This is a genomic window from Novosphingobium sp. (genome assembly GCF_030699305.1).
Classification (GTDB): domain Bacteria; phylum Pseudomonadota; class Alphaproteobacteria; order Sphingomonadales; family Sphingomonadaceae; genus Novosphingobium.
Genome location: NZ_JAUYNB010000010.1, coordinates 219,892 through 330,589, shown reverse-complemented (window position 1 = coordinate 330,589; position 110,698 = coordinate 219,892). Strand labels below are relative to the sequence as shown.

The following is a 110,698-nucleotide window of genomic DNA, read 5'->3' as shown; positions in this document are numbered from 1 at the left end:
GCACGCGGGCCGGATGGCCAGACAGATGGATTCGCCCCGGACCCGGGGCAATCACCGGCGTTGGAACCCGCGGCTGGACCGCAGAATGGGCGCAGTGCGCCGCATGGACGGCAGGCCTTTGCCGCGATTGACCTGGGCACCAACAATTGCCGACTGCTGATCGCCCGCCCGGCGGGTGACCACTTCGTCGTGATCGACGCGTTCAGCCGCGTGGTGCGGCTGGGCGAAGGGCTGGCGCAGTCCGGACAGCTGAGCGACACCGCGATGGACCGGGCGCTGGGCGCGCTCCAGATCTGCGCAGACAAGCTGCGGCGGCGCGGGGTCCATCTGGCCCGCTCGGTCGCGACCGAGGCCTGCCGCCGCGCGGACAACGGCCCTGCCTTCATCGAGCGGGTGTATGAACAGACCGGGATCCGGCTGGACATCATCAGCGCCAAGGAAGAAGCCCGGCTGGCGGTGCTGGGCTGTCACCTGCTGCTGGAAGCCGGCGATGGTCCGGCGATGATCTTCGATATCGGCGGCGGATCGACCGAACTGGTCCTGGTCGAAAGCATGAACGGCCAGGTCCCGCGCATCCGCGACTGGCAAAGCGTGCCGTGGGGCGTCGTTTCGCTGACCGAAACCTGCGGCGCAGAGCCGCAAGACGACGCCGGGCGGACCGCGCGCTATGCCCGGATGCGCCAGCTGGTGCGCGACAGTCTGGCCCCCTTCGCCGAGCGGATTTCCGCCACCCTGCGCAACGATGCCCCGACCCAGCCGCTGCGCCTGCTGGGGACCAGCGGCACGGTGACGACGCTGGCCAGCCTGCACCTCGATTTGCCGCAGTATGACCGGCGCGCGGTCGACGGGCTGATCGTGCCCGCCGAATCGATGCGCGGGATCAGCTCCAGCCTGGCCGACATGACCCCGGACCAGCGCCGCGCCCTGCCCTGCATCGGGCGCGAGCGCAGCGATCTGGTGGTGGCGGGCTGTGCGATCTTGGAAACGATCATGGACCTGTGGCCCGCCGACCGGCTGGGCGTGGCCGACCGCGGCATCCGCGAGGGCATCCTGCGCTCGCTGATGTCCGCCGAAGGGGCGGGTGAGCGCACCCGCGCCGCGCTGCGCCGCATCAAGCGCGAGGGAATGCAATGAGCAGGTCAGGCGGCCCGGTCGAAAAGAAGCTCAAGAAGGCGAAAGGCCGGACTGCAAGCTCGACCCGCTGGCTGACGCGCCAGCTCAACGACCCTTACGTCAAGGCAGCGCGCGACGCCGGCTGGCGCAGCCGCGCGGCATTCAAGCTGATCGAACTGGACGAAAAGTTCGGCCTGATCCGGGGCGCAACCCGCGTGGTCGATCTGGGCATTGCGCCGGGTGGGTGGAGCCAGGTGGTGCGCAAGCAGAACCCGCGCGCCGCCGTGGTCGGGATCGACCTGCTGGAAACCGACCCGATCGAAGGCGTGACGATCTTCCAGATGGACTTCATGGCCGATGAAGCCCCCGCCGCGCTGATCGGCGCGCTGGACGGGGCGCCCGATCTGGTGGTGTCCGACATGGCGGCCAACACCGTGGGCCACAAGCAGACCGACCACTTGCGGACGATGGGCCTGGTCGAAACCGCCGCCGATTTTGCGATCCAGACGATGGCTCCCGGCGGGGCGTTCGTGGCGAAAGTGCTGGCGGGCGGGACCGACGCGGACCTGCTGACCCTGCTGAAGCGGCACTTCACGACCGTGAAGCACGCCAAACCGCCTTCCAGCCGCAAGGATTCGTCCGAATGGTACGTGATCGCCCAGGGCTTCAAGGGGCGGACCGACGCCCCTGAAAACACGTCCTAAGCCGGATCGCTGACCACCCGGCGATAGAGGTGCCAGGTCGCGTGGCCCAGCACCGGCAGGACAACCAGCAGCCCCAGAAACAGCGGCAGCATCGCCGCGAACAGGGTGACGGCAATCACCGATGCCCAGACCAGCATGGTCAGCGGGTTGGACCGGACCACGGCCAGGCTGACGATGATTGCGGTCATGAAATCAACCTCGCGGTGGACCAGCATCGGCAGGCTGACCACGGTCACCGCATAGAACGCCCAGGCCAGCGCCGCGCCGACAATCCCGCCGACCACCAGCATCATCATGCCGGAAGGCGTGCTGAACAGCGCCATCGATTCGGTGCCGATCCCCGAACTGGCCAGAAACACCGCAAAGATCCCGTGCGCGATCATCAGCCAGAACCCGAACGCGACGAACACGATCGCCCCCATGCTGACGATCTGCTCGTCCCCGCGCCCACGCAGCGCGCCCAGCACCGCGCCCCAGGTCACCGGCAGGCCCGCTTCGCGGCGGCGGCTGACTTCATAGAGGCCGACTGCGACGAACGGTGCAAGCAGCGGAAATCCGGCCGCTGCCGGGACCAGCCAGGCGACCTCGCCCCGGCTGAACAGTGCGAAATAGAGGAACAGCCCCGCCGCGACATAGACGCCCCCGAAGAACAACCCATAGCCGGGACAGGCCCGGAAATCCCTCCAGCCCGCCGCCAGCGCGGCGCGCAGGTCCGCCCATTCCAGGTTCTTCGCCACCGTAACCGGCGCGATTTGCGCTTGGTTGACCGCCCCCATGACACCCCCTCCTTCACCCGTTATCGGAGAAAGGTGCCTCAAGTCGGCGGCGGCGGCAAGCGCGGCGCGCCGCACAGCAAAAGGGCGGAGCCTTGCGGCCCCGCCCCTTGTCTGGTCCGGTCCGCCCGTGACGCTTACTTGGCAGCCTTGATGTAAGCGATCACGTCAGCGCGGTCCTGCGCGCTGCTGAGGCCCGCGAAGGTCATCTTGTTGCCAGCTGCGAACGCGCGCGGGTTGGTCAGCCATGCATCCATCGTGGCATCATCCCACACGCCGCCCTTGCCCGTCAGGGCATCGGAATAGGCAAACCCGGCTGCATGCGCGCCAACCTTCGAACCGGAAACGCCGTTCAGGTTCGGGCCAATGCCGTTCGCGCCGCCCGCGTTGACGGTGTGGCAGGCCATGCATTTCTTGAAGACCTGTTCGCCCTTCACGGCATCGCCCACGATGGCCGCAGCGACTTCCGCGCCAGCTTCGGCGCCTTCGGCAGCAGCCGGAACGGCGGGCAGCGGCAGGTTCGAGCCTTGTGCGTTGAGGTAAACCATCAGGTTCGCGCGTTCAGCCGGATCGCTGATCCCGGCGAAGCTCATCTTGGTGCCTTCGGCGAACTTCTTGGGGTTGGCCAGCCATTCGTTCATGTTGGCCCAGTCCCAGTTGCCGCCCTTCGCCTTCAGCGCGTCGGAATAGGCAAACCCGGCAGCGTGCGCGCCAACGGCGACGCCAAAGATCCCATACAGGTTCGGACCGATCCCGCTGGCACCGCCCTGATTGATGGTGTGGCAGGCCACGCACTTCTTGAAAGTGGCTTCACCCTTGGCCGCATCGGCGGTTGCCAGCAGCGCTTCGATCACCACGGCCGGTTCAGCGCCGCCTTCAGCTGCGACACCTTCGATCGCATAGCCCATCGCTTCGGGGCGATGTTCCTTGTCAGCCTGGAAATAGTGGCCGCTGATGCTGGCCAGGCCAAGCGCGACGACGCCTGAAAACAGCGTCCAGCCAGCAATGGTATTAAAACGATCAGCCATGGAACGTGCCCCGTGGGTAAAGCCCTGCAATTGCGCGTCGCTCTAGTAGCGAGGCCGGACAAGTGCAAGAGCCATTGCGGCCTGCCCGTTTGCAGCTTAGCCATTGCCCCCATGTTTTCACGATCCAACCCCGCCAGCCAGACCATCACCGCATGACCTGGGCATCGGAAATCGAAGAACTGCGCCGCCGCGAAACGCTGGCCGAGCAGATGGGCGGGGCCGAAAAGGTCGCCCGCCAGCACGCCCGCGGCAAGCTCGACGCGCGGGCGCGGATCGCCGGGCTGGTCGATGCGGGTTCCTTCCGAGAAATCGGCAAGATCGCGGGCAAAGGGCATTACGGACCGGACGGCGAGCTGCTGGACCTGTCGCCCAGCAACGTGATCTTCGGCCGCGCGAACATCGCAGGGCGCGCGGTGGTGGCCTCTGCCGATGATTTCACGGTGCGCGGCGGGGCAGCAGACGCGGCAATCCACCGCAAGTTCGTGCAGTGCGAACAGATGGCCCACACCCTGAAGATCCCGCTGATTCGGATGATCGACGGCACCGGCGGGGGCGGATCGGTCAAGACGCTGGAAGAGATCGGCGCGACCTATGTGCCCGCCACCCCCGGCTGGGGCGAGATCGTGAAGAACCTGGAGACCGTGCCGGTCGTCGCGCTGGCGCTGGGGCCGACGGCGGGGCTGGGCGCGGCGCGAGTCGTGGCCAGCCATTATTCGATCATGGTCAAGGGACTGTCCCAGCTGTTCGCCGCCGGTCCCGCCGTGGTCGAGGCAATCGGCGAGGCGAGCAGCAAGGAATCGCTGGGCGGCAGCGCGATCCACACCCGCAACGGCGTGGTGGATGAGGAAGTAGCCGACGAGTACGAAGCCTTTGCCCGCGCGCGCCAGTTCCTGTCCTATCTGCCGTCCCACGTCGGCCAGCTGGCCGCGCGCACCGCGTCCGCCGATCCGGTCGACCGCCGCGACGAATCGCTGCTGGGTATCGTCCCGCGTGAGGCAAAACAGGTCTATTCGATGCGCCGCGTGCTGGAGGCGGTGTGCGATACCGGCAGCGTGTTCGAAATGGGCCGGATGTGGGGCCGCGCCGCGATCACCGCGTTTGCCCGGCTGGATGGCTGGCCGGTGGCCGTGGTCGCCAGCGATCCGAGCTATCTGGGCGGATCGTGGGACGCGCGGACCAGCGAAAAGGTCGAACGGTTTATCAAGCTGGCCGACCAGTTCCGCCTGCCGGTGGTCCACCTGGTCGACAACCCCGGCTTCATGATCGGCTTCACGGCGGAGAACGCAGGCACGATTCGCTACGGCGTCAACGCGATGAACGCGATCTACAAGGCGACCGTGCCGCTGGCCTGCGTGGTCGTGCGCCGCGCCTATGGCATCGCGGGCAGCGCGATGAGCAATGCCGAGGCGTTCCAGTACCGGTTCGCCTGGCCATCGGGCGACTGGGGCAGCCTGCCGATCGAAGGCGGGATCGAGGTCGCCTATAAAAGCGAGATCGAAGCCGCCGATGATCCCGCCGCGCATCTGGAAGCGATTCGCGGGCGCCTGAACCTGGTGCGCAGCCCGTTCCGCACGGCGGAAAAGTTCGGGATCGAGGATATCATCGACCCGCGCGATACCCGGCCCTTGCTGTGCGAATTCGCCGGTCTGGCGTGGGCGGCCCTGGGGGCTTGAGTGGCGGGCTTGAGTTGCGGGCGAGCTAGGCTCCCAGATAGTCCGCCAGTACCGCCTGCTGGGCCGCATCCAGCCGCAGCCCGAGCTTGGTGCGCCGCCACAGGATATCATCGGCGCTGACCGCCCATTCGGACTGACGCAGATAGTCCACTTCGGCCCCTGTCAGCCCGCCGCCGAAATCGCGCCCCAGCGCCTGCCAGCCTTCCGCCCCGGCCAGCCAGCGTTCGGCGCGGGTGCCATAGGCACGGGCGATCCGGTCCACGCTGGCGGCGTCCAGAAACGGATAGCGCTTGGCCAGATCGGCCATCAGCGCCGGGAGGCCATCAATCGCAAAATCCCCGCCGGGCAGCGGCGCACGGGTGGTCCAGGCAGGGCCGCTGGCCGCCGGGAGCCGCTGTGCCAGCAGGTCCACCGCTTCTTCCGCCAGATGGCGATAGGTGGTGATCTTGCCGCCATAGACGCTGAGCAGCGGTGCGCCTTCATCCGCATCCGACAAGTCCAGCCGGTAGCCGCGCGTCGCGGCTTCCGGACGGCCCGAACCATCTTCGATCAGCGGGCGCACGCCGGAATAGGTCCAGACCACGTCCGCCGGGGTGATTCCCGCGCTGAAATAGCGGCTCGCCCCCTCGCAGAGATAGGCGATTTCCTCGTCACTGGCGCGAATCGGGGCGTCCGGGTCCTGATCGCGGTCGGTCGTGCCGATCAGCGTGAAATCGCGTTCATAGGGGATCGCGAAAAAGATCCGCCCGTCCGCGAGCTGAAAGAAATAGGCGTAAGGGTGGTCGAACAGCGCCCGCACCACGATGTGCGATCCGCGCACCAGCCGCATCCCGTAATCGGGCGTGGTGCCGATCAGCCCGTCGACTTTCAGCACCGACGGTCCCGCCGCGTTGACCAGCGCAGCGGCGCGGAACGGACCTGCGGGCGTGTCGATCAGCCAGCCGCTACCCTCGCGCCGCGCGGCGGTGACGGGGGTGCGGGTATGCACCTCTGCCCCGCGCTCCGCCGCGTCGAGCGCGTTGAGCACCACCAGCCGCGCGTCATCGACCCAGCCGTCGCTGTATTCGAACGCCGGGCCGAATTCGGCCTTCAGCGGCGCGCCCGCCGGGTGGCGTTTGAGGTCGATGCTGCGGGTTGCGGGCAGGCGCTTGCGCCCGCCGATGTGGTCATACAGGAACAATCCCAGCCGCAGCAGCCAGCGCGGGCGCAGGCCCTGCACGTGCGGCAGGACGAAGCGCAGCGGGTGGATGATATGCGGGGCGATGGCCCACAGCGCCTCGCGCTCGGTCAGGGATTCGCGCACGAGACCGAATTCGTAATGTTCCAGATAGCGCAGGCCGCCGTGGATCAGCTTGGTTGAGGCAGAGGACGTGCCCTGCGCCAGATCGCCCGCTTCCAGCAGCAGCACTTTCGCGCCGCGCCCGGCGGCATCGCGGGCAATCCCGGCGCCGTTCACGCCGCCGCCAATTACCGCCAGATCGAATTGCGTCACGCCCATATCCTCAACTCATGAGCCTTTCAGTGCATGCGTCTTTCAGTGCATGCGTCTTTCAGTGCATTCCGGGGTCCGGCAGCGGCCGCGCCACGCCCGGCGGCGTGATCCGGCGGAACAGCCGGCCCTTTTCGCTGAACAGCACCAGCGCCAGCGCGGTCAGCCCGAACCCGAACAGCGCATAGGCCAGCGGCCGCGCCGAATCATCGAACGCTGCGCCGACCAGCGCGCCCAGCACCGATGCGATCACCATCCGCAGGAACGATTGCAGCGAAGACGCCGCCCCGGCAATCCGGGCAAAGGGCTGGAGCGCGATCGACCCGAAATTCGCACCGATGAAGCCCATCAGGCACATGTTCGCGGTCATCAGGCCGACGAAGATCCAGATGCTTTCATGCTGGCTCTGCGCGTGCCAGATCTGCCCGGCGCCCACCAGGATGTAGAGCAGCAGCGCCGCATGCGACACGCGCCGCGCCCCGAACCGTTCGACAATCCGCGAATTGGAGAAGTTGGCCAGTGCCATCGCCCCGGCCATCGCTGCAAAGTACAGCGGGAATGCCTCCCCCGCGCCGTAATGTTCGGCGACCAGCTGCTGCGCGCTGTTGATATAGCCGAACAGGCCGCCCAGCAGCACCGACGTGCCCAGCACATAGCCGATCGCCGCGCGGTTGGTGGCCGATTCCCACATGTTCGCCGCGACCACGCGCGGTTCGATCCGCTGGCGGTATTCGGGCCTGAGGGTTTCCGGCAGGCGCAGGAACACCCAGATCCAGATCACCGCCGCCATCAGCGTCATGCCGCCAAAGATCCAGCGCCAGCTTGCCACCCACAGCACCGCCTGGCCGAAGCTGGGGGCCAGCATCGGCACGATCATGAACACGACCGAGATGGTCGACATCGCCCGAGCCATCCGGTCGCCGCCAAACCGGTCGCGGATGATCGCGCCGGGCAGGACCGACAGGCCCGCGCTGCCCACGGCCTGCAACGCGCGCGCCACCAGCAGCATCGTGAAATCGGTCACCAGCGCGCAGGCCAGCCCCATGATGATATAGATCGCCAGACTGCCGAACAGCACCCGCCGCCGTCCGAACCGGTCGGCCAGCGCGCCGGGGATCAGCGATCCGAACCCGGCCGAGATCAGGTACACGCCCACCACCAGCTGGCGCGCGTTGGGATCGGTCTGCCCCAGATCGCTGGCGATGATCCCCAGCGCGGGCAGCATCGAATCGATGCACATTGCCTGCAGCGCCATCAGCATCGCCATCATGGCTATGAATTCGCGTTCACCCAGGCGGGCGTTGGCGGATGGCGGGGCGAAGGACGGCATCTGTCCCCAATGGCCCGATGCGGCAGCGCTGGCCAGACTCTTTTCGTATGCGCCCCGGTCAGGCTATCGTGGGGCATGGCCGAACCGCCCCCCGATCATGAACCGGACGACGACATCGCCCCCAGCCTGCGCAAGGTGATCCACATCGACATGGACGCCTTTTTCGCAAGCGTGGAGCAGCGCGACGAGCCGGAGCTACGCGGCCTGCCAGTGGCCGTGGGCGGCGACGGCCCGCGCGGCGTGGTCGCAGCGGCAAGTTACGAGGCACGGCGGTATGGCGTGAAATCGGCGATGGCATCGGTCACCGCGCGGCGGCTCTGCCCGAAACTGGTGTTCCGCCGCCCCCGGTTCGATGTCTATTCCGCCGTATCGCGCCAGATTCGCGAGGTCTTTCTGGACTACACCCCCCATGTCGAGCCGCTCAGCCTGGACGAGGCCTATCTGGACGTGACCGAAGACCTCAAAGGGATCGGCAGCGCCACCCGCATCGCCCAGCTGATCCGGGCGCGGATCAGGGCCGAGACCGGGCTGACCGCCAGCGCAGGCGTGTCCTACAACAAGTTCCTGGCCAAGCTGGCGAGTGACCAGAACAAGCCCGATGGCCTCTGCGTGATCCGCCCCGGTGACGGCGCGCGGTTCGTCGCCGCGCTGCCGGTGCGGCGGTTCCACGGGATCGGCCCGCGCGGCGCGGAAAAGATGGCGCAGCTGGGGATCGAAACCGGCGCGGACCTGGCGGCGCAGGACATCGATTTCCTGCGCCGCCAGTTCGGCAGTCAAGCCGATTACCTCTACCGTGCCGCGCGCGGGATCGACTTGCGCCGGGTCAAGGCCAACCGTCCGCGCAAGTCGGTCGGCACCGAACGCACCTTTGAGCGCGACATTTCCGCTGGCTCGGCCCTGCGCGAAACGCTGGAACGGATCATCGCGCTGACGTGGGAACGGATCGAGCGTGCCCACGCGCAGGGCCGCACGGTCACGCTGAAGCTGAAGTTTACCGATTTCACCGGCCTGACCCGCGCCCGCTCCACCGCGCAGCCGGTCGCCAGCCGCGCCGAGTTTTCAGCCATCGCCCATGCCCTGCTGGATGAAGTCCTGCCACTGGCCCAGCCGATCCGGCTGATGGGCCTCATCCTGTCGCATCTGGATGGCGAGGAGGAGGCTACGCCCCCGGCGACCGGTCCTGACGCGCAGCTGTCGCTGTTATGACCCAGTCGGCCAAATAGCGATCGACGAGGTGCGACAGGTCTGGTGGCAGCGCATCGAGCGCGAAGAACGTCGCTTCGATCACTTCGCGGCCATCCCCCTGCACCGCGCCGCTGGCTGTGCCGGTGACCAGATGGACGCGGTTGGTCGTGCCGTGGAGCGGTTCCTCGACTTGTCCGAACAGGATCGGGTCGATCAGGGCGCAGCCGGTCTCTTCGGCCAGCTCGCGGATTCCCGCTGCCAGCGCGTCCTCGCCCCGGTCAACCCCGCCGCCGGGCAGCATCCAGCGCCCGCTGCCATAGGAATGGCGGATCAGCAGCACGCGCCCGTCGGTGTCGAAGGCCAGCACCCGGCAACCGATTAGGAGCGGCTTGCGCCATCGCCACCAGCGAATCCGCACCGCGTGGGCCAGGGTCAGGCCGGCACGGTGCAGGGGGGCGGGGATCAGGTGAAGCATGTCACCGGTTGATGCGCCGCCCCCAACAGGCGCGCAACCGGCAAATCGTGCTCGCCCCGGATCGCGCCGTCAAACACCGCACGCTTGTCCGCCCCGCGCATCACGAACAGCAGGGCATCGCTGTCCAGCAGCGCCGGGATCGTCAGGCTGAGCCGCGCGAACGGCGCTTCGGGCGGCAAGGGATCGGGCACCAGCCGCCGCAAGGCTTGGGGATCGTCCACTTGTGGATCGGTGTTCGGGAACAGCGAGGCGATGTGCCCGTCCCCGCCCATCCCCAGCCAGGTCAGCGCGAAATGCGGCAGCAGCGCCCCTTCGGCCAGCGCGACGACCCGCGCGCCCAGCGGTTCCAGCGCGGCGCGGATGCGGCCGACATTGCTGGCCGGGTGATCCTCGGCCACGATGCGGTCATCCCCCGGCCAGACCGCGATCCGCGACCAGTCGAGATCGCTGTCCGCCAATGCCGCCAGAATCGGAAACGGAGTGGAGCCGCCGGGAATCGTGATCGCGATTTCGCCGTCGCTCACGCCGAGCGCCTGTTGCAGCCGCTCTGCCAGCCAGGCCGCAATGTCGGCGTCGTCCGCGTTCTCGATGATCGTCACATTTGCCATGGAACGCGCATTAGCACCGCCCGCCCGCTGCCGGAACGGCGCTGCAATGGTATTCTTTGCCATCAATCCGGAAGGCCCCTCCCCGGTGCGGAGGGATGGGTGGGGGTTCAGCGCTTACTTCAACAACTGCCCCAGGAACCACACGCGCTGTTCAGCCTGATCGGTCCAGTCGTCAATCGCGCCATCCGTCGCGTTGTCGCCCGCCGCACCGGCCGCCGCCTTGGTTTCGCGAAGCGCCGCGATCAGGGTTTCGTTGTCGGCTTTCAGCTGCGCGATCATCGCGGCGGCAGACAGGTCCGCGTCGTCCTGATCCTTGATCCGGCTCTTGCCCGCGATCGAACCGATCGAGGTCAGCGTCGCCGCACCGTTCTTGCGGACGCGTTCGGCGATCAGGTCGGTCAGCGCGAAAATCTCCGCCGCCTGTTCGTCGAACAGCAGGTGCAGGTCACGGAACTGCGGGCCGCCGACGTGCCAGTGGAAGTTCTTGGTCTTGATATAGAGCGCGAAGCAATCCGCGAGTAGCGCGTTCAGGCTGTCGACCAATGCGGCCCTGGCGTTGTGATTTCCCATGATGATGCCCTTTCCTCCAGTGTTGGCCGCTTATATCGCCTCCGGATAAAACAATCAAAGCGATTAAAATGGAAAGTTTGATCGTTATGAGCGATTATAACCGCCCGGTCGCCCGCAGCGCCAGCACCACCGCCACCGCCAGCAGGACGCCGCCCAGCCCGCGCCGCAGCGCCGCCAGCTGGCGCTGCGCCAGCGCGCCCGCCGCACAATCCAGCCCACTGCGATTACGCCCGCGCCCCCGGCGGCTCCGCCCAGCGCAGCAGGGAGGATAGCGCCGGTCGCAACGGCAATCCCGAACAGCACGAAGCGCGCCGCATCGGTCAGTTGCTGCGCGAACAAGACCAGCGCGAACGCACCCAGCGAATCGGTCGGCTCTTTCGGAGCAGGGCTGGCCCGCGCGATCAGCATTTCCGCGCCCGCCAGCCCCAGCGCCAGCGCCGCCAGAAACAGCCGCGCATTGCCGTTCAGCATCGGAATGACCAGCGCCGCGCCGCCCGCCGCGATCCCGGCGGTCAGGCCCGCGCTGGCCATGCCGACCAGCAGCGCAGCTGGGCGCTGCCCGCGCCGGTCCGCCAGCGCCGCAACCAGCAACTGGTCGCGCGCACCGATCCCCGTGATCAGCAGGGCAATGAAGGCAAACAGAAATCCTGACACCGCGCCGTGCTGCCAAGGTGCAGGGGCGCAGGTCAAGCGAAACAGGTAGTTACCCCAGCAAGCTGCGCGATTCCGCGATGGCGGCGATCCCGCGCTGGCCGCCCTGCCGATCCAGCTGGACGACGATGTCGATCACCGATGCGGCATATTCCAGCGTTTCGGCGCGGGTCAGGCCGATCCCGGTCTGCATCGCCATCAGCGCGATCTGTTCCAGCGCGCCGCGCGGGGTGTTGGCGTGGACGGTCGAGAACGAGCCCGGATGCCCGGTGTTGATCGCGCGCAGGAAGCTGACCGTTTCGGTGCCCCGAAGTTCGCCCAGCACGATCCGGTCGGGCCGCAGCCGCAGCGCGGCTTGCAGCAGGTCATTGGCCGAAACCTTCGCCTCACCCAGTTCGCCCTTCACCGCAATCAGGCCGACGCCATTGGCACCGGGGAGGCGCAGTTCGGCGGTATCTTCCACCAGCACGACGCGTTCATGCTCCGGGATTTCGCGCAGCATCGCATTGAGGAACGTGGTCTTGCCCGTGGATGTGCCGCCCGCGATCAGGATCGTCCGGCGGCGGCGCACGGCATCGCGCAAATAGGCAATCGGCTCGGCCAGTGGATCGGGCGTGGGGGTTTCGGGCGCGGGCGTGATCGGGCCGCGATCATAGGCATCAAGCGGCAGATCCAGCAGGCGGTGGCGGCGGATCGCCATGGTCCAGTGCTGGCGCGTGGCTGGCGGGCCGCAGAGCTGGATGCGCGCGCCATCGGGCAGGGTCGCGGCGAGCAGCGGATGTTCGCGGTTGATCCCCTGATGGCTGACGCGCGCGACCTGTTCGGCCAGCCGCTGGAGCAGCTGGTCGGTGACCTCCGGCAGCGCGATCCGCTGCATCCCCGCTTGCTCGGCGTCTTCGACCCATAACTCGCCCGGCGCGTTGACCAGCAGTTCGGTCACCGTTTCGCGTTCCAGCCAGGGGCGGAACGGGGCGAGATAGGCATCGAGATAGACGCTGCGCGGCGGCGCGGGCGCGGCAACCGGCAGCACCAGCGGGGCGCTGCTCATTGTGTGCTGACCCGCGAAAAGTCGAGGTCACGGGCGGTGAACACCCGGATCGGCTGGCCCTGCCGCACGCGCACGGTCGGGCCGATCTGGCCGGATTGGCCGACCGCAGCAGCGGCAGCGGATTGCCCGCCCCCGGCGATAATCACCCCGGCGTTGCCGCCCAGCGCCGACAGCCCGCCGACCACCGACAGCAGCATGGCCGAACCGAACCGTTCGAAAAAGTGCGTGTTGACCTTGCCCGCCAGCCCGGTTTCCCCGGCGAAGCCGACGGCTGGCGAGGCAATGTTGACCGACACGCCATCGGGCCGGATCAGCCGCGTCCAGATGACATAGGCGCGCTTTTGACCCGCCTGCAGCCCGCTCTTGTATTGCCCGATCAGCCGCGAGGAGCGCGGGACCAGCACGCGGCTGCCATCGAACGAGCGGACATCGACCGACACGACCGCGCGGACATAGCCCGGCACGTCAGTATCAATCGCGGTTTCCAGCACGGCGGGAATCAGCGTGCCCTGCGTGACGGTGGTCTTGGGATCGAAACTGGCGGCGGCAGTCGCCGTCGTCCCGCCGACCCCGCCGATGCGGGTGGCGAAATCATCCGCGCCGGTACCGGTACCGCCAGCGGGCGCGCCAATCGGGGCGATCGGCGCACCCATCGCCATCGGCAGCGCGCTGGCATCGAACACGACTGTCGGCGATGCTGCCGGGTTGCTGGCGGGGGCCGTCATGACGGCGCCCTGCGGCGGAGCGGCGAGCACGGCCTGCTGCGGCGGCGCGGCCAGATTGGGGTTGCCCTGCGGGGTCATCGCCTCAGCCGGAACCGCCGGGGCGGCGTCAACCGGCGGCGCGGCGGCAGGGGCAGCGGCCTGCGCGGGCGGTTGCTGCTGGCCGGTGCGCGCAGCATCCATGCTCCACAGCGTCACCCCGCCCAGCACCGCGACCAGCGTTACCCCGGCCAGCATCCCCAGCCCTTCACCGCGCGGTTTGCGCTGGGTGACGGCGGGCAGGACGTTGCGGGTGGTGAGATCGATGATCTGCGCCCCCTGCCCTTCGCGCGGGTCATGGTTGTCCTGCGGGGCAATCCGTTCGGGAAGGCGGTTGGTGCGCATGGCTTACTGCTCCTTTGCCGGCACGGGCGCAGGCGCGGACGGCAGGGCGGCCAGCGCAGCCTGCTTGCGCGGCGGACCGGCGTTTTCAATGGTGGCAAAGTCCTTGCCCGAACGCAGCACGATCAGTCCCGGCACCCCGTCGATCACGATCACATCGCCGCGCACGGCGAAGTTTACCGGGCCTTCGGTACCCGCTTCGTCGCGGATCTGGATCGCGGGGATCGGCGTGCTGGCGGACCATTGCAGGTACGTCGCCATGCCATCGTCATAGACGCGGGCGGGCAGCAGCGCGGCCTTGCCCTTGCTGCGCCAGGCAAAGTTGAGCACCGCCGGATCGACCGGCACATCAGCGCCCTTGGCGGCGATCATTTGCGATTCCTCGGTTGTCAAAGCGGGGGCAGTAGCGGTCTGCACGGGCTTCGGCGCATCGGGATAGGTAAAGCGCAGCACGTAAAGCGGTGCGCCAGCGGCGCCTGCCACCAGATCGAAGAAATAGGTCCGCTGATCGGTCACCACCGTCATGTTGGTCTGGGCCTTGGCCGCCAGCGGCTTCACGAACAGCAGGTTCGCGCGCTTGTTGGGGGTGACCTGCCAGCTGTTCGAATCGCCGATCGCGACGTTCTCGATCCGCTCATCCTCGGCAAAGGCGATCGAGGCCTGGACGCCCATCTTGCCCTCGACCCGGACCACTTCGTCCGGATTGAACAGGCGCGTGGCGAGGCGGGCGTCTTTCGCCACGAGCGGCGTGGCCGTGGCCGCCAGCAAGGCAGCGGTCAGCAGCGGTATGCGGATCATCGAATCATCTCCCGAACGGGGTTGCTCGGCTGGGAACGAAACCGGCTGCCAATCCCGCGCGCGCGGCGATTGGACAGCGGTGGCAAAACTGCGCCGCCTGCGGGGGCGGCGATCTGGTTGACGACCGTACGGCTGGTGCGGCCATGGCCGGATGTGCTGGCCGGGGCGGCGGCGCCATCGGCGGTCATCACCGGAGCGGCAACCAGTGCCGGGCGGCGGGCCGAAGCGGACGATGAGGCCAGCGGCTGGGCCGGCGCGGCGGCAGCAGCGCCGGCCGATGCGGCAGCGGCCACGGCGGCATCGTTGCTTTCCGCCGGATCGGCCTTGGCCAGCCCGAACACCTGCCAGCCGGACACGACCGAACCGGCCACTTTCAGCACCATCGCCATCAACGCGACGTGAACCGCCGCGATCATGAACAGCGCCAGCGCGGCGCGGCCATCGACCCCGCCTTCGGCCGAGCGCAAGGCGGCAACAATCGGGATCAGCAATTCCATTACGATCCCGCCGCCGGTCACCACGAACAGCGGTGTCACGGCGGTCAGCACCACCCCGCGCAGCCATCCGGCGGTCAGGCCGCGCGTGCCGCCGAACAGCGCGAACACCACGAACACCGGGCCAACCGCCAGCAGCACCGCCAGCGCGATCCGCGCCGTCACCAGCACGCCGACCGTGCCGAGCAGCAGGAGCAGCGCGCCCAGCCACATCAGGTTGCCAGGGGTAAAGCTGCTGCCCGCCCCCTGCCCGCTGCTTTCGCCATTGGTCGCGCCGGGCTGGGCGACTTCGGCGATGGCGGCGAAAATCATGTCGATCCGGTCGGCGAAGATCTGTGTGGCAGAGCCTTTCGCTCCGGTCAGCACGCTGGCGATCTGGTCCGGCGCACCAATCGCCAGGTTCCAGACCACGCTTTGATAGGCGACCCAGCTGGTCGCGAAGGTCAGCACCAGCCCCAGTGTCATCATCCGCGGGGTCAGCGCGGAAATGCCGATCCGGCTGCGCCCGGTCAACAGCGAAACCGCGAAGAACGCGATATACAGCGTCAGCAGGATCGTCAGCGCCGGAACCAGCGCGCCGTCGCCGCCAAACAGCCGCCCGAATGCCGCCGCCGTGGTTTCGCTGGCGAGGCAATCGACCGCCCGCAGCGCCGGGGCAACCCCGGCGGCGGCGTTGGCGGACAGCTGTTCGCAGGCGCTCATTCGGCGGCCTCGGTCCACATTTCGGCCTGCGTTTCACCCGGCCACAGCTCCCCCGTCAGCGCCGGATACCATGCGGCTGGCGCATCGCCATATTCGGCGCGCAGAGTATCGAGCCGCCGCACCGTGCTTTCACGGCCCGACAACAGCGTGAGCACTTCAGGCATCCCCGACAGGTCCAGCCGCACAACGACCGAGGCGTCGGGCTGGCGGATCAGGAAGCAGCGGCTGTGCGCGGGCAGGGTGCGGATCAGGTCCAGCTCGTGCGCGGTCAGGCCAAAGCCTTCGCAGTAATCCTCTGCCCGGGCGCGGGCATTGGGCATGAAGATCATCGTCGCGGTCTGTTCGACCAGCGCGGTCGAAATCCGGCTGTCGAGCGCATCGCGCGCGCTTTGCGTGGCGAACCCGACCAGCGCGTTGCGCTTGCGCAGGGTCTTCAGCCAGTCGCGGATGCGCGCGGCGAAAACTTCGTCGTCGAGCGCCTTCCAGCCTTCATCGATCAGGATGATCGTCGGTTCGCCGTCCAGCCGTTCCTCGATCCGGTGGAACAGGTACATCATCACCGGAGTGCGCAGGCGCGGGGTTTCCAGCAGCGCGGTCATGTCAAAGCCCAGCGTGCGGGCCGACAGGTCCAGCCGGTCATCGGCGTTGTCGAACAGCCAGCCATGCTCACCGCTGCCGATCCACGCGTCCAGCCGGCTGGCGAGATCGCCCGGCTGCGGGCGGCGGGTGCCGGCCAGCAGTTCGCGGAAATGGCTGAGGCGGCGCAGCGCCGGATCGTTGGCATAGGCGGCATCGACCGCCGCGCTGATCGTTGCCAGTTCTTCCGGCCCGGACGCGCCCAGCAGCACCCCCAGCCAGTCACGCAGGAACGCGCGGTTGAGCGGCGAATCCGCCAGCGCGAGCGGATTGAACCCGCTGGGGCTGCCCGCCGCGATCCGGCTGTAGCGCCCGCCGATCCCGCGCACGAACACTTCGGCGCCGCGATCCTTGTCGAACAGGATGGTGCGGGGGGAAAATTTCTGCGCCTGTGCGGCGAGGAAGTTCATCACCACGGTCTTGCCCGAACCCGACGGGCCGATGATCGAGAAATTGCCGAGATCGCCGTTGTGGAAATTGAAGAAAAACGGCGTGGAACTGGTGGTCTGGAGCAGCGTCACCGCCTCGCCCCAGTGGTTCCCGCTGGCCTGCCCCAGCGCATGGCCGTGGAGCGAGCCGAAACAGGCCATGTTGGCGCTGGAAATCAGCGCGCGGCGGACCACCAGATCCTCATTGCCGGGGAACTGGCCCCAGAAGCACGGCTCAAGGTTCACGTCCTCGCGCACCGCGACGGCCCCGGCATCGGCCAGCGCGGCGGCGCAGGCGGCGGCGGTTTCGTCCAGCGTTTCCAGCCGGTCACTGCGGACCAGCACCGCCAGGTGATGATCGCCAAAGCCGACCGCACCGACGCCCAGCGCATCACGCGCGGCCTGCATCTCGCGGCGTTCAGCCATCGCTTCCTCGTCCGCCGAGCGCAGGCGGCGGATGGCCAGATCAATCCGTTCGCGCGCGACCTGCCGGTCAGCGGGGGCATAGCTTTCGGTCAGCACCAGTTCGCACGGCAGGCGCAGCAGCGCGTCGGTCAGGCCGGGGCCGGTGCTGTCGGGATAGTCCTTCAGGCTGATCATCGCGGCAAAGCTGGCATCGCCCGCGCCGCGCTGTTCCAGCGCATCGAGGCCGAAATTGATCCGCTTGTACGGCAGCATCCGCCCCAGATCGGTATCTTCTGCGGGCTTGCGCACCGGGCGCATTTCGCCGTTGGTCAGCGCGGAGAGCAGTTCCAGCACTTCGCTGCACCGCCCGCCCGCACCGTCATAATCGCCCAGCAACCGCGCGCCATAGCTGCCGAGTGAGGCCGCCATTGCGCCCGCAGCCGCCCGCAGTGAACGCAGGTCCGCCGGATCGGGTTCGACCCCGTCCGCGCCGCGCTGCTTGAACATCCGGCCGATCCGTTCCGGCCAGCCGGCCTTGCCGCGCGCGGGACGACGCACCAGCGTGACGAACTGGTCGTTCACGAACAGCGCCCCACCCGCCAGCTTGGCGCGCCAGCGCGCGTCGATATGCGCGGCGATGGGATCATCGAACTGCGCGTCGAGTTCCACATGGACCCGGCGGCGCACAACGTGATGATAGAGCACGAACCGCGCATCAAGCGCACTGCGCAGCAGCACTTCACGGGTGGCGGCATGGGCGTTCAGTTCATCGCTGTCCGCCGTTTCAAAGCTCAGCCCCGGCACCAGCAGCGACAGCATGACCGATCCGTCGCGCAGCAGCACGATGTTGTCGTCGATCAGCCGCAGATAGGGCAGCCGGTCGCCCACCAGAGCCTCCTTGCGGCCCCAGCTGGCGATGGATTCGGCCTTGCCGGAAAAGATACCCATTATCGCCCGTCCTTCATGGCGCGTAGGAATTGCAGCCCCAGCGCTGCCAGTTGCGCACGCGCGGGCAGCGGCTGACCTTGGTGATCCACAGATCGAACACGCGGGGTTCGCGCAGGCACGCCAGATAGCCGATCCCGTGGATCAGCGCGGCGGCGGGCAGCGCTAGAAAGCTTTTGGTGATCAGGAACAACTCGGTCGTGACCGCCGCGTTGATGATGAAGAAGCTGTAGGTCACGCCCGCGAACATCTGCGGCCGGGTCAGCGCCCGGTGGACCGGAAAGCGGGCGAGTTCCATCGCCGGTCAGCCCGCCATCGCGGCGGACTGGATGCCCGAAACGATTGCGCCTGCACCGAACAGGATAAACGTGCCGATGATCACGGTCGCGCCGAAGCGCCAGTTCATCCGCCCCGTCAGCATCATGAAGCCCACGGCGGCGACCGCCATCACCGCGACAGCAGTGGCGACATTGCCCAGCAGCGTGCCCTGCAACCAGCCAAGCGCGGCCACGATCGGGCCAGACCCGGCCGGGTTGGCGGTTTGGGCAAAGGCGGTTTGCGGCACAAGAGCAAGCAGGGCGGCGGAAAACAGGGTGCGCAGCGAACGCATGACAATCATCTCCGGACAGGTTGGGACAGGCGCGCCAGAATCGCAGCGACATATTCCCGGGTTTCACGAATGGCGGGGATTCCCCCGGCGGCCTGCACACGGCCCGGCCCGGCGTTATAGGCGGCCAGCGCCTTTTCCACGTCGCCGCCGAACGCATCGAGCTGCATCCGCAAATAGCGTGCGCCGCCTTCCAGGTTGGCATTGGGGTTGTGGGGATTGACGCCCAGATCGCGCGCCGTCCCCGGCATCAACTGGGCCAGCCCGCGCGCGCCGACGGGCGAAACCGCCTCGGTGCGCCAGCGGCTTTCCTGCCAGACCACCGCTTCCAGCAGGGCCGGGCTGATATCATACTTGGCGGCAAGTTCCGCCACGCGCCCGCGCCAGTCCTGCGGACCGGCAGCGGCATCGACTTCGGTGAGAGAAGCCTGCGCTGCGGCCGGGCCATCCATGGGCGCGGCAGATGCGGCATACGTAACGGGCGCAGGCACGCGGGGACCACCCGCAACCCAGCTATGCCCGTCACCGCCGATCTCCAGCACGTCGGCACGGACGGATGCCGGGGCAACAGCCCACGCAGCAACCATTCCGGCCAACAGTACTCGAATCGGCGAATTGTGCAGCATTACGCCCTCCTTGCGGGCGCAATGCGCTTTTTACATGACAGCTCTGTGACGAACTCTCGTCATGCCGACAAGAATGCGAACTGAATGGCCAACTATAGTGTCCGTGCGCGCGAGCGCGCGAAACGCCGGTTGCGGCTGATTGTCACCGAACTGCCAGCGTCTTGCCTTCTTGCAACATCCCCATCGCCATCCGTGCGGCGCGGCGGGAGTCCATCCAGCGGCCATCGGCCAGTTCCAGGTCATAGCGGTCCGGGCTGGCGATTGCGGCGGACAGGAACGCGCGGGCATCGGCCACTTCGCCCATCCGCGCGTGCGCCGCGCCCAGGTTGATCAGCGCGGCCGGATCGTTGGCATCGAGTTCACGATTCGCCTGAATCCGCTCAATCGCGGCTTGCGGCTGACCGGCGGCGAGTTCGCTGTAGCCAACGTCCACCCGGTCACCACCGCGCGCTTCGACCAGCACGGCGGGAGCAGCCGACTGGGCCGCGAGCAGGACTGCGAGGATAAGGGTTTGGGCCATGACATCTCTCCACTTTTTTACGTTGTTGAAGCGAAGGTATGGGCAACCCGGCAGCGGTGCAAAAAAAATCCGCAATTGTCATAAAAGCGCAATAAACCGGATTTCGGCAGTTCGGATCAGGCAACCGGCTGATTCGAATTGCAGAAGTGTGACGGCGTGTCACGTTTCCGTCGCACGTTTGATAGATTCTTCGTCAAGAAATCGCAAACAAACTGTCACCTCGGTTCCCTAGTTGGCGAGTCGCGACGGCACACTCGGTCGCGTCGCTCGAATTTACCCAAGGGGACCTATCGTGAAGAACATCCAAGGCTTGTTCCTGGTCGGCTGTAGCGCAGTGGCGCTCGCTGGTTGCGGTCCGAGCGACATCGCTTCGCCCGGCACTGGCGGCAACGTCATCATCACCCCGGCTCCCACGCCGACCCCCACGCCCACCCCGACGCCAACCGGCGGCACCGTGACGCCCGCGTCCGGCTGCCCGACCATCGCCGACCCGCAGGGCCTGACCGATGCCGGCACGATCACCGGCCCGACCGGAACCTGGCGCGTGTGCAGCCTGCCTGCGCGGGTCAACCGGTCGATCACCCTCACCAAGCTGCCGGGCCTGCTTTACCAGATGCCGGGCCGCGTCGATGTCGGCACCGATGGCGGGCCGACCGCTTCGGCCGCTGACAGCAACGTCACGCTGACCATCGAACCGGGCGTGATCATCTATGGCGGCACCGGCGTTTCGTGGCTGCACGTCAATCGCGGCAACAAGATCAGCGCTGTCGGCACTGCCGCTGCCCCGATCATCTTCACCAGCCGCGACAACGTGCTGGGCCTCAACACCGACAATTCGTCGGGCCAGTGGGGCGGTGTCGTGCTTTCGGGCCGTGCGCCGATCACCGACTGTTCCGCTTCGGGCGCGACGCCGGGCACCACCGCCTGCGAACGCCAGACCGAAGGCGCGACCGATCCGGCGGTCTATGGCGGCGCAACCGCCAACGACAATTCGGGCCGGATGAGCTATGTCCAGATCCGCTATTCGGGCTATGTCCTGTCGGGCAACTCCGAACTGCAATCGCTGACCCTGCAGGGCGTCGGTTCGGCCACGGTGCTGGATCACATCCAGAGCGTGAACAGCTCTGACGATGCGATCGAACTGTTCGGCGGCCGGGTCAACATGAAGCACCTGGTGCTGGTGGGCGCGGAAGACGATTACCTGGATACCGACACCGGCCTGAAGGGTAACTTCCAGTACGTCATCGGCGTACAGCGCCAGGGCATCGGCAACGGCATGATCGAAGCCGATTCGGACAACGCGCTGGACGGGCAGACCCCGCGCCAGAACGTGAATCTGGCCAACTTCACCTTCATCCACCGCAACAACACCGGCGATACCAGCGCCGCGATGCTGCTGCGCGGCGGCACCGACTATACCATGGTCAACGGCGTCGTTTCTTCCCCGAACTATCCGTGCCTGCGCGTCAGCCGGACCCAGACCGCTTCCGCCACGCAGGATGCGACCATCGACGAATTCGGCGCTCCGCGCTTCCGTTCGGTCGTGATGCAGTGCGGCGCGACCAAGTATGTCGGTTCGGGCCTCACCGTTGATCAGGTGGCGGCGCTGTTCGGCACCGGCAGCAACAACAACAACGACGGCTTCACGCCGACGCTGGCCAGCGTGTTCATCAACGGTGCGAACGAAAACGCGGTCACCGCGTTCGATGCCGCCACGCTGAACGGCGTGACCTTCAACGGGATCACGCTCACCCCGGCCGGGTTCTTCACCACCACCAACTACATCGGTGCGGTCAAGGACAGCGCCGACACCTGGTATCAGGGCTGGACCTGCAACTCGACCGCCGCCTCGTTCGGCAGCGGCAACACCGGCCTGTGCACCTCGCTGCCGACCAACTGATCGGCCGCCTGAAACCGTGACGGGGGGCGGCCGATACCCGGCTGCCCCCCTTTGCACACCTGATTTCATGACCCGTTTTCCTTGGGGGATAACACGATGAACACGCCGCGGCTTGCATCCCTGCTGCTGCTTTCGACCGCCCTGGCCACCCCTGCGCTGGCTCAGACGTCTGATCAGCCCGCGCCCCCGGTGGAAGAACCGTCACCGGCCACCGAAGCACCGGTGGAAGAAGAGCAGATCGATATCTCGCTGCCCGGCGAAATCGTGGTCACCGGCGCGCGCGATCGCAACATCACGCGCTCGGCCGATCAGGTCGTCTCGGTGCTGTCATCGGCTGAAATCGCCCGCACGGGTGAAGGCAACATTGCAGGCGCGCTGGGCCGCGTGACCGGCCTGAGCGTCGTCGGCAGCGGGTTCGTTTACGTGCGCGGTCTGGGCGATCGCTATTCGCTGGCGCTGCTCAACGGTTCGCCGCTCCCCAGCCCCGAACCGCTGCGCCGGGTCATTCCGCTGGATGTTTTCCCGACCAACGTGGTCGCATCGTCGCTGGTCCAGAAGAGCTATTCGGCCAACTTCCCCGGTGAATTCGGCGGCGGCGTGATCAACCTGACCACCACTGCGGTTCCGAAGGAAAGCTTCCTGACGATCAGCTCCGGGATCAGCGGTGATACCGAAACCACCGGCCACTTCGGCTACACCTATTTTGGCGCGAAAAGCGACTGGACCGGCTTTGACAACGGCAGCCGCGATACGCCGCCCGCGCTCAACGCGTTCTTCAACAGCGGCCTGGCGATCGATGATCCGACGATCAATCGCCAGGAAATCGCCGGTCAGCTGGTGCGGTTCAGCCGCGCCACGCTGCAAAAGACCGAGAACCTGCCGGTCAATTATTCGCTCTCGCTGAGCGGCGGCACCGCAGTCGAAATCGGCGATGATGCCACGCTGGGTCTGATTGCCACCGCCGGGTTCAGCAACAAGTGGACCACGCGCGACAGCATCCAGCAGCGCGCCTCTACGCAGGATCTGTCGGAACTGGAATCCGATGCCCGCCGGGTCGTGACCGACAACCGCATGGTTGCCAACGCCCTGCTCGGGGTGGGGCTGGAAATCGGACGCCACAAGCTGCGCCTGACCAACCTCTATATCCGCGACACCATCAAGCAGGGCCGCCTGACCGCCGGGACCGATATCCAGACCGGTTACTCGCGGATGAATCAGGATACCGCCTGGTTCGAACGCCAGTTGCTCGACAGCCAGTTCGTCGGCGAATTGCGGTTTGGCGACCTGAACGTCGACTTGCGCGGCACTTATGCCAATTCGCAGCGCGAAGCCCCGTATGAAACCTCGATCGGGTATGTCCGCACCAATTCCGCGAACGACATTTTCGGGCAGTATTACATCAACCGGCTGAACAACGGCCAGACCGGCAGCGCCGCTGTGTCGTTCTCCGATCTGAACGAGAATCTGTGGTATGGCGGGATCGACGTCAGCTATTTGCTGACCCCGCGGCTGACCGCCAGCGTCGGTTATGCGTTTACCGACACCCAGCGGACCTCCAGCCGCCGCGAATTCCAGTTCATCGCGCCGGGTGATTTCAACCTCAGCCAGGAAAGTGCGGGCGTGGCGATGCTGCGTCCCGACCTGCTGCTCGCGCCGGGGATCATCGACTTTTACAAGATCAACCTGGTCGAAACCACGCAGAGCGATCCGGCCTTCGCCGCCGGGCTGCGCATCCACGGCGCGTATGGCAAGGTGAATTACGAGCCGATCGACGGCCTGAGCATCGATCTGGGTGTGCGCTATGAAACCGCGCGCCAGTCGGTCAGCCCGTTGCAGAAGTTCATTGTGCCGTCGAACTCCGGTGCATCGACCCTGCTCAACAACGAGCACTGGCTGCCGTCGGCCACCGTGACGTGGGAATTTGCCCCGAAGATGCAGTTCCGCGTCAACGGATCGCAGACGATCGCCCGTCCGCAGTTCCGCGAGATGATGTTCCAGCAGTATTACGATCCGGAATCAGACCGGCTCTATCGCGGTAACCCACTGCTGAATGACAGCAAGCTGACCAACGCCGAAGCCCGGTTCGAATGGTATTTTGCCCCGGAACAGCGGTTCGCCGTGGCCGGTTTCTACAAGAAGATCGACAAGCCGATCGAGGCGTATACCAGCTTCACCGGCAACTCGCTGGAAACCAGCTATGCCAATGCGCCGCGCTCAACCTTGTATGGCGCGGAAATCGAAGTCACCAAGTATATCGACCTGTCGGAAATGGGCGGACTGCTGACCAGCCGCCGCCTCATTACCGTGGCCAATTATACGTACACCAAATCGAAAATCGGGGTGAATGCGACCGATACGGCGGCGGTTTTCCTGGGCCGTATTTCGGTTCAGCCGGCCACCAACTACTTCGTCGATGGCACGCCGATGACCGGCCAGTCGGACCACATCGCCAACCTGCAGGTCGGCTTTGAAGATACCGACCGGCTGTCACAGCAGACCTTCCTGCTGTCCTATGCCAGCACCCGCGTGGTCAGCCGCGGCGGCGGCGGGATGCCGGACATCGTTGAACGGCCCGGCATCCGGCTCGATTTCGTCGCGCGTCAGGGGATCAAGCTGGCCGGACAGGAAGTCGACCTGAAGTTCGAAGCCCGCAACATCACCGGCCGTCGCCATGAAGAGTTCCAGGAACTCGGCGGCAACCGGGTGGAAATCAACACCTACAACGTCGGGCGCAGCTTCTCGCTCTCGGCCTCATTGAAGTTCTGAAGATCCCTGCGCGGAGGGCGGCCTGGCCGTCCTCCGGCAACCACCTCCACGGCCCGTTCCCACAGTGGGAGCGGGCCATTTTTTGTGTGATTTATCCGAACCTGCCGTTTCGGAGAGTTCGATTTATCCGAACCTGCCGTTTCGGAGAGTTCAGGGGCCGGCCCGCTCCCGCAGTTCGCTCTTCCGCGAACTGCGGCTCAAGCCATCACGCCGGATCGAGCACGTAGCCGAGCGAGCGCACCGTGCGCAGTTCATGGGCGACCCCGTGCGTCACCAGCGCGCGGCGCAGGCGACCAACCCAGACATCGACCGTGCGTTCATCAATCGGCGAATCATGCTTGCCCAGCGCCTGGATCAGCTGCTGGCGGGTGAACACCCGTCCCGGATGCTCAACCAGAAAGCGCAGCAGCCGCAGTTCGTTGGGCATCAGCCGGATCGGCTGGCCCTGCCAGCGGGCCTGAAACGCGGTCAGCTCGATGGTCAGTTCGCCCAGGCTGATCGACTGCCGCCGGGACAGTTCACCGATGCTGCCCAGACTGGACAGCGCCCGGTCCAGCAACACCCGCCGGGTGGGGAAGCCGATCAGGTAATCGTCCGCACCAGCGCGCAACGCCCGGCGGCGCGCATCCAGATCGTCCTGATCCAGCACCATCGTGATCCGGGCCTTGGCCGTCAGCGGATCGCAGCGCAGCTGGCGGCACATTTCCAGCCCGGAAATCTTCGGCAGCACCCAGTCGACAAACACCCACACTGCGCCTTCCAGCAGGGGCAGGTCACTCGTCCGGCCGAACAGATGGAACGTCACCGACAGCTGGTCATGGGTATACGGGGCCAGCCCATCGTCCGGTTCGCGCGTCAGGATGATGTCGATATGCTGCATTGGCCCCAACCCTGTTGATCCGCGCGGCAGTTGCACCCCGGGACGAACCTGGAGCGTGAACCTGGCACGCCATCGGCCTGTGCCAATGCGATGTGTCGTGTGCATGACGGTTTCGTGTCAGCGCACGGATCAACCCGTGCTTGCGCCGCCGCCACAACGCCCCCAAGGAGTGCCGTGCGACCAGCCGGTTGTTGTTGCAGGAGTATCCCGATGCCCCCCTCGCCCGATCGGTCTGCCGCCGCCGCTGCCCCGCGTGCGGTGATCGACATCGGATCGAACACCGTCCGGCTGGTAATTTACGGCGGACCGCCGCGCGCGCCGGTGGTGTTGCACAATGAAAAGGTCACCGCCCGGCTGGGGCGGGGAATGGCGGAAACCGGCCGCATTTCGGACAAGGCCGCCGCGCAGGCGCTGGCCGCGCTGACCCGCTATGCCGCGCTGCTGCGGCTGCAAGGCATTACGGCTGTCGATGCCGTGGCGACGGCGGCGGTGCGCGATGCCAGCAATGGTCCCGAACTGATGGACCGCATCCGGGCGCTGGGACTGAAGCCGCGCCTGCTGAGCGGTCCGGAAGAAGCGCTCGCCAGCGCCAGCGGCGTGCAGGCGGCTTTCCCCGGCGCGCACGGGGTGGTGGCCGATCTGGGCGGAGGCAGTCTGGAGCTGATCCATATCAGCCCGGACGGGTGCGAACACGGCGCCAGCATGCCGCTTGGCACCTTGCGCCTGACCGCGCTGCGCGAAGCGGGCCCGGCAGCGTTCGGCGCGGCCGTACGGCGCGAACTGGCCACCGCCGGATGGGCTGGCAGCCAGGCGCAACCGCTTTATCTGGTCGGCGGATCATGGCGGGCGCTGGCGCGGATCGCGATGCAGCGCGCGCGCTGGCCGCTGGACGATCCGCACGGCCACGAACTGACCGCCGCCGCCGCTGCCGAACTGGCCAAATCGCTGAAACTGGGCAAACTGGTCAAGGGTCCGGCCGGAATCCCGACCGGGCGGCTGGCCGCGCTGCCCGATGCGGCGGCCCTGCTCGAAGTGCTGCTGGAGGAACTCGCGCCGACCCGGATCATCTTTTCGTCCTGGGGGCTGCGTGAAGGGGTGCTGTTGGGCGGGCTGAGCCGCGCGGAATTGCGTGAACACCCGCTGCTGGCCGGGGTCGCCGCGTTCGGCGAAGCGCGCGGCAGTCCGCCCGCGCTTGCGGCCAAAGTGGCGGAGTGGACCGCTGCTGCGTCCGGCCCGAACCCGGATGAGCCGCTGCGGCTGGCTGCAACCATGCTGGCGCTGGCCAGCTTTCGCGCGGAACCGAACCGCCGCGTGACCGAAGCGATGGACTGGGCCTTGCACAAACGCTGGATCGGCGCATCGGCCGGGGACCGTGCGGTGTTGGCCGCAACTGCGCTGGCCAATGCCGGAACCAGCGAATTGCCGCCGGTCCTGCAACAGCTGGCACCGCCGGAGTTGTTGCATCAGGCGGTGGGCTGGGGACTGGCGATCCGGCTGTGCCGCAAGTTCAGCCTGTGCGTGCCGCACGTGCTGGCTGGTTCCGCGCTGACCCGCTCAGCCCAGGGTTTGCACCTTTCCGTCCAGCCCGATCTGCGCCCATTGCTGACCGATGGCGTGGAAAAACACCGCCGCAATCTGGCGGCGTGGCTGGGGCTGCCATGCCCCTGACCGGGCACGCCCTGCCGCAAAGGGGGGTGACCTGCCCTGCGGCGAAGGGCTAAACGGTTCAGATGATCGGCCTTCCATCGCTCCACGGGTTCGCCTCGATCCTCCTCGCCGGTGCGATGTTCTATGGCTTTGCCAGCGGCAAGGCGCGGGTCGAGATCATTTCGCTGCTGACCATCGGCGTGATCGCGCTGGGGCTATACTTCTTTCCGCTCCCCGGCACCGCCCCGAATGACGGGCTGGCGCTGGCCTTCGGGGGGTTCGGGCACCACGCTCTGATCACGATCTGCGCGCTGATGATCCTGGGGCGCGGGCTGGTGGTGACCGGCGCGCTGGAGCCGGCGGCGCGCGCGCTCAACCGGGTCTGGCGGCTCAATCGGCAGCTCGGCCTGCTCGTGACGCTGATGCTGGCGCTGGCGCTCAGCATGATGATCAACGATACGCCGGTGCTGGTGCTGTTGCTGCCGATCCTGGCGCAGTTGGCCAACCAAGGCGGAATGCCCGCCTCCAAGACACTGATCCCGGTCAATTCCGCCATCCTGATCGGCGGGATGGCGACCACGATCGGCACGTCGACCAACCTGCTGGTCGTCTCCATCGCCACCGACATGGGCATGGCGCCGATCGGCGTGTTCCACTTCACCGGGATCGTGTTGACCGCAGCGCTGGTGGCGCTGCCCTATCTCTGGCTGGTCATGCCGCGCCTGCTGCCGGACAATTCGCGCGCCGCCAATCCCGACTTGCGCCACTATTGCGCAACTTTGCGGGTTGGCGAGGAAACCCCGGCGTTTGGCAAGACTGCCGATCAGTTCATCGCCATGCTGCCTGCCGGGGTTCAGATCGACGGACCTTTGCCCGACCGGATCGCACCCGGTACCCGGATCAACCTGTCAGGCCCGCAAGAGGCGCTGACCGAAGCCGCACGCAAGCTGGGGGCTACCCTGGCTCCGCCGTGGCTGCTGGCCCGGCTGCGGCAGGAAGCAGACGCGGCGCGGCAGGATCTGGCGCTGGTGGAAATGACCATCGCCCCCGATTCCCGGCTGATCGGCCTGACCCTGCAAAGCGCCGGACTGGAAGGCGTGGCGGTGCTGGGCATCCACCAGGCGCGCGGGTTTCTGCACCAGGCGCGCGCCCGGACCGCCGAAGCGCCCTTGCGCGAAGGTGACGTGCTGCTGGTCATCGCTGCCGCCGATACGGCGCAGGACTTTGCCGCGCGCGACGGGTTGCTGGTGCTGGAAGGTGGGCGGGAAATGCCGCGCAGTGGCAAGGCCGGGCTGGCGCTGGCGATCATGGCCGGATCGGTCGGCGTCGCCAGCATCGGCCTGATGCCCATCGCGATTTCGGCGCTGGCCGGCGCGGTGCTGATGTTCGTCACCGGCTGCGTCAAGTTCGAACGGGTCGGCCGCGCGCTGTCGGCCCAGGTCATCGTGCTGGTCGCCGCCAGCATCGCGCTGGGCAAGCTGGTGCTGGTGACCGGAGCGGCGGAGTGGCTGGGGCAATTGCTGGCCATTGGCTTGCAGTTCCTGCCCGCCGCCGGGGTGCTGGCCGCGATGATGCTGTTCGTCACCGTGCTGACCAACTTCGCCTCGAACGCCACCGCAGCGGCCGTCGGAACGCCGATTGCGTTCAGTCTGGCCCAGTCGCTTGGCCTGCCGGCCGAACCGCTGGTGCTGGCCGTGCTGTTCGGGTGCAATCTGTGCTATGCCACGCCGGTCGCTTACCAGACCAACATGATGATCATGTCCGAAGGGGACTATGTCTTCAGGGATTATGTCAGAACCGGTCTGCCGCTGGTGATCCTGATGGTGGTCACGCTATCGACCCTGCTGGTGCTGCGCTACGACCTGTAGCGTGCAGCGCGAGCGCCCCGCGCTGGTGCGGCCAAACTGGTGCGGCCAAACTGGTGCGGACGGTGGGACTCGAACCCACACGATCAAGGATCAAGGGATTTTAAGTCCCCTGCGTCTACCATTCCGCCACGTCCGCACGGTGCAGGGGTTCGCCTGTGGCAGATCGGCCAAGCCGTTGTCCAGCCGATTGGAATGGGTGAGCGCGATCCGATCAGCAACAGTGAGCACTGGCCGAGGACGGAGCGCCACGCCCGTCCCGCCAGGCCGTTTCAATCGGCGTTGAGCTTGGCGCGCATTTCCTTGCCCGGCTTGAAATAGGGCACTTTCTTGCCCGGCACTTCGACGCTGTCGCCGGTGCGGGGGTTGCGGCCCTTGCGCGCATCGCGTTCACGGGTGGAAAATGCACCGAACCCGCGCAGTTCCACGCGTCCGCCCCGGGCCAGCCGCTCGGCAATTTCATCGAAGAAGACGTTGGCCACCTTCTCGATCTCTTCCGCACGCAGCTCGGGATTTTCCCGCGCCAGCAGTTGCAGCAATTCCGATCTGATCATTCTCACGCCTTTCCGGAAGTTGCCGAAGCAAGCTATCCCTGTCTGGAAATAAGCGCGGCACAGCTTTCGACCCGGTACAAGCGGCACTGCACAATCCGGTAGTGCCAAAAGCGGTGCGGGGGTGCAACGGATAAAGTTAACCGGACTAAGCCAGAATTAACCTTCCGCCAGCAAATCGGCCGGAACGATGCCCAGCCGGTCCATGCGCTGCCGGACTGCGGGCCATTCCACCGCCAGGAATGCGTCACGCTCGGCCCGGCGCAGCTTGTCTGCCGCGCCGCGCGCCACGAACATGCCGACCCCGCGCTGCACTTCAACCAGCCCGTCGAGCTGGAACTGCTGATAGGCCTTCGCCACGGTCAGGGGATTGGCCCCCTGCTCCGCCGCGAATGCCCGCACCGACGGCAGCATTGCCCCTTCCGGATAGGATCCATCAATGATCCCTGCCGCGATCAGGTCACGAAGCTTGAGATAGACGGGCTTGCTGGCGTTCGGCATGCTGCATCAGTGACATAATACAGCGCATCACGCAAGCCGGAACCGCGCAAATCCGGCATTGCGACTGAATCATCCTGTTTCACAAATGCGCAATATTCTGCTTCTATCCGGCGCAAACCCCGCTAATCTCCCCCCACTTTGGCGCGCCTCCCGGCAGTGCGCGCCGCACCAATGCTGATGGGGGCTTTAATGAAAGACATGGCGCTGTGGAACGAGGGTGACTGGATCGCGGGCATCGCGGTCGTCGTCCTCGGCATATTCCTGGCAATCGGGGCAAAGATCTCCATCCAGAAAGAGCCGGAATTCGCGGGCCACCCCAAGGGCCTGTACATGCTGTTCTTCGCGGAAATGTGGGAACGCTTTTCCTATTACGGCATGCGCGCGCTGCTGATCTTCTACCTGACCAAGCACTGGCTGTTCAGCGATGGCAACGCCAACCTGATCTATGGCGCCTACACCAGCCTGGTCTATATCACCCCGGTGCTGGGCGGCTATCTGGCCGACCGGTATCTGGGGCAGCGCAAGGCGGTGCTGTTTGGCGGCCTGCTGCTGGCAATTGGCCACAGCCTGATGGCGGTTGAGGGGATGCACGGCGTCACCGATCCGCTGGTGAAGCAGGCTGATCCGGCCATCAACGTGTTCTGGGGCGCGCTGGCCTTCATCATCGTCGGCTCGGGCTTCCTCAAGGCCAATATTTCGGTGATGGTCGGCCAGCTCTACAAGCTGACCGACGTGCGCCGTGACGGTGCCTACACGGTGTTCTACATGGGCATTAACGTCGGCGCGGCGATCGGCACGATCCTGGTCGGCTATCTGGGCGAAACAATCGGCTGGGGTTACGGCTTCGGGCTGGCGGGCATCGGGATGCTGCTGGGTCTGGTCGTGTTCGTCCTCGGCAAGGGCGCGCTGAACGGCGCGGGTGAGGCTCCGGCCCCGCTGACCAAGTCGCGCGAAATGACGCTTTATGGCATCGGCATTGCCGCGGTCGCGGTGTGCTGGGCGCTGGTCCAGTACCAGTCGGTGATCCAGAACCTGCTGCTGGTTTCGGGCATCGCGCTGCTGGGCTACGTCCTTTATGAAACCTTCAAGCTGCCCAAGGAGCCGCGTGAGCGGATGTTCGCGGTGCTGTTCCTGATCAGCCTCAACCCGCTGTTCTGGGGCCTGTTCGAACAGGCCGGCGGGTCGATGAGCCTGTTCACGGATCGCTATGTCGATCGCGGTGCAACCCCGGCTTCGCTGTTCCAGTCGATCAACCCGATCTACATCATCCTGCTGGCGCCGCTGTTCGCCGCCCTGTGGCAGTGGCTCGGCAAGCGCGGGATGGAACCGTCGGCTCCGGCCAAGTTCGGTCTGGCACTGGCCCAGATGGGCCTCGCCAACCTGGTGCTGGTCTGGGGGGCGCAGGCGTTTGGGCTCGCCGCGATGACGCCGGTCCTGTTCGTGTTCCTCTATTACCTGCTGGCCACCACGGGTGAGCTGTGCCTGTCCCCGGTTGGCCTGTCGGCCATGAACCGGCTGGCGCCAAGCTACCTCGCCTCGCTGATCATGGGTGCGTGGTTCTACATGACCGCAGTGGGCAATTTCGTTGCGGGCAAGATCGGTGAAGCAACCGGCGGCCATGGCGGCGAAATGAGCAAGGAAAAGCTGCTGGAAATCTATACCATGTTCGGCTGGATTTCGATCGGGGCGGCCGTTGCGGTGCTGCTGGTTTCACCGATCGTGAAGCGCTGGATGCACCTGGATACGCTGGAAGACCGGCCCGAAACCAAGGCGGAGTAGACAACGATGAAGAAACTGCATCGCCCCCTGCTGGTCGCTGCCGCTTGCGCACTGGTGATGGGCGGCGCCGGGCCGGGTCTGGCCAAGGACGCCAAGGACAAGGACAAGGACAAGAAGGAGTCCAGCGCCGCCGTGAAAGCGGCGCGGGAGTTCAACAAGGATCCCTATCCCTCCAGCTACCGGGTCTATCCCGGCGCGGCGACCGCGCTGGTCGGCGCGACCGTGTTTGATGGCAAGGGGGGCCGGATCGAGCGCGGGACCGTGCTGTTCCGCGATGGCAAGGTGGTTGCGCTGGGCGGAGCCGACCTGCCTGTTCCCGAGGGCTATCAGCGGGTCGACGCGACCGGCAAGTTCGTGACGCCGGGGATCATCGATGCCCACAGCCACCTGGGCGATTACCCCAGCCCCGGGGTGGAGGCGCATTCCGATGGCAACGAAGCGACCGCGCCGACCACGCCCGAAGTCTGGGCCGAACACAGCGTCTGGCCGCAAGACCCCGGCTTTACCCGCGCCATGGCCAACGGCGGGGTCACCGCGCTGCACGTGCTGCCGGGCAGTGCCAACCTGATGGGCGGTCGCGGCGTAACGCTCAAGAACGTGCCCGCGCGCACGGTGCAGGGGATGAAGTTCCCGGCCGCACCCTACACGCTGAAAATGGCCTGCGGTGAAAACCCCAAGCGCGTTTATGGCAGCAAGGGCCGCGCCCCCTCCACCCGGATGGGCAACTTTGCCTATAACCGCGCCACCTGGCTGAAAGCGCAGGACTATCGCCGCAAGCGCGATGAAGGAAAACTGGAAAGCCGCGATCTGGCGATGGAAACGCTCGCCGGGGTGCTGGAAGGTGAAATCCTGATCCAGAACCACTGCTACCGCGCCGATGAAATGGCGCTGGTACTCGATATGGCGAAGGAGTTCGGCTACAAGGTCGCGACCTTCCATCACGCGGTCGAAGCTTACAAGATCGGCGACCTGCTTAAGGCCAGTGACACCTGCAGCGCGGTCTGGGCGGACTGGTGGGGCTTCAAGATGGAAGCCTATGACGCGATCCCCGAAAACGCCGGGCTGCTCTACAAGGCGGGGGCCTGCGTGGTGATCCATTCGGACGACGAAAACGGCATCCAGCGGCTCAATCAGGAAGCCGCCAAGGCGCAGGGCGATGCCCGCCGCGCCGGGGTGGACATTTCCGACGCCGAAGTGGTGCGCTGGCTGACGCTCAACCCGGCCAAGGCCGTGGGGATCGACCAGCTGACCGGCAGCCTCGACGCGGGCAAGGCGGCGGACGTGGTGCTGTGGAACGGCAATCCGCTGTCCAACTATTCGCGGCCCGAAAAGGTCTGGGTCGACGGCGCGCTGCTGTTCGATTCCGGCAATCCGAAGCACCGTCCGGTGACCGACTTCGAACTTGGCCAGCCCGGTGAAGGAGACGTGAAATGAGCGCGCGCAAGCTGTCCCTCGCGCTCGCCGCGCTGCTCACCTCGGTCGCCGCTCCCGCGCTGGCGCAGGATATTGCCATCACCAATGCCACCGTCGTGATCGGCGATGGGTCTGCCCCGATTGCCGGTGGAACCGTGGTCGTGCGCAGCGGCAAAGTCGTCGCCGCCGGAGCCGGCGTGGCCGTGCCCGCTGGTATTCGGACCATCGATGCGGGCGGGAAATGGGTTACGCCCGGCCTCGTCGTGGCGATAACCGATCTGGGGCTGGTCGATGTCGAGGCTGTCGATGAAAGCAACGACGGCAATTCGGGCAAGTCCCCGTTCAGCGCGGCGCTGGATATCGCCCCCGCAATCAACCCGGTGGCCCAGCCGATCGCAATCAGCCGCGCTGCCGGGGTAACCCGGGCGGCGGTTGCGCCGCTGGATACCGGCGCGATCTTTGGCGGACAGGGCGCGATCATCGATCTGGGGGCGGATAATCAGGCCGTGACCCAGCCGCGCGCGTTCCAGTACGTCGATCTGGGCGAAACCGGTGCGCGCCGCGCCGGGGGCAGCCGCGTGGCAGTGCATGCCGTGCTGCGCAATGCCCTGATCGAAGCGCGTGAGCTCGCGCGCCGGGGCGGCGGCACGGGTGCCGATCCGCGCCTGGCCGATACCGCACCGGAACGGCCGGGCGATGCCCTGCTCAACCGGTTCGATGCCGCTGCGCTGATCCCGGTCGTCGCGGGCCGTCAGCCGCTTTATGTCCGGGCTGAACGCGCCGCCGACATCCGGATCGCATTGGCGTTGAAGACCGATTTTCCCGCGCTCAAGCTGGTGATCGTCGGTGCGACCGAGGGCTGGATGGCCGCACGCGATCTGGCCGCATCGGGCGTGCCGGTGCTGGCCACGCCGCTCAACGACCTCCCCGCCTCGTTCGAACAGCTGGGGGCAACCCAGTCGAACGTCGGGCGGATGGCAGCGGCGGGGGTCAAGGTGGCGCTGGGCGCGTTCTTTGACCAGCCGCGCCATGCCCCGCAATATGCCGGGAACCTGGTCGGCCTGACCAAAGTGCCCGGCGCAACCGGGCTGTCATGGGACAAGGCCTTCGCCGCGATCAGTTCGGTTCCGGCCGAAATCATCGGGCAGGGTGACAAGTTCGGCAGCCTGAAGCCGGGCCGCGCCGGTGACGTCGTGATCTGGGACGGCGATCCGCTGGAAGCCGGGTCGGGCGTGACACAGGTGTTCATCGACGGGGTTGAACAACCGCTGAGCAACCGCCAGACGCGTCTGCGCGACCGCTATCAGACACCGACCGAGGGCGCCTTGCCCAAAGCCTACGACTGGTAAACACCACGAACCGAGGGAGGGTTCCGCCATGGACAACGCACTTGCCAACCTGATCGCCGCAGCGGTCGCTTTCGTCGGAACCCATTTTGCCTTGTCCCACCCCTTGCGCGGGGCTGTCGTGCGGGTGGTCGGCGACAAGGGTTTTCAGGCGGTCTATTCGCTGGTCGCGCTGGGCACTTTCGCATGGATGGCCATGGCGTTCCGGGCGGTTACGCCCGATGCCGGGCCGCTGTGGGACGGGCGCGGGAACGTGATCTGGGGCGCGGCCACCGCGCTGATGCTGGTCAGCTCCGTGCTGCTGGCCGGATCGTTCTTCGGCAACCCCGCCCTGCCCGATCCGCGCGCCGCGGCGCTGGCCACGAAGGCCCCGCACGGGGTGTTTCACGTGACCCGCCACCCGATGATGTGGGCCATCGCGCTGTGGAGCGGCGCCCATCTCCTTGTGTCGCCGACCCCGCGCGTGATCGTGCTGACGTTGGCAGTGGGCGTGCTGGCACTGGTCGGATCGCACATGCAGGACCGCAAGAAGGAAGCGGCAATGGGCGAGGCCTGGCAAGGCTGGGAAGCCCGCACCAGCTTCTGGCCGCGCCTGGGTGGGCTGGCGAAGGCGGGCGCGGTGCCGTGGATCGGCGGCATAGTGCTGTGGTTGCTGGGCAGCTGGGCCCACGTATGGCTGGCTTATATCCCGGCGGGCCTGTGGCGCTGGATTGGTTGAGCACACTTCGCTGCACCGTGATATCAGGACAAGTGCCACCCCCGCACGATCCGGATGCACCGCGCAATGGACCCTGGAACAAGTTGGCGCTTATCCCCTTCGCCACCGTAAAGTCTAAACCGTCATGCTGAACTTGTTTCAGCATCCATTTCTCGGCCCGCACGGTTCGTGCAGGAGGTGAGATGGACCCTGAAACAAGTTCAGGGTGACGAATTTCGATAATTCAGCGGAGCGCTAGAAGCGGCTCATCAGGTCCTGGCGGCGACAATCGAACAGCGCGCCTCAAACGGGGCTTCAGGAGCGACCGCGTCGCTGGTCAAGCCCGCGCTTCCTCAATCCCCGCCGAGTTGTGGCGCAGCGCCTTCAGCACGCATTCGACGATCTGCGGCGCATTCAGCCCAGCGGCGTCGTACTGCTTGTCGGGCGAATCGTGGTCCTGGAACACATCGGGCAGGCGCAGCGTGCGGATTTTCAGGCCCGCGTCGGTCAGCCCTTCGTCGCTGGCCATGGTCAGCACGTGCGCGCCAAGTCCGCCGATCGAGCCTTCCTCCACCGTCACGACGACGTCATGGGTCGCCATCAGGCGGCGGATCAGGTCGTGGTCGAGCGGCTTGGCAAAGCGCAAGTCGGCCACCGTGGTCGACAGCCCCTTGGCCTCCAGCGCGTCAGCCGCTTTCAGCGCTTCGGCCAGCCGCGTGCCGAGCGAGAGCAGTGCCACCTTGGTGCCGTCACGCACGATCCGGCCCTTGCCGATTTCCAGCCGCTGCGGGACGTCCGGCATCGGCACGCCCACGCCGTTGCCGCGCGGATAGCGGAAGGCAATCGGGCCGCTGTCATGGAGCGCGGCGGTGTAGGTCATGTGGACCAGCTCCGCCTCGTCCGCCGCGGCCATCACCACCAGATTGGGCAGGGTGGCGAGATAGGTGATGTCGAAGCTGCCCGCATGGGTCGCGCCGTCTGCGCCGACCAGCCCGGCCCGGTCAATCGCAAAGCGGACCGGCAGGTTCTGGATCGCCACGTCATGCACCACCTGATCGAACGCGCGTTGCAGGAAGGTCGAATAGATCGCGCAGAACGGTCGCATCCCCTGCGCCGCCAGACCGGCGGCGAACGTCACCGCGTGCTGTTCGGCAATGCCGACGTCGAAGGTACGATCCGGGTGCGCTTTCGCAAACTTGTCCACCCCGGTGCCCGAAGGCATCGCGGCGGTGATCGCGCAGATCGTGGGATCGGTGTCCGCCAGCATCGCCAGCGTTTCGCCGAACACGTTCTGATAGGCCGGAGCGCCGGGCACCGCCTTGACCTGCTGGCCGGTGACGACATCGAACTTCTGCACGCCGTGATACTTGTCCGCCGCCTGTTCGGCCGGGACATAGCCCTTGCCCTTTTGCGTCACGACATGGATCAGGCACGGCCCTTCGGCGGCATCGCGGACGTTTTCCAAAACGGGGATCAGCTGATCAAGGTTATGCCCATCAATCGGCCCGACGTAATAGAACCCCAGTTCCTCGAACAGGGTGCCGCCCATCGCCATGCCGCGCGCGAATTCGTCGGTCTTCTTGGCCGCACGGTGCAGCGGTTCGGGCAGCTTGCGCGACAGGCGCTTGGCCAATTCACGCAGTTCCAGAAAGGGCCGTGACGACACCAAGCGGGCCAGATAGGCCGATAGACCACCCACCGGCGGCGCAATCGACATGTCGTTATCGTTCAGGATCACGACCAGCCGGTTGCCGGCGGTCTGCGCGTTGTTCATCGCCTCATAGGCCATGCCCGCGCTCATCGCGCCGTCGCCGATCACGGCGATGCCCTTGCCCGGCGTGCCCGCCAGCTTGTTGGCAATGGCAAAGCCCAACGCGGCCGAGATCGAGGTGGACGAGTGCGCTGTGCCGAACGGATCGTATTCGCTCTCGCTGCGCTTGGTAAAGCCTGACAGGCCCCCGCCCTGCCGCAAGGTGCGGATCCGGTCACGCCGCCCGGTGATGATCTTGTGCGGATAGGCCTGATGGCCGACGTCCCACACCAACCGGTCCGCAGGCGTGTTGAACACGTAATGGAGCGCCACGGTCAATTCCACGACCCCCAGCCCCGAACCAAGATGCCCGCCCGTCTGCCCGACGGCGGAAATCATTTCGGTACGCAATTCGTCCGCCAGTTGGCGGAGCTGGCCAGAGGCAAGCTTGCGCAGGTTTTCCGGGGTGTCGACAATGTCGAGCAGCGGCGTTGCCGGGTTTGAACTCATCTCGGTGCCTTACACGCATGTCATGGTGGTGTCGATTGATACGAAAGATGGTAAGCCCCGGTTACTTCAACAATCCCCGGATCAACTTGCCATGTCCCTGCCACCCGCCGCGCAACCCGTTGTCTTCGTGCTGACTGCCGACCGGGCGAAGTCCAGACCGTTCTATGCCGACGTTCTGGGCCTGCGCCTGATGGGTGAAGATGGCCATGCCGTGACGTTCGACCTTGGCAACCGCACCCCGCTGCGCCTGACCGACGTGGCGGGCCATGTCGGATCGGGACACACGGTGGTCGGCTGGCACGTCGCCGACATCCGCAGCGCGGTGCAGGCGCTGGCCGACAAGGGCGTGACGTTCCGAATCTATGACGGGTTCGGGCAGGACGCCGACGGGGTATGGAGCTCCCCCGACGGCGGCGCACACGTGGCCTGGTTTGCCGATCCCGACGGCAACCTGCTCAGCCTGACGCAAGTCGGCTAGCGCAGCAGGCCGCCCAGCGCCGTGCCGATGCTGCCCGCCGCCGCACTGTCGCTGTCACGACCGCTGGCCTGAACTGGCCGCGACCGCTCCAGCCGTGCTCAGAACCGCGTCACACCGCCCAGCGGAACAACTACCCCGGCGCGTTCGACTTTCGCCGTGACCACCGGACCGCCCGCGACAATGGCGGCCAGATCGGCGGTCGTAGCCACGGCCTTGCCGTTCACTTCGATCAGCTTGTCCCCCGCTCGCAAATCCAGCTTGGCCGCCGCCAGTCCCGGCTCGACCGCGGCGACCTCAAGATAGGCCGGACGACCCTCGGCAGCAGGGATTTCGCGCACTCCCAGCCCCAACCGTTCCGGCGCGGCGGCAGGAGGCTTCGGCGCAGCAGGCGGCGGCGGTGCCCGCAATTCGATCACAGCGCCATCGCGCAGGACTTTGGCAGAGGTGATGGGGCCGGCTTTGACGACAGCTATCAGCGCATCCCCATTTGCTATGGCAGCACCGTTCAGTTCGAACAGGATGTCGCCGGGCCGGATGTCCATCCGCGCCGCCAGCGTGGTTTCCATTACCGCCCGGACAAACACCCCCGCCGGTGCCGTCACGCCCGGCACGAGCGGATCGGCACTGGTGAGCTCGCGGAAATTGACCCCCAGAAACTTGGGATTCTTGGCCAGCCAATGCGTCATCCGGACATTCTTCGCGGTGAGGCGCAGCGGGATCAGTTGCTTGTCCCGCCAGACCTCCAGATCGAAAGAAAACTCCAGATTGCTGTCATAGGCCGGACCGATGACTTCGCTGAACGACTGTCCCGACGTCCGGGGCTTCCCGTTGATCGTTACCCAAATGTCACCGGGGCGTATCCCGGCCCGCTCAGCCGGACTACCTCTGGTGACCTTGACGAGGTGGAGGCCCGTGCCTTTGTACTTTGCCTTCTTGAACGCCTTTGCGTCGTTCCAGACCCCCCACAGTCCGACTTCGTCGAAGTTTAGCATGAAAGCCGGGTTGGCTTGCTCGATCAACGTCACTGCGGCGTCAGCAAATTGGCGGGCCAGTCCTTCGTCGGTGGTCCGCAAAGTTACGTTCTTGCCGTCTTCGCGGGAAGTGAAATGGACCCCCCAATGCTTCTCCCGGTGGGGAAGATACATCAGGTACACGCCGGTTACGTCCTTGAACGGGACGTAGGCCTGTTGCTGTGTTGTTACGGGAACTTGCGACGTCACGGTCGAGCCGCCGTAATAAGGAACATACCGATTGCCGATCCATGATCCGCCATAAGACGGCACGTACTGGCTGTTCGACTGGATCGTCGTCTGGCTGCCATGGACCGCCAGCCCTTCCCGCGTCACGACCAGCTGGTCGATGTTCATCCCGCCATAGAGGATGAAGAACTTCTGAAGGCTGATGATCGTGCTGGCCGCCCGACTCGCATCGGCGAGCGGCTTGGGCTCGTACCAGTGATACTCGTAAGCCCACAGGTCTTCGGCCTGCGCCGCCGGTACAGCTATCCACAGCGCCGCAAGGGCCGCCAGCATAAGCCGCAGCAGTCCCAGCGGACGCACCGCCAACGCGCGAGGTACATCGCTCACAGACCATACTCCCTTCCCAACACGAAAAAGGTTCGCACTTAACGCTAAGGCCTGCATTGTCCTGAATCAACCGCCCCGGCGGCGCGGCTCAGCGCAGCAGGCCGCCCAGCAAGCCGCGCGCGAAGCGGCCCAGCAGTTGCCCGCCCAGCGCCGTGCCGATGCTGCCCGCCGCCGCGCTGGCGGCAGAGGCGATCGGTGAGCCGCTGGTCTTCTTGCCGCTGATCTTGCGCGCCATCATGGTACCAGCCGATGCCGCAGCGGCACCAAACGCGGCCTTGCCGGCCTTTTCCCACAGGCTGGGTGACTGACGCGGCTGGGCGCGCTGGGTTTCCTCGCCCTGTTGGTCGACCACTTGCGCAGCGGAGGCGGCATCGGCGGACTTTTGCGCCAGCACTTCGGCGGCGGATTCGCGGTCCACGGCGGCATCATACTTGCCGTCGAACGGGCTGATCGACTGGATGATCGCGCGCTCCTTGGGCGTCACCGGCCCAAGCCGCGAACGCGGCGGGGCGATCAGCGTGCGCTGGACCACGCCGGGTGCGCCTTCCTCGTCCAGGGTGGACACCAGCGCTTCGCCGACGCGCAACTCGGTAATCACCGCCTCGACATCAAGGTCAGGGTTGATCCGGAACGTTTCCGCTGCGGCGCGGATCGCCTTCTGATCGCGCGGGGTGAAGGCGCGCAGCGCGTGCTGCACCCGGTTGCCGAGCTGGCCCGCGATCTTTTCCGGGATGTCGATCGGGTTCTGGGTGACGAAGAACACGCCCACGCCCTTGGATCGGATCAGGCGCACCACTTGTTCCACCTTGTCGAACAGCGCCTTGGGCGCGTCGTCGAACAGCAGGTGCGCTTCGTCGAAGAAGAACACCAGCCTGGGCTTTTCGACATCGCCGACTTCGGGCAGCGCCTCGAACAGTTCGGACAGCAGCCACAGCAGGAACGTGGCGTACAGCTTGGGGCTCTGCATCAGCGTGTCGGCGGCCAGCACGTTGATCACGCCCTTTCCGGTTTCATCGCAGCGGATGAAATCGTTGATTTCGAACGCCGGTTCGCCAAAGAAATTGGCCGCACCCTGGCTTTCGAAGGCGAGCAGCTGGCGCTGGATCGTGCCGACGCTGGCCCTGGAGATGTTGCCGTATTGCGTGGCCAGTTCGCTCGCGCGTTCGGCGCAGGCGATCAGCACCTGTTGCAGGTCTTCCAGATCGAGCAGCAGCAGGCCGTTGTCATCCGCCCACTTGAACGCGATCGTCAGCACGCCTTCCTGCGTCTCGTTCAGCCCCAGCAGCCGCGCCAGCAGCAGCGGCCCCATTTCGGAGATCGTGGTGCGGATCGGGTGACCCAGTTTGCCGTAGAGATCCCAGAACACCGCCGGGTTGTCCTGATAGGTGTAATCGGTGATGCCCAGTTCCGCCGCGCGCGATTCCAGCTTGGCCGCGTGCTTGAAATCCTTGCTGCCGGCCATCGTGATCCCGGCCAGGTCGCCCTTTACATCGGCCATGAACACCGGCACCCCGGCTTTCGAAAACTGTTCGGCAATGCCCTGCAAAGTCACGGTCTTGCCGGTCCCGGTGGCCCCCGCAATCAGCCCGTGACGGTTGGCCCGGCTGAGCAGCAGGTGCTGCCGCTGGCCATTGGCGGCAAGGCCAAGGTAGATTTCTGTCATGTGCAACTCCCAGCGACTCTGCTCCCAGCGAATAAACGCCGCCAAGCACTTGTGCGAGTGGCTTTTTGCATGGCGGGCAAACCCTCGCTAGAAGCGCGCTCAGATGGCTGAACCGTTCATCCTGTTAGACGACGCCCGCCCCAGCGGCGCGAGCGACGCCCGGCTCTATCGCGCCCCCCGCGAGATCGTGGTCGCGCGGCGCGTGGAAGATGTCGCTCCGGCGCTGGAGCGGATCGAGGAACTGCGCGCGCAAGGCTTCGAACTGGCCGGATACATGGCCTATGAAGCCGGCCTTGCGCTGGAGCCGCGCCTGACCGCGCTGGCCGCCGCGCGCACCGGGGCGACCGGGCCGCTGCTGTGGTTTGGCGCGTTCGACCGCTTTGAAACCATCCCCGCTGATGAAGTGCCCGGCTGGCTGGCAGCCCGCGCCAAGCCCGGCATCGCCCAGATCGGCCCGGTCGAACCGCAGTTGTCGCCCGGCGGCTATGCCCGGATGTTCGGCGCGATCCAGGACGCGATTTCGGCGGGCGATATCTATCAGGCTAACCTGACCTTCCCGCTGGCGGGATCGTTCCGGGGCGATCCGCTGGCGCTCTACGCCGCGATCCGGCCTGCGGCAGGCGCGGGTTACGGCGGGATCGTGTGCGATGGCGCGCACTGGCTGCTCAGCCTCTCGCCCGAACTGTTCTTCGCCGCGCGCGACGGCAACGCGATGGTCAAGCCGATGAAAGGCACCCGCCCGCGCGGGCGCAACCCGGCCGAGGATGCGCGGCTGGCCGACGAACTGTCGTCCTCGGTCAAGGACCGCGCCGAAAACCTGATGATCGTCGATCTGATGCGCAACGACCTCTCCCGCGTGGCCGAGGCGGGGAGCGTCAAGGTTGACCGGCCGTTCGCGGTCGAAAGCTATCCCACGGTCCACCAGATGGTCACCACCGTGCGCGCGCGGTTGCAGCCGGGGCGCGGCGCGGCGGACATGCTGCGCGCGTTGTTTCCATGCGGATCGATTACCGGCGCGCCGAAAATCCGGGCGATGGAGCTGATCAACGCGGTGGAACGCGATGCGCGCGGCCCCTATTGCGGCGCGATCGGTCGGATCGATGCGGCTGGCGATGCCGCGTTCAATGTGGCAATCCGCACTCTGCGGCTGACGCCGGGCGAAAACGGGCGCGGCAAGGCGGTGCTGGGGGTTGGCTCGGCCATTGTCGCGGATAGTGAGGCACTGCCCGAATGGCGCGAGTGTCTGGTCAAAGGGGGTTTCGTGCGTCTCTACGCCGCCGGGTGCGATCTGATCGAGACGATGCACTTCTCACCGGAAGACGGCATCCCGCTGCTGGAACTGCATCTGGAACGGATCAAGGCCAGCGCCGATGAACTGGGCTTCGCGTTCGATCGCCATGCAGTGCGCAACGCGATCCAGGCGCTGTGTTTCGAAGCCGACGGCCCCGCGAAAGTGCGCCTTCTGGCCGCGCGCAGCGGCGCCTACACGCTGGAACTGGATGAACTGCCCGCACCGTTCACCGGTCCGGCAGTCTGCGCGGTGATGCGCCTGCCGATCGACACCGGCGACTGGCGGCTGCGCCACAAGAGCAGCGACCGGGGGTTCTACGACGCCGGCCTGAACGCCGCGCGGGCAGCGGGCGCAGACGAAGCGCTGTTTCTGCGCGACGACGGCCTGCTGACCGAAGGCTGCTTCACCAACCTGTTCGTGGAACGCGGCGGCCAGCTGCTGACCCCGCCCGCCGGGCTGGGCCTGCTGCCGGGCGTGCTGCGCCGTTCGCTGATCGAGGCGGGCCGCGCAGTGGAAGCAGACCTGACGCTGGACGATCTGGGGCAAGGGTTCCTGATCGGCAATGCCTTGCGCGGATTGATGCCGGCGGCGGTGCTGCCATGATTTCCGCTGCCCTGATTTCCGACGCCCTGGCCCGCGTGGCTGCATCGCGCACCACCGCCATGACCGACCGCGCAATGGAACTGCGTGCGGCGGGCCATGACATCATCTCTCTGTCGGTGGGCGAGCCGGACTTTGCCACGCCGCCCCACGTGATCGCCGCCGCCAAGGCCGCGCTGGATGCGGGTGACACCAAATACACCGCCGTCCCCGGCACCCAGCGCCTGCGCGAAGCCGCCGCGCTGCACTTCCAGCGCGATTTGGGGCTGACCGTGCCGCCCGCCCAAGTGATCGTCAGCGCCGGAGGCAAGCAGGCGATCTTTCACGCGCTGCTCGCCACGCTGAACCCGGGCGATGAAGTGCTGATCCCCGCGCCGTGGTGGGTCAGCTATCCCGAAATCGTGCGGTTCGCCGGGGCCGAAGTGGTGGCCATGCCGACCGATGCCGCCGGGGGCTTTCGCATCACCGCCGCCGAGCTGGACGCCGCGATCACGCCGAAAACGCGCTGGCTGCTGCTCAACAGCCCCGGCAATCCGACCGGCGCGACGTATCCGGCCGAGGAGCTGCGCGCGCTGGGCGACGTGCTGCGCCGCCATCCCCATGTGCTGGTGATGAGCGACGATATCTACGCCCCGCTGCGCTACACCCCCGGCAGCCACGCCACGCTGGCAGTGGAATGCCCGGATCTGGCCGAGCGGGTGCTGACCGTTTCGGGCGTATCCAAAAGCCACGCGATGACTGGTTTCCGCATCGGCGTGTCCGCTGGGCCGCTCTGGCTGATTTCCGCGATGGCGCGGCTGCAATCGCATTCGTCGGGCAATGCGGCCTCGATCAGCCAGGCCGCCGCCGTGGCCGCGTTCGAAGGCCCGCAGGACTTTCTGCTCGACTGGCGCGACAAGTTCCGCGTCCGCCGCGACATGTGCGTCGCCGCGCTCAATGCCATTCCCGGCCTGTACACACCCGTGCCAGACGGTGCGTTCTATTGCATGGTCGATGCCGCGCCGCTGATGGCCCGGTTCGGCGATGACGAGGCCTTGTGCCTGCATTTGCTGGACCACGGGGTGGCCGTGGTTGCCGCCTCCGCCTTTGGCGGCAGTGCGGGTTTCCGGATCAGTTTTGCCGCGGACGACGCGCGGCTTGAAGAAGCGCTGCGGCGCATAGCCAAGGCCCTACCCTGATATGCAATTCACCATCCTGTTCGAAGACGCCGAAGCGCTGGTCATCGACAAACCCGGCGGCTTGCCGCTGGACCGGCCGCGCGCGGGCGGCCCCTGCATCGAAGACCACGCGGAGCAATTGCGGCTGGGCTTCCAGCGCTCCCCCGCGCCGGTTCACCGGCTGGACCGGGATACCTCCGGCTGCCTGCTGATGGCCCGCAACCCCAAGGCGCTGAAACGGTTCTCCGCCGCGTTTGAGGAAAAGCAGGTCGAAAAGCGCTACCTCGGCGTGGTCGCCGGGGAAGTCGCGGGCGACGAAGGGACGATCGAACTCGCGCTCAAGAAGATCAGCTCTGCCGCCGATGGCTGGCGGATGATCCCGGCCAAGGCGGGCAAGCCTGCTGTTACCCACTGGCGCAAGCTGGCGGTGCAGGGCGGGCTGACGCTGGTGGAGTTTCGCCCCGAAACGGGCCGCACCCACCAGATCCGCGTCCATGCCGCATCGGGCCTCGGCCTGCCGCTGCTGGGCGATCCGATCTATGGCGCCGGAACTGCGCCGGGGGCGAAGCGCACGATGCTCCACGCCGCCGGGCTGGTGCTGCACCGCGCGGGCAAGGCCCCGATCCGCGCCGCCGCGCCGCTGCCCGCCGATTTCGCCGCGCTGGGTTTTGCCGATGAAGCCCCGGCAGAGCCAATGGATGGTTCTGCCGAAGCCTGAAATCGGCTAGTATCAGGCCATGGTGCTGATCCCCATCACCCGCCACATCGCCATCGACAGCGACGAGCTGGTCGAAAGCTATGCCCGCGCGTCGGGGCCGGGCGGGCAGCACGTCAACACCACCGACAGCGCGGTGATGCTGCGGTTCGATGTCGCGAATTCGCCCAATCTGCCCGAAGCGGTCAAGCTGCGGCTGGCCGAGCTGGCCGGATCGCGGCTGACCCGCGACGGGGTGCTGATCCTGCGCAGCGAAGGCGCGCGCTCGCAGCTGGTCAACCGGCAGGATGTGCGCGAGCGGCTGATCGCACTGATTCGCGAGGCCACCATTGTCCCCAAGAAACGCCGCCCGACCAAGCCCACCAAGGCATCCCAGCAGCGCCGGGTTGAAGGCAAGGTCAAGCGCGCCACGATCAAGGCCGGGCGCGGACCGGTGAAATTCGACTGATTTCAGGGTTTGGTTGCGGGCGGAGTGCTGGGCGCGGCGGCGGGGGCCACGGGCAGGCGCTGCCCCTCCAGCATTTCGGCGGCTTCATCCAGTGCCTTCGCCTCACCCACGCTGACCCCGCCGGGGCCGGGGGCGTTGTCCTGCTTGCCGCAAGCGGACAGGCAGAGCAGGGCGATCAGGATCGGGATGGCGCGCATGGGCGGCATCATACCAGCCCCACGGCAAAACAACAGCGGGCGGCGTTCCCATGCCGGAAACGCCGCCCGTGATTGGGTCCGGAAAGGATCGTTACGGCAGCGGCGCTTCGACCGGAGCAACAGCCGGTTCCATCGCCGCACCGGCATCGACTGTGGCCGAAGGATCGGCCACCGGGGTTGCATCAGGATCGACCATCGCTTCCTCGGCCGGCATTTCGACGTTGTCGGCCTGCGCTTCATCCGATGCGCTGTCGGAGCTGCCGCAAGCCGAAAGGGCCAGCGCTGCTACCGCCGAAAAAGCAACAATCGTGAATTTCTTCATGGACTTAACCTTACCCGTTCTGGAACCAGACTTGGCGGATTTCCGCCGCGTTGCGCGCAATTCTAGCGGAGCGGAAACCCCCTGCCAACCGCCTTTCGCGCCGGTTATCAGGCAATCCGCAACCTGCGCCTTGAGTTCATATAAAGATTTCTTTATATGATGCGGCCATGAAGATCGATCCGACCCTGCGCGCACTGGCGGACCCCACCCGGCTGCGGATCATGCGGCTGCTGGCGCACATGGAACTGGCGGTCGGCGAATTGGCACAAGTCCTGGGGCAAAGCCAGCCGCGCGTATCGCGCCATGTCCGCATTCTGTGCGATGCGGGGCTGGCCGAACGCCGCAAGGAAGGCAGCTGGGTATTCCTGCGCAGCGCGATCGGTGAAACCCGCGCTCCGCCGCTGGGCGCTGCTGCCGCAAAGCTGCTGGCCGTGGCTGAGCGCGACGACGCCGCGTTTGCCGCACGCTGCGGCGAGGACCGCCGCCACCTCGCCGCGATTCGCGCCGCGCGTGAGGAAAGCGCCGAAACCTACTTCGCCCGCCATGCCGCCGAATGGGATACGCTGCGGGTGCTGCACACCCCGGATGGCCCGGTCGAAGCCGCGCTGGCCGATGCGCTGGGCAGTGCCGCGTTGGGGGCATTGCTGGATGTCGGCACCGGGACGGGCCGCATGGCCGAACTGTTTGCGCCGCGCGCCGCCCATATCACCGCGCTCGACAAGAGCCCGGAAATGCTGCGCATCGCCCGCGCCCGGTTGCAGAACCTGCCCGCTGAGCAAGTGGAACTGGTGCAGGGCGATTTCACCGCACTGCCGTTCGATCCGGCCAGCTTCGATACGCTCCTGTTCCATCAGGTGCTGCACTATGCCCAGGCCCCCGAACAAGTGCTGGCCGAAGCCGCGCGCGTCACCCGCGCGGGCGGGCGGGTCGCGGTGGTCGATTTCGCCGCGCATGACCGCGAAGACTTGCGCACCCAGCACGCCCACGCCCGCCTGGGCTTTTCCGACGAACAGATGCTGGCGCTGCTGTCCAACGCCGGGTTCGCCGCCGCACCGCCGGTCGCGCTGCCGGGCAAGCCGCTGACCGTCAAGATCTGGACCGCCATCCGGTCTGCCTCCCCCATTCCCGCGCCCAAATTCGCAGCCACAGAGGAATCCCGTCCATGAGCCCCGCCACCACCCTGCGCGGGGTTGAAGACCGTCCGCTGTTCGTCACCATCCCCGGCGACTTCCGGGTTTCGTTCGAGTTCTTTCCGCCGAAGACGGAAAAGATGGAGCAGCAGTTGTGGGACGCGGTTGTCGAACTCGCGCCGCTTGCGCCCAGCTTTGTCTCGGTCACCTATGGCGCGGGCGGTTCCACCCGCGAACGCACCCATGCCACCGTTGCCCGGATCGCGACTGAAACCGATCTGCCCGCCGCCGCGCACCTGACCTGCGTCGCCGCCAGCAAGGACGAGATCGCCGAAGTCGCCGACCGCTACTGGGAAGCGGGCGTGCGCCACGTTGTGGCCCTGCGCGGCGATCCGCCGCCCGAAACCGGCGGCCGGTTCGTGCCGCATCCGAACGGCTACGCCAGCGCCGCCGATCTGGTGGCCGGGCTGAAAGCGCGCCATCCCTTCGAAATCTCGGTTGCCGCCTATCCCGAAGTGCATCCCGAAGCGCTGAGCGCCGAGGCCGACCTCGACAACCTCAAGCGCAAGCTCGATGCCGGGGCAGACCGGGCGATCACCCAGTTCTTCTATTCGACCGACGCCTATTTCCGGTTCATCGACAAGGTCCTGGCCGCCGGGATCACCGCGCCGATCCTGCCGGGGATCATGCCGGTCACCAATTTCGCCGCGATCCGCCGGATGAGCGGGAACACCGAAATTCCGGGCTGGATGGTGAACCTGTTCGGCGGACTCGATGCCTTGCCGGGGCCGCGCGCGCACATCGCCGCCGCAGTCGCCGCCGACTTGTGCCGCCGCCTCTATCAGGGCGGGGTGCGCGACTTCCACTTCTACACCCTCAACCGCGCCGACCAGACGTATGCGATCTGCCACCTGCTCGGCCTGCGACCCAAGGACCATGCTGCATGACCCCGCGCGAATCCCTGCTGGCCCAGGCGGCCCAGCGCATCCTGATCACCGACGGCGCCTTCGGCACCGAAATCCAGAACTGGAAGCTGACCGAGGCGGACTATGCCGGGTCGCTGGGGCTGGCCAAGGACCAGAAGGGCAACAACGACATTCTGGCGCTGACCAAGCCGGAAGTGCCCGAATCGATCCACCGCGCCTATTTCACCGCCGGGGCGGACATCGCGGAAACCAACACGTTTTCCGCCAACCGGATCAGCCAGGCCGATTACGCCGCCGAACATCTGGTGCGTGAGATCAATCTGGAATCGGCCCGGATGGCCCGCCGCGTCGCGGATGAATTCGCCGCGCAGGATGGCCGCCCGCGCTTTGTGGCCGGCGCGATCGGGCCGACCAACAAGACCCTGTCGCTCTCCCCCGACGTCAACGATCCCGGCTTTCGCGAGATCGACTGGGATTTCCTGGTCGACGTCTATCAGGAACAGGCCGCCGCGCTGGTTGAAGGCGGGGCGGATTTCATTCTGGTCGAAACCGTATTTGACACCCTGAACTGCAAGGCCGCGATCATGGCGGTCAAGCGGCTGGAGCGCGACCTCGCCCGCGAAGTGCCCCTGATGCTGTCGATGACGCTGACCGACCTGTCGGGCCGCAACCTGTCGGGTCACACGGTCGAGGCGTTCTGGTGCGCGGTGCGCCATGCCAGGCCGGTGACCGTGGGCCTGAACTGCTCGTTCGGCGCCACCCAGCTGCGCCCGCACGTGCGCGCACTGGCACAGCTCGCCGACACGCTGATCATGGTCTATCCCAACGCGGGCCTGCCCAACGAACTGGGCGAGTATGACGAAATGCCCGACACCACCGCCGCGCTGGTGCGCGAGTGGGCCGAGGCCGGTCAGGTCAACGTGCTGGGCGGCTGCTGCGGCTCTACCCCCGCGCATATCGCGGCGATTGCCAAGGCGTCGGCCACCCTGCCCCCGCGCGCCCTGCCCACGCCGGAACGCGTGACCCGGCTGGCCGGGCTCGAACCGTTCGTGATGGCTGCCTGAGCCACTCCCCCTCTACGCTCGACACGAACGGAAGTCTTGAAGTGACCGAAGCAAACCAATCCCCCGCCCGCCCGACCGGATCGTCGTTCGTCAATGTCGGCGAACGCACCAACGTGACCGGCTCTGCCGCGTTCAAGAAGCTGATTCTGGCGGGGGACTACGCCAGGGCGGTCGAAGTCGCGCGCCAGCAGGTCGAAAACGGGGCGCAGATCATCGATGTGAACATGGACGAAGGGCTGCTCGACGCGGTCCATGCCATGACCACGTTCCTGAAGCTGATCGCCGCCGAACCCGACATCGCCCGCGTGCCGGTGATGATCGACAGTTCGAAGTGGGAAGTGATTGAAGCGGGCCTGAAGTGCGTGTCGGGCAAGCCGATCGTCAATTCGATCTCGATGAAAGAGGGCGAAGACGCCTTTCTGCATCATGCCCGCCTGTGCATGGAATACGGCGCGGCCGTGGTCGTCATGGCCTTTGACGAAAAGGGCCAGGCCGACACAAAGGCCCGCAAGGTCGAAATCTGCGAGCGCGCCTATAACCTGCTGCTCGGCATCGGCTTTCCGCCCGAAGACGTGATTTTCGATCCCAACGTCTTCGCCGTGGCGACGGGGATCGAGGAGCATGATCGCTACGCCCTCGATTTCATCGAGGCGATGCGCGAGATCAAGGCGCGCTGCCCGCATGTGCACATTTCGGGCGGCTTATCGAACCTGTCGTTCAGCTTCCGCGGCAACGAAATCGTGCGCCGCGCGATGCATTCGGTGTTCCTCTATCACGCCATCCCCGCTGGCATGGACATGGCGATCGTCAACGCCGGGCAGCTGGACATCTATGACCAGATCGACCCGGTACTGCGCGAGGCGTGCGAGGACGTCGTGCTGTGCCGCCGCCCCTCGGTCGAGGGTGAGCAAACCTCCACCGAACGCCTGATCGATCTGGCCGAAAGCTACAAGGGCCAGGACAAGGTCGCCGAAAAGGCCGCTGAGGAATGGCGCGGCTGGGACGTCGTGCGGCGGCTGGAACATGCACTGGTCAAGGGCATCGACGCCCATATCGTCGCGGATACCGAAGAAGCCCGGCTGATCCACGCGCGCCCGATCGAAGTGATCGAAGGCCCGCTGATGGCGGGGATGAACACGGTTGGCGACCTGTTCGGCGCGGGCAAGATGTTCCTGCCCCAAGTCGTCAAATCCGCTCGCGTGATGAAAAAGGCGGTTGCCCACCTGATCCCCTATATCGAAGCGGCCAAGGAAGCGGGCGCACGGCCCAAAGGCAAGATCGTGATGGCGACCGTAAAGGGCGACGTCCACGATATCGGCAAGAACATCGTCGGCGTCGTGCTGCAATGCAACGGCTATGAAGTGATCGATCTGGGCGTGATGGTGCCGTGGTCGACCATTCTGGAAACCGCGAAAAAGGAAGACGCCGACATCATCGGGCTGTCGGGTCTGATCACCCCCAGCCTGGATGAAATGGTCACCGTGGCCGAGGAAATGCAGCGCGCCGAGTTCTCGATCCCGCTGCTGATCGGTGGGGCGACCACCAGCAAGGTCCACACCGCGCTGCGGATCGAACCGGCCTATGACGGCCCCGTGATCCACGTGCTCGACGCCAGCCGCGCGGTCGGCGTGGCCAGCCAGCTGCTCTCCGATACCCAGCGCGATCCGTTCGTGATCGCGACCGCGAAGGAATACCAGCACATCCGCGATGTCCGTTCGGGCAAGGACCCGTCGGTCCTGCTCAGCCTGACAGACGCGCGCGCCAACAGCTTCAAGCCGGACCTGTCGGAAAAGGCCCCCCCGCCCGAACAACCCGGCATCCACGTCTTCCCCGAATGGGATCTGGCCGATCTGGTCGAGTGCTTTGACTGGACCCCGTTCTTCCGCGCGTGGGAACTGGCCGGCACTTATCCCGCGATCCTGTCGGACCACGTGGTCGGCGAAAGCGCGCAGTCGCTCTACAAGGATGCGCAGGCGATGCTGGACCGGATCGTCAGTGAAAAATGGCTGACCGCGCGCGGCGTGGTCGGCTTCTGGCCTTGCGCCCGCGACATGGAAAACGGGGGCGACGATGTGGACCTGTATCTGGCCGAGGAGGAACGCCACGTCCGCCTGCCGTTCCTGCGTCAGCAAATCCGCAAGAGCAAGACCCGCGCCAACTTCTGTCTGGCCGACTTCATCGACCCCGATGGTGACTGGATTGGCGGGTTCGCAGTGGGCATCCATGGGATCGAACCGCATCTGGAGCGCTTCCGCGCCGAGCATGACGATTACAACGACATCCTGCTGAAAGCGCTGGCCGATCGCTTTGCCGAAGCCTTTGCCGAACGCCTGCACAGCCATGTCCGCACCACGCTGTGGGCCTATGCCCCCGGCGAGCAGCTGACCAACGAAGCGCTGATCCGCGAACAGTATCACGGCATCCGCCCGGCGCCCGGCTATCCGGCCTGCCCGGACCACAGCCTGAAGCCGATCCTGTTCGAGTTGCTGAACGCCACCGAGAACGCCGGAATCGTGCTGACCGAAAGCCAGGCGATGCTGCCGACGGCAGCGGTATCGGGGTTCTATTTCGCGCATCCCGAAAGCCAGTATTTCGGCGTGGCCCGGATCGGCCGCGATCAGGTGGAAGACTATGCCCCGCGCCGGGGCCTGCCGCTGAACGAAGTGGAACGCTGGCTGCGGCCCAATCTGGACTGATTGTCTTTCCCCGCAATCGTCATGCTGAACTTGTTTCAGCATCCAACGTGCCGCTGGCGCAGTTTGTGGCGGGCAAAGCCCTGCCGCGCCGTTTGCGCTGGTCCTGCCACCGCAGTTGCGGCGGAGGACTGGATGCTGAAACAAGTTCAGCATGACGGTTAAGGGGCGACGGCGGCGGCGGGGCGTTTGCGGTGGCGGCAGCGGGGCGGCGCGCGCCGTGTCTCGACTTCGCTCGACACGAACGGAACGGGTTGGATATGGTGCGGGGATGCGCTCCCTTGCCATCCTGCTCGCCCTGATCGCCGCGCCGGTCGCAGCGACGCCGCCCGCCACGGTCGCGGTCGCGTTCGACCGCACCTCGATACAAACCGTGCTGGCGGAAGGCCTTGCCGACAAGGACCCGGCCCGCGCCGTTACCGCCGATGATCCGGTGCGGATCGCCAGCGTGTCGAAGCTGGTAACCGCGCTCGGCGTGCTGAGGATGGTCGATGCCGGGCGGCTCGACCTGGACCGCGATGTGTCGGACTACCTCGGCTGGCGTTTGCGCAATCCGCATTTTCCGGACGCGCCGATCACGCTGCGGCACTTGCTGTCGCATCAGGCCAGCCTGTCTGACGGGGGCGAGCTGTACATCATCCCGCTGGGCGTCACCCTGCGCGAACGGCTGGCCGATCCGCGCATGTGGGACGCCGCGCACCCGCCGGGCAGCGGCTGGTTCGCTTATGCCAACATCAACTTTCCCGTAGCCGCCAGCGTGATGGAACGCGTGAGCGGCGAGCGGTTCGACCGGCTGATGCACCGGCTGGTGCTGCGCCCGCTGCGGCTGGACGCGTGCTTCAACTGGGGGGATGGCTGCTCCGCACAAGCCGTCAGCCGCGCCGCCGTGCTCTATCGCGCCAGTGGCGAAGTGGCGCGCGATGACCTGCACGGTCAGCGCCCCGCCTGTCCGGTGGTGGTGCAGGGTGGCCAGCCCTGCGACCTTGCCCGCTATGTCCCCGGCTGGAACGGCGCGCTGTTCAGCCCGCAAGGCGGCCTGCGCATTGCGATGCGCGGCCTCGCCCGGATCGGCCAGATGCTGGCGCGCGAGGGCCGGGGGTTCCTGTCCCCCGCCAGCTTTGCCGCGCTGACCGGGCCGCAGTGGAGCGCCGCGACCGGCACGGGCGGGATCGGCGAATATGGCGAGAGCACCGGCTTTTTCTGCGGCTATGGGCTGGGCCTGCACCGGATCGGCGCCGCCGGCCCCGGCTGCCGCGACGACCTGTTTGGCGATGGGGTGCAGCGGATCGGCCATTCGGGCGAGGCTTATGGCTTGCGGTCCGGCCTGTGGGTCGATCCGAAAACTGGCACGGGGCTCGCCTTCTTCACCACGCAAGTGCCCGACGACGAACCGCGCGGGCGCAGCGCCTTCACGGCACGCGAAGAAGCGGTTGTGGAGAGAACGCGGCGCTGACCTTTGCGCTTTGCCGCGCCGGGCGCTAGGCGAGCGACGTGACGCAACCCCTCGTTCTTGACCAGCTCCACGCCACTTTCGGCTTTTCCGCCTTTCGCGGGGTGCAGGATCAGGTGGTCAGCCGCGTGCTGGACGGGCAATCGACGCTGGCGGTGATGCCGACCGGCGCGGGCAAGTCGCTGACCTATCAGCTGCCCGCCGTGATGCTGCCGGGCACCTGCGTCGTCATTTCCCCGCTGATCGCGCTGATGCATGATCAGCTGCGCTCGGCGCTGGCCAACGGCATCCGCGCCGCCACGCTGACCAGCGTCGATACCGACCGCGAGGCGACCATCGACCGGTTTCGCGCGGGCGAGCTGGACTTGCTCTACATCGCGCCCGAACGCGCCAGTCAGGGCCATTTCCGGGAACTGCTCAGCGCCGCCGAAAGAAATGGGGCCCCGATCTGCCTGTTCGCGATCGACGAGGCGCACTGCGTGTCCGAATGGGGCCACGATTTCCGCCCGGACTACCGCGCGCTGCGGCCCCTGATGGACGCGTTTCCGAACGTTCCGCGCCTCGCGCTGACCGCCACCGCCGATGCCCAGACCCGCGCCGACGTGCTGGCGCAGCTGGGCATTCCCGCCGACGGGTTGATCGTCGCCGGGTTCGACCGGCCCAACATCCGCTATGCGATCCGCCACCGTGACAACCCGGTGCGCCAGCTGACCACGCTGATGGCAGAGCAGTCCGGCCCCGGCATCGTCTATGCCCCAACCCGCAAGAAAGTGGAGGAGCTGGCCGAAAAGCTGGCCGCCGCCACCGGCCGCCCGGTCCGGCCCTATCACGCCGGGCTGCCGCCCGAAGTGCGTGCGGCCAACCAGGCGGCGTTTGTGGCCTCGGAAGACATGGTGATGGTCGCCACGGTTGCGTTCGGCATGGGAATCGACAAGCCGGACGTGCGGTTCGTCGCCCATGCGGGCATCCCCAAATCGATCGAGGGTTATTACCAGGAAACCGGCCGCGCGGGCCGCGATGGCGACGACTCGGTCGCGGTGATGCTGTGGGGCGCGGACGATTTCGCGCGCGCGCGCCAGCGGCTGGATGAAGTGGACGAGGCCCGCCGCGCCGGGGAACGCACCCGGCTGGATGCGTTGGCCGCGCTGGTCGAAACCGGCAGCTGCCGCCGCGCGGTGCTGCTGCGCCATTTTGGCGAGTATCCGTCCGAAACCTGCGGCAATTGCGACAACTGCCTGGATGCCCCCGGCATCCGCGATGTGACCGAGCTTGCGCGCAAGGTCCTGTCTGCCGTGTACCGCACGGGGCAAAGTTATGGCTTTGGCCATATCCAGAAAGTGCTGCTGGGCCAGCATGACGACCGCGTGGTGCAGCGCGGGCATGACCAGCTGAGCGTGTTCGGGATCGTCAGCGCGGAAGAGGCGCCGCTGCTGCAGGCGCTGGTGCGGGCCTTGCAGGCACGGGGCAGCCTGCTGCCGACTGAACATGGCGGGCTGGCGCTGGGCGACGATGCCCGCGTCATCCTGAAAGGCGAAGTGCCGGTCATGCTGGCCATCGCCCCCAAACAGGAACGCGCCCGCAAGGACCGGCGCGGCGGCAGCGCCGGACGGCGGGGGACGGCAGGCGCGGCGAACCCGGTTGGCGATCCGCTGTTCGATGCCCTGCGCGCGCTGCGCCGCGATCTGGCGCAGGAAGCGGGCGTGCCGCCCTATGTCATCTTCCATGACGCGACCTTGCGGGAAATGGCAGAAACCCGTCCCGCCACGCTCGCCGCGCTAGGTGAAATCGGCGGGGTCGGCACCCGCAAGCTGGAAGCGTTCGGCGATGCGTTCCTGGCGGTGATCCGCCAGCATTAACTCGCTGTTGCAAGTCAATTGCAACAAATCGCTTGACCGACCCGGCAATCTGCCGTCAGGGGGCGATCTCGAACCACGGAGCTTACGATGCCCGCATTCGAGACCCTGCTTTCCCCCGTCATCCTGTTTTTCATCCTCGGCGTTCTGGCGGCGGCGGCGCGGTCGGACTTGTCCGTGCCGGAGCCGCTGGCGAAAAGCCTCTCGCTCTACCTCATGGCCGCGATTGGCCTGAAGGGCGGCATCCAGGTTGCCCAGGCTGGCTTCTCGCCGCAACTGCTGCAAGTCTCCGCTGTCGGCATCGCGCTCAGCTTTGGCCTGCCCTTGATCGCGTTTGCGCTGCTGCGCGCGCTGGCCGGGCTCGACCGGCTGAACGCCGGAGCGGTCGCCGCGCACTACGGCTCGGTCTCGATCGTCACGTTCGTGACGACCGCCGATGTGCTGACCCGCAACGGCATGGCCCCGGCAGGCTACATGGTCGCAGTGATGGCGCTGATGGAAACCCCTGCCATCGTTACCGGGCTGCTGCTGGCGCGCGGCAGCGGGCTGGTTGCCCCCGGCCAGCGCAGCAAGCTGGTGCGCGAGGTGTTCCTGAACGGATCGGTCGTGCTGCTGCTGGGCGCGTTTACCATCGGGCTTGTGCTGGGGCCGGACCGCTACCAGCCGATTGCCCCGGTCTTTACCGCTGGCTTCACCGGTCTGCTGTGCCTGTTCCTGCTCGACATGGGACTGGTCGCGATGCGCCGCCTGCGCGAAAGCCGCGCGCTGACCTGGCGGCTCGCCGCGCTGGGCATCGTCCTGCCGCTGGTCAACGGAGCCATAGGTTTGTCGCTGGCGATGCTGCTGGGGCTGGATGCCGGAACCGGCGCGGCACTGGTCATGCTGGCGGCCAGCGCATCCTATATCGCGGTGCCCGCTGCCGTCCGACTGGCGATGCCCGATGCCGATCCAGGCATCTACCTGTCGATGTCGCTGGCTGTCAGCTTTCCCTTCAACATCCTGATCGGTATCCCGCTGATAACCCAGCTGGCCCCGCTCGTGCTTGGATAGGACCAACCGATGATTGCAACCTACACTCGCAAGCGCATCGACATTCTGGTCGACGCCCCATTGTGCGAATGGGTCGTGGAGCAGGCCGCCGCGGCGGGCATTCTCCATCATTCGGTCCTGCCGGTGCAGTCCGGATTGGGGCGCGGCGGGCCGTGGCGCGATGACGATGGCTATGCCAGCGTGGCCAAACGGATGTTCGTGGCGCTGACCAATGCCGACCGGGTCGATGCCCTGCTGGACCGGCTGGCCCCCGACATCGAGCGCTGCGGGCTGGTGATCGCGATCCAGGACGTGCAGGTCGTGCGCGGCGAGCGGTTCTAGGCCCGCCCGCCGCGCGATAGTTCAAGCTCAGGCCGCCGGGGCTTCCGCGCCGCGCGTCTTCCACAGCGAATAGCCCACACCGGCAGCGATCAGGCCAAAGGTCACGCCCAAGCTGGCGACCGGCGGAAACTTGTGCCCATCCAGCAGGAAGTCCGAGACGAAGATCTTCGACCCGATGAACACCAGCACCGCGGCCAGCGCATACTTCAGGTAATGGAAGCGGTGGATCATCGCCGACAGCGCGAAATACAGCGCGCGCAGGCCCAGGATCGCCATGATGTTGCTGGTATAGACAATAAACGTATCGGTCGTGATCGCGAAGATCGCCGGCACACTGTCCACCGCGAACACCAGGTCGGCCAGGTTGATCACCACCAGCGCCAGGAACAGCGGGGTTGCCGCACGCACCATCTTGCCGGTCTTTTCATCCTGCACCTTCACGAAAAAGTGCTGGCCGTGATGCGTCTTGGTCACCCGCATGTGACTGGAAATCCAGCGGATCGCAGGGTTCTTCGACAGGTCCGGCTCATGATCGCTGGCCCACATCATCCGGATCCCGGTGTAGACCAGGAACGCGGCGAAGATATACAGCACCCAGTACGCTTCGGCCACCAGCGCCGCCCCGGCCGCGATCATGGCGCCGCGCAGCACGATGACCGCAATGATGCCCCACAGCAGCGCGCGGTACTGATACATCCGCGGAATCGCGAAGAACGTGAAAATCAGACTGATCACGAAGACGTTGTCGATCGACAGCGCCTTTTCGATGAAGAACCCGGTGTAATACTTCATCCCCAGATCGGCGCCCTTGGCATACCAGACCCAGATTCCGAACAGCATCGCCACACTGATATAGAACGCCGACAGCTTCAGCGATTCCGCGATGCCCATCTCGCGGTCTTCCTTGTGCAGGATGCCAAGATCGAACGCGGTCAGCGCCAGCACCAGCGCGCCGAACGCCAGCCAGAACCAGACCGGCGTCCCCAGCCAGTCCATGAACAGAAATTCCATCTTGAATTGCCCCTGGAACAGGAAAACCCGGCGCGGGCCGGAAAGGCAGCCGCGCCGGGGATGAAGTGAACGGCTTAGCGTGCCAGCTGGCGCCGCTGCATCAGCCAGTTGATCCGGTCCTTGATCGCCAGCTTGAGCTTTTTCAGTCGCAGCACTTCGAACGGATCGGCCGCCCGCCGCGATTGGACGCGGCGCAGCAGATCATCCAGCTTCTGGTGACGCTCAAGCAAACGGTAAACGTGATCGGACATGATAACGGTCCCTTTCGTAACGTGTTGACGTACGATCGGATGCACCGAGCCACAGACGGGTAGAGGGATGGGAACTGAACCCGGACCCATGGCATCGGTACATCCGATGCGGTCCGACATCACGCTGCGCACGGCCTGGAGGGGGTAGGCCACACGCGGCGCCAGAGGGGCCCGGTTCCGCCTGATTTTTATATGATCGATTCGCTCGCATTTCAAGACCCATTTGACACATGGCCGCCATTTGATATTAATGTGATATCAAATTAAGGGGGTTCTTATGTCTGATTCTCATCCCGCCATGACCACCAGCCGCGAAAAAGGCGTGTGGAGCACCAGCGGCTATCTGATGTTCATCGTGTTCCTGGCGCTGCTGGCGCTGACCATCATCCGCGTGGTGTGGGTCGCGTCCGGCCCGAACCTGAGCGAAGGGGAAGTCTGGGCATTCCTGATCCCGACTTTCCTGTCGGTGCTGGCGCTGATCGTGATTTCCGCCGGGTTCTACATGATCCAGCCCAACCAGGCCGCCGCGATCACGCTGTTCGGCGCCTATCAGGGGACCGACCGCAGCCACGGACTGCGCTGGGTCTGGCCGTGGATGGGCAAGACCAAGATCTCGGTCCGGGCCAACAACGTCGTATCCGAAAAGCTCAAGGTCAACGATTTGCGCGGCAACCCGATCGAGATTGCCACCAATGTGGTCTGGCGCGTGGCCGATTCCGCGCAGGCGCTCTATGACGTCGACGATTACAAGGCCTTCGTCGAAGTCCAGATCGAAGCGGCCGTGCGCGCGATCGGTTCGCGTTATCCCTATGATGACATCGAGCACAGCGAAACCACGCTGCGGGGCAGCCACGACGAAGTGAACGCGGAACTGCGCGCCGAACTGAACCGCCGGATGGTGGTGGCCGGGCTGACCGTGGACGATTGCGGGCTGACCCACCTGGCCTATGCCCCCGAAATCGCCGGGGCGATGCTGCGCCGCCAGCAGGCCGAAGCCGTGATCAGCGCGCGCAAGAAGCTGGTCGAAGGCGCGGTAACGATGGTAGAAATGGCGCTGCACCAGCTGTCCGAAAAGGGCGTCGTCCACCTCGATGACGAACGCAAGGCAGCGATGGTGTCCAACCTGATGGTCGTGCTGTGCGGGGAACGCGATACCCAGCCAGTGGTCAACGCCGGATCGCTTTACTAAGCGCCGCCCATGTCCGGACCGATCAAGAAATCCTTCCCCCTGCGGCTCGATCCGGCGCTCTATGCGGCGCTGGAGCGGGTTGCCGCGGGCGATTTCCGATCGGTCAACGCCCAAGTCGAAGTCCTGCTGCGCGAGGCGCTGGCCCGGCGCGGCATCAAGCTCGCCGCCGCCGATCCGCCGCGCCGGGGCCGCCCGCCAAAGGAGCACACCGATGACTGAACGCACGCCCTGGTTTTCCGCCAAGACCCACGGTTATGGCGCGGGCTGGCCGATTGCATGGCAGGGCTGGGCCTTGATCGCGGCCTATCTGGCCGTGCTGGGGGTGGCAGGCTGGCTCGACCAACTGGGGTTCGGCTCGACCCGGATCGCCGCCTTTGCGCTGTTCGTCAGCGCGACCGCGACCTTCCTGTCGATCGCCGCGCAGCGCACGCGGGGCGGCTGGAAATGGCGCTGGGGCAAGCGGGGTTAGGCCCCAGAACCGGCCTTTGCGCGATTTTAACCCGCGCCTGCCATATGGGCAGGCATGAAAAACCCCTCGATCCTCCCGCTCGCCGCCGCCGCGCTTGGTGTGCTGATCCTGCCAATGGGCATCGCCGCTGCCCAGCCGGGCGCGCCTTATGTTGTCGTTGAGAGCGGACAGGGCTTTGCCCGCCTGCAGGACGCGGTCAATGCCATCGGCGACGGGATGGGGACGATCCAGGTTGGCGATGGTCGGCACACCGATTGCGCCGTGCAGGGCGCGGGCGACATATCCTATGTCGCGGCGACGCCGGGGCAGGCCGTGTTCGACAACGTGGCGTGCGAAGGCAAGGCCGCGCTGGTACTGCGCGGGCGCAGTGCCAAGATCACCGGGCTGGTCTTCAGCAATATCCGCGTGCCTGATTTCAACGGGTCCGGCATCCGGCTGGAAAAGGGCAACCTGACCGTCAGCCAGAGCTGGTTTCGCGACAGCCAGCAGGGCATCCTGGCCGGGGTCGATACCGCATCGAGCATCACCATCGACAAGTCCACTTTCACCCGCCTTGGCACGTGCGACGGGCCGGGCGGCTGCGCGCATTCGGTCTACATCGGTGACTATGGATCGCTGTCGGTCACCCGCAGCCGGTTCGAGGCGGGACGCGGCGGGCATTACCTGAAAAGCCGCAGCCGCCGGGTTGCCGTGCTCAATTCCAGCTTCGACGACACCGCCGGGCGCGGCACGAATTACATGATCGACCTGCCGGGCGGATCATCGGGCCGGATCGCCAACAACTGGTTCGTGCAGGGTCCGAACAAGGAAAACCATTCGGCCTTCATCACCGTCGCGCCAGAGGGCAAGCAGTACAGCTCGGCCGGGCTGGTGATCGACGGGAATGACGCGCGGTTTGCGCCGGGGGTGAACTGGGAAAGCACGTTCGTCGCCAACTGGACCGACGATGCGGTGCAGATTGGCGCCAACAAGCTGGGCGCCGGGATCAAGCGGACCGACCGCCGCTGATCGCGGACTTGACCGCGCCGCCCGTGAACAGGCGGACGCGGTCAATTCATGTGATTCAGGGCTTGGCCTGCGGGGCCGCAGCGGCTGCGTTTTCAGGCAGACCGCCCAGCTGGGTCACCATCTTGGTATAGGCATCGAGATAGGCCAGCACGATGATCTGGCCAATCGCGGTATCCTGATACCCGCCAGCGCCAGCCGCGCCGAACGTGCCGCCGCTGAACAGGCCGCCGCCCGCCCCCCAGCTGAGGTCGGACTTGCGATAATAGCCTTCGACCAGGGCTTCTTCCTCGGTCGTGCGGGCGTTGACGACGGACAGCGTCACGTTGGCTTCGCCCTTCTTGATGCTGATTCCGCCAGCGATCGCGCCCGCCGCACGGCCAAACAGCCCGCCGCCGATCCCGCCGAGCAGGCCGCCGACGGCATTGCCGCCTGAATTGCGGTTGGCCGAGACGATATCGGGTTCAAGGAAATAGTCCGCCGCCTTGACCTGACCCTTGCCGAGGTTCGATCCGGACTGCAGCTCGCCATTGTCGGCCATCGCCCGCTCCATCGCGCGGCTACCCATCGAGCGGCCGCGGTTGACCAGCGTGAAGCAGCCGGACTTCTGCACGAACACTTTCAGGATCGCCTCAGGGCTGCCCAGATTGAATTCGCGCCACCACTGGTTGTCGGGTTCGACGATCGCGATCGCGCCCAGCTTGCGGGTGCAAACTGGAATTTCGCGAGTGCCGTTGGCCTGGGCTTGCCGCCCGGAGGAACCCTTTTCCTTCGCAGCGAAAGCGGGGGAACCGGTGGCGAGCAGCGCCAGCGCAATGGCGCTGGCAATGGTTTTGCGCATGAAAATCTCCATCATCCCTGCGGACGGTGCCCGGTTGGGCTTACCCCCCCTGTGGTCCTGGGCGCGACCCAGCCGATGAATTATAAGCACGATTTCCCGGCTTGGCTTGCACATTCGCGCCAGCCCGGAACAGCAAAGAGTCAGACCGGCAGGTTGTCGATCAGCCGGGTGGAACCGATCCGTGCCGCCACAAACAGCCGTCCGGCCTCCGCTCCCGGACCAGCCTGCAAGGCGATGCTATCCGCGCCGCGCACTTCGGCATAATCGACCGTGTGAAACCCGCCCGCCAGCAATTCGCCGCGCAGCGCGGCCAGCGCCGCGGCATAGTCCGCGCCGCCCCGCATCGCCGCGATGGCCGCCTGCATCGCGCGCGGCAGGCACGCGGCCTGCGCGCGCTGGGCAGGGTCGAGATAGGCGTTGCGCGAACTCATCGCCAGACCATCCGCCTCGCGCACGGTGGGCACGCCGATGATTCCATCGACATGCGGCGCGGTCAGGTCCAGATCGCGCGCCATCCGCCGGATCACGGCCAGCTGCTGCCAGTCCTTTTCGCCGAACAGCGCGCAGTCCGGGCGGACCTGGTTGAACAGCTTGCACACCACGGTCGCCACACCGTCGAAATGCCCCGGCCGCGCCGCACCGCACAGTCCGGCGCTGACGCCATCGACCGAAATGTTGGTGGCATAGCCAGCCGGATACATCGCCTCTGCCGTCGGCGCCCACAACAGACTGACGCCTTCGGCTTGCAGCAGCGCAGAATCGCGCGCCAGCTGGCGGGGATAGGCGTCCAGATCCTCGTTCGGGCCGAACTGGCGGGGGTTCACGAAGATCGAAACGGCCACGTGCGCGGCGTGCTTGCGGGCTTCGCGCACCAGCGTCAGATGCCCGTCGTGCAGCGCACCCATCGTCGGCACCAGCGCCAGCGGACCATCGACCTTGAGGGCATCGACCGCACTGCGCAGTGGAACAAGCTGGCTGATCGTTTGCACGCACGATTCCCCTTGGATAAAGCAGGTCTGAACAGCGCCCTTGCCGCAGGCAGGCGTTCGCAGCAACCTTTGAAAAGCCGGGAAACCCACGTGTCAAACGCCCCCTCCGCGTCCAGTGCCAATGCGCCGCATCGAATCGTGTTCGCCAATGAAAAGGGCGGGACGGGCAAATCGACCACCGCGGTCCATGTCGCCATCGCGCTGGCCTATCAGGGGGCGCGCGTCGCGGCGATCGACCTCGATCCGCGCCAGCGCACGCTGCACCGCTATCTCGAAAACCGCGCCGAGACCGAGCGGCGGCGTGAGATCACCCTGCCCAATGCGCAGTTCGCCGTATTCACCGGCACCACGGTCGAGGAGCTGGACGCGCTGACCGCGCAACTTGGCGCAGAGGCCGATTTCCTGATCTTCGACACCCCCGGCCGCGACGACGAATTCGCCCGCCACGTGGCGACCGGCGCGGACACGCTGGTGACGCCGCTGAATGACAGCTTCGTCGATTTCGACCTGATCGGGCAGGTCGATGCCGAAACGTTCAAGGTCCGCCGCCTGTCGTTCTATGCCGAGCTGATCTGGGAAGCGCGCAAGAAGCGGGCGATGGCGACGATCAAGGACAAGAAGCGCGAGATGGACTGGGTGGTGGTGCGCAACCGCACCCAGCATACCGAAGCGCGCAACATGCGCCGCCTGGACAATGCGCTGACCGAACTGTCCAAGCGCGTTGGTTTCCGCGTCGCCAATGGCCTGTCCGAACGCGTGATCTTTCGCGAATTGTTCCCCTCTGGCCTGACCCTGCTCGACAAGGGCCATCTGGGCGAACTGGGGACCAGCCATCTGGTCGCCCGCCAGGAGCTGCGCGCGCTGCTGCAAGGGCTGAACCTGCCGATGCCACGCACCCCCCAGCCGGAACTGGTGCTGGCGGGCGCGCCGGCCTCAGCGGCCTGACCCGGCATGGGCCGGATTATCCTGATCGCGGTGCTGGCCTGCCTCGCTTGCCGGATTTTTACCGGCAAATGGCCCTGGCAGTTGTGGCGCGCATCGGAACGCGGCCAGAAGGAAGCGCAGGCCCGCGCGCTGCTGGGGGTGGAACGGTCTGCCGCGCGTGAGGCGATCATCGATGCTCACCGGCGGCTGATCACCCGCGTTCACCCGGATCGCGGCGGCACCAGCGAACAGGTCCACGCCGCCAACGCCGCGCGTGACGTGTTGCTCGACCGGATCGACCGGCAGGCCCTTGATTGACCATGGCGCACCGGTTCCACCGCTCGATCCTGCGTGAATACGACGTGCGCGGCGTGGTGGGGGAAACGCTGGGGCCGGACGACGCCCACGCCATCGGACGCAGCTTTGCCACGATGGTACGGCGCACGGGCGGCCGCGCAGTGGCGGTTGGCCGCGATGGGCGCATCAGTTCGCCCGAACTGGAAGCAGCCCTGGTCGCCGGACTGACCGCCAGCGGCGCGGACGTCGTGCAGATCGGGCTGGGACCAACCCCGATGCTGTATTACGCCGAAGCCACGTTACCAGCTGTGCAGGGCGGCATTCAGGTAACCGGCAGCCATAATCCCGCCGATCACAATGGCTTCAAGATAGTACATGAAGGCCTTCCGGTGTTCGGAGACGAGCTTCAGCAGCTTGGCCGAATGGCCGCTGCGGGCGACTGGCAGGAAGGAATGGGCCGCGTTGAGCAGCGCGATGTCCTCGGCGCTTATGTCGACCGGCTGGCTGCCGGACTCGCCGGGATCGACCACGCTGCGCTGGCTACGCTTCGGATCGGCTGGGATGCGGGTAATGGGGCCGCCGGTCCCGCGATTGAATGTTTGACGCGGAAACTGCCCGGCGAACATCATCTGCTTTTCACCCAGGTGGACGGGACGTTCCCGAACCACCATCCGGACCCCACGGTAGAGCGCAATCTGGACGATCTGCGCGCGCTGGTCGCGGCCAAGTCACTCCATTTTGGCGTGGCTTTCGATGGTGACGGCGATCGGATCGGGGCGGTCGACAGCACCGGCCGGGTAATCTGGGGGGACCAGTTGCTGATGATCTATGCCGAAGACCTCCTGCAACGCCTGCCAGGGTCCACGATTGTCGCGGATGTGAAGGCTTCCGGTGTCTTATTCGACCGGATCGCAACATTGGGAGGCCGGCCGCATATGTGGAAAACCGGACACAGCCTGATTAAATCCGAAATGAAACGGATTGCTGCCCCTCTGGGCGGGGAGATGACCGGCCATGTCTGTTTTGCCGATGATTTTTACGGGTTTGACGATGCGCTTTACGCCGCCGTCCGGCTGATCGCCGCATCGGTCCGGCTGGGACGGTCCGTTACGCAGCTGCGCGATGCGATCCCCGCCGTCGTCAACACGCCCGAATTGCGATTCAAAGTCGACGATCTGCGCAAGTTCCCCGTGGTGGATGAAGTCCGCGAACGGCTGGAGCGTGCAGGCGCAGACGTCAACCCGATCGACGGGGTCCGGGTGACCACGCCCGATGGCTGGTGGCTGCTGCGCGCATCGAACACGCAGGATGTGCTGGTGGTCCGCGCCGAAAGCGGCGACGCGGCCGGGCTGGGACGGCTGCTGGCCGAAGTGGATGCGCAGCTGGCGCTGTCCGGCGTGTCCCGCGGGCCGCAAATCGATCATTAGAGCAGCAGCGGCAGCGTCCCCAGCGCGGCAATGCAGCTCGCCGCCAGCACCGCAGCCCCCGGCCACGCCCGGTGCCACCCGGCCATGCCCAGTGCGGCCCCGGCCTTGAACAGGGTGTTGAGCAGGATTGGCGGCATCAGCACCAGCGCGGCGGTGTGCGGCGCAAGCGCCCCGACCGGCAGGTGCCCCATGGTGATGATCGCCGAATCGACGTCGACCATCCCGGACAGTGCCAGAACAGTCGCCAGACCGGCATTGCCATAGCGTTCCAGCACCCAGTGCGAGACCGCGCTGAGCACCATGACCAGCACCATCAGCACCAGCGCGGGCTTGATCGCGAACGGGTTGCGCAAGCTGGGGGCGACATTGCCGCTGCCCGCGCCATCCTGGCGTCGGCGGATCAGCACGGCTGTGCCGATCAGGCTGACCACCATGCCCGGCACCGCCCACAGCATCAGCATTGGCAGGGCAAATCCGGCCAGCGCGCCGGTCAATACGATCACCCGCGCGAACATCACGGCGGATGCCAGCGCAACCCCGGCGTTGAGCACGGCGGCGTCACCATCGCCGCTGCGCAAGCGCCCCGCCAGCGCTGCGGTCACGGCAGTTGAGGACACCATTGACCCGGCCGCCGCCGTCGCCAGTGTCGCCTGCGATGCGCCCAGCCGTTTGGCCGCAACATATCCCGCCAGCGAAAATCCGCAGACCAGCACCACCACCAGCCACAATTCCCGCGGTCGCCAGGCGTCATAAGGTCCGAACGGCGTGTTGGGCAGCAGCGGCAAAATCACCAGCGCGATCAGCGCGAACCGGGCGATTGCCAGCATCTCGCCCTCGTCGAGGGCCGCCACCCAATCGTGCAGCTGGTGGCGCATCGCCAGAACCAGCACCATCACCCCGGTCGCGGCGCTGGCCAGGGCAAAGTTGCCGCTGCCCGCCACGAATCCGAATGCCATGGTCAAAAGGCCAACCATGCTGGCTGTCCCGCTGACCGACGGCCCGCGCTGGGTGCTGCGCCAGTATCCAATCACCACGAGTGCCGCCGTGGCCGCCAGCAACACCGTGGCCAGCCCCTCTGCGCGTGCCTGCAACGTGCCGGCGATGCCGCCTGCCAGCCCGATCAGGCCGAACGTGCGAATCCCGGCAAAGCGCTTGCCGTCCTGCGAGGCGCGCAAGGCCCAGCCCCGCTGGATGCCGACCAGCAAGCCAAGCGCCAACGCCAGACCGAGCGCTGCCGGGGCTGGGTCATCAAGCAGGGTGGCAATCTCCATCCAATGCTGATGGCAGGCGCAGCCCTGTGATGGAAGGGCGTTTACGGCATTGCCGACCAGCCCGCCGCACGGCGGTTGCGCGATTGGCACGGCCCCGGCAGGGTGGACTTGCCATCTTCGCACTCGGAAGCCTTGTCCACTGCATGTCCGCGACCGCACCTCCTGCCCTGCTGGCCGACTGGTTTGCGGCGCGTGGCTGGCGCGTGCGGCGGCACCAGCTGGACATGCTGGCTGCCGCAGACGCCCTGCGCCACGCCCTGCTGGTGGCCGATACCGGCGCGGGCAAGACGCTCGCCGGGTTTCTGCCGACGCTGGCGGCGTTCTGCCCCGAACGGCTGGACGGTGCGCCGCCGCCTGATGGCCTGCACACGCTGTATGTTTCGCCATTGAAAGCGCTCGCACACGATGTGCAGCGCAACCTGATGACGCCGATTGCCGAACTGTGCCTGCCGATCCGGGTTGAAACCCGCAGCGGCGATACCCCGTCCGATCGCAAGGCCCGCCAGCGCGCCAATCCGCCGCATATCCTGCTGACCACGCCCGAATCGCTGTCCTTGCTGCTGAGCTATCCCGAAAGCGCAGTGATGTTCGGCAGCCTGAAGCGGGTGGTGATCGACGAGGTGCATGCCTTTGCCACCGGCAAGCGCGGCGATCTGCTCGCGCTCGCGCTGGCACGGCTGCAAACGCTGGCACCGGCGATGCGCCGGACCGCACTGTCAGCGACCGTGGCCGATCCCGATGCCTTCCGCGGCTGGCTGGCCCCCGGCGGCGATGCGGACGACGTGACCCTGGTCGAAGGGGAGCCGGGCGCGCCGCCGGAACTGGCGATACTGCTGCCGGACGATGCCCGCGTGCCGTGGGGCGGTCACGCCGCTGCATGGGCGGTGCCGCAGTTGTATCAGGCGATTCGCGACAACCGGACCACGCTGGTGTTCTGCAACACCCGGTTCCTGGCCGAACTGATCTTCAAACTGCTCTGGGACGTGAACGACGATCACCTGCCGATCGGAATTCACCACGGCTCCCTTTCCAAAGAGGCGCGGCGCAAGGTCGAAACCGCGATGGCGGAAGGGCGGCTGCGCGCGCTGGTGGCAACGGCCAGTCTCGATCTGGGGGTGGACTGGGGCGATGTCGATCTGGTGGTGCAGATGGGCGCGCCGAAAGGGTCATCCCGGCTGCTCCAGCGGATCGGGCGCGCCAATCACCGGCTCGACTGCCCCAGCCGGGCGCTGCTTGCTCCCGGCAACCGGTTCGAGTTTCTGGAGGCGATGGCCGCGCAGGATGCGGTTGAAGCGGGGCAGCGCGACGGCGAGGGATTTCGCCCCGGCGGGCTGGATGTGCTCGCGCAGCATGTCATGGCAACGGCCTGCGCCGGACCATTTGACGGCGCAGCCCTGCTGGCCGAAGTGCAGTCGGCATCGGCCTATCGCTGGATCGACGCGGCGCGGTGGGAGCGGGTGCTGAACTTTGTCGCGACCGGCGGCTATGCGCTGAAAGCCTATGACCGGTTTCAGCGGATCGTTTGCGGGCGGGACGGGTTGTGGCGGCTGACCCACCCGGATCATGCTGCACGCTATCGGCTGAACGCGGGTATCATCCTCGACAGCGAGATGCTGGACGTGCGGTTCCGCAACGGTCGCGCGCTAGGGCGGGTGGAGGAAGGCTTTGCGGCCAGCCTCTCACCGGGATCGACCTTCCGGTTTGCGGGACTGGACCTTGAAGTAGAGGCCATGCGCGAGACCGAACTGGTGGTTCGCGCGGCCCGGAAAACGGGGCAGATACCCAGCTACATGGGTGCGCGCATGCCGCTGACGACGCATCTTGCCGACCGGGTTCAGGCGATGCTCGCCGACCGGCCCGGTTGGGCGCGGTTTCCCGACGATGTGCGCGAATGGCTGGAAGTGCAGGACTGGCGTTCGCAGCTGCCCGAGCCCGGAAAATTGCTGGTTGAAAGCTTTCCGGACAGGGACCGGCACTACACGGTGTTCTACACCTTCGAAGGCTGGCCGGCCCATCAGTCGCTGGCGATGCTGGTGACCCGGCGGATGGAAGATCGCGGACTGGGTCCGCTGGGGTTCGTCGCCAACGATTACGGCTTTGCGGTCTGGAGCACGCGGCCGATCAGCGATCCCGGCGCGCTGCTGTCCCCCGATATCCTGACGGCTGAATTCGTCGATTGGGTGCAGGACAGCTACTTGCTGCGCCGCGCCTTCCGCGAAGTCGCGGTGATTGCCGGACTGGTGGAACGGTATCATCCGGGCAAGCGCAAGAGCGGGCGGCAAGTGACCTTCTCGACCGACCTGATCTACGATGTGCTGCGCAAATATGAGCCGGACCACGTGTTGATCGAGGCAGCCTGGGCGGACGCGCGCGAACGCATGACCGATGTCGGGCGATTGAGCGGGGTGCTGAACCGCGCTGCATCCCAGCTTTGCCACGTCGTGCTGGACCGGGTGAGCCCGCTGGCCGTTCCGCTGCTGGTGATGATCGGCCGCGAAAGCCTGCCCCAGGGCAGCGCGGATGAGGATTTGCTGATCGAAGCCGAAGGCCTGGCGGCGCGAGCCATGTCGCTTGAAGATGACGGGCCTGGGCAGGCGGTCGATCACTGGCCGGATGGCGACTGATCCGCAATCAGCACAAAAAAGGGGGCGGATCGCTCCGCCCCCGATTTATCGGTCGATCAAGCCGCTCGCGGCTTAATTGCCTTCCGGCGCATTTTCCGGCTTGCTGAATTCCGAGAACTGTTCGTTCCCGACGAAGCCGAATGCCGTCACGCCCGAACCCTTGATGATGTTCAGCACGTTGGCCGATGTTTCATACGGGGCCTGGGGGTCAGGCTGGAACTGCAGTTCCGGCTCCGGCTTGATCGCCAGAGTGGCCTGCAACAATGTCACCAGCTGACCGGTGTTGATTGCAGCACCGTTCCAAAGGATTTCACTGTTCGGCATGATCACGAGCTTGTTCTTCTGGCGTTCGATCGGAACGTCCGGAGTGACAGGCTGCGGCGAGGGCAGATCGATATTGATCGCGTGGGTCGCCACGGGGATGGTGATGATGAACATGATGAGCAGAACGAGCATGACGTCGATAAGCGGCGTCGTGTTCATTTCCATCATCGGTTCGCCATCATCGCTGCCGGCTGACATTGACATGGTTTTGCTCCTAAATTCTGGTCAGGCCGGGCTTAGCCGTTCGGATCAACCGGGGTCGAAATGAACCCGACGGTCGGATAGCCGGAGATCTGCACGTTATAGATCGCACCAGCCACGCAGCGCCACGGGGCGCTGACGTCACCACGAATGTGCACTTCCGGAATCAGTTCCGGATTGTCGCGCAGCGCTTCGGGACCGCCAGCACGCTTCACGATGCTGTCGAGCCGCTTGAAGGCCTGATCACGTAGCTCGTTCGAATCGACCGCCGTGATGTTGTTGAAATAGATCCGGCAATCACCGCCCAGATACGCCCCTTCGAAGCCCGGATCACCGGCGCTGCGACCGGCAGCATCGGTGGTGCTCACGGTCAGGAGCAGGTTTTCGACCTTGTCCTTGGACTCCGCCGAGACGATGACGGGGATCTTCAGCTTCTGGATCGTCTGGATCGCGACCGGAACCGCGATGAGGAAGATGATCAGAAGCACCAGCATCACGTCCACAAGGGGCGTGGTGTTGATGTCCGACATCGGCTTCTCATCGCCGCCGGCGCCGCCTACTGACATCGCCATGTGTTACATCCTATTCTAACGTTTCCCCCGCCCGCAGATCGATCGGCTGATCGGTTGCCGCGGGCCGGTTGGAACCGCCGCCGGGTGGGGCCAACCCCACACCGGCGCCGGGTTGGCGACTTCAGGCCTTGGCAGCCGGAGCAGCAGGCTTCGCAGCCGCGGCCGGAGCAGCGGTTACGGCCGGCTTGACCGCACCCTTCGAGTTGATGTTCGCGAGCACGTCGGTCGAGAAGCCCGAAAGCAGTTCGGCGATGCGCTTGTTGCGAGCCTGGAGGTAGTTGTAGGCAAGCACGGCCGGAACGGCGACGAGCAGACCCAGCGCGGTCATGATCAGTGCTTCACCGACCGGGCCAGCGACCTTATCGATCGAAGCCGAACCGGCGATGCCGATGGCGATCAGCGCGCGGTAGATGCCGACCACGGTGCCGAACAGACCGATGAACGGCGAGGTTGCACCAACGGTGGCAAGGAACGGCAGGCCGGTGGCCAGACGCGAGTTGATGTTCGCTTCCGAACGGGCGAGCGAGCCGTGCAGCCAGTCATGGGCTTCCAGGGCATCGGTCATCTTGCCGTGGGCTTCTTCAGCGGCCAGACCATCGTCGACCACCTGGCGCCAGGCGCTGTTCTTGTCGAGCTTGGCCGCACCCGTCTTCAGATCGGGAGCCTTCCAGAAGGCGGCTTTCAGTTCGTTGTACTGCTTCAGCACCTTGGACTGTTCAATCCACTTGGTGAACAGGATGAAGAACGAACCGAACGACATCACGCCCAGAATGATGACGGTGGCGTATGCGATGAAACCGCCCTGTTCCAGGGCTTCGGCGAAGCCGAACTTGTTCTGCGGAGCAGCCGCGTCTGCAGCAGCGGCCAGAAGGTCAACGATAAACATGCGATAGTCCTCTCAGAGAAGAATGGTGTCTGGAAAAACCCGGCTCAGCCAGCCGAGCGGTCAATGTGAATCAATCTTTCGGGATCACCCAGCGGACGCGGTTCGAGTAGCTGCCCGAAGTCGGGTTGCCATCGCCGTCGGTTGCGGGATTGAACCGCGCGCGACGCGTCACGTTCGAGCAGGTGGCAGCGTCAAGATCGTCGCTCCCGCTGGAACCGGTGATATCGCAGCTGGTAACACGGCCATCGGCCCCGACCGTTACGCGGAAGCTGGTAGTGCCTTCGCGTTCTTCACGCAGCGCGCGAGTCGGGTAATCGTTGGTCGTCGCCCAGTTTGCCGGATTGCCCCTGGGCGAAGCCGACTTGGGCTGCACCCGCGGCGGCGGCGGAGCCACCGGAGCAGGCGGAGCCAGCACCGGCACGATAACAGGCGGCGGCGGCGGAGCCGTCACCACAGTCGTGATCGGCGGCGGAGCCACACTCACATTGATCTTCGGCGGCGGAGCCACGATCGGGGGAGGCGCTGCCTGCTGTTTAGGCGGTGGCGGCGGCTCTTCCTTCTTCGGCTCTTCCTTCTTAATGTCGACGGTCGTTACCTTTTTCACCACTTGGCGAATGCCTTCATAGGCAAGCCCCGTCACCAGCGCATAGCCGACGACGACGTGGATCAAGGCAACGATGACAAATGCGGTAACCTTGTTACCGCTCATCTCCTGGTCAGCGTAAGCCATTCAGACGGATCACTCCTAACAGTCCCCCCGGGCCAAGACCCGGACCTAACGCCCGAACCCACTGACGGATTCGGCCGCTCAAAACTTAACTACCACCCTGCGGATCAATCCGGGAAACCACATCGACGCCCGACGCCGACTTGGCCAGATCGCGGGCATTTTTTGTTTATAAGCCCGGTTTTCCGTGTGCTTTAACCGCGAGGCGGCAAGCGCGCAACGCTTTATCCATTAACGGCCGATTCAAGTGTGTTAATGTCTCATTTCATACAAAGACCCCCGGGAATCCGTTTCCTAGTGGGGTAATCGCCCCGTCACGTACTGGAACTTGACCGAAGATGCCCACGCTTACCAGCACTTTTGCCCAGATTCTCGCACTTGCTTCGGCTGCGGCGGCAATTGCCCCCGCCGTGGCCGATTCGCGGCCAGCGATACCAGTGCTGCCCGCACCGACTTACGCCGATCTGGCGGACCTTGCCGACGGCGCTCCGCTGGTCATCCGGGTCCAGCCGCGCAAACTGGCCGCAGTCGAACCGGAACGCGCACGCGGCGTGCGCGCCGGGTGGGGCCGGTTCTATGTCGAAGGCCGGGTCGAGGCTCTGGTCAGCGGGCGCGGCCTGATGGGTGAGCAGGTGCGCTATCTGGTCGACCTGCCGCTGGACGCCAAGGGCAAGCCCCCGGCGATCCGGAAGAAAAGCGTGGTGATCTTTGCCCGGACGGTCGCCGGGCGGCCCGGTGAACTGCAACTGGTCGCGCCGGACGGGCAATTGCTGTGGGACACCGCGCTGGATGCCCGGCTGCGCAGCGTGCTGGGCGAATTGCTGTCGCCGGGCGCACCGCAGCGGATAACCGGGGTGCGCGAAGCGATCCACGTTACCGGCACACTGGCCGGGGAAGGCGAGACGCAGGTGTTCCTGTCGACTGCCAGCGGCGACCCCGCCGCCGCCACGATTGCGCGCACGCCGGGCCAGCCCGCGCGGATCAGCGTGTCGTTTTCCGAACTGGTCGGCACGGACGGCGGCACACCGCCGCGCGATTCGCTGGCGTGGTACCGGCTGGCGTGCTTCCTGGCCCCCGGCCTGCCGGCGGGAGCCAGCATTTCCGGCGGCGCGGCCGACCGCGCTGCCGCCAGCGCCGATTACCGCGCCTTGCTTGAACGGCTTGGCCCCTGCCCGCGCACGCGGAAATAATCAGCCCGCGTACGCGGAAATAGCAGCTGCCCAGGCACAACTGGCTTTCCAAGCGCGCCGGGGCTTGGCATGGGCGCGCCAACACCGGACCAGTATTGCGCCGGACCAGTATCTAAGGGGGCATCATGGCCGAACCGCTTCGTATCGCACTTGCAGGACTGGGCACGGTCGGGGCCGGGGTCATCCGCCTGGTGGAGGCCAACGCCGCGCTGATCGCGCGCCGCGCGGGCCGTCCGTTGCAGATTACCGCAGTCAGCGCGCGCGATCGCAACAAGGATCGCGGCGTCGACCTCTCACCTTATGCCTGGGTCGATGACATGGTCATCCTGGGCGAGCGCGACGATGTCGACGTCGTGGTCGAACTGGTCGGCGGGTCTGACGGCCCGGCACTGGCGCTGGCGCGCACCACGTTCGAGGCAGGCAAATCGCTGGTCACCGCAAACAAGGCGATGATCGCGCACCACGGGCTGGAACTGGCCGCCAAGGCCGAAGCTGCCAAAGTCGGGCTGAAGTTCGAAGCGGCGGTCGCGGGCGGTATCCCGGTGATCAAGGGTCTGCGCGAAGGGGCCGCGGCGAACGAGATCGAGCGGGTTTACGGCATTCTCAACGGCACCTGCAATTTCATCCTGTCCACCATGGAGGATACCGGCCGCGATTTCGCCGATGTCCTGGCCGAAGCGCAGGCCAAGGGCTTTGCCGAGGCAGACCCTGCGTTTGACATCGAGGGGACCGACGCCGCCCACAAGCTGTCGATCCTGGCGGCAATCTCGTTCGGGGCGCAGGTCGATTTCGCGTCGGTCGAAACCGCCGGAATCACCCGGCTGCGCGCGGCGGATATCGCCCAGGCCGACGCGCTGGGCTTTGTCATCCGGCTGATCGGGATGGCCGACACCGAGGCACACGGCAGCACTCACCACCTGTTCCAGCGCGTTCAGCCGCACCTGGTGCCGTTTGATCATCCGCTGGCGCATGTCGATGGCGCAACCAACGCCGTGGTCGCCGAAGGCAACTTCTCTGGCCGCCTGCTGTTCCAGGGTGCCGGTGCGGGCGATGGCCCCACCGCCAGTGCGGTAGTGGCCGATCTGATCGATCTGGCGCGCGGCGAAATCGGGGCGCCGTTCTCGGTCCCCGTCGCGGAGCTGGAGGCAATGCCGCGCGCGGAAACCGGCCACCGGCTGGGCCGGTCCTACTTGCGCTTCATGGTTGCCGACCGGCCCGGCGTGCTGGCCGAAATCACCGCCGCGCTGCGTGACGCGGGCGTTTCGATCGAGAGCCTGATCCAGAAGGGCCGGGCGGGCGATGCCGGGGCAGTGATGGTGTCGATGGTCACCCACGAAGGCCCCGAGCGCGCCGTGGCCGAGGCGATTCGCCTGCTCGACGGGTCCGAAAGCCTGACCGAGCCGCCGCTGGTGCTGCACTTGCTGGGCGATTGATCCGCCGTCAGGGTGCCGGAATCTCGCCCTTGGCGATGCGGTCGGCGTCTGATCCTTCAGGGGCCTGTGGCAACTGGCTGACGTCCACGACGTAGACTGGCGGCGGTGCCCAGCCGCCGACCACACAGCCCGGCTGGCCCCGGCACGAGCCGCGATCGAGTTGCGGTGCGCGCATCACGTCGGCGTCGCGGGCGTGGCGCGCCTCCCGCGAATTGGGATCGGATTCAGCGGTTGATGGCACGCGCAAGTCTTCTCCGCGATCAACGCAGACCACGATCTCTCCATCGGCCGAACGGCGGCACCGGTCGCGCGGATCGCGCACGCCATACGCGGCGCGGGCCGAATCGAGCATTTCCGCTACTCGCTGATCGACGCTGTCCGGCTGGACTGGCTCAGCCGGCGACTGGGCGCGCGACTCGGCCGGGATCAGTGCCGCCCATACCGCGATCATCACCAGACCCTGATTGCGCACTGTTCACCCCACCAAAAGTAATGGCAGTCACAAGCGCACCGGGCGGTTAATCGCCGCTGAACCGCGCTGCGTAACGGCGGCCCACTCGACAAGCCCGCGTCCGCTGTTTAAGCGCTGTCGCGACTTACGTTTTCAACGGAACCACACCACATGAGCAAGACTTCTGCCACGCCGCCCAGCGATGTCCTCGACCGCGTCCTCGTTATGGAAATGGTCCGGGTAACCGAAGCGGCGGCGATTGCGGCATCGGCACTGGTTGGCCGGGGCGATGAAAAGGCGGCTGACGCTGCGGCAGTCGAAGCGATGCGCAAGGCATTTGACGGGCTCCCCATCGACGGCACCGTGGTGATCGGCGAAGGTGAGCGCGACGAAGCGCCGATGCTGTATATCGGGGAAAAGGTTGGCGGTGCGCAGGGCACCGGGCCGAAGATCGACATTGCGCTCGATCCGCTGGAAGGCACCACGATCACGGCCAAGGCCGGCCCGAACGCGCTGGCCGTGCTGGCCTGCGCCGAAGAAGGCAACCTGCTCAACGCGCCGGACGTCTATATGGACAAGCTGGCGGTTGGCCCCGGCTATCCCGACGGGATCATCGATCTCAACAAGTCGCCGACCGAGAACGTCAGGGCCGTGGCTGCGGCCAAGGGTGTGGAGCCGCACGAAATCATCGTCTGCGTGCTCGATCGCCCGCGCCATGCCGACCTGATCGCGGAACTGCGCAGCCTGGGCTGCGGCGTGGTGCTGATCGGCGACGGCGACGTGGCGGGCGTGATCGCGGTGACCAACGAGGACACCACGATCGACCTTTACATGGGTTCGGGCGGAGCGCCGGAAGGCGTGCTGGCCGCAGCCGCGCTGCGCTGCGTCGGCGGCCAGTTCAACGGCCGCCTGCTGTTCCGCAACGACGACGAACGCCAGCGCGCCTACAAGTGGGGCATCACCGATCTCAACAAGATCTACACCCGCGACGAACTGGCCAAGGGCGATTGCATCTTTGCCGCCACCGGGGTGACCGACGGCTCGCTGCTGGACGGGGTGCGGCACCGCAAGGACGGCACCATGACCACGCACACCGTGGTGATGCGCGCCAGCTCCGGCACGGTCCGCTGGGTCAAGGGTGAGCACCGCAAGTCGCGCTGATCCCCAAAAAGTCTGCGCCGCGATATTGCATTCGCGCCCTGCTTCACTAGAGCCGGGCGCGGGTGCTTTGGCGTGTAGAGGGACAGCGCAATGAAGATCATGGCCGGCAACAGCAATCTGCCTTTGGCCCGGGCGGTCGCCGCCTATCTGGAATTGCCGCTGACCGACGCCAGCGTCCGCCGCTTTGCCGACGATGAAGTGTTCGTCGAAATCCACGAGAACGTGCGCGGCGAAGACGTGTTCGTCGTCCAGTCGACCAGCTTTCCGACCAATGACAACCTGATGGAACTGCTGATCTGCATCGATGCGCTGCGCCGTGCATCAGCCAAGCGGATCACGGCGGTCGTCCCCTATTTCGGCTATGCCCGGCAGGACCGCAAACCCGGCCCGCGCACGCCGATTTCGGCCAAGCTGGTGGCCAACCTGATTACCACGGCCGGGGCCGACCGCGTGCTGGCGGTCGATCTGCACGCCGGGCAGATCCAGGGCTTTTTCGACATTCCGACCGACAACCTGTTCGCCGCACCGGTGATGGCGGCCGATGTGCAGGCCCGGTATGGCGGAGAGGCGCTGATGGTCGTCTCGCCCGACGTTGGGGGCGTGGTCCGCGCCCGGTCGCTGGCCAAGCGGCTGGACAATGCCCCGCTGGCGATCGTTGACAAACGCCGCGACAAGCCCGGTCAGTCCGAAGTGATGAACATCATCGGTGACGTGCAGGGCCGCGCCTGCATCCTGATCGACGATATCATCGATTCGGGCGGCACGCTGTGCAACGCGGCGCAGGCACTGATGGAAGCGGGCGCGGCCAGCGTCACCGCCTATCTCAGCCACGGCGTCCTGTCGGGCAGCGCGGTTGAGCGGGTGAGCAAGTCGGCGCTGAAGGAACTGGTGATCACCGACACCATCCAGCCGACCGAAGCGACCCAGAACTCCGACCGCATCCGGGTGCTCTCAGTCGCGCCGCTGATCGGTGAGGCAATCCGCCGGATCGCCGACGAAAGCTCGGTTTCGAGCCTGTTCGACTGATGAACCTGACCGCTGACATCGCGCTCGCCCATCGCCTGGCCGATGCTGCGCGGGCCGCGATCCGGCCCCATTTCCGCAGCGGGCTGGCGGCGGAGCGCAAGGGCGATGCGACCCCGGTGACACTGGCAGATCGCGCCGCCGAAGAGGCGATGCGGGCGATTCTGGTGGCCGAAGCCCCGGATGATGCGATCCATGGCGAGGAGTTCGGGGCCACCAATGGCACTTCGGGCCGAACCTGGGTGCTTGACCCGATTGATGGCACTGCCGCCTTTCTGGCTGGCCGGCCGCTGTTCGGCACGCTGATTGCGCTGGTGGTCGAAGGCTGGCCGGTGCTGGGCGTGCTCGATCAGGTGATCCTGGATGAACGCTGGCTGGGGGTGACGGGCAAGCCGACCACGCTGAACGGCCAGCCGGTCCGGACCCGGCCCTGCGCCGCGCTGGCCGACGCCACCCTGGCGACCACCGGGCCGCACTATTTCGACAGCCATGACGGCGAACACTTCATGGGACTGGCCGCGACGACCGACCACAAGCGGATGGTGATGGGCGGCGATTGCTACAACTACGCGATGCTCGCGTCAGGCCATCTGGACCTGGTGTGCGAGGCGAACCTCAAGCTGCACGACTATGCCGCGCTGGTCCCGATCGTCGAAGGCGCGGGCGGCACGATGTGCGACTGGAACGGCGATCCGCTTCACGCCGCCAGCGATGGCCGCGTGCTGGCGCTGGGCGATCCGGCCCGACTGGAAGACGTGATCGAAGCGCTCGCCTGCCAGCATTGAACCCGATAGCCCTTCCCCGGTGGGGAAGGGTTGGGATGGGGGTTTCCCGCCCTCGCAAGGTTAGGCCCCCACCCCCAGCCCCTCCGCGCTGGAGAGGGGTGACCACCGTGCATTGCGAGGCAAGGCCTGTTCTTACGCCAGCGCCGCCTTCACGAAGTCGGCCGCGCGCTCGCCGATCATGATCGAGGGCGCGTTGGTGTTGCCAGAGATCAACCGCGGCATGATCGAGGCATCGGCCAACCACAGCCCGTCCAGCCCGCGCGCCTTCAGCGTCGGATCGACCACGCTGTCCTCATCCCCGCCCATCCGGCAGGTGCCGACCGGGTGATAAACCGTGTCGGCGCGGCTGCGGATCAGGTGATCGAGCGCGGCATCATCGTTCAGGTCGATCGGATAGCGGTCCTTCGGCGCGTAATCGCTGACCGGCGGCGCATCGACGATGCGGTGCATCAGCCGCACGCCCCGGCGCAGCGTGGCGATATCGCGCGGATCGTCGAGGAAGTTGGGATCGATCGCGGGCGCTGCCGCCGGATCGCTGGAGGCCAGCCGCACGGTCCCCCGGCTTTCCGGGCGCAGCACGCAGGCGTGGCAGGAAAAGCCGTGACCATGGACCGAAGTCCGCCCGTGGTCTTCCAGCATCGCGGGCACGAAATGGAACTGGATATCGGGCGCGGGCAGATCGGGCGAGGAACGCCAGAAGCCGCCGGCTTCGGCAAAGGGCGTGGTCATCATGCCGGTGCGGTTGACGCGGTGCTGGACAATCGCCTTGAGCATCTTCCACGCGCCCGTCAGGCTGTCACCGATGAAGTCGGTCGACTGGGTTTGCCAGCTCGACACATAGTCGATGTGGTCCTGCAAGTCAGACCCGACCGCATCGCGGTGAACCGATACGGGGATGCCGTGTTCGGTCAGGTGCCGGGCCGGGCCGATGCCGGACAGCATCAGGATCTGCGGGCTGCCGAACGCCCCGGCGGACAGGACCACCCCGCCGCGCGCGCGCAGCACTTCGGACCGTCCGTCAAACCGCACCGCCACGCCCGTGACGCGGCCCTGCTCGATCACCAGTCGCTCGACCAGCGCTCCGGTGCGGATCGCCAGGTTGGGCCGCGGCGAGAGATAGGCCCGCGCCGCCGTCCAGCGTTCGCCGCCTTTCTGCGTCACCTGATAGACCCCGAAGCCATCCTGCCGCGCGCCATTGAAATCATCGTTGCGCGGCAATTGCAGCGCGCTGGCGCTGGCGACAAACGCGTTGCTGCCGGGGTTGGACCAGTGCTGGTCCGATACCGAAAGCGGCCCGTCCCCGCCGTGGAACTCGCTCGCCCCGCGCTCGTTGCCTTCCGACCGCCGGAACCAGGGCAGGACATCGGCGTGGCTCCACCCGGTGCAGCCCAGTTCGGCCCACTGATCGTAATCGAAGGCATTGCCCCGGACATAGAGCATGGCGTTGACCGCGCTCGATCCGCCCAGCCCCTTGCCGCGCGGCTGATAGCCGGGGCGGCCGTTCAGCCCGGCCTGCGGGACGGTTTCAAACCGCCAGTTCGAATTCTTCGGCAGCCAGGGCATGAAGCCCGGCGTCTTGACCCGGATGTTGTCGTTGGTGCCGCCCGCTTCGAGCAGGCAGATCCGCCGCCGGCCATCCTCGGCCAGCCGTCCGGCCACCGCGCTGCCTGCACTGCCACCGCCGATCACGATGACGTCGAATTCTTCCATGGCCCACTCCGGTGTTGTATTTCCGCGCAGGTTTAATCGGTCGCTTAAATTCACGCAATCGAATTTGGGCAAACGACTTTGCGGGCGACAGTTATTCGGCTGGCGTCAGTCCCTGGCGGTCCTGCCAGCGGGCGCGGATCGTGTCGGAGGTGTCGCGGCTGCCGTCATGGGTCCAGCCGGGCACGCGGACCAGATAGGACAGCTTGTGCCGCCAGGGCGCGCGCCAGACGTCCTTCGCCATCCCGATCCATTCGTGGAACACCGCCCACAGCACGTTGAAGCTGCCCAGTTGCCGGACGATTCCATACTGGATGCGCTGATCGTCCCGCTCTGGCTGGAACGTGGCGAACATCCGGTCCCAGACGATGAACACCCCGGCATAGTTGCGGTCAAGGTAGACCGGGTTGATCGCGTGGTGAACGCGGTGGTGGCTGGGGGTGTTCATCACCGCTTCGAACCAGCGCGGCAGGCGGTTGATCGCCTCGGTATGAATCCAGAACTGGTAGACCAGGTTCACCGCCCCGCACGCAGCGATCATCAGCGGATCAAAGCCGATGAATGCGGGCCAGATCCGGAACACGAACGACAGCGCGACAAACCCGGTCCAGGTCTGGCGCAGCGCGGTCGACAGGTTGTAGTGCTGGCTGGAATGGTGGTTGACGTGCGCCGCCCAGAACCACCGCACCCGGTGCCCGGTGCGATGCGCCCAGTAATAATTGAAATCATCGAGCACGAAGCAGGCGATCCACGCCCACCAGGCCCAGCTGATCGTCACCAGCCGGTGTTCGAACAGCCAGACCGCGGCAACGGCCACCACCCCGGCGGTCAAGGCCCCCGCCGCCGTGCTGCCGACCCCCAGCGCCAGCGAGGTCAGCGTATCGCGCGGTTCATATTTCTGCGGCGCGTTCCGGCGCGCCCAGACCATTTCCAGCAGGATCAGCAGGATGAAAAGCGGAATGGCGTATTCGACCGGACCCAGTTCAGGCATGGTTGTTCCCCAGTCTGCGCAAGCTGGCAGCCCAGACCTGCGCCTGATCGCCCAGATCCAGCGTGACCTGGCCAAAGGTCTTCTCACCGGTCCCGATGGTCAGGAAGTTGCGGTCCAGCCGGGCAAAGGCGTGACTGTCCAGCAGCCGCACGGCAAACTGCGCGCCGTGCCGCCGCAGCAACATCACCCGGCCTTGCGAATCGCGCAGCAGCGCCCCGATCCCGGCCCGGTCCAGCGTCAGGTCGACCGGATCAAACCCGCAGACGGCAGTCGCAGCCAGCTCGCGCGCCTCCGCCTCACCGCGCAGCCGCACGTCGTCACCCAGTTTGAGATAGAGCGCCAGGCCGCTGACCAGCAGTATCAGCCCGACCGAAACGACCAGTTGGATCGCGATGAACGGCATCTGCGTTCAGCTCTTCGGGCTGGCCAGCATATCCATGACCGCGCGCACCGGGGCAACATCGTAGCCCGCGCTGGCGGCAGCGGCAGTCAGCGCATCCGGGCTTTCGCCCCGGCTTGCCTCTGCCAGCGCCCACAGCAAAGTGGACCGCGTGCCCGACCGGCAATAGGCCAGCACCGGCGCATCGGTCGACGCGAGCGCGGCGGCCATGGCGGTCACTTGCGGCTGGGAAAACCCGGCGTGGGTGACCGGAATTGCGACATAGGCGATCCCGGCAGCAGCAGCAGCGGCCGCGATCTCGGCCCCGCTGATCTGATCGTCGCTCTCGCCTTCGGGGCGATTGTTGATGATCAGGCCAATGCCCTGCGCCCTGGCCTCAGCCACTTCGGCAAGGCCGATCTGCGGACTGGCGAAAATGCGCGGCGAAAGCTGGCGGAACATGACAGGTGCTTCCCTCGGCTGGGCTGGATGGCACACGCGCCTCCAGCGCTTGCAGGACTCTCTGCCAAGCCGGACCGGGACTGGCAAGCCAGCAGCGCCCGGCACGGTGCAAGTTCCGCGCCCGAAAGGTAAATCGCCGTCCGGAATGCTCCAACCGGACTGGCAGAAATGTCACACCTGCCCGCCTCAACCCTACGGAATCGGCCCTTTGCAGGAATCCGTTCGCCAACTTGCACAATATCGGATAATAGACGTGGTGCAGCGGAGTTTGCCTTTCGGCATTTCGCCCTGTCGTCCGGCGCGAATCGTCCGCGCCGCCGGACTGCGCGAATTGCGGCGAAGCGAAGGTTTGTTCGGGTTTATGGGTTTTGATAGAGGGCGTCGTGGCCGGGGGCGCGACAAGCGGGATGGTTTCGGTGAAGAAACTTTCGATCCCTTTGCCGGTGGCGGCGATCGTTTTGCTGGCGGTGGTGACCGCTTTGCTGGCGGCGGCGATCGCTTTGGCGGCGGCGGGAATCGCGGCGGCTTCGGCGGTGGTGATCGTGGCGGCTTCGGTGGCGGTGATCGCGGCGGCTTCGGTGGCGGCGGTGCGCCGCGCGGCGGTGGTGGCGGCTTCGGCGGCCCGCGCGGTGGTGCTGGCGGCGGCGGCGGTGGCGGAATGCCCGCCCAGGTTGTTGGCGAAGGCACCGGCACGGTAAAGTTTTTCAACGCAGGCAAGGGCTTCGGCTTCATCCAGAAGGATGGCGGCGGTGAGGACGTGTTCGTCCACATCAGCGCGGTTGAGCGTGCCGGCCTGGAAGGGCTGGCCGAAGGTCAGCAGCTGGAGTTTACTCTGGTCGATCGCGGCGGCAAGGTTTCAGCCAGCGACCTCAAGGTCGTCGGCGAAGTGATCGCAGTGGCCCAGCGTGAAGCCCCGCCGCAGCGCGAGCTGACCGGCGAACGGTCAACCGGAACGGTCAAGTTCTTCAACGCGATGAAGGGCTTCGGCTTTATCACGCGCGATGATGGTCAGGCCGATGCCTTCGTGCACATCAGCGCGGTGGAACGTTCGGGCATGGCTGGCCTGAACGAAGGCGACCGGCTGGAGTTTGACATCGAGGTCGATCGACGAGGCAAGTACTCGGCGGTCAACCTGGTGCCGCGTCAGGATTGACCAGTCGGCTTGGGCGCAGTCGGATTTGACCGCACCCACGCAACAAATTCGAGAACACGGCAATGGCGGTCCCCTCCTTCAACGGCAGGGGGGCCGCCATTTGTCTTTTCCGATTTGAATGCCGGAAACCCCGGCCCCGCATTTCCCCTGCATTTCATCGTTACGAAAAGGACCTGTGCGATGTCGATTACCCCGTTGATGCCAGTCTATCCCCGCTGCGGCTTTCGTCCGGTGCGCGGTGAGCACTGCCACCTGATCGGGGAGGATGGCCGCCGATGCCTGGATTTCGCCAGCGGCATCGCCGTGAACCTGCTGGGCCATTCGCACGAGGGCCTGATCGGCGCGATCCAGCGGCAGGCGGCAACGCTGATGCACGTGTCGAACCTGTACGGCAGCCCGCAGGGTGAACACCTGGCCCAGCGGCTGGTCGATCTGACCTTTGCCGATACCGTGTTCTTCACCAATTCCGGTGCCGAAGCAGTGGAATGTGCGATCAAGACCACCCGCGCCTATCACGCGCATGTCGGCAACGACCACAAATTCGAGATCATCACTTTCAAGAACGCCTTTCACGGGCGGACCATGGCCACGATCAGCGCATCCAATCAGGACAAGATGCACAAGGGCTTCCTGCCGCTGCTGGAAGGTTTCAAGTACGTGGACTTTGACGATCTGGAAGGTGCCAGGGCAGCGATCGGACCCCACACCGCCGGGTTCCTGGTCGAGCCGATCCAGGGCGAAGGCGGGATTCGACCCGCGTCGGACGAATTCATGCAAGGGTTGCGCGCGCAGGCCGATGAGCATGACCTGATCCTGGCGCTGGATGAAGTGCAATGCGGCGTCGGCCGGGCCGGGACGCTTTATGCCTATGAGCAGTACGGTATCACCCCCGACGTGGTCGCCACGGCCAAGGGCATCGGCGGCGGCTTTCCGTTTGGCGCGTGCCTTGCCACGGAAACGGCCGCGCGCGGCATGGTGATCGGCACCCACGGATCAACCTACGGCGGCAACCCGCTGGCCATGGCGGCGGGTGAGGCCGTGCTGGACGCGGTCGCCAACGAAGCGTTCATGGCCGATGTCCGCGCCAAGGGCGAACGCCTGCGCGGGCGGATCGAACAGTTCATCGGCAATTATCCCGACATGTTCGAACTGGTGCGCGGGCGCGGGCTGATGATCGGCGTCAAGATGAAGTTCGAAACCCGCAATTTCGTGGCGCATTTGCGCGACAATCACGATCTGCTGACAGTCTCGGCGGGCGACAATACCGTGCGTGTCATTCCGCCGCTGGTAATCGACGATTCGCACATCGATGAATTCATGGAAAAACTGTCCGCCGGTGCGGCCAGCTTTCAGCCACCGGAGAGCGCATGATGGTCCGGCATTTTCTAGAACTGACCGACGCGGGCGGCGATGCAATTGCCGCCATGCTCAATGATGCGATGCTGCGCAAAGCGGCGCGGGCCGGCTCGCCCAAGGGGCAGGTCGATGCCGATGCGCCCTTGGCGGGCCGCGTGCTGGCGATGATCTTCGAGAAGAATTCCACCCGCACGCGCGTGTCCTTCGACATGGCGATGCGGCAGCTGGGCGGCAGTGCGCTGATCCTGGAAGCCGGAACGACCCAGCTGGGGCGCGGCGAGACGGTTGCCGATACCGCCCGCGTGCTCAGCCGGATGGTCGATGCAATCATGATCCGGACCGACGATCATGCCAAGATCGAGGAACTGGCGCATTATGCAACGGTCCCGGTCATCAACGGGCTGACCGACCGGTCGCACCCGTGCCAGATCATGGCTGACCTGCTGACCGTGATCGAACACGACAAGGCGCTGCCGGGGCTGGAATTGGCCTGGTTGGGCGACGGCAACAATGTCCTCAACTCGATTGTCGAGGCGGCGGGCCTGATGCGCTTCAACGTCCGGATCGGCGTGCCGGAGGGGTACGATTCCGACCCCGCCTATATCGCGGCGGCACAGGCGCTCGGCGCGCGCATCACCGTGACCCGCAACCCGCGCGAAGCGGTCGCGGGGGCGGACGTGGTCGTGACCGATACCTGGGTGTCGATGGGGCAGAGCGGGGCCGAGGCCCGCATCGCGGCGATGACCCCCTATCAGGTCAACGAGGAGCTGATGGCGGCGGCGAAGGCCGATGCGCTGTTCCTGCACTGCCTGCCCGCGCATCGCGGCGAGGAGGCGACCGACGGCGTGATCGACGGGCCGCATTCGGTCGTGTGGGATGAGGCTGAAAACCGCATTCACGCCCAGAAGAGCGTGCTGCGCTGGGCGTTCGGCCAGCTATGAGCGCGCCTGCCCACACTACTGCGGGCGAGACCGGCTTTGACCGGGTGCTCAGCTTCACCATCGCGGAGCGCAATGCGCGCGGCCGGGTGGTGCGGCTGGGGCCGGTGCTGGAAACCATCCTGTCGGCGCATGACTATCCCCCTGCGATCAAGCACCTGCTGGCCGAGGCGCTGGTGCTGACCGCGCTGCTGGGCAGCCTGCTCAAGGATGACGATGGCCAGCTGACCATGCAGGCGCAGACCGAAAGCGGAATCGTGGACCTGCTGGTTTGCGATTACCGCGCCGGTGAAGTGCGCGGCTATGTCCGCCACGATGCCGAGCGGTTGGCAGCGCTGGGCAATAACCCTTCGCTTCATGCGCTGTTCGGACAAGGGTATCTGGCGATCACCTTCGATCTGGCCGCCAGCGGACAACGCTATCAGGGGATCGTACCGCTGGAGGGTGATTCGCTGTCCCGCGCGGTGGAAAGCTATTTTGCGCAGTCCGAACAAGTGCCCACGCTCGCCCGGGTGGCAATTCGTGCGGACGGACAGGGCTGCATCGCTGGCGGCCTGCTGGTCCAGCATCTGGCTGAGGGCGAGGAAGGGCGTGAACGGCTGCACGTGCGGCTCGACCATCCGGAATGGGAACATGTTGCCGCGCTGGCCGGAAGCATTCGCCACAAGGAGCTGGTAAATCCTGACCTGTCGCTGGAACTGCTGGTCTGGCGGCTGTTTCACGAAGAATCGGAAGTGCGGGTTCTGGCCGGACCGCAACTGTCACGCGGGTGCCGGTGCAGCGAGGCGCACTTTGCCGACGTCATCGGGCGCTTTCCTGAGGACGAACGGGCAGGCATGCGCAATGAGGCCGGGCTGGTTGTGGTGGACTGCGCATTCTGTTCGCGACTGTTCGAAATCACCGCCTGATTTCACCATTCATCGATAAAAATACACGCTTGGTCGCACCGCGTCGGCATGGTACAAGTGCCCGCAACGAAATCCGGGTTTGTCGCGCCCAATTGGCTTGAGACCGAGGACAAAGATGGTGGGGAAGAACACTCTGCGCCTCGCAGGCGCAGGCATTGCGGCCATGCTGGCTTGCTCCGCTCCGGCATCCGGTGAGCGCGCCAGCCTGACCATGCTGGACCAGCTTGATGCGGGCCGGTGGGAACTGCGCTTGCGCGATTCCGGCATCCCGGCCGAGCGTATGTGCATCAGCAACGGACGCCGGTTCATCCAGTTGCGCCATCCGGAGGTAACGTGCGAGCGGCTGGTCGTGGAAGACGGGCCGAGCGAGGTGACCGTCCAGTATACCTGCCGTGGGCAGGGTTATGGCCGAACCAGCATCCGCCGCGAAACCAACCGCCTGCTCCAGATCCAGAGTCAGGGCATCCGCGATGGCCTGCCGTTTGAATTCAGTGCGGAAGCGCGCCGGGTTGGGAACTGTTCCGGCTAAGCGGTGTTGCCAGCGTGTCGGGCACAGGCTAGCCCGGTGCGATGCTTTCCAATCCGGATGAACCCAGTCGAAGTGCCGTTGTGCTGTTGTCGGGTGGCCTCGACTCCATGGTAACAGCCGGAATTGCTCGTGAACAAGGCTTCGCAATCAACGCCCTGACCATTGATTACAATCAGCGGCATCGGCGCGAGATCGACGCGGCCAGGCTGATCGCGGGCGTTCTGGGTGCGACGCGCCACGTGGTGCTGCCGCTGGATCTGCGGCAGTTTGGCGGCTCTGCGCTGACCGATGATATCGCCGTGCCCAAGGATGGCGTCGGCACAGACATTCCTGTCACTTATGTTCCGGCGCGCAATCTGGTGTTCCTGTCGCTGACGCTGGCCTGGGCCGAAGCAATCGGCGCGCGGGACATTTTCATCGGGGTCAATGCGCTCGACTATTCCGGATATCCGGATTGCCGGCCTGAGTTTATCGAGGGCTTTGCCCGGCTGGCAGAACTTGCCACCAAGGCCGGTGCCGAAGGTCAGGGTTTCAACATTCACGCACCGCTGCAATTCCTCGGCAAGGCGGAAATCGCCGTCGAGGCACACCGGCTTGGGTTCGATCCGGCGATCAGCTGGTCTTGTTACGATCCGCAGCCGGATGGTGCCGCGTGCGGGCTGTGCGATAGTTGCCGCTTGCGGCGTGACGGTTTTGCCAAGGCCGGGCTGGTCGATACGACCCGCTACGCGATCTGACTTCTGGGAGAATGACAATGGCCGACGCGCAGCCAAATCAGGCAGACGCACCCACGGGCGGAGTAGCGGCCGACACCGCGCCGGCGCAGGCCAAGGCTCAGCCATACAGCTGGTATGTGCTGAGCGTGCTCGTGATCGTCTATATCCTGAACTTCATCGACCGGCAGATCCTCAGCATTCTGGCGGTCGACGTCAAGGCCGACCTGGGGCTGACCGATAGCGACATGGGCTTTCTCGGCGGGGCCGCGTTTGCGGTTTTCTATGCCTTGTTCGGCATTCCGCTGGGGCGGCTGGCGGACAACTGGAGCCGTGTCAAACTGCTCAGCATCGGGCTGGCGTTGTGGTCGGTGATGACCGCGCTGTCGGGCTTTGCCCGGAACCAGCTCAGCCTGTCGCTGGCGCGGATGGGGGTTGGGATCGGCGAGGCCACTGCCAGCCCGACCGCCTACTCCCTGATTTCCGATTATTTCCCGAAACGCCAGCGCGCGACCGCGCTCGCGATCTATTCGTCCGGGCTGTATATCGGTGGGGGCATATCCCTGCTGATCGGGGCGAAAATCGTGCAGGGCTGGAATCAGGCCTATCCAGCCGGTGGCCCGCTGGGGCTGGTGGGCTGGCAGGCGGCATTTCTGGCGGTCGGGATTCCGGGCATTGCTGTTGCCATATGGGTCGCCACCCTGCGCGAGCCAAAGCGCGGCGCAATGGACGGAGTGGAGGGCAAGGGCTCGCCCACTCCGTTCGGGGATCTCCTGGCCGACCTTTCGGCGATCGTGCCGCCGTTTACGTTAATCGGTGCCTTTCGGCGTGGCCCGGCTGCACTGGCGATCAACCTGGGTGCGGCCGCGCTGGTGTTCGCGTTTGCGTCGGCCATGATCAAGCTGACCGGCAACCTGCCGCAATGGTCGGCGGTGGGCCTGGGATATTACGCGGTGTTCTCATGGGCATCGACGCTGCGCGCGCGTGATCCGGCGACATATAGACTGATCTGGGGAACCCCGGCGTTCCTTACGACCACGCTGGGCTATGGTCTGGTGTCGCTGGCCGCTTACGCGCTGGGATTCTGGTCGGCACCTTACGCCGAAACAGTGCTCAAGCTGCCGAAGCAGGAACTGGCCTTCTGGCTGGGCGCCAACGGCGCAATCAGCGGCTTTCTGGGCGTGATCATTGGCGGCCGAATCGCCGATGCCTTGCGCGCGCGGATCCCGGCTGGCCGAATCCTGGTGATCATGTTTGGCGTGATTTCACCGATCGTGCCGATCTGGATCGGCTACACCACGTCCGATGCCACCCTGTTCTATGCAATGAACTTCCTGGCAAGCATGGGCGCGGCCACCGCACTGGGTGCAGCGGCGGCAACCACGCAGGATCTGGTCCTGCCGCGGATGCGCGGGACGGCCACCGCGGCGTTCTTCCTGGGCACGACACTGGTTGGCTTGTCATTCGGCCCTTACATGGTCGGGCAGATCTCTGACCTTGCCGGAACGATTGTGGATGGCCGTCCGGTTGGTGACCTGCGCACCGGCATCCTGGCGCTGATCGGGGTTGCCCCGATTGCAATCGCCTTGCTGCTGCACGCCTATCGTACGGTGCCAGCGGCTGAGGCCACCCTGGTCGCGCGAGGCGGCGAAGGCGGCTGAACTGCGGCGCGGGGCCTTATCCGCGCTTCAGCACACCGCAAACGATCCGCGCACCGCTGTTGCCGGTGGGGTCCGTCTTGTAGTCATCCGCCGCAGCGTGGATGATGATGGCGGTCCCATCGGCATCGAACAGCGCGCTTTCGAGCTGTGTCCGGCTGCCCCCCAGCGGGACGACCAGACTTGCCGCGCCGCTGCTGGCCGCAACGATGTTGGGCAAATCACCCAGGTGGCTGCCTGCCGGATTGGCGGTGCCATGCTGATGGCCGCCGGGGTTGAGATGCCCGCCTGCGCTGGTGAAACCGGGCGGTGTGCAATCGCCAACGGCATGAAGGTGAATGCCATGCGGACCGGGGGAGATGCCCGCAGCGACGACATTCAGCGTCAGAGTGCCGCCCAGGCTGGTGACCACAGCGGTGCCAACCGATGCCCCATCGGCATTCTGCAAGGTTGCCGCTGCGACCCGCACTGACGCGGGCGGGGCGGAGGTGGCGCATCCGGACAGGATGGCGGCGACAAGAACAAGCGTTGCGGCTCGTGACTTCATGGTGGTTTCCCTTTGGACGTTCACGCGGTGCAAAGAAAAAGGGGACCGGATCGCTCCGGCCCCCCAAATCTTTTCAGCGTCTTGCGGCTGCTTAGAAGCCCGAACCCGGACCGTAGGTGATTTCCACCCGACGGTTCTGGAGTTCACGCACACCGTCAGCAGTCGGAACGCGCGGATTGTTTTCGCCGAAGCCTTGGCTCGAGATCGCGCCATCGCCGATGCCGCGCGAGTTCAGGTACGAGCGCACCGAAGCGTTACGACGCTCCGACAGGCCCTGGTTATAGGTGGCTGCGCCCGAACGGTCGGCATAACCAGCCAGCATGATCGGAACGTTGGCGCAGCTGGCGTAAGCCGTAACAGCGCTGTCGAGGATCGATGCGGCTTCCGGCGTGATGTCCGACTTATCCCAGTCGAAGAACACGATGTACGGACCCTTGTTGCAGACCACTGCCGGCGGCGGAGGCGGCGGGGGCGGCGGGGGCGGCGGCGGGGGCGGCGGAGGCGGCGGAGCCATCTCTTCCGGAGCGCCGCCGAAGTTGTAACCCAGCGTCAGCATCAGCGAGTGCGAACGGAAACGGGTGCGAACATCGCGGCCCGCAGCGTTGACCATGTCGTTGCCGAACTGGTTGTAGAAGCGATACTTCAGACCGACGTCAACGTTGCTGCTGACCGGCGCGCGAACACCCGCCAGAGCCTGCCAGGCAAGGCCCGTGTCCGAATCAACCACGTTGAGCGCAGCGTTCGGGGTAATCAGCGCGTTCTTGACACGACCAACGCCGACACCGCCGCCGACAAAGCCCTGCAGGCCATCGTCGTCACCGAAATCGAGCAGGCCGTTCAGCATGAAGCTGAGAGCGTCGGCACCGCCGCCGATCTGCGCATTGCTGTAGCTGACCGTCGGGCTGCGATAGCCTTCTTCTTCAACGCGGCGATAGCTGGCTTCGGCTTCGAGGCGGAACGCACCGAAGTCGTACCCGACGATGCCGCCGAAGTCGTAACCGGGCTTCAGTTCCAACGTGCCGACGTTGTTCTGGCCCGTCATGTTCTGGATATCTTCGACGATCGTGCCGCCGAGATCTGCTTCGACGTACCACGAATTCTCACGAGCCAGGGCCGGCGTCGCGAGGGCCGAGGTGGCAAGTGCCATCCCTATGACCATTTTCCGCATTATGATTTCCCCTTGATAGTAGGATTGAGCCACCGAGTTGCGGTTGTCTAACCCCTTAGAATTGCCCGCGCAAGCGTTCAAAGATCGTATCTGTTGCAATTATGTCGCGATTCTGCGCCTGCCTTCGTCGAAAAGCAGCCCGGCAGGCTGCTCTGCGGACACGTCCAGGGCCGGTGCAGCGGGTCAACCTGACGATCATTCAGCTCGCGGGCAGGATGCCAGAAGCGGTCAGACAGTCAATCACCGCCACCAGCGCGGCCCGTGCTTCGACGTCGACGGTCGTCCCGCCGGTTGGCGCAGCGGGCCGGTCCGGAGCCGACCAGTCGCCAGCAAAGCGCTGTTCCTGTCCGGTCGACCGGTTCAGCACGCGCATGCCGTCGCGCGGCGTGAAGAACAGCCAGTTTCCGCCCGCCAGCGCCGCAATCTCGCCAGCATGGCCGGACCACGTGCCTGTAGATTCGCTGCCGATCAGCCAGCAATCGCCCTCGGCAGCGGCAACCGGCGGGCTGCTTGCGGTGCCCTCAATCGTCATGTGCAGCAGCGCGTCGATTCGGGCGAACGCCTCGTTCACGAAGCCTTCCTTCTGCGCCTGTCCGGCGAACAGATAGGGCAGATCATGCCGCTGCGTGCGGCTGTCAAACAATGGTTCGCTCATCAGCGGTCCTTCCAGATTCGAATTGGCAGTGAAATGTCATGGCAAACTGGCCTGCAGCGGCAGCGACATGCCGCGATCACCGCGTTGCCGGATGTGGAACGCGCCCGCCGGGTCAAGCAGCCGGAGGCCGGCAAGCTCGCTATCGGTCAGGGGCAGGGTCGCGGCGGTCACTTCCCAACGCGCCAGCGGGCTGTTGTCGGGACCGAACGTGACTTCGTAGCGTTCGAGCTGTTCGTTGAGCGGGGTATCGGCCGAATTGTCCCAGTGCCAGCCGCCACGTGCGCGGCGAACCCAGTGCAGGGCCGCCCCGCCACCCTCCGCCGCGCTCCACCGCGCGTGGACCGGTGCGGGCGGCGCAAACCCGATCCCGCGCAGGGCGATTTCGGCCGTGACGGGTTCGGTTTCGGCCAGCCCGATGGCCGCAACCACAGTTTGCGGCCCGCTGCCGACCGCGCCCGGATCCAGCAGCGTTCCGCTGCCGTCGAGCAGGATAAAGCGATCGCCTGGCAGGTGTCCGGAAATCGCGGCTTCGGTGCCGCCCCGCCCACGCCACAAGCCCGACAGTTCCCAGCGGCGCTCACCGAGTGCGCGGGCGGAGGCGAACTGGATCAGTTCCTGCCCCACCAGCGCGCGATTCGCCCCCATGGCCAGCTGGCGCTGGGTTGCATCGGTCAGGGTGAAGTCATCGGCGGCCAGTTCGATGGTAATCCTGCTCGTTCGATCGATCAGCAGCGGACTGGCTACTGGGAGCGCGCCGACGGCCATGCCGATTGTCGCCCGGCTGCGCCCGGACGGCCCCAGCGACACAAGCACCCCGTCCCCGTGGTCGACAAACAGGCTGGCTCCCGCCCAATGCGGGCTGGCCGAGGACGGCATGGCCAGCAGCAGCGGCACCGGCGTGGCCGGGTTGCCATCCCAGGGCAGTTCACACGCCGCCAGCAATGTCGCCGCCCCGCCAAGGTCAGGGGCCGGATTGGCCCGGCCCGGGTCCGCGCTGCCAGCGCCGGAATTGCCGCCCTCCGCCAGATCGGGCATCCGGCGGACCAGCAGCAGGTCAACCCCGTGGCTGCGCCATTCCCATTCGTGCACCCGCCACAACCCGGCGCGGCCAGGCAGGGTAACCAGCGCGCCGGGCCGCACCGCCGGGTCGAGCTGCGTGGTGCGCCAGGCAATTGAATGCCGCGCCCATTGCGAGCGCCGGGCAGCATATTCGATCAGACTGCGGGCAGTTCCCGCATCCAGCGCGGCTGGCAGATCGATGCTGCGCGGCTGACCGGGCAGCGGGCGTCCGGCCGCGCGCTGTGCGCCGGGCTGATAATCGCGGTCCACATCGTAATAGCGCAGCAGCGCGACCGGCTGATCGGCTTCTTGCGCACGCTTGCTGGCAAAGCCGGCGTTGCCGCCAAAATCCTCTGCATCATCGGATATGGCCGGTTCCGGCAGCGGAATCGGCGCGCTCTGGTTGCGCTCCGGGCGCAGCGCCAGCAATGCATCGCAGGCATCACAATCAACCGGGAAGAACGGATCGAGCGCCTGCAGGATTTCGGCCGGAGAGCCATCCGCCGTCAGCCCCGCAACAGCGGGCAGCGGAACGGCGGAATCGGTTTCGGAAACCACTCCGTCCAGCAGGTCTGCCATGGTCAGGGTCCGCGAATCCGCCACCACTTCAAACGTCAGTGCCGGGATGCGATTGCCGTATTCCGACAAGTCCAGATCTTCGAAGAGCGCATAGGCGAACCCGCGAAACGCCGGACAATTGCCCGCGCCCTCAGCCGCCGCAATCAGCGGGTCCGGAGCCTGATCGCCCGTGCCGGGGTGGAACCGGAACGCCCCCGCGACTTTGAGGTCCCCGCCCGCACCGCGCAGCAGCTTGCCATCGGCCCAGACCCGGCCAATCCGTTCCAGCGGACGGCTCGACAGGGCAACCGCGAACGAGGCCGAATAGCTGTAGTTGACCGTCGCGGGCTTGCCCTTGCCGTTGCCGCGCTGCTCACGCCGTTCGGACAGGTCGGTCGCCCAGATTATCTGCCCGGCCACCCGCATCCGGCCAAACTGGCGCGGGATGGCGATGCCATAGCTGGAGGTCGTGACGGCCAGCTCGTTCAGGCGCGGCCCTTCGCGCGGGCCGGGGGCAAAGATCAGCGCATCGACCTGCCGCCCGGCCAGCGCGCCGATGGCACCGCCAATCGGTCCGCCGATGATCGTGCCGATGGCAGTGAACAACAAGGTGGCCATGAAAATCCGCTTTCAATCGCAGGGCGTCAGACGCCAGTGGTGAAGGATTGCCCCGTCGGGCAGCGCCGGCTGGTGAACCACCCGGCGCAGTCCGGCATGGGCGTGAATCCAGCCGCCATCGGACGCGGCAATCGCCAGATGCAGCTGGGCCGCGCCGAGCCGCACCAGCACCGCGTCTCCGGGTTCAACCGGCCGCTCAGCGCACGTGAACCCCAGTGTCCGGGGCGGCGGGAGCCAACCGGCCAGATCGCGCATCCGCAGTGCATAGCCCGAAGGCAGCACGGCCGGGCGGCCGATGGCAGCAAGCGCTGCGGCCAGCAGGCCGATACAGTCCAGCCCGGTGGCCGGATCGCGCCCGTGCAACAGGAACCGCACACCGATCAGCCCGCTGGCCGCCCGCGCCAGGTCCGCGCCAGTTACTGCCCCGGTCATTGCTGGGCTGAGGGATAGCGGGCGACCAGATCATTGCCCGGCAGAAATGGTTCACCCTGAAAGTTGATCGCGTTGGCAAAACGCCCCGCGCACGTTGCCAGCGTCCGATCGCATCCTTCCTGCACAATCGCGGGGGTGCCGGGGGGCGGAACCAGATCGAGCGGCTGATCCAGCACGATTGCGCCGTCCACCGACCCGGTCACCCCCATGGCAATCCCGGCCAGCGGACCATCCAGCCAGCGCAACTGCCCGCCGACCAGATCGGCTGCACTGACCGGGCCGGTGAAGGTCAGGGCATTCGTGGCCGGATCGACCGCCTGCACCGCGATGTCATGGAGAAACCGCGCCGCCGACAGCGTGCAGCCGGGTCCGCAGAACGCCGCCCGGCAACCGGGACTGGTCCGCGGAACAGGATCGCGGTGCAGTTCGACCTTGCGCGATTGCAGCGCGGCGGTGAACGTCCCGGCCTGTTCCGCGACCGCGCCGATGCTGCCGCGATACAGGATGTGCCGCTCCCGCGTTTGCCAGTCGGCCAACCCGATCAGCACCCGCGCCCCATCGAACCGCCCGGTTGCCAGATCGGTGGCCGCGATCGAATCATGGCTCAGCGCGCCCTGCACTTCGGCGCTGTCCGGTTCGAAATCAGCCGAGCGGCGAATGGCCGAGGGAACCATGCCCGGCGTTGCCCGGTGGCAGATCCCGTCAAACCACAGGTCGCGATCATGCGTGGTGAACCCCAGCGTCACCCCATCGCGCCGCAAGACCCGCCAGAACGTGGCGACGGTTTCCAGCGGCTGGCTGAACCAGACCCGGCTCACGCCGGTTCCTCGCGGATTTCGATGATCGGCACACTGGGCGCTTCGCCAGCGGCAAAGGCCGCACCAGAGATTTCCAGCCGGTCTTCGGCAAACCGCACCGGCACGTCGAACAGGAACCCGGCGCGCACCGCCTGGCCCGGCGCGGGCGGTGCGGTGAGCGTGATCACGCCGCCCGCATCCAGCGCCCAGCCGGCTGCCACCACGCCAGCGACGCTGACCTGCACGCTGTCCGCGCGGGGGCGGGTGATCCGTCGCAGCTGCTCCGCCTCCCCTTCGCCATAGCGCTTCAGCAGCGGAAAACTGGCGGTCACGCCGTCACCAGTGCCCAGCAACTGATCGAGCAGGGTCGGCGCGCCGGTCATCCCGTTGGAGCTGAAATCCGATGGATCGCGCAGCCGGAACCCCCGCGCCGCGCCGCGCCGTGCCCGGAAAAAGGCAATCAGCGTGCCCAGCTCCGCTTCGGAGCGGATGCCGGGGCCAACATCGAACCGCAGCCGCGCGTTCGACCACAGGCTGTTGCGCCGCTCAAACCCCGATGCGGTCACGGCCACGCTGGTCGAAAATTCCGGCGTGATCGTCGCGTCGCGGCCGAGCGCAAGCGGATAGGGGACGTCATCGAAAGGCAGCATATCGTCCTCGTTCTGAGAGAGGGGCAGGCGGACGTATCCATCGCGGCAGACCTGGGGCAACGCCCAGACGAAGCGCTCGTGCGCGCCGCGCGTGGCGGCCTCATCCAGCCCGGCGTCGATCCGCCGCCACTGGTCCGCATCCGCCGGGTCCAGCACGAACCCGGCGAGGTAATCCTGCGCCGCCGGGGGATAGCCCAGCCGCTGGTTGACCAGCGCATAGCCGCCGCGCCGGAACGCATCGGCCCCGGCGGTCAGCCAGTCGTAATCTTCCACCTGCAACCGGTCGAACGCGGGCGCGGCCCAGCCGACCGGCAGGTTTGCGCGGATCAGATCGGGCATGGCGGGGTCGAGCACGGTGGGTGTGAACACCAGCAGCAGCACTTCGGCGCTGGCGGGCGCAGCCGCCGCCCGCACGGCGGAAGTCAGCGCGGCGGTTGAACTGGCGAGCAGCGCCCCGGCGGCATCGAGCAAGGTCTGCTGCGCCGCGTTCAGCGGCTGGCGCAGGTCCGCAATCACCGCCGGATTGCCGCCCAGCGCGGCGCGGGCGGCATCGTCGTAGATGCACGGGCGGCCATCGGCCATGATCCACCACCACGGCTCGCCAATCTGGAACCGCACCGGCGCGCCCGCTTGCTGCATCAGGTCCGCAAAGGCCGCGCCAGCCGCTTGCAGCCAGACCATCGCGGAGCTGCTGGCGGGGGAAAGCAGCGCCGAAGGCGGGCTCCATCCGGTCCGCGCCGGGTCGCCGTTCGCCGCGCGCTGCTGCCACGCATCCGGGCAATGCTGCGCCAGCAATTCATAGGACAGCGAGGCAATCGGTGAAAACCCCGCCGCCAACGCCTCGGTAAAGAACGCCCGGTGCCAGGCCCGCGCCGGACCGCACAGCGGATCGCCGCCGGTCTGCGCCAGGAACCCTTCACCCGCCGCGCCCAGCCGCATGAAATGGCTCATCCCGACATAGTGGAGCAAGCTGCCGCGATAGCCCAGCTGGCGGGCATTCCGGATCAGCCGCGCGGGCGTCTGGTTGGTGGCGTCGTCATAGGCGCTGGCCATGGCGAGGCCGTGCGGCGGGACGATCACATCGCCCAGTTCGAGCATCGCCCGCGCGCCCTCACAGCGGATGGCGGAGAGTTCCGCCCACCCTTCCGCCGGGGCGGCGAGCGGCACTGTGCTGCCCGCGACATACCCCGGCGCAACCAGCGAAATGAACATCCGGTCGATCGCGGACGCATGGACCGGATCGGCCTCCCCCGGCAGCAGAAATCCGCCGCTGAGCGCCGAAAACGGCAGTTCGATCTGGGCATCGGTCGGCGTGCCAGTGGCATAGTTCCACAGCCGCACATACCAGCTGCGGATCGCTCCAGCAGCATCGCGCCCCTCGATCGTCAGGGTCGGGCCGCTCACCGCATCGAGCGGCAGGACGCCGTCCGAGCGCCAGCGGAGCCGCAACGTGGTGCGGGCATAATCCCGGTCGGTCGCATAGCCGAGCAGCGGGTGATCGAGCGTATCGGCGCTGTCCCAGATCAGTCCGGCCAGATCGCCTTCACGCAGGAACACCGCATCCACCCGCAGCGCATCGGGCGCGGTGGTGATGACCGAGGCCATCATCGGGCGCGGGAAATTGACGGTCCAGAAGCGCGGATCGAAGCGCTGGATCCAGTCGCCGTCCTGCCCTTCGCGGCGGGCGGCAAGCCAGTAAGCCATCGTGGAATCCCCTGATCAAAGTTCGCTGAGCGCCCGGCGCACCGCGCTGGCGACCTGGCGGCTGGAACGTTGCAGCGCCTGCGGGGCGCTGCCCCCGGCGGGCTGGGCGATGGTGATCGACACGCGCACATCGCGCGGCGCGGCGCTGCCGGAATTGGCTTCCACCCGCCCCGCGCTGGTCGGCACGAACAGTTCCGGCCCGCGTTCCCCCACCAGATAGCCGCGCCCCGGCGAGACTGGCCCGCCCGTGGCGCGCCCCGGCAGGCCCAGCACCGCGCCGAACAGACTGCCAAGGTTGAGCAGACCGCCCACCCCGCCGCCGCCGCCGGTTCCGGCGAACAAGCCCGAAACGGCCTGCGCAGCGATCTGGTCGATCACGTTGAAGGCCATCCGCTTCAGGTCATCGAAGCCCAGGCTGCCCTTGCGGATCGCGGTCAGCAGTCCGCGTTCCAGCACGGTGCCCGCGCGTTCGAAGCCATCGACCAGCGTGCCGTCAAAGGTGCTGCGCATCGCAGCGATATCCTGCGCAAACCCTTGCGTATTGGCGCGCACATCGATCAGCAGGCTATCTACCGGGTCGGTCATTGTCGCGCTCCATCAGTCGGTTGAGGTCGCGGCGAGACAGCGGCTCGCCGGGGGCATCGGGGGGCAGCAGGATCGCGGCGAGTTCCGCCGGGGTCGCCTGCCAGAATTCGTCCGGTCGCCAGCCCAGCGCCCGCGCCGCCAGCCCCGCCAGCCGCAGCGCGCCGGGGCCGAACGCGCGGGTCATGCGGCAGGTTGGCCCGCATCGCCCTGCAGGATCTGTCCCAGCACAACGCGCAAGGGCGCGCTGGCGGCGGCCAGACCCATCGCCAGCACCGCCTCGCCCACAGCCTCGCGGGTCAGGCCACCCTGCGGCGAGAGGCAGTGCCAGAACAGCGCCGCCAGTTCGGCCAGCCGCAGCTGCCCTGCCCCGGCGCGTTCGACCAGCGCGAACAGCGGGCCAAGCTCTTCCTCCGCCGCAACCAGCGCGGCAAAGCTGGGGCGCAGCACGCGCGCACTGCCCGCGATTGTCAGGCTGGCTTCGCCGCGCCAGGAATTGGCCGCGCTCACGCCGGGACCACCGCGCCGGAACTTTCAAGGCTGAGCGTGTAATTGCGCTCGCCGTTGAAATCCCCGGCATAGTCCAGCTTCTGGACGAGGAACCGCCCGCGCAGCTTTTCGCCGTCCTCGAAGCTCAATTCATAATCGTCGAGCGTTCCGGCCATCGCGTTGCTGCGCAGCTGCGCTTCGGCGGCGCTGCCCAGGAAAATCCCGGCGGCACTGACCGACACCTGCCGCACCCCCGCGCCCGACAGCAACTCGCGCCAGCCGCCGCTTTCCTTGGAGGTGATCACCACCGTATCCCCGGTGATCGACAGCTGCGTGGTGCGCAGTCCGGCGACGGTGTTGTAAACCGGCGGGGTCGCGCCGTTCGAAATCTTGAGCAGGAAGGCGCTGCCTTTCTGGGCGGTCATGATGGTTCTCCTTGAAACAGGGGATTAAGGGGCGGCCTGGTCAGCCAGCACGCGGAAGCGGTATTCGAGCAGGATGGCGCGGGTGTTCGCCGCGCGCTGTTCGGCGCGGGCGCGCAGGAACGTGGCGGTCACCACGCGAAAGCCCGTCTGCGCCGCCGGAAACGCGGCCACGCACGCCTCGATCGCGGCCACTAGCGCGGCGGCGGCATCGGGCCGGTCGCCCCGGCAGTGCAGTTCCAGCGCGGCGCGCACTTCGCGGCCTGCCCGGTCCTTGCAGCTCCAGTCGGCGCTGGCGCTGGCAGCCAGCGCCAGCCACGGCAGTGCGGTGCGGCTGGGGGCTTCCTCAACAATGGCGTTGAGTTGGCCGGACAGCGCCGGATCGGCGGCCAGCCAGGCGATCAGGCTGGCGCGCAGGGGGATTTCCATCGCGCTTATCCTTTCGTGAAGCGGGGCCAGAGCAGCCCCGGTTTGCGCCAGCGCACCGCCGGATCGGACTGCGCCAGACGGCGGGTTTCAGCCCGGGCCAGCGCGATCCGGGCGGCGTGCTGGGTCAGGCGGGCGGCAAGATCGGCAAAGCCGGTCATGCCAGCCGCAACCTGCGCCACGGCCGCCACAGCGCGGCGACAGCGGCGGGCGGCATTGCGCCATCCTCCGCACCCTCGCGCTGGCGATACTGGTGCGCGGCCAGCCGCACCGCGCCGTGGCGCAGGGCTTCGGGCAGGGCGCTCCAGTCGGCGGCAAGGCCAGCGCTGAAGCGCACCGCGATGCGCCCTGCCGCGCCGGGGTTCAGCACCCGCACCCGGCCCCCGCCATCGGCGGTCAGGTCCAGCGCATAGTCAGCGGTCGGCACGGCAAAGCGCGCGCCTTCGGCCGGGATGCCCTCCACCAGCGTGATCGCCTGAACCGGGCGGGCGGGCAGATCCTGCCAGCCGGCGGAGACCGGCAGTACCGCCTCGCACACCTGTTGCAGCGGCATGCTGCCGGTGAAGCCTTCGCACAGGTCAAGGGCGGCGCGCAGCAGGCTGGTCAGCTGCGCATCGTCGGTGCTGGTAGTGATGCCCAGCCAGTCCTTCAGTTCGGTGAGCGCCGCCGGGGGAAGCACGGCCGGCGTGATGATTGCCCGCTGCATGGCGGTCTCCGTGGTTGAGGATCAGAAAAAGGGTGCGCCCGCGCCGCAAGGGAGGAACGGCGCGGGCGCGTTGTCTGCGCCTGACGGCGCAGGCGGCACCGGCCCGGTGCCGCAAGGCAAAGCCTTACGCCTCGATGCGCAGCAGCTTGATCGCGTCGCTGTCCAGCACCTGGCCGCCGACGCGCTTGGTGGCGTAGAAGTTCACGAACGGCTTGTTGGTGAACGGATCGCGCAGGATCGTGGTGACCTTGCGCTCGGCAATCAGATAGCCGTTGCGGAAGTTGCCGAACGCGATGGGATAGGCGTTCGCGGCGACATCCGGCATGTCCTCGGCCTCGATCACCGGATAGCCCAGCAGGCGCGCGGGCTGGCCTTCCAGCAGGCCCGGCTGCCACAGGAACGCACCGTCGGCGGTCTTGAACTTGCGCACGGCGGCCAGCGTCTTCGAATTCATCACGAACGTCGCGCCCTGACGGTGACCGGACTTCAGCGCATGGACCAGATCGATCAGCTTCAGTTCGGGCGCGGTATCGAACCCGCTGGCATGGCCGCTGCCCAGGAACTGGAGCGTGCCGAACGCGCGGCTGGCATCGCCGGTGGTCGCGGTCGGGGCGGACAGGAAACCGAGCGGCTGGTTGGTGCCGCTGCCGGTGATGAACGCCGCACCCTCTGCGCGGGCGAATTCGGTCGCGATTTCACTCGCCAGCCAGGCTTCCAGATCGAAATCGACGTCGTCCAGCATCGCCTGCGTGGCCGAAGGGTTGGCATAGAGTTCACCCATCGGCGGGGCGATTTCGCTGAACTTGGCGGTGTTCGTTTCGGGCCGCGCGGCCACTTCGCTGACCCAGCCCGATGCGGTGCCGCCGGTGCTGACCAGCTTGCGATAGCCCGCCGTGCCGGTCTGCACGATCTGGGCGATGGCGCGGATCGGGCTGATCGCCTTCAGCTGGGCGGCGATCATCGCGTCGATTTCACGCGGGACGGCAAAGCCGCCATCGGCCAGCACTGCGCCCGACACCGACTTCAGCTCCGCCTCGCGCCCGAACCGCAGATAGCCATCGACGAAGCCCTTCAGTTCCGGGCTGGGCTGGGCAGCGCCCGACAGCGCCGGGCGGGCTGCGGCGCGGCTGACGCGTTCGAGCCGCGACTTCACTTCTTCCACGTCCGAACGCAGCGCACCCAGCGCGGCGTCGGCGGCGTCCTGACGCGCGACCAGATCGAACGAAGCGTCGAGCGCCTCGGCAGGCAGGGTATTTTCCATGGGGTAGCCTTTCTTGTGAATCGTTCCGCCGAAGGCCGGAACACCGGGATTTCCCCTCCCGCCTGCGGGAGGGGTCAGGGGGAGGGCCTGCTGGGTGCGGGGCAGCGCCCCGGCGTCAGGCAATCAGATGAACCCGCGCGCCGTGCTGCATCGGGTGGGTAACCAGGCTGACTTCGAACAGGTCGATGTCCTGCAGATCACGTCCCGCCGCGCTGCGCGTGAAGGCGCGGGCGCGGTAGCCGAACGACAGGCCGGTGACCGCGCCGCGCTTCAGCGCCGCCGCCGCGCCGCCAGCCGGGTTGTCGATGGTGGCGATCACGCGCAGCCCGCGCGCATCCTCCATCACCTGCTCGATCCAGCCGATCCGCTGGTCCGGGCGGTGCTGCCAGAACAGCGGCAGCGGTTCGGCGCGCGCCTTCAGCGTGCGGGCAAAGGCGCCGTGCAAGATGGTGTCGCGTCCGGCATCGCGCTGATCGAACAAGGCCGCGTAGCCTGCAAACCGCAGGGTTGTTGCAGGGGGCGTCACTTCAGCAGCTCCACCACGCCCAGCCGCCAGGCGATGCTCATCAGCAGCAGCGCCAGCACGCCCCGCACCGCCCAGCCGATCGCCGCCTGCCACGCGCTGGCCTTCGCATCGCGCCACGCCTGAAGCAGTTCGCGCAGTTCCGACAGATCGGTATGCGCGGCGGGATCATCCAGCCCCATGCGGGCCAGCACGCGGTTCGCGCCCAGTTCGCTGGCTTCTTCCACCACGGCGCGCAAGGTGACCAGGTCAGCGCCTTCGTCCGCCGCCTGCGCAAGCAGGCGGGCAAGCATGTCTTCACGGTTCATCCGGGGTTACTCCGCAGGGGGAAGGCCAAGCAGCGCGCGCTTTTCCGCGTCGCTGAGGAAATCGGCCGCGCTGACTTGCGCCCAGAGCCGCTCGCGGTCCTCGGCCAGCGCGGGCACCTGATCGAGGTCGATCGCCAGCGCGGCATCGGGAAACCAGACCTGCAACCCTTCGGCCAGCGCGCCGAGCAGCTTGCCCGCCAGCGGCAGCAGCGTCAGCCGCCACAGTGCGCGGTTCGCCTCGCGGTAGTTGGCGTAGGTGGCATCGCCCGGCAGGCCCAGCAGCATCGGCGGCACCCCGAACGCCAGCGCGATATCGCGCGCGGCAGCGCTTTTCAGGGCGGCAAAGTCCATGTCGGCGGGCGACAGGCTGAGCGACTGCCATTTCAGCCCGCCTTCCAGCAGCATCGGCCGCCCGGCATTGGTCAGGCCCGAATAGGCTCGCGCCAGTTCCGCCTTCAACCGGTCGAACTGGTCGGCGGTCAGCCCCGCCCCGTCGCCCGGATCATAGACCAGCGCGCCCGACGGCCGCGCCGCGTTTTCCAGCAGGGTGCGGTTCCATTCCGCCGCGGCGTTGTGGGTCGCCACCGCCTGATCCGCCGCCGAGAGGCAGCCCGCGCCGTAATGATCGTCCGCCGGGTTAAAGTGCCGCACGTGGATCAGGTTGGGCGAGGCGTCCTCGTCCAGCACCGGGATCGTCAGCGACCGGTCGCCGACCTTGTAGCCATAGGCCATGGGCCAACCATCCGCCCCGGCGATCACGCTGATCCGTTCGGGCCGCAGCGCGAACAGCTCGACCGGACGTCCGGCGGCATCCTTGACCACCTGGACATAGGCATTGCCGTGCAGCAGCAACTGGCTGGCCAGCGTTTCGAGCAGCGATTGCCCGGCACTGGTCGCGCGGACCAGCCCGGCCAGCGCCGGATCGGTAGGCGTCAGCGGCGCGCCGCCGATCCCCTCGGCCACCAGTCGCACCGCGCGCTGCGCCACCGGATTGTCGAGATAGGCCCGGCGCACCGCTCCGGTGTATTCGAACGGTCCCCGCGCCGAACCTTCGGCAAAGAACCACGGCGAGGAAAAGTTGCGCGCCAAAGGCACACGGCTCTGCGCCCCGCCCTTGAAGGCAGCGGCAAGGCTTTGGAAGAACGACATGAGAGGCCTTTCGACAACACCCCGACCGCGTGTGGCGGGGGTTTGGTGGATGGCGTATTCGGTGACTTCAGCCGAGCCACACGCGCGGCTGGCCGCGTTTGCCCAGCAGCAGTTCGGTCATGGCCCAGACCAGCGCGTCGGCGCGGTCGGGGGAGCGGCCGGGGCCTTCGTAGCGGCCGCCCGCGATCAGCCCGCACAGCTCGTCTTCCAGCTGCGGGAACTGGCCGACGTGGCGGACCCGCCCCGCTTCATAAAGCGCGGCGACCGGTTCGGCGCGGGCGGCCTTGCCGGTGCTGGCGTGGACCAGCCGCAGCGGCAGGGCGATGTCGGCGGCGCGCAGCACGCTTTCCACCATCGCCCCGCCCTGATTGGCTTCGGCGACCACGCGGTCGGCCTGCCAGGCATGGGCTGCCTGTGCGACCGCCCGCGCCCAGCGTTCCGGGCTGGCTTTCGCCACGGTGGCATCGGCCAGCACGCGCCCCACGCCATCTTCGCCCAGCGCGCAGACCACGATCCCGCAGGCGTCGCCCGCCGCCGAAGCGGGCGGGTCCACCCCGATCACGATCCGTACCGGCGGCGCTGACGGCGCAGCCTCGCGGGCGGCTTCCAGTCCGGCGCGGGTCCACAGTGCGCCGGGCAGGTCGAGGATCAGTTTGCCGTCCAGTTCCTGCCGCCCCAACCGCGACTTGCCGTATTCCCGGCGCACCGCGCGGATGAAGCGGGTCGGCAGGTTGGACTGGTTGTCGAACGTGGAGCCGCGCGTCACCACGACATCCGGATGCTTCAGCAGGCGCTGCAGCAGCGGCACCGCGCGCGGGGTGGTCGTGGCTGCGACTTGCGGGCGCGATCCCAGCCGCAGGCCGAGCAGCAGGTTATCCCACGCCATCTCGGCCTGCCCCGCCGGGCCGCCCCACTTGGCGATTTCATCGCACCAGGCGTGGCTGTGCTGGGGGCCGCGCAAGCTTTCCGGCTCCCCGGCGGAATAGAGCGTCGCCTGCGCCCCGTTCGACCAGGTCAGCAGGCGCTTCGACGGTTCGAACCGGGGGCGATCGCCCCGCGGCGCGATCGCCAGCAGCCCGCTTTCGCCTTCGACCATCACGCTGCGGGCCTCGACCAGCGAAGCGCCGACCAGCGCGATCCGCGCCTCCGGATCGTCGCGCGCCACCAAGCGAACCCATTCGGCCCCGGCGCGGGTCTTGCCGAACCCGCGTCCGGCCATGATCAGCCAGCCCAGCCAGTCCCCCGGCGGGGCAATCTGGCCATCGTGCGCCCACAAATGCCAATGCGTGCGCAGCGCCTGGCGCTCACGGTCGGGCAGGCGGACAAGTGCGGCGCGGCGTTCGGGCGGATCGAGACCGGCGAGATAGGCCCCGCGGTCAATCCGCGCCAAGTTCGCCCTCCCCGCCGTGGTCACCGTCCGGTTCGGCCAGCAAGGCCGCGTTGGCGGCGGCGCGTTCGCGCATCTGGTCGATCATGGCGTCGATCGAATCGAGCACTTCCTGTTCGCTGCGGTCATCCGTCGGCGCGCGCTGTTCGGCCTTCGCGGTGCGGTGGTGGGCGAGCAGCCGCAGCGCATTGGCAACGTCCAGCTTCCGCGCCGGATCGGGATTGCGCAGATAGGCGAGCAGTTCCAGCTCCAGGTTCTCATACCCTTCCGCCAGCACGGTGCGCCACTGTGCGGCAAAGGCCGGATCCTCGCGCCGGGCGCGATAGGCCCGAGTCGGGGATATTCCGGCAACCGCCGCCGACGCCTTGACGCACGACGTTTCGACCAGCGCGGCCAGGAAATAGGTCCGCCAGTGCTTGTTCAGCGACGTTTCGCCTGCGGCGGCGCGCAAGGCGGGGGCCAGCTTGATCCGCCGCCCACGCGAACGCGGGGTCCGGACCGGCACGGGGACGCCGGGCGGAGAAATCGCCTTGGTCATGCTGAGGGTTCCTGCTGGCTGGAAGCGGATGGAGCGATGCGGCCTGCCCGGCCGAATCGGTCTGTCGCGATGTTCCTGATATGTACCGAAATAGCGTGACGATGTCAAGCGTATTTAACCCATTTGGTTATTCCGCAAGTGCGCTTGTCGCCGTGCGGCACGCTCTATAAGCAAGCGCCACTATCGCTACGCTCAAGGGAGCATTCATGCTGCGCAGCCTTTACGATTGGACCATGGCCAAGGCCGCCCACCGCCACGCCGAACGCTGGCTGGCGTTCTTCTGCTTCATCGAAGCGTTCTTTTTTCCGATCCCGCCGCACCCGCTGCTCGGCCTGATGTGTCTGGCCGAACCGAAAAAGGCCGTGCGCTTTGGCCTGATTGCCACGGCTGCTTCGGTGATCGGCGGGTTGTTCGGCTATGCGCTGGGCTATTTCCTCTATGAAGCGGTTGGCGCGGTGATCCTGTCCGGCCTGGGTCTGGCCGAGGCTTTCCCCAAGGCGGCGTGCTACTTGCGCGAATATGACGTCGAGGTGATCATCATCGCCGGGACCACCCCGATCCCGTTCAAGCTGCTGACGATCACCGCCGGGTTCATCGAAATGGCGCTGGTGCCGTTCATCCTGGCGAGCATTGCCGGGCGCGCCACGATCTTCCTGGGCGTAGGCATCCTGTTCCGGCTGTTCGGTACGCCGATCAAGGCGTTCATCGACAAGTACCTGGGCCTGCTGACCGCGCTGTTCGGCGTGCTGATCGTTGCCGGGTTCATCGCGCTGGCGCTTGTCGGCGGCGATGCCAAGCAGAGCAACGAGAAGTGCGAGCTGGCCACCATGGCGGACATCGGCAAGTGACGGGGCAAATCCAGCTCTATCACTGCCGCGATGCCCGCTCGTTCCGGGCCTTGTGGGCGCTGGAAGAGCTGGAATTGCCCTATGCCCTCGAACTGATGCGCTTTCCCCCGCGCGTGTTCGTCGAGGGCTACCGCGATGTGAACCCGCTGGGCACGGTCCCGGCGCTGATCGTCGATGGCCAGCTGATGACCGAAAGCGCGGCGATCCCGCATTTCCTGGCCACCCGGTTCGGGCCGAGCGATCTGGCGGTCGCCCCGGATGAGTCAGGCTATGCCGCTTACCTCAACTTCCTGCACATGGGCGAGGCGACGCTGACGTTCCCGCAGACGATCCACTTGCGCTATACCCAGCTGGAGCCGCCGGAGCGGCGCGTGGCGCAGGCGGCAGAGGATTACGCCCAGTGGTTCGGATCGCGGCTGCGCAATGCCGAAACGATGCTGGACGGGGATTACGCCGCTGCCGGGCGGTTCACGATGGCGGACATCTCGGTCGGCTATGCAGTGATGCTGGCGCAATCGATCGGACTGGAAGCGCAGGTCACTCCCGGCATGGCCGCCTATCTTGACCGGCTGAGCCAGCGCCCCGCGTTCCAGCGCGCCAAGGCCGCGCAAGGATCGCAGCCGGGTGAAACCAACCCGCTGGGTTAAGGGTAAGCTGCTTCGGCTTCGGCCAGAGCGCGTTCGGCAATCGGGCGCATCAGGGCATAGCCGGGCGCTCCGGGATGAACCCCGTCCTTGCCAAGATCGGGCCGCAAAGCGCCGTCAGGCGTCGCCAGCGCGCTATGGTAATCGGCATAGACCAGTCCCTGCGCGTCCGCGAACTCACGCAGCCAGCGGTTGAGCTGCGCAATCCGCGGCGCCGGCTCAAGGCCGGGGCGCCAGTCCATCCGCCGGGCCGGGGGAATGCTGCCCAGCACCACCCGCACCCCGTTGACGCGGGCGAGATCCACCATCGCGCGGATATTGGCCTGATAGGCGGCGACCGAGGTCGGCCCGGTATTGCCGGCAATATCGTTGGTGCCGATCATGATGTGCACCACGCGCGGGTGCAGCGCGATCACGTCCTGCCAGAACCGCAGCAGGATCTGCGGACTGGTCTGCCCGCTCAGCCCGCGCCCGACCACGCCGCCGGTGAACAGCGCCGGATCGGTCCGCGCCCAGCCTTCGGTGATCGAATCGCCGATGAACACCGCGCGGGCCGGATTCGCCGCGCTGTAGGCTGCGTTTTCCGCGCGGTAGCGGCACAGCCACGGCCAGTCATGCTTCAGCACATAATCGGACAGCGCCCACAGCCCGTCCCGGTTCGCAGGGCACGGATCGTCCACCATCGCCAGTTCCGGCTGCGGCTGCGGCGGCGGTGTCTGCTGGGCCAGAGCCGGGACGGCGACCAGCGCGAAAGCCAGTGCAGCGAAGGGGGTGATGCGGTTCATGTCCGCAGCCTTGCTCCCGCCGCAGGCAGAACGTCAACTACCGGCGGGCGCGAAAGAACGCGCGCAGCAGGTCCGCCGAAACCGATTCGCCGATTCCGGTGTAGACGTCCGGCCGGTGCAGGCACTGGTCATGTTCGAACACCCGCGCGCCGTGTTCCACCGCGCCGCCCTTGGGATCGGCGGCAGCATAGTAGAGCCGCCCGATTCGCGCATGGGCAATCGCCCCGGCGCACATCGGGCACGGCTCCAGCGTGACCCACAGCTCGCACCCGTCCAGCCGCTCATTCCCCAGGCGCTGTGCTGCCGCGCGAATCGCCAGGATTTCCGCGTGTGCAGTGGGGTCCGTCAGGGCGCGCGGGGCGTTGTGCGCGGCGGCAATGATCACGCCGTCCTTGACGATCACGGCGCCAATCGGCACTTCGCCCGCAGCAGCCCCGGCACGGGCCTGTTCCAGCGCATGGGCCATCGGTTCCGGAAGGGGCCAGGTGTTCATGCCGCCGCGCTACCGTGCTGATCCCGTTCACGCAACTTGACCTTTGCAGGGTGAATCGCTAAGCGCCCGCCTTCACCCGGCAACGGTAACGAAATTCGAAGCGAGTTTAGCCATGTCCCGTATTTGCGAACTGACCGGCAAGGGCCGCCAGGTAGGCCACAACGTCAGCCACGCCAACAACAAGACCAAGCGCGTGTTCCTGCCCAACCTGCAGAACGTCACGCTGATGTCCGAAGCGCTCGATCGCAGCTTCAAGTTCCGCGTATCGACCCACGGGCTGCGCTCGGTTGAGCATGTCGGCGGGCTGGATAACTGGCTGCTCAAGACGGCTGATGACAAGCTGTCGATCACCGCGCTGAAGGTTAAGCGCGAACTGTTCAAGAAGCAGGCTGCCTGATCGCTGCGGCGCAGCTGCGGCTGCGCCCGGTGCCAGACAGGATGCAACAGGCGTGCGGCGATGCTGCGCGCCTTTTGCTGTGACCGGCGCCATGATCCCGGATTGACGGCTGAATCAGCGCCGCGCTGGCAGGTCTGCCGGATCAAGCTCAAGCCGCCACAGCAGCGTGCGCTGGGTGACCGCCATGTTGTCATCGGTTATCAACCAGACCTGAACCTTGCCGTCCGCTGCGGGGATGATCGTCAGCCCTTCAAAGTTGTCGACCGGCAAGGGCCGCTTCAGCTGTGTCAGGACAGTCCCGCGCCAGACCTGGCCGGGACGCAGATCGGCGGGATCGGCCAGCACGATGCTGCCCGCAAAGCGCGGCGGAAACGGCCATAGCAGCCTGCGTTGCAGCACCAGCACCCGCCCATCCGGCAATTGCGCCATCTCGGTTGGGCGGTAACCCGAATCGCCGGTAAACGTGAACGCCTGCTCCGCAACCGGCGCACCGCGCGTCGGATCGCCAGCCAGCAGCACCGATGGATGCGAATCGGGCTTGCGCCAGCCCTCGCTCAGCTCGCCCAGCACGATAAAGCGGCCGTCTGTCAGACGCACCATCGCCTCTGGCCCCTGATTGCCGGACCAGCCCTGCATCAGGCGCGGAAACGCCATGTGCCAGTCCTGCATATCCGGCGTCATGCGGGTGATGGCGTTGCGGAACTCCATCGCCAGGAAAATCTCGTCGGCTTGCGGATCATATGTAGCCGCTTCGATGTCGCGCGATGCCTTGAGCGCAGCAGGATCGCCTACGGCCGATCCGATCCGGGGCGGCGGCCCGCCGTCAACGCCGGGGATCGCAAGCTCCAGCGTATGGCCGCGATCGGAAAATGCCAGCAAGCGCCCCGGCCGCACCGACAACAGCGCGGAATAGCCGCCAAACCATTCATGCGCGCTGGTGACCTGCCATACTCCCGTCAGCCGCAGCGGGCCGAGCTGGGCAGCGGCAGGATCAAACGCCACCGCGCGCACGGCGATTCGCTGTTCGTAAATCGGGGTCGGACGCGGCATCTGCCACCACAGACCGGGGGTCAGTCCCACTATCAGCAGGGCAATCATCACGCGGCGCAGCATCGTCTGTGGGTGTGGGGGGCGCCGCCTGGCAAAGCAAGCGCCGCGTGCACATGATTGACGCTGGCGGGTTCGGCGGGCATCGTGGATCGGGCGAACCGCCACCCGGCCACGCATGGAGAGCACCCCTTGAACCGATTGCCCCCGATCCGCCTGTCCATTCTGGGTGCCGCGCTGGCCGTGCTGGCCGCCCCGGCTGCCGCCAAAGACAAGGAACCGCCCAGCACCCCGCCGCCGGTGTTCCAGGCCGTGCTGGACTGCAAGGGCGTGGCCGAGGCAGCCGAACGGCTCGCCTGCTATGATCGCACCGTCGGCGCCATGGCCACCGCGCGTGACACCAAGGATCTGGTGATCGCCGACCGCGCGACCATGCGCGAGGCGCGGCGCGGTCTGTTCGGCCTCTCGCTCCCCACGATCAAGCTGTTCGGCGGCGGCGACAGCGAGGATGTGACCGCGATCGAAAGCACGATCGAAAGCACTTACACCGCCCGTGATGGCCAGTTCATTTTCGTGCTGGCCGATGGCGCGCGCTGGAAACAGATCGCCGGACGCCCCGCCTATGCCAAGCGCGGCGATCCGATTCTGATCGAGACGGCATCACTGGGCAGCTATTTCGCCAAGATCGGCAAGGGCCAGAACGCCCGCGTGATTCGCATCCAGTAACGCAGCGGCGGCGGCTCAGTTGCCGACGTTACCTGCTGTTTCATGCATCAGGCGCACGGTATCGCGCGCGGTGCGGTTACCGGCATAATCGGCGGCGGCCCAGTCGCGGGTGGTGCGGCACACGGTCTTGGCCTTGGCCAGGCTGCCAATTTCGACGTCGCGGCGGCAGCGGATGAACAGCGGGTGGGCGTTACCTACCTTGCCATTGTGCGCACGAATTTCGGCGCGGGTCATCTTGTCGGGCGCGGGTTCGGCCACTGGCACTTCGGCGGCGGCGGGCGACCCGGCGGTCAGAATGATGGCGAGCAACAAGGACATCGCGGGTACGCTCCCGTCATGAAGGAAAGCCGGGATGCTAACCCGCTTGCCGCAATGCAGCAAGCGTTGGCCCGCGCCGTTCGTCGATCAATTCAGCCCAGCGACTGGTCCGTCGCCGCGAAATAGCGGACGATGGCGTCCTGTTCGTGCGGTGTCAGGTGCGGATTCCAGGTGTCGATAATCAGGATATGGCGGCGTTCATCGCTGTGGTTCCACGCTTCGTGGTCGATCGAATCGTCGAACGCAAAGGCCTTGCCCGCCTGCCATTCGCGGGTTTCCCCGCCCACCCGAAACCCGCAATCGGGCGGAATGTCCAGCCCGAGGTGGACGATCGCGCGGGTGTTGGTAACCCCGGTGTGCGGCGGGATCGCACTGCGCGGCTTGAGCATGGAAAAGAACGCATTGGGCGCCTTGCCGGGGATCTGCGCCAGCGGCAGCCGGGCCAGCAGCGCGGCGGTTTTCGGGCAGCGGTCCAGCACCGGCTGGTTGGGCACGCCGTATTCATACAGAAAGCAGGCGCTCCAGTCATAGGAATGGCTGAGGCCGGTCCACTTGTTGTCCGGGGTGCCTTCATCCAGCCGGACATAGGGAATGATCGACGGGTTTCTATCCGCCAGCAGCCCGTGCAGTTCGGTGCGGATGTCATCCGCCGCCGCTTCCAGCTGGGCAAACCACGGGAAGTGCTTCGCGTCGAAATATTCGTCGGCGGGCAGGAACGGGTAATAGACCCCGGCGCATTCGTTGACGAAAATCTGGCGGCGGCCCAGCGCGTGATCGGCAAAGGCGCGAATCCGGCGGCGTTCGGTTTCATCGAGCTGCGGCTCCAGCGGGGCGAGCGCGGCATCGACCCCGACCCCCAGTCGCTGCTGCACGGCGGCCACAAAGCGCCGCCCGGCAGCGAGTTCATCGTCCAGCCCCGGGACCGGGTTGGCGATGCCCCGCGCCAGTTGCAGCGCGCCCGACCATGCCGCCAGCGCGTCGGTCTCGGCCCCGCAGCGTTCCAGGTTCTGGGCCTTGCGCAGCTGCGCGACAAAATCCGTCCGGTCGAGCGACAGCGCATGGTCCAGCGCGTCCCGCTCCGCCGCGTCATCCCCGGCCAGCCGCAGCGCGTGGGCGAGATTGCGCCAGAGCGGCCCGGCCTGCGCATCGGCGGCGA

113 protein-coding genes and 1 tRNA gene (2 of these 114 running past the window's edge) are annotated in these 110,698 nt (G+C 66.5%); 49 read left to right on the top strand and 65 right to left on the bottom strand.

Annotation, left to right across the window (positions count from 1 at the left end; translation table 11 throughout):
* Together Q8Q53_RS04405 and Q8Q53_RS04400 are read left to right on the top strand one after the other, a co-directional pair.
* Positions 1-1,134, top strand: partial view of a Ppx/GppA phosphatase family protein gene (locus Q8Q53_RS04405; protein WP_305700536.1) — the 3' portion only. 105 nt of this gene lie to the left of the window's left edge; only the last 1,134 of its 1,239 coding nucleotides appear in the window; the start codon falls outside the window, past its left edge; the stop codon is at positions 1,132-1,134.
* Entirely contained in the window at positions 1,131-1,817 is a 687-nt protein-coding gene (locus Q8Q53_RS04400; RefSeq protein ID WP_305700535.1) for an RlmE family RNA methyltransferase, read from the top strand. Before Q8Q53_RS04405 ends, Q8Q53_RS04400 begins: the two co-directional genes overlap by 4 nt.
* Here Q8Q53_RS04400 and Q8Q53_RS04395 read toward each other — a convergent pair.
* Together Q8Q53_RS04395 and Q8Q53_RS16260 are read right to left on the bottom strand one after the other, a co-directional pair.
* A complete protein-coding gene (locus tag Q8Q53_RS04395; protein WP_305700534.1) occupies positions 1,814-2,593 on the bottom strand; it encodes a DUF2189 domain-containing protein in 780 nt (259 codons plus the stop codon). The genes Q8Q53_RS04400 and Q8Q53_RS04395 overlap by 4 nt on opposite strands.
* A 134-nt stretch (positions 2,594-2,727) precedes the next feature.
* Positions 2,728-3,618, bottom strand: coding sequence for a cytochrome c family protein (locus tag Q8Q53_RS16260; protein WP_371136503.1), 891 nt, complete (start codon positions 3,616-3,618; stop codon positions 2,728-2,730).
* A 152-nt stretch (positions 3,619-3,770) separates the two neighbouring features.
* Between Q8Q53_RS16260 and Q8Q53_RS04380 the strand changes: the two genes are divergently transcribed.
* A complete protein-coding gene (locus Q8Q53_RS04380) occupies positions 3,771-5,291 on the top strand; it encodes an acyl-CoA carboxylase subunit beta (protein WP_305700533.1) in 1,521 nt (506 codons plus the stop codon).
* Positions 5,292-5,316: 25 nt separating this feature from the next.
* On the opposite strand, the gene Q8Q53_RS04375 is transcribed toward Q8Q53_RS04380, so the two are convergent.
* Together Q8Q53_RS04375 and Q8Q53_RS04370 are read right to left on the bottom strand one after the other, a co-directional pair.
* Positions 5,317-6,789 (bottom strand): glycerol-3-phosphate dehydrogenase, encoded by a 1,473-nt coding sequence (locus Q8Q53_RS04375; RefSeq protein ID WP_305700532.1) that lies wholly within the window; start codon positions 6,787-6,789, stop codon positions 5,317-5,319.
* Between the two features lie 52 nt (positions 6,790-6,841).
* The gene (locus tag Q8Q53_RS04370; protein ID WP_305700531.1) at positions 6,842-8,110 is read right to left on the bottom strand and encodes a multidrug effflux MFS transporter; all 1,269 of its coding nucleotides are present in this window, start codon (positions 8,108-8,110) and stop codon (positions 6,842-6,844) included.
* Positions 8,111-8,185: 75 nt separating this feature from the next.
* Here Q8Q53_RS04370 and dinB point away from each other — a divergent pair, with 75 nt between their 5' ends.
* Positions 8,186-9,316, top strand: a complete 1,131-nt coding sequence (gene dinB, locus Q8Q53_RS04365; protein WP_305700530.1) for a DNA polymerase IV — start codon at positions 8,186-8,188, stop codon at positions 9,314-9,316.
* On the opposite strand, the gene Q8Q53_RS04360 is transcribed toward dinB, so the two are convergent.
* From Q8Q53_RS04360 to Q8Q53_RS04300, 13 genes are all read right to left on the bottom strand, one after another.
* Positions 9,270-9,770, bottom strand: a complete 501-nt coding sequence (locus Q8Q53_RS04360; RefSeq protein ID WP_305700529.1) for an NUDIX domain-containing protein — start codon at positions 9,768-9,770, stop codon at positions 9,270-9,272. The two genes, dinB and Q8Q53_RS04360, sit on opposite strands and share 47 nt — an antisense overlap.
* Complete coding sequence (locus tag Q8Q53_RS04355; RefSeq protein WP_305700528.1) at positions 9,758-10,378, bottom strand: 6-phosphogluconolactonase; 621 nt, start codon at positions 10,376-10,378, stop codon at positions 9,758-9,760. Before Q8Q53_RS04355 ends, Q8Q53_RS04360 begins: the two co-directional genes overlap by 13 nt.
* Positions 10,379-10,492: 114 nt before the next feature.
* Positions 10,493-10,948, bottom strand: coding sequence for a Dps family protein (locus Q8Q53_RS04350; protein WP_305700527.1), 456 nt, complete (start codon positions 10,946-10,948; stop codon positions 10,493-10,495).
* An 84-nt stretch (positions 10,949-11,032) separates the two neighbouring features.
* Positions 11,033-11,602: a hypothetical protein gene (locus Q8Q53_RS04345; protein WP_305700526.1), complete on the bottom strand. Its 570-nt coding sequence runs from the start codon at positions 11,600-11,602 to the stop codon at positions 11,033-11,035.
* 49 nt (positions 11,603-11,651) lie between these two features.
* On the bottom strand, positions 11,652-12,647 hold the full coding sequence (virB11, locus tag Q8Q53_RS04340; protein ID WP_305700525.1) for a P-type DNA transfer ATPase VirB11: 996 nt from the start codon (positions 12,645-12,647) through the stop codon (positions 11,652-11,654).
* Positions 12,644-13,753, bottom strand: coding sequence for a TrbI/VirB10 family protein (locus tag Q8Q53_RS04335; protein ID WP_305700524.1), 1,110 nt, complete (start codon positions 13,751-13,753; stop codon positions 12,644-12,646). Before Q8Q53_RS04335 ends, virB11 begins: the two co-directional genes overlap by 4 nt.
* 3 nt (positions 13,754-13,756) lie before the next feature.
* Complete coding sequence (locus Q8Q53_RS04330; protein WP_305700523.1) at positions 13,757-14,548, bottom strand: TrbG/VirB9 family P-type conjugative transfer protein; 792 nt, start codon at positions 14,546-14,548, stop codon at positions 13,757-13,759.
* Positions 14,545-15,744 (bottom strand): type IV secretion system protein, encoded by a 1,200-nt coding sequence (locus tag Q8Q53_RS04325; RefSeq protein WP_305700522.1) that lies wholly within the window; start codon positions 15,742-15,744, stop codon positions 14,545-14,547. The genes Q8Q53_RS04330 and Q8Q53_RS04325 overlap by 4 nt, the downstream gene beginning before the upstream one ends.
* Positions 15,741-18,161 (bottom strand): VirB4 family type IV secretion/conjugal transfer ATPase, encoded by a 2,421-nt coding sequence (locus tag Q8Q53_RS04320; RefSeq protein ID WP_305700521.1) that lies wholly within the window; start codon positions 18,159-18,161, stop codon positions 15,741-15,743. Before Q8Q53_RS04320 ends, Q8Q53_RS04325 begins: the two co-directional genes overlap by 4 nt.
* Before the next feature lie 13 nt (positions 18,162-18,174).
* Entirely contained in the window at positions 18,175-18,456 is a 282-nt protein-coding gene (locus Q8Q53_RS04315; protein ID WP_305700520.1) for a type IV secretion system protein VirB3, read from the bottom strand.
* 6 nt (positions 18,457-18,462) lie between these two features.
* The gene (locus Q8Q53_RS04310; protein ID WP_305700519.1) at positions 18,463-18,768 is read right to left on the bottom strand and encodes a TrbC/VirB2 family protein; all 306 of its coding nucleotides are present in this window, start codon (positions 18,766-18,768) and stop codon (positions 18,463-18,465) included.
* 5 nt (positions 18,769-18,773) lie between these two features.
* Positions 18,774-19,391 carry a lytic transglycosylase domain-containing protein gene (locus tag Q8Q53_RS04305; RefSeq protein ID WP_371136502.1) on the bottom strand — a complete coding sequence of 206 codons (618 nt, stop codon included), beginning with the start codon at positions 19,389-19,391 and terminating at the stop codon, positions 18,774-18,776.
* Positions 19,392-19,533: 142 nt separating this feature from the next.
* Positions 19,534-19,911, bottom strand: coding sequence for a tetratricopeptide repeat protein (locus Q8Q53_RS04300; protein WP_305700518.1), 378 nt, complete (start codon positions 19,909-19,911; stop codon positions 19,534-19,536).
* Positions 19,912-20,203: 292 nt separating this feature from the next.
* On the opposite strand from Q8Q53_RS04300, the gene Q8Q53_RS04295 reads away from it, so the two are divergent.
* Together Q8Q53_RS04295 and Q8Q53_RS04290 are read left to right on the top strand one after the other, a co-directional pair.
* Entirely contained in the window at positions 20,204-21,811 is a 1,608-nt protein-coding gene (locus tag Q8Q53_RS04295; protein ID WP_305700517.1) for a hypothetical protein, read from the top strand.
* A 96-nt stretch (positions 21,812-21,907) separates the two neighbouring features.
* Positions 21,908-24,577, top strand: coding sequence for a TonB-dependent receptor domain-containing protein (locus Q8Q53_RS04290; protein WP_305700516.1), 2,670 nt, complete (start codon positions 21,908-21,910; stop codon positions 24,575-24,577).
* A gap of 205 nt (positions 24,578-24,782) precedes the next feature.
* Here the strand turns inward: Q8Q53_RS04290 and Q8Q53_RS04285 are convergent, their stop codons facing one another.
* Entirely contained in the window at positions 24,783-25,457 is a 675-nt protein-coding gene (locus Q8Q53_RS04285) for a response regulator transcription factor (RefSeq protein ID WP_305700515.1), read from the bottom strand.
* Between the two features lie 210 nt (positions 25,458-25,667).
* Here Q8Q53_RS04285 and Q8Q53_RS04280 point away from each other — a divergent pair, with 210 nt between their 5' ends.
* Both Q8Q53_RS04280 and Q8Q53_RS04275 read left to right on the top strand, forming a co-directional pair.
* Positions 25,668-27,125 carry an exopolyphosphatase gene (locus Q8Q53_RS04280; RefSeq protein ID WP_305700514.1) on the top strand — a complete coding sequence of 486 codons (1,458 nt, stop codon included), beginning with the start codon at positions 25,668-25,670 and terminating at the stop codon, positions 27,123-27,125.
* Positions 27,126-27,187: 62 nt separating this feature from the next.
* Positions 27,188-28,972 carry an SLC13 family permease gene (locus Q8Q53_RS04275; RefSeq protein ID WP_305700513.1) on the top strand — a complete coding sequence of 595 codons (1,785 nt, stop codon included), beginning with the start codon at positions 27,188-27,190 and terminating at the stop codon, positions 28,970-28,972.
* Positions 28,973-29,023: 51 nt separating this feature from the next.
* Here Q8Q53_RS04275 and Q8Q53_RS04270 read toward each other — a convergent pair.
* From Q8Q53_RS04270 to Q8Q53_RS04260, 3 genes are all read right to left on the bottom strand, one after another.
* Positions 29,024-29,108: transfer RNA gene (locus Q8Q53_RS04270), tRNA-Leu, on the bottom strand.
* A 133-nt stretch (positions 29,109-29,241) separates the two neighbouring features.
* Entirely contained in the window at positions 29,242-29,523 is a 282-nt protein-coding gene (locus Q8Q53_RS04265) for an integration host factor subunit beta (protein ID WP_305700512.1), read from the bottom strand.
* 156 nt (positions 29,524-29,679) lie between these two features.
* Complete coding sequence (locus tag Q8Q53_RS04260) at positions 29,680-30,021, bottom strand: GntR family transcriptional regulator (protein ID WP_305700511.1); 342 nt, start codon at positions 30,019-30,021, stop codon at positions 29,680-29,682.
* Positions 30,022-30,210: 189 nt separating this feature from the next.
* On the opposite strand from Q8Q53_RS04260, the gene Q8Q53_RS04255 reads away from it, so the two are divergent.
* Genes Q8Q53_RS04255 through Q8Q53_RS04240 form a run of 4 tightly spaced genes read left to right on the top strand, consistent with a single transcriptional unit; the run spans position 30,211 to position 35,277 of the window.
* Entirely contained in the window at positions 30,211-31,800 is a 1,590-nt protein-coding gene (locus Q8Q53_RS04255; RefSeq protein ID WP_305700510.1) for a peptide MFS transporter, read from the top strand.
* Positions 31,801-31,806: 6 nt separating this feature from the next.
* Complete coding sequence (locus Q8Q53_RS04250) at positions 31,807-33,234, top strand: amidohydrolase (protein ID WP_305700509.1); 1,428 nt, start codon at positions 31,807-31,809, stop codon at positions 33,232-33,234.
* Positions 33,231-34,562, top strand: coding sequence for an amidohydrolase family protein (locus Q8Q53_RS04245; RefSeq protein ID WP_305700508.1), 1,332 nt, complete (start codon positions 33,231-33,233; stop codon positions 34,560-34,562). The genes Q8Q53_RS04250 and Q8Q53_RS04245 overlap by 4 nt, the downstream gene beginning before the upstream one ends.
* 28 nt (positions 34,563-34,590) lie before the next feature.
* Positions 34,591-35,277 carry an NnrU family protein gene (locus Q8Q53_RS04240; protein ID WP_305700507.1) on the top strand — a complete coding sequence of 229 codons (687 nt, stop codon included), beginning with the start codon at positions 34,591-34,593 and terminating at the stop codon, positions 35,275-35,277.
* 316 nt (positions 35,278-35,593) lie between these two features.
* Here the strand turns inward: Q8Q53_RS04240 and dxs are convergent, their stop codons facing one another.
* Positions 35,594-37,516, bottom strand: a complete 1,923-nt coding sequence (gene dxs, locus Q8Q53_RS04235; protein WP_305700506.1) for a 1-deoxy-D-xylulose-5-phosphate synthase — start codon at positions 37,514-37,516, stop codon at positions 35,594-35,596.
* Positions 37,517-37,607: 91 nt separating this feature from the next.
* On the opposite strand from dxs, the gene Q8Q53_RS04230 reads away from it, so the two are divergent.
* A complete protein-coding gene (locus Q8Q53_RS04230; protein WP_305700505.1) occupies positions 37,608-37,994 on the top strand; it encodes a VOC family protein in 387 nt (128 codons plus the stop codon).
* 98 nt (positions 37,995-38,092) lie between these two features.
* Here Q8Q53_RS04230 and Q8Q53_RS04225 read toward each other — a convergent pair whose 3' ends face one another.
* Both Q8Q53_RS04225 and Q8Q53_RS04220 read right to left on the bottom strand, forming a co-directional pair.
* Positions 38,093-39,580: a PDZ domain-containing protein gene (locus Q8Q53_RS04225; RefSeq protein ID WP_305700504.1), complete on the bottom strand. Its 1,488-nt coding sequence runs from the start codon at positions 39,578-39,580 to the stop codon at positions 38,093-38,095.
* 88 nt (positions 39,581-39,668) lie between these two features.
* Complete coding sequence (locus Q8Q53_RS04220; protein ID WP_305700503.1) at positions 39,669-41,243, bottom strand: helicase HerA-like domain-containing protein; 1,575 nt, start codon at positions 41,241-41,243, stop codon at positions 39,669-39,671.
* 103 nt (positions 41,244-41,346) lie between these two features.
* On the opposite strand from Q8Q53_RS04220, the gene pabB reads away from it, so the two are divergent.
* The 4 genes from pabB to arfB are packed head-to-tail and all read left to right on the top strand — an operon-like array spanning position 41,347 to position 45,454.
* Positions 41,347-43,137, top strand: coding sequence for an aminodeoxychorismate synthase component I (gene pabB / locus Q8Q53_RS04215; protein ID WP_305700502.1), 1,791 nt, complete (start codon positions 41,347-41,349; stop codon positions 43,135-43,137).
* Entirely contained in the window at positions 43,134-44,312 is a 1,179-nt protein-coding gene (locus Q8Q53_RS04210; RefSeq protein WP_305700501.1) for a pyridoxal phosphate-dependent aminotransferase, read from the top strand. The genes pabB and Q8Q53_RS04210 overlap by 4 nt, the downstream gene beginning before the upstream one ends.
* Before the next feature lies 1 nt (position 44,313).
* Positions 44,314-45,009 carry an RluA family pseudouridine synthase gene (locus tag Q8Q53_RS04205; protein ID WP_305700500.1) on the top strand — a complete coding sequence of 232 codons (696 nt, stop codon included), beginning with the start codon at positions 44,314-44,316 and terminating at the stop codon, positions 45,007-45,009.
* Positions 45,010-45,028: 19 nt separating this feature from the next.
* The gene (arfB, locus tag Q8Q53_RS04200) at positions 45,029-45,454 is read left to right on the top strand and encodes an alternative ribosome rescue aminoacyl-tRNA hydrolase ArfB (protein ID WP_305700499.1); all 426 of its coding nucleotides are present in this window, start codon (positions 45,029-45,031) and stop codon (positions 45,452-45,454) included.
* 2 nt (positions 45,455-45,456) lie between these two features.
* On the opposite strand, the gene Q8Q53_RS04195 is transcribed toward arfB, so the two are convergent.
* Positions 45,457-45,660, bottom strand: coding sequence for a hypothetical protein (locus tag Q8Q53_RS04195; RefSeq protein WP_305700498.1), 204 nt, complete (start codon positions 45,658-45,660; stop codon positions 45,457-45,459).
* An 82-nt stretch (positions 45,661-45,742) separates the two neighbouring features.
* Positions 45,743-45,973: a hypothetical protein gene (locus Q8Q53_RS04190; protein WP_305700497.1), complete on the bottom strand. Its 231-nt coding sequence runs from the start codon at positions 45,971-45,973 to the stop codon at positions 45,743-45,745.
* A gap of 167 nt (positions 45,974-46,140) precedes the next feature.
* Here Q8Q53_RS04190 and Q8Q53_RS04185 point away from each other — a divergent pair, with 167 nt between their 5' ends.
* From Q8Q53_RS04185 to Q8Q53_RS04150, 8 genes are all read left to right on the top strand, one after another.
* Positions 46,141-47,139 (top strand): metalloregulator ArsR/SmtB family transcription factor, encoded by a 999-nt coding sequence (locus Q8Q53_RS04185; RefSeq protein WP_305700496.1) that lies wholly within the window; start codon positions 46,141-46,143, stop codon positions 47,137-47,139.
* Positions 47,136-48,050 carry a methylenetetrahydrofolate reductase [NAD(P)H] gene (gene metF, locus Q8Q53_RS04180; protein WP_305700495.1) on the top strand — a complete coding sequence of 305 codons (915 nt, stop codon included), beginning with the start codon at positions 47,136-47,138 and terminating at the stop codon, positions 48,048-48,050. The genes Q8Q53_RS04185 and metF overlap by 4 nt, the downstream gene beginning before the upstream one ends.
* Positions 48,047-49,093 carry a homocysteine S-methyltransferase family protein gene (locus tag Q8Q53_RS04175; protein WP_305700494.1) on the top strand — a complete coding sequence of 349 codons (1,047 nt, stop codon included), beginning with the start codon at positions 48,047-48,049 and terminating at the stop codon, positions 49,091-49,093. The genes metF and Q8Q53_RS04175 overlap by 4 nt, the downstream gene beginning before the upstream one ends.
* Before the next feature lie 41 nt (positions 49,094-49,134).
* Positions 49,135-51,789 (top strand): methionine synthase, encoded by a 2,655-nt coding sequence (metH, locus tag Q8Q53_RS04170; RefSeq protein WP_305700493.1) that lies wholly within the window; start codon positions 49,135-49,137, stop codon positions 51,787-51,789.
* Between the two features lie 268 nt (positions 51,790-52,057).
* The gene (locus Q8Q53_RS04165; RefSeq protein WP_305700492.1) at positions 52,058-53,239 is read left to right on the top strand and encodes a serine hydrolase; all 1,182 of its coding nucleotides are present in this window, start codon (positions 52,058-52,060) and stop codon (positions 53,237-53,239) included.
* 38 nt (positions 53,240-53,277) lie between these two features.
* Entirely contained in the window at positions 53,278-55,092 is a 1,815-nt protein-coding gene (gene recQ / locus Q8Q53_RS04160) for a DNA helicase RecQ (RefSeq protein ID WP_305700491.1), read from the top strand.
* 87 nt (positions 55,093-55,179) lie between these two features.
* Positions 55,180-56,139 (top strand): sodium-dependent bicarbonate transport family permease, encoded by a 960-nt coding sequence (locus tag Q8Q53_RS04155; protein WP_305700490.1) that lies wholly within the window; start codon positions 55,180-55,182, stop codon positions 56,137-56,139.
* Between the two features lie 9 nt (positions 56,140-56,148).
* The gene (locus Q8Q53_RS04150; protein ID WP_305700489.1) at positions 56,149-56,460 is read left to right on the top strand and encodes a P-II family nitrogen regulator; all 312 of its coding nucleotides are present in this window, start codon (positions 56,149-56,151) and stop codon (positions 56,458-56,460) included.
* Positions 56,461-56,487: 27 nt separating this feature from the next.
* Here Q8Q53_RS04150 and Q8Q53_RS04145 read toward each other — a convergent pair whose 3' ends face one another.
* Positions 56,488-57,471, bottom strand: coding sequence for a TerC family protein (locus Q8Q53_RS04145; protein WP_305700488.1), 984 nt, complete (start codon positions 57,469-57,471; stop codon positions 56,488-56,490).
* Positions 57,472-57,545: 74 nt separating this feature from the next.
* Positions 57,546-57,722 (bottom strand): DUF465 domain-containing protein, encoded by a 177-nt coding sequence (locus tag Q8Q53_RS04140; RefSeq protein WP_305700487.1) that lies wholly within the window; start codon positions 57,720-57,722, stop codon positions 57,546-57,548.
* A 277-nt stretch (positions 57,723-57,999) separates the two neighbouring features.
* Here Q8Q53_RS04140 and Q8Q53_RS04135 point away from each other — a divergent pair, with 277 nt between their 5' ends.
* From Q8Q53_RS04135 to Q8Q53_RS04120, 4 genes are read left to right on the top strand one after another with little or no spacing between them, the layout of a single operon-like run.
* Positions 58,000-58,911, top strand: coding sequence for an SPFH domain-containing protein (locus tag Q8Q53_RS04135; RefSeq protein WP_305700486.1), 912 nt, complete (start codon positions 58,000-58,002; stop codon positions 58,909-58,911).
* A gap of 9 nt (positions 58,912-58,920) precedes the next feature.
* The gene (locus Q8Q53_RS04130; RefSeq protein WP_305700485.1) at positions 58,921-59,130 is read left to right on the top strand and encodes a toxin-antitoxin system HicB family antitoxin; all 210 of its coding nucleotides are present in this window, start codon (positions 58,921-58,923) and stop codon (positions 59,128-59,130) included.
* Complete coding sequence (locus Q8Q53_RS04125) at positions 59,123-59,380, top strand: hypothetical protein (protein WP_305700484.1); 258 nt, start codon at positions 59,123-59,125, stop codon at positions 59,378-59,380. The genes Q8Q53_RS04130 and Q8Q53_RS04125 overlap by 8 nt, the downstream gene beginning before the upstream one ends.
* A gap of 54 nt (positions 59,381-59,434) precedes the next feature.
* Positions 59,435-60,388, top strand: coding sequence for a right-handed parallel beta-helix repeat-containing protein (locus Q8Q53_RS04120; RefSeq protein WP_305700483.1), 954 nt, complete (start codon positions 59,435-59,437; stop codon positions 60,386-60,388).
* A gap of 55 nt (positions 60,389-60,443) precedes the next feature.
* Here the strand turns inward: Q8Q53_RS04120 and Q8Q53_RS04115 are convergent, their stop codons facing one another.
* Both Q8Q53_RS04115 and panC read right to left on the bottom strand, forming a co-directional pair.
* Positions 60,444-61,226, bottom strand: a complete 783-nt coding sequence (locus Q8Q53_RS04115; protein WP_305700482.1) for a CsgG/HfaB family protein — start codon at positions 61,224-61,226, stop codon at positions 60,444-60,446.
* Positions 61,227-61,366: 140 nt separating this feature from the next.
* A complete protein-coding gene (gene panC / locus Q8Q53_RS04110; protein ID WP_305700481.1) occupies positions 61,367-62,215 on the bottom strand; it encodes a pantoate--beta-alanine ligase in 849 nt (282 codons plus the stop codon).
* Positions 62,216-62,305: 90 nt separating this feature from the next.
* Here panC and Q8Q53_RS04105 point away from each other — a divergent pair, with 90 nt between their 5' ends.
* Genes Q8Q53_RS04105 through pgmG form a run of 3 tightly spaced genes read left to right on the top strand, consistent with a single transcriptional unit; the run spans position 62,306 to position 64,863 of the window.
* Complete coding sequence (locus Q8Q53_RS04105; protein WP_305700480.1) at positions 62,306-63,160, top strand: division plane positioning ATPase MipZ; 855 nt, start codon at positions 62,306-62,308, stop codon at positions 63,158-63,160.
* Positions 63,161-63,166: 6 nt separating this feature from the next.
* Complete coding sequence (locus Q8Q53_RS04100) at positions 63,167-63,457, top strand: DnaJ domain-containing protein (protein WP_305700479.1); 291 nt, start codon at positions 63,167-63,169, stop codon at positions 63,455-63,457.
* Positions 63,458-63,459: 2 nt separating this feature from the next.
* Positions 63,460-64,863 carry a phosphoglucomutase/phosphomannomutase PgmG gene (gene pgmG / locus Q8Q53_RS04095; protein WP_305700478.1) on the top strand — a complete coding sequence of 468 codons (1,404 nt, stop codon included), beginning with the start codon at positions 63,460-63,462 and terminating at the stop codon, positions 64,861-64,863.
* Here pgmG and Q8Q53_RS04090 read toward each other — a convergent pair.
* A complete protein-coding gene (locus Q8Q53_RS04090) occupies positions 64,860-66,134 on the bottom strand; it encodes an MgtC/SapB family protein (RefSeq protein ID WP_305700477.1) in 1,275 nt (424 codons plus the stop codon). The genes pgmG and Q8Q53_RS04090 overlap by 4 nt on opposite strands.
* A 143-nt stretch (positions 66,135-66,277) precedes the next feature.
* On the opposite strand from Q8Q53_RS04090, the gene Q8Q53_RS04085 reads away from it, so the two are divergent.
* Positions 66,278-68,758: a ligase-associated DNA damage response DEXH box helicase gene (locus Q8Q53_RS04085; protein WP_305700476.1), complete on the top strand. Its 2,481-nt coding sequence runs from the start codon at positions 66,278-66,280 to the stop codon at positions 68,756-68,758.
* A 72-nt stretch (positions 68,759-68,830) separates the two neighbouring features.
* Here Q8Q53_RS04085 and Q8Q53_RS04080 read toward each other — a convergent pair whose 3' ends face one another.
* The 4 genes from Q8Q53_RS04080 to Q8Q53_RS04065 all read right to left on the bottom strand — a co-directional run bounded on the left by Q8Q53_RS04080 (position 68,831) and on the right by Q8Q53_RS04065 (position 71,471).
* On the bottom strand, positions 68,831-69,286 hold the full coding sequence (locus Q8Q53_RS04080; RefSeq protein ID WP_305700475.1) for a biopolymer transporter ExbD: 456 nt from the start codon (positions 69,284-69,286) through the stop codon (positions 68,831-68,833).
* Positions 69,287-69,318: 32 nt separating this feature from the next.
* Positions 69,319-69,855 carry a biopolymer transporter ExbD gene (locus Q8Q53_RS04075; protein WP_305700474.1) on the bottom strand — a complete coding sequence of 179 codons (537 nt, stop codon included), beginning with the start codon at positions 69,853-69,855 and terminating at the stop codon, positions 69,319-69,321.
* 121 nt (positions 69,856-69,976) lie between these two features.
* Complete coding sequence (locus tag Q8Q53_RS04070; RefSeq protein ID WP_305700473.1) at positions 69,977-70,741, bottom strand: MotA/TolQ/ExbB proton channel family protein; 765 nt, start codon at positions 70,739-70,741, stop codon at positions 69,977-69,979.
* 70 nt (positions 70,742-70,811) lie between these two features.
* The gene (locus Q8Q53_RS04065) at positions 70,812-71,471 is read right to left on the bottom strand and encodes an energy transducer TonB (protein WP_305700472.1); all 660 of its coding nucleotides are present in this window, start codon (positions 71,469-71,471) and stop codon (positions 70,812-70,814) included.
* Between the two features lie 335 nt (positions 71,472-71,806).
* Here Q8Q53_RS04065 and Q8Q53_RS04060 point away from each other — a divergent pair, with 335 nt between their 5' ends.
* Together Q8Q53_RS04060 and Q8Q53_RS04055 are read left to right on the top strand one after the other, a co-directional pair.
* The gene (locus Q8Q53_RS04060; protein WP_305700471.1) at positions 71,807-72,658 is read left to right on the top strand and encodes a hypothetical protein; all 852 of its coding nucleotides are present in this window, start codon (positions 71,807-71,809) and stop codon (positions 72,656-72,658) included.
* 125 nt (positions 72,659-72,783) lie between these two features.
* A complete protein-coding gene (locus Q8Q53_RS04055) occupies positions 72,784-74,091 on the top strand; it encodes a homoserine dehydrogenase (RefSeq protein WP_305700470.1) in 1,308 nt (435 codons plus the stop codon).
* A gap of 7 nt (positions 74,092-74,098) precedes the next feature.
* On the opposite strand, the gene Q8Q53_RS04050 is transcribed toward Q8Q53_RS04055, so the two are convergent.
* Positions 74,099-74,563, bottom strand: a complete 465-nt coding sequence (locus tag Q8Q53_RS04050) for a hypothetical protein (protein WP_305700469.1) — start codon at positions 74,561-74,563, stop codon at positions 74,099-74,101.
* Positions 74,564-74,713: 150 nt separating this feature from the next.
* Here Q8Q53_RS04050 and glpX point away from each other — a divergent pair, with 150 nt between their 5' ends.
* From glpX to Q8Q53_RS04035, 3 genes are all read left to right on the top strand, one after another.
* Entirely contained in the window at positions 74,714-75,703 is a 990-nt protein-coding gene (glpX, locus tag Q8Q53_RS04045; protein ID WP_305700468.1) for a class II fructose-bisphosphatase, read from the top strand.
* A gap of 90 nt (positions 75,704-75,793) precedes the next feature.
* Complete coding sequence (locus tag Q8Q53_RS04040) at positions 75,794-76,729, top strand: ribose-phosphate pyrophosphokinase (protein ID WP_305700467.1); 936 nt, start codon at positions 75,794-75,796, stop codon at positions 76,727-76,729.
* The gene (locus Q8Q53_RS04035; RefSeq protein ID WP_305700466.1) at positions 76,729-77,511 is read left to right on the top strand and encodes an inositol monophosphatase family protein; all 783 of its coding nucleotides are present in this window, start codon (positions 76,729-76,731) and stop codon (positions 77,509-77,511) included. The genes Q8Q53_RS04040 and Q8Q53_RS04035 overlap by 1 nt, the downstream gene beginning before the upstream one ends.
* A gap of 132 nt (positions 77,512-77,643) precedes the next feature.
* Here the strand turns inward: Q8Q53_RS04035 and Q8Q53_RS04030 are convergent, their stop codons facing one another.
* The 4 genes from Q8Q53_RS04030 to Q8Q53_RS04015 form a co-directional block, all read right to left on the bottom strand.
* Positions 77,644-79,221 (bottom strand): GMC family oxidoreductase, encoded by a 1,578-nt coding sequence (locus Q8Q53_RS04030; protein WP_305700465.1) that lies wholly within the window; start codon positions 79,219-79,221, stop codon positions 77,644-77,646.
* A 91-nt stretch (positions 79,222-79,312) separates the two neighbouring features.
* Positions 79,313-80,209, bottom strand: coding sequence for a sterol desaturase family protein (locus tag Q8Q53_RS04025; protein WP_305700464.1), 897 nt, complete (start codon positions 80,207-80,209; stop codon positions 79,313-79,315).
* Positions 80,202-80,612 (bottom strand): hypothetical protein, encoded by a 411-nt coding sequence (locus tag Q8Q53_RS04020; RefSeq protein WP_305700463.1) that lies wholly within the window; start codon positions 80,610-80,612, stop codon positions 80,202-80,204. Before Q8Q53_RS04020 ends, Q8Q53_RS04025 begins: the two co-directional genes overlap by 8 nt.
* A 6-nt stretch (positions 80,613-80,618) precedes the next feature.
* The gene (locus Q8Q53_RS04015; protein ID WP_305700462.1) at positions 80,619-81,050 is read right to left on the bottom strand and encodes a TIGR01244 family sulfur transferase; all 432 of its coding nucleotides are present in this window, start codon (positions 81,048-81,050) and stop codon (positions 80,619-80,621) included.
* 361 nt (positions 81,051-81,411) lie between these two features.
* On the opposite strand from Q8Q53_RS04015, the gene Q8Q53_RS04010 reads away from it, so the two are divergent.
* The 7 genes from Q8Q53_RS04010 to Q8Q53_RS03980 all read left to right on the top strand — a co-directional run bounded on the left by Q8Q53_RS04010 (position 81,412) and on the right by Q8Q53_RS03980 (position 88,308).
* Positions 81,412-82,203 (top strand): cold-shock protein, encoded by a 792-nt coding sequence (locus tag Q8Q53_RS04010; protein WP_305700757.1) that lies wholly within the window; start codon positions 81,412-81,414, stop codon positions 82,201-82,203.
* Positions 82,204-82,383: 180 nt separating this feature from the next.
* Positions 82,384-83,574 (top strand): aspartate aminotransferase family protein, encoded by a 1,191-nt coding sequence (locus Q8Q53_RS04005; RefSeq protein WP_305700461.1) that lies wholly within the window; start codon positions 82,384-82,386, stop codon positions 83,572-83,574.
* Positions 83,574-84,500, top strand: coding sequence for an ornithine carbamoyltransferase (gene argF, locus Q8Q53_RS04000; RefSeq protein WP_305700460.1), 927 nt, complete (start codon positions 83,574-83,576; stop codon positions 84,498-84,500). The genes Q8Q53_RS04005 and argF overlap by 1 nt, the downstream gene beginning before the upstream one ends.
* Complete coding sequence (locus Q8Q53_RS03995; protein ID WP_305700459.1) at positions 84,497-85,405, top strand: Hsp33 family molecular chaperone HslO; 909 nt, start codon at positions 84,497-84,499, stop codon at positions 85,403-85,405. The genes argF and Q8Q53_RS03995 overlap by 4 nt, the downstream gene beginning before the upstream one ends.
* 118 nt (positions 85,406-85,523) lie before the next feature.
* Positions 85,524-85,934 carry a hypothetical protein gene (locus tag Q8Q53_RS03990; RefSeq protein WP_305700458.1) on the top strand — a complete coding sequence of 137 codons (411 nt, stop codon included), beginning with the start codon at positions 85,524-85,526 and terminating at the stop codon, positions 85,932-85,934.
* Positions 85,935-85,975: 41 nt separating this feature from the next.
* On the top strand, positions 85,976-86,671 hold the full coding sequence (gene queC / locus Q8Q53_RS03985) for a 7-cyano-7-deazaguanine synthase QueC (RefSeq protein WP_305700457.1): 696 nt from the start codon (positions 85,976-85,978) through the stop codon (positions 86,669-86,671).
* Between the two features lie 17 nt (positions 86,672-86,688).
* On the top strand, positions 86,689-88,308 hold the full coding sequence (locus tag Q8Q53_RS03980; protein WP_305700456.1) for an MFS transporter: 1,620 nt from the start codon (positions 86,689-86,691) through the stop codon (positions 88,306-88,308).
* Positions 88,309-88,324: 16 nt separating this feature from the next.
* On the opposite strand, the gene Q8Q53_RS03975 is transcribed toward Q8Q53_RS03980, so the two are convergent.
* The 20 genes from Q8Q53_RS03975 to Q8Q53_RS03880 all read right to left on the bottom strand — a co-directional run bounded on the left by Q8Q53_RS03975 (position 88,325) and on the right by Q8Q53_RS03880 (position 104,284).
* On the bottom strand, positions 88,325-88,852 hold the full coding sequence (locus tag Q8Q53_RS03975) for a superoxide dismutase family protein (RefSeq protein ID WP_305700455.1): 528 nt from the start codon (positions 88,850-88,852) through the stop codon (positions 88,325-88,327).
* A 91-nt stretch (positions 88,853-88,943) separates the two neighbouring features.
* Entirely contained in the window at positions 88,944-90,020 is a 1,077-nt protein-coding gene (locus Q8Q53_RS03970) for an OmpA family protein (RefSeq protein WP_305700454.1), read from the bottom strand.
* 199 nt (positions 90,021-90,219) lie between these two features.
* Entirely contained in the window at positions 90,220-90,675 is a 456-nt protein-coding gene (locus tag Q8Q53_RS03965) for a DUF2793 domain-containing protein (RefSeq protein WP_305700453.1), read from the bottom strand.
* A gap of 36 nt (positions 90,676-90,711) precedes the next feature.
* Positions 90,712-92,910 (bottom strand): phage tail protein, encoded by a 2,199-nt coding sequence (locus tag Q8Q53_RS03960; protein WP_305700452.1) that lies wholly within the window; start codon positions 92,908-92,910, stop codon positions 90,712-90,714.
* Between the two features lie 12 nt (positions 92,911-92,922).
* Positions 92,923-93,342 (bottom strand): hypothetical protein, encoded by a 420-nt coding sequence (locus Q8Q53_RS03955; protein ID WP_305700451.1) that lies wholly within the window; start codon positions 93,340-93,342, stop codon positions 92,923-92,925.
* Positions 93,339-94,160 carry a DUF2163 domain-containing protein gene (locus Q8Q53_RS03950; protein WP_305700450.1) on the bottom strand — a complete coding sequence of 274 codons (822 nt, stop codon included), beginning with the start codon at positions 94,158-94,160 and terminating at the stop codon, positions 93,339-93,341. Before Q8Q53_RS03950 ends, Q8Q53_RS03955 begins: the two co-directional genes overlap by 4 nt.
* On the bottom strand, positions 94,157-96,493 hold the full coding sequence (locus Q8Q53_RS03945; protein ID WP_305700449.1) for a DUF2460 domain-containing protein: 2,337 nt from the start codon (positions 96,491-96,493) through the stop codon (positions 94,157-94,159). Before Q8Q53_RS03945 ends, Q8Q53_RS03950 begins: the two co-directional genes overlap by 4 nt.
* Before the next feature lie 15 nt (positions 96,494-96,508).
* Entirely contained in the window at positions 96,509-97,078 is a 570-nt protein-coding gene (locus Q8Q53_RS03940; protein WP_305700448.1) for a tail tape measure protein, read from the bottom strand.
* A complete protein-coding gene (locus tag Q8Q53_RS03935) occupies positions 97,059-97,262 on the bottom strand; it encodes a phage tail assembly chaperone (protein ID WP_305700447.1) in 204 nt (67 codons plus the stop codon). Before Q8Q53_RS03935 ends, Q8Q53_RS03940 begins: the two co-directional genes overlap by 20 nt.
* Entirely contained in the window at positions 97,259-97,585 is a 327-nt protein-coding gene (locus tag Q8Q53_RS03930; protein WP_305700446.1) for a gene transfer agent family protein, read from the bottom strand. The genes Q8Q53_RS03935 and Q8Q53_RS03930 overlap by 4 nt, the downstream gene beginning before the upstream one ends.
* On the bottom strand, positions 97,582-97,989 hold the full coding sequence (locus Q8Q53_RS03925) for a phage major tail protein, TP901-1 family (RefSeq protein WP_305700445.1): 408 nt from the start codon (positions 97,987-97,989) through the stop codon (positions 97,582-97,584). Before Q8Q53_RS03925 ends, Q8Q53_RS03930 begins: the two co-directional genes overlap by 4 nt.
* A gap of 24 nt (positions 97,990-98,013) precedes the next feature.
* Positions 98,014-98,415 (bottom strand): DUF3168 domain-containing protein, encoded by a 402-nt coding sequence (locus tag Q8Q53_RS03920; RefSeq protein ID WP_305700444.1) that lies wholly within the window; start codon positions 98,413-98,415, stop codon positions 98,014-98,016.
* A gap of 5 nt (positions 98,416-98,420) precedes the next feature.
* Positions 98,421-98,573, bottom strand: coding sequence for a hypothetical protein (locus Q8Q53_RS03915; RefSeq protein WP_305700443.1), 153 nt, complete (start codon positions 98,571-98,573; stop codon positions 98,421-98,423).
* Positions 98,570-99,118 carry a phage head-tail connector protein gene (locus Q8Q53_RS03910; RefSeq protein WP_305700442.1) on the bottom strand — a complete coding sequence of 183 codons (549 nt, stop codon included), beginning with the start codon at positions 99,116-99,118 and terminating at the stop codon, positions 98,570-98,572. Before Q8Q53_RS03910 ends, Q8Q53_RS03915 begins: the two co-directional genes overlap by 4 nt.
* Before the next feature lie 124 nt (positions 99,119-99,242).
* Positions 99,243-100,379, bottom strand: a complete 1,137-nt coding sequence (locus Q8Q53_RS03905) for a phage major capsid protein (RefSeq protein ID WP_305700441.1) — start codon at positions 100,377-100,379, stop codon at positions 99,243-99,245.
* 115 nt (positions 100,380-100,494) lie between these two features.
* Positions 100,495-100,905 (bottom strand): HK97 family phage prohead protease, encoded by a 411-nt coding sequence (locus tag Q8Q53_RS03900; RefSeq protein ID WP_305700440.1) that lies wholly within the window; start codon positions 100,903-100,905, stop codon positions 100,495-100,497.
* Positions 100,902-101,210 carry a DUF6127 family protein gene (locus tag Q8Q53_RS03895; protein WP_305700439.1) on the bottom strand — a complete coding sequence of 103 codons (309 nt, stop codon included), beginning with the start codon at positions 101,208-101,210 and terminating at the stop codon, positions 100,902-100,904. Before Q8Q53_RS03895 ends, Q8Q53_RS03900 begins: the two co-directional genes overlap by 4 nt.
* Before the next feature lie 6 nt (positions 101,211-101,216).
* Entirely contained in the window at positions 101,217-102,359 is a 1,143-nt protein-coding gene (locus Q8Q53_RS03890) for a phage portal protein (protein WP_305700438.1), read from the bottom strand.
* Between the two features lie 67 nt (positions 102,360-102,426).
* The gene (locus tag Q8Q53_RS03885) at positions 102,427-103,749 is read right to left on the bottom strand and encodes a DNA-packaging protein (RefSeq protein WP_371136499.1); all 1,323 of its coding nucleotides are present in this window, start codon (positions 103,747-103,749) and stop codon (positions 102,427-102,429) included.
* Entirely contained in the window at positions 103,736-104,284 is a 549-nt protein-coding gene (locus Q8Q53_RS03880) for a hypothetical protein (protein ID WP_305700437.1), read from the bottom strand. Before Q8Q53_RS03880 ends, Q8Q53_RS03885 begins: the two co-directional genes overlap by 14 nt.
* A 206-nt stretch (positions 104,285-104,490) precedes the next feature.
* Between Q8Q53_RS03880 and Q8Q53_RS03875 the strand changes: the two genes are divergently transcribed.
* Both Q8Q53_RS03875 and Q8Q53_RS03870 read left to right on the top strand, forming a co-directional pair.
* On the top strand, positions 104,491-105,132 hold the full coding sequence (locus Q8Q53_RS03875; protein ID WP_305700436.1) for a YqaA family protein: 642 nt from the start codon (positions 104,491-104,493) through the stop codon (positions 105,130-105,132).
* Positions 105,129-105,779: a glutathione S-transferase family protein gene (locus Q8Q53_RS03870; protein WP_305700435.1), complete on the top strand. Its 651-nt coding sequence runs from the start codon at positions 105,129-105,131 to the stop codon at positions 105,777-105,779. The genes Q8Q53_RS03875 and Q8Q53_RS03870 overlap by 4 nt, the downstream gene beginning before the upstream one ends.
* On the opposite strand, the gene Q8Q53_RS03865 is transcribed toward Q8Q53_RS03870, so the two are convergent.
* Both Q8Q53_RS03865 and Q8Q53_RS03860 read right to left on the bottom strand, forming a co-directional pair.
* The gene (locus Q8Q53_RS03865) at positions 105,776-106,561 is read right to left on the bottom strand and encodes a GDSL-type esterase/lipase family protein (RefSeq protein ID WP_305700434.1); all 786 of its coding nucleotides are present in this window, start codon (positions 106,559-106,561) and stop codon (positions 105,776-105,778) included. The two genes, Q8Q53_RS03870 and Q8Q53_RS03865, sit on opposite strands and share 4 nt — an antisense overlap.
* A 37-nt stretch (positions 106,562-106,598) precedes the next feature.
* Positions 106,599-107,054 (bottom strand): nucleoside deaminase, encoded by a 456-nt coding sequence (locus Q8Q53_RS03860; RefSeq protein WP_305700433.1) that lies wholly within the window; start codon positions 107,052-107,054, stop codon positions 106,599-106,601.
* A 112-nt stretch (positions 107,055-107,166) separates the two neighbouring features.
* Between Q8Q53_RS03860 and rpmB the strand changes: the two genes are divergently transcribed.
* Entirely contained in the window at positions 107,167-107,451 is a 285-nt protein-coding gene (gene rpmB / locus Q8Q53_RS03855) for a 50S ribosomal protein L28 (RefSeq protein ID WP_305700432.1), read from the top strand.
* A gap of 114 nt (positions 107,452-107,565) precedes the next feature.
* Here the strand turns inward: rpmB and Q8Q53_RS03850 are convergent, their stop codons facing one another.
* Entirely contained in the window at positions 107,566-108,564 is a 999-nt protein-coding gene (locus Q8Q53_RS03850; RefSeq protein WP_305700431.1) for an esterase-like activity of phytase family protein, read from the bottom strand.
* 126 nt (positions 108,565-108,690) lie between these two features.
* On the opposite strand from Q8Q53_RS03850, the gene Q8Q53_RS03845 reads away from it, so the two are divergent.
* Positions 108,691-109,224, top strand: a complete 534-nt coding sequence (locus tag Q8Q53_RS03845) for a hypothetical protein (RefSeq protein ID WP_305700430.1) — start codon at positions 108,691-108,693, stop codon at positions 109,222-109,224.
* A gap of 15 nt (positions 109,225-109,239) precedes the next feature.
* Here Q8Q53_RS03845 and Q8Q53_RS03840 read toward each other — a convergent pair whose 3' ends face one another.
* Positions 109,240-109,542, bottom strand: coding sequence for a hypothetical protein (locus tag Q8Q53_RS03840; RefSeq protein ID WP_305700429.1), 303 nt, complete (start codon positions 109,540-109,542; stop codon positions 109,240-109,242).
* 92 nt (positions 109,543-109,634) lie between these two features.
* On the bottom strand, positions 109,635-110,698 hold the 3' portion of the coding sequence (locus Q8Q53_RS03835) for an aspartyl/asparaginyl beta-hydroxylase domain-containing protein (protein ID WP_305700428.1). Its footprint extends 121 nt past the window's final position; 1,064 of the gene's 1,185 nt are visible here — the last part of the coding sequence; its start codon lies beyond the right edge, outside the window; the stop codon is at positions 109,635-109,637.

Excerpts from the sequence above, each read along its gene's own strand:
- Q8Q53_RS04285 (WP_305700515.1), bottom strand. The coding sequence starts at position 25,457 with ATGCAGCATATCGACATCATCCTGACGCGCGAACCGGACGATGGGCTG.
- Q8Q53_RS04320 (WP_305700521.1), bottom strand. The coding sequence starts at position 18,161 with ATGGGTATCTTTTCCGGCAAGGCCGAATCCATCGCCAGCTGGGGCCGC.
- Q8Q53_RS04330 (WP_305700523.1), bottom strand. The coding sequence starts at position 14,548 with ATGATCCGCATACCGCTGCTGACCGCTGCCTTGCTGGCGGCCACGGCC.
- Q8Q53_RS04065 (WP_305700472.1), bottom strand. The coding sequence starts at position 71,471 with ATGGCTTACGCTGACCAGGAGATGAGCGGTAACAAGGTTACCGCATTT.
- Q8Q53_RS04395 (WP_305700534.1), bottom strand. The coding sequence starts at position 2,593 with ATGGGGGCGGTCAACCAAGCGCAAATCGCGCCGGTTACGGTGGCGAAG.
- Q8Q53_RS04260 (WP_305700511.1), bottom strand. The coding sequence starts at position 30,021 with ATGCCGAACGCCAGCAAGCCCGTCTATCTCAAGCTTCGTGACCTGATC.
- Q8Q53_RS04220 (WP_305700503.1), bottom strand. The coding sequence starts at position 41,243 with ATGACAGAAATCTACCTTGGCCTTGCCGCCAATGGCCAGCGGCAGCAC.
- Q8Q53_RS04275 (WP_305700513.1), top strand. The coding sequence starts at position 27,188 with ATGATCGGCCTTCCATCGCTCCACGGGTTCGCCTCGATCCTCCTCGCC.
- Q8Q53_RS03865 (WP_305700434.1), bottom strand. The coding sequence starts at position 106,561 with ATGAACCGCATCACCCCCTTCGCTGCACTGGCTTTCGCGCTGGTCGCC.
- Q8Q53_RS03935 (WP_305700447.1), bottom strand. The coding sequence starts at position 97,262 with ATGACCCGCGCGTTCGGCCCCGGCGCGCTGCGGCTGGCGGGGCTGGCG.
- queC (WP_305700457.1), top strand. The coding sequence starts at position 85,976 with ATGCTTTCCAATCCGGATGAACCCAGTCGAAGTGCCGTTGTGCTGTTG.
- Q8Q53_RS03905 (WP_305700441.1), bottom strand. The coding sequence starts at position 100,379 with ATGGAAAATACCCTGCCTGCCGAGGCGCTCGACGCTTCGTTCGATCTG.
- Q8Q53_RS04185 (WP_305700496.1), top strand. The coding sequence starts at position 46,141 with ATGAAGATCGATCCGACCCTGCGCGCACTGGCGGACCCCACCCGGCTG.
- Q8Q53_RS04040 (WP_305700467.1), top strand. The coding sequence starts at position 75,794 with ATGAAGATCATGGCCGGCAACAGCAATCTGCCTTTGGCCCGGGCGGTC.
- pabB (WP_305700502.1), top strand. The coding sequence starts at position 41,347 with ATGGCTGAACCGTTCATCCTGTTAGACGACGCCCGCCCCAGCGGCGCG.
- Q8Q53_RS04010 (WP_305700757.1), top strand. The coding sequence starts at position 81,412 with ATGGGTTTTGATAGAGGGCGTCGTGGCCGGGGGCGCGACAAGCGGGAT.
- rpmB (WP_305700432.1), top strand. The coding sequence starts at position 107,167 with ATGTCCCGTATTTGCGAACTGACCGGCAAGGGCCGCCAGGTAGGCCAC.
- Q8Q53_RS04035 (WP_305700466.1), top strand. The coding sequence starts at position 76,729 with ATGAACCTGACCGCTGACATCGCGCTCGCCCATCGCCTGGCCGATGCT.
- Q8Q53_RS04380 (WP_305700533.1), top strand. The coding sequence starts at position 3,771 with ATGACCTGGGCATCGGAAATCGAAGAACTGCGCCGCCGCGAAACGCTG.
- Q8Q53_RS04400 (WP_305700535.1), top strand. The coding sequence starts at position 1,131 with ATGAGCAGGTCAGGCGGCCCGGTCGAAAAGAAGCTCAAGAAGGCGAAA.
- Q8Q53_RS04130 (WP_305700485.1), top strand. The coding sequence starts at position 58,921 with ATGTCCGGACCGATCAAGAAATCCTTCCCCCTGCGGCTCGATCCGGCG.
- Q8Q53_RS04070 (WP_305700473.1), bottom strand. The coding sequence starts at position 70,741 with ATGTTTATCGTTGACCTTCTGGCCGCTGCTGCAGACGCGGCTGCTCCG.
- Q8Q53_RS04165 (WP_305700492.1), top strand. The coding sequence starts at position 52,058 with ATGCGCTCCCTTGCCATCCTGCTCGCCCTGATCGCCGCGCCGGTCGCA.
- Q8Q53_RS04300 (WP_305700518.1), bottom strand. The coding sequence starts at position 19,911 with ATGGCCCAAACCCTTATCCTCGCAGTCCTGCTCGCGGCCCAGTCGGCT.
- Q8Q53_RS04085 (WP_305700476.1), top strand. The coding sequence starts at position 66,278 with ATGTCCGCGACCGCACCTCCTGCCCTGCTGGCCGACTGGTTTGCGGCG.
- Q8Q53_RS03945 (WP_305700449.1), bottom strand. The coding sequence starts at position 96,493 with ATGGCTTACTGGCTTGCCGCCCGCCGCGAAGGGCAGGACGGCGACTGG.
- Q8Q53_RS04080 (WP_305700475.1), bottom strand. The coding sequence starts at position 69,286 with ATGTCAATGTCAGCCGGCAGCGATGATGGCGAACCGATGATGGAAATG.
- Q8Q53_RS03975 (WP_305700455.1), bottom strand. The coding sequence starts at position 88,852 with ATGAAGTCACGAGCCGCAACGCTTGTTCTTGTCGCCGCCATCCTGTCC.
- arfB (WP_305700499.1), top strand. The coding sequence starts at position 45,029 with ATGGTGCTGATCCCCATCACCCGCCACATCGCCATCGACAGCGACGAG.
- Q8Q53_RS04135 (WP_305700486.1), top strand. The coding sequence starts at position 58,000 with ATGTCTGATTCTCATCCCGCCATGACCACCAGCCGCGAAAAAGGCGTG.
- Q8Q53_RS03920 (WP_305700444.1), bottom strand. The coding sequence starts at position 98,415 with ATGGAAATCCCCCTGCGCGCCAGCCTGATCGCCTGGCTGGCCGCCGAT.
- Q8Q53_RS04360 (WP_305700529.1), bottom strand. The coding sequence starts at position 9,770 with ATGCTTCACCTGATCCCCGCCCCCCTGCACCGTGCCGGCCTGACCCTG.
- Q8Q53_RS03940 (WP_305700448.1), bottom strand. The coding sequence starts at position 97,078 with ATGACCGACCCGGTAGATAGCCTGCTGATCGATGTGCGCGCCAATACG.
- Q8Q53_RS04060 (WP_305700471.1), top strand. The coding sequence starts at position 71,807 with ATGCCCACGCTTACCAGCACTTTTGCCCAGATTCTCGCACTTGCTTCG.
- Q8Q53_RS04125 (WP_305700484.1), top strand. The coding sequence starts at position 59,123 with ATGACTGAACGCACGCCCTGGTTTTCCGCCAAGACCCACGGTTATGGC.
- Q8Q53_RS03980 (WP_305700456.1), top strand. The coding sequence starts at position 86,689 with ATGGCCGACGCGCAGCCAAATCAGGCAGACGCACCCACGGGCGGAGTA.
- Q8Q53_RS04155 (WP_305700490.1), top strand. The coding sequence starts at position 55,180 with ATGCCCGCATTCGAGACCCTGCTTTCCCCCGTCATCCTGTTTTTCATC.
- Q8Q53_RS04255 (WP_305700510.1), top strand. The coding sequence starts at position 30,211 with ATGAAAGACATGGCGCTGTGGAACGAGGGTGACTGGATCGCGGGCATC.
- Q8Q53_RS03965 (WP_305700453.1), bottom strand. The coding sequence starts at position 90,675 with ATGAGCGAACCATTGTTTGACAGCCGCACGCAGCGGCATGATCTGCCC.
- Q8Q53_RS16260 (WP_371136503.1), bottom strand. The coding sequence starts at position 3,618 with ATGGCTGATCGTTTTAATACCATTGCTGGCTGGACGCTGTTTTCAGGC.
- Q8Q53_RS04245 (WP_305700508.1), top strand. The coding sequence starts at position 33,231 with ATGAGCGCGCGCAAGCTGTCCCTCGCGCTCGCCGCGCTGCTCACCTCG.
- Q8Q53_RS03915 (WP_305700443.1), bottom strand. The coding sequence starts at position 98,573 with ATGACCGGCTTTGCCGATCTTGCCGCCCGCCTGACCCAGCACGCCGCC.
- virB11 (WP_305700525.1), bottom strand. The coding sequence starts at position 12,647 with ATGAGCAGCGCCCCGCTGGTGCTGCCGGTTGCCGCGCCCGCGCCGCCG.
- Q8Q53_RS04265 (WP_305700512.1), bottom strand. The coding sequence starts at position 29,523 with ATGATCAGATCGGAATTGCTGCAACTGCTGGCGCGGGAAAATCCCGAG.
- Q8Q53_RS04335 (WP_305700524.1), bottom strand. The coding sequence starts at position 13,753 with ATGCGCACCAACCGCCTTCCCGAACGGATTGCCCCGCAGGACAACCAT.
- glpX (WP_305700468.1), top strand. The coding sequence starts at position 74,714 with ATGAGCAAGACTTCTGCCACGCCGCCCAGCGATGTCCTCGACCGCGTC.
- dxs (WP_305700506.1), bottom strand. The coding sequence starts at position 37,516 with ATGAGTTCAAACCCGGCAACGCCGCTGCTCGACATTGTCGACACCCCG.
- Q8Q53_RS04015 (WP_305700462.1), bottom strand. The coding sequence starts at position 81,050 with ATGTTCCGCCAGCTTTCGCCGCGCATTTTCGCCAGTCCGCAGATCGGC.
- Q8Q53_RS03880 (WP_305700437.1), bottom strand. The coding sequence starts at position 104,284 with ATGACCAAGGCGATTTCTCCGCCCGGCGTCCCCGTGCCGGTCCGGACC.
- Q8Q53_RS03970 (WP_305700454.1), bottom strand. The coding sequence starts at position 90,020 with ATGCGGAAAATGGTCATAGGGATGGCACTTGCCACCTCGGCCCTCGCG.
- Q8Q53_RS03955 (WP_305700451.1), bottom strand. The coding sequence starts at position 93,342 with ATGACCGGGGCAGTAACTGGCGCGGACCTGGCGCGGGCGGCCAGCGGG.
- Q8Q53_RS04315 (WP_305700520.1), bottom strand. The coding sequence starts at position 18,456 with ATGGAACTCGCCCGCTTTCCGGTCCACCGGGCGCTGACCCGGCCGCAG.
- Q8Q53_RS04325 (WP_305700522.1), bottom strand. The coding sequence starts at position 15,744 with ATGAGCGCCTGCGAACAGCTGTCCGCCAACGCCGCCGCCGGGGTTGCC.
- Q8Q53_RS04005 (WP_305700461.1), top strand. The coding sequence starts at position 82,384 with ATGTCGATTACCCCGTTGATGCCAGTCTATCCCCGCTGCGGCTTTCGT.
- Q8Q53_RS04020 (WP_305700463.1), bottom strand. The coding sequence starts at position 80,612 with ATGCCGTTCATCGCGATCCAACTGGTCGTTTCGGTCGGGCTGATACTG.
- Q8Q53_RS04175 (WP_305700494.1), top strand. The coding sequence starts at position 48,047 with ATGACCCCGCGCGAATCCCTGCTGGCCCAGGCGGCCCAGCGCATCCTG.
- Q8Q53_RS03960 (WP_305700452.1), bottom strand. The coding sequence starts at position 92,910 with ATGGCCACCTTGTTGTTCACTGCCATCGGCACGATCATCGGCGGACCG.
- Q8Q53_RS03890 (WP_305700438.1), bottom strand. The coding sequence starts at position 102,359 with ATGTCGTTCTTCCAAAGCCTTGCCGCTGCCTTCAAGGGCGGGGCGCAG.
- Q8Q53_RS03840 (WP_305700429.1), bottom strand. The coding sequence starts at position 109,542 with ATGTCCTTGTTGCTCGCCATCATTCTGACCGCCGGGTCGCCCGCCGCC.
- dinB (WP_305700530.1), top strand. The coding sequence starts at position 8,186 with ATGGCCGAACCGCCCCCCGATCATGAACCGGACGACGACATCGCCCCC.
- Q8Q53_RS04075 (WP_305700474.1), bottom strand. The coding sequence starts at position 69,855 with ATGGCGATGTCAGTAGGCGGCGCCGGCGGCGATGAGAAGCCGATGTCG.
- Q8Q53_RS04120 (WP_305700483.1), top strand. The coding sequence starts at position 59,435 with ATGAAAAACCCCTCGATCCTCCCGCTCGCCGCCGCCGCGCTTGGTGTG.
- Q8Q53_RS04145 (WP_305700488.1), bottom strand. The coding sequence starts at position 57,471 with ATGGAATTTCTGTTCATGGACTGGCTGGGGACGCCGGTCTGGTTCTGG.
- Q8Q53_RS04250 (WP_305700509.1), top strand. The coding sequence starts at position 31,807 with ATGAAGAAACTGCATCGCCCCCTGCTGGTCGCTGCCGCTTGCGCACTG.
- Q8Q53_RS03895 (WP_305700439.1), bottom strand. The coding sequence starts at position 101,210 with ATGAACCGTGAAGACATGCTTGCCCGCCTGCTTGCGCAGGCGGCGGAC.
- Q8Q53_RS04350 (WP_305700527.1), bottom strand. The coding sequence starts at position 10,948 with ATGGGAAATCACAACGCCAGGGCCGCATTGGTCGACAGCCTGAACGCG.
- Q8Q53_RS04305 (WP_371136502.1), bottom strand. The coding sequence starts at position 19,391 with ATGCTGCACAATTCGCCGATTCGAGTACTGTTGGCCGGAATGGTTGCT.
- Q8Q53_RS04195 (WP_305700498.1), bottom strand. The coding sequence starts at position 45,660 with ATGCCGCCCATGCGCGCCATCCCGATCCTGATCGCCCTGCTCTGCCTG.
- pgmG (WP_305700478.1), top strand. The coding sequence starts at position 63,460 with ATGGCGCACCGGTTCCACCGCTCGATCCTGCGTGAATACGACGTGCGC.
- Q8Q53_RS04355 (WP_305700528.1), bottom strand. The coding sequence starts at position 10,378 with ATGGCAAATGTGACGATCATCGAGAACGCGGACGACGCCGACATTGCG.
- Q8Q53_RS03850 (WP_305700431.1), bottom strand. The coding sequence starts at position 108,564 with ATGCTGCGCCGCGTGATGATTGCCCTGCTGATAGTGGGACTGACCCCC.
- Q8Q53_RS04375 (WP_305700532.1), bottom strand. The coding sequence starts at position 6,789 with ATGGGCGTGACGCAATTCGATCTGGCGGTAATTGGCGGCGGCGTGAAC.
- Q8Q53_RS04150 (WP_305700489.1), top strand. The coding sequence starts at position 56,149 with ATGATTGCAACCTACACTCGCAAGCGCATCGACATTCTGGTCGACGCC.
- Q8Q53_RS04370 (WP_305700531.1), bottom strand. The coding sequence starts at position 8,110 with ATGCCGTCCTTCGCCCCGCCATCCGCCAACGCCCGCCTGGGTGAACGC.
- Q8Q53_RS04280 (WP_305700514.1), top strand. The coding sequence starts at position 25,668 with ATGCCCCCCTCGCCCGATCGGTCTGCCGCCGCCGCTGCCCCGCGTGCG.
- Q8Q53_RS04290 (WP_305700516.1), top strand. The coding sequence starts at position 21,908 with ATGAACACGCCGCGGCTTGCATCCCTGCTGCTGCTTTCGACCGCCCTG.
- Q8Q53_RS04090 (WP_305700477.1), bottom strand. The coding sequence starts at position 66,134 with ATGGAGATTGCCACCCTGCTTGATGACCCAGCCCCGGCAGCGCTCGGT.
- Q8Q53_RS04100 (WP_305700479.1), top strand. The coding sequence starts at position 63,167 with ATGGGCCGGATTATCCTGATCGCGGTGCTGGCCTGCCTCGCTTGCCGG.
- argF (WP_305700460.1), top strand. The coding sequence starts at position 83,574 with ATGGTCCGGCATTTTCTAGAACTGACCGACGCGGGCGGCGATGCAATT.
- metF (WP_305700495.1), top strand. The coding sequence starts at position 47,136 with ATGAGCCCCGCCACCACCCTGCGCGGGGTTGAAGACCGTCCGCTGTTC.
- Q8Q53_RS03875 (WP_305700436.1), top strand. The coding sequence starts at position 104,491 with ATGCTGCGCAGCCTTTACGATTGGACCATGGCCAAGGCCGCCCACCGC.
- Q8Q53_RS03925 (WP_305700445.1), bottom strand. The coding sequence starts at position 97,989 with ATGACCGCCCAGAAAGGCAGCGCCTTCCTGCTCAAGATTTCGAACGGC.
- Q8Q53_RS04205 (WP_305700500.1), top strand. The coding sequence starts at position 44,314 with ATGCAATTCACCATCCTGTTCGAAGACGCCGAAGCGCTGGTCATCGAC.
- Q8Q53_RS04310 (WP_305700519.1), bottom strand. The coding sequence starts at position 18,768 with ATGCGTTCGCTGCGCACCCTGTTTTCCGCCGCCCTGCTTGCTCTTGTG.
- Q8Q53_RS04025 (WP_305700464.1), bottom strand. The coding sequence starts at position 80,209 with ATGCCTGAACTGGGTCCGGTCGAATACGCCATTCCGCTTTTCATCCTG.
- Q8Q53_RS03995 (WP_305700459.1), top strand. The coding sequence starts at position 84,497 with ATGAGCGCGCCTGCCCACACTACTGCGGGCGAGACCGGCTTTGACCGG.
- Q8Q53_RS03910 (WP_305700442.1), bottom strand. The coding sequence starts at position 99,118 with ATGCAGCGGGCAATCATCACGCCGGCCGTGCTTCCCCCGGCGGCGCTC.
- Q8Q53_RS04140 (WP_305700487.1), bottom strand. The coding sequence starts at position 57,722 with ATGTCCGATCACGTTTACCGTTTGCTTGAGCGTCACCAGAAGCTGGAT.
- Q8Q53_RS04190 (WP_305700497.1), bottom strand. The coding sequence starts at position 45,973 with ATGAAGAAATTCACGATTGTTGCTTTTTCGGCGGTAGCAGCGCTGGCC.
- Q8Q53_RS04030 (WP_305700465.1), bottom strand. The coding sequence starts at position 79,221 with ATGGAAGAATTCGACGTCATCGTGATCGGCGGTGGCAGTGCAGGCAGC.
- Q8Q53_RS03860 (WP_305700433.1), bottom strand. The coding sequence starts at position 107,054 with ATGAACACCTGGCCCCTTCCGGAACCGATGGCCCATGCGCTGGAACAG.
- Q8Q53_RS04115 (WP_305700482.1), bottom strand. The coding sequence starts at position 61,226 with ATGCGCAAAACCATTGCCAGCGCCATTGCGCTGGCGCTGCTCGCCACC.
- Q8Q53_RS04240 (WP_305700507.1), top strand. The coding sequence starts at position 34,591 with ATGGACAACGCACTTGCCAACCTGATCGCCGCAGCGGTCGCTTTCGTC.
- Q8Q53_RS04055 (WP_305700470.1), top strand. The coding sequence starts at position 72,784 with ATGGCCGAACCGCTTCGTATCGCACTTGCAGGACTGGGCACGGTCGGG.
- Q8Q53_RS04210 (WP_305700501.1), top strand. The coding sequence starts at position 43,134 with ATGATTTCCGCTGCCCTGATTTCCGACGCCCTGGCCCGCGTGGCTGCA.
- Q8Q53_RS04230 (WP_305700505.1), top strand. The coding sequence starts at position 37,608 with ATGTCCCTGCCACCCGCCGCGCAACCCGTTGTCTTCGTGCTGACTGCC.